This is a genomic window from Oryzifoliimicrobium ureilyticum, assembly GCF_037199735.1.
Classification (GTDB): domain Bacteria; phylum Pseudomonadota; class Alphaproteobacteria; order Rhizobiales; family Rhizobiaceae; genus Rhizobium; species Rhizobium ureilyticus.
This window is the reverse complement of the sequence record NZ_JBBBVQ010000013.1, coordinates 1-115343: the sequence shown is the minus strand read 5'-3', so window position 1 is coordinate 115343 and position 115343 is coordinate 1. Positions and strand designations below refer to the sequence as shown.

Here is a 115343-nt window from a genome sequence, read left to right as displayed (position 1 = left end):
GCAGCATTGGCCGGCATGGGGATTGCATTTCTGCCGAGCTGGGTTTGCGGACCGTCCGTCAAGGCAGGTGATCTCGTGCGGATCCCATTGTCCGGCGAAAAGTGGAATGAAGCGGGCGCCGGGATCTATCTCCTGCGCGCCCTTCCGGCGCCACCCGCGAAAGTCAAAGCCTTTACAGTGGCGCTCAAGGAACTCATCGGAACGCCACCTTGCTGGAGCTGAACTCATGGGTGGCAACGATCTCTGAGTATTGGTTGCTGCCAGCCGGCTTATTTGCTGAAGGTCTAGATGTTGACAGAGGCTTAAAGAAACCCTGTTTTGCGATCACTGGATGTCTTCGTGAAGTGGGCGCACAGCGATCCCAGTTGCTCATCGGACGATCGTCGCCGTCACTGGCGCGCGCGACGAATGTAGAGATGGTTCCAACAGCAGAAAATTGCGGTGACGATGATTGAAAGCTGTTGAATGCCATCTGCCTGCATATCGGATCGCAAACACAATAGAGGATGCGGCTGAATAAGCTGAGACCTTTAAGGTTGAACGGATGCCGAACTGGAGAAGGAAGTTGAAGAATTTTGTGAGGTTGGTTGGCGTGTCACGCAGGGCAGATTCTTTTTGTCTGGGCAGGTGACGTTCTTTCAGATTATCGATGAAAGTCGGTCTTCATCGTCTATCAGTTTTAGGTGGCCTGGCGGTGAATTACCCCATGTCCAGAGGACAAGATTGAGATCATCGTCGGTTGCGCCGGGGGCGAAACTTTTCACAAGCATTCCACAATGGCCGTCGGCAGCAAGATGACGCGCGAAGGTTTGGGTTTTTGCCTCACCGGAAAGCCTCATCTGATCACGCCAGCTTGGATCCGCTAGCGCCCCTGGATCCATCCCCCACACTCGTAGCGCCCCATTATCCCGGCAATCAAATACAGTCTCGAGATCGGCATCGTAGCAGACCAACGTCGTTGGTTGAAGCTTGCCGACTTGATTGGCTTCCTTCAAAGCAGTCATGATGTTTAGCGATGTGTAAATCGCCGGAACGCCCTTCGAGTTGAATCGGCCACCATAGAGTTCTGCACCACGTCCGGATAAGGGTTCGCGAGCATATATCGGATTGAGCGCCCGATAGAGTTTCCCTTGATATCGCATCTGCAGACTTATGCGTGAACGCCGGCGTCGACCGCATCTATATAGTCGAGTACGTCATCGGCACGGCCGTCCCTCACAAGCTGCATCGCTGTCTGACCTGAGAAGCCAGCCAGCGGTTCGGAGCGATACCAAGCATACGCCATGAGGGCCGAGCCAAAGCGGGATTCGACCTTATTGACGATCTCAATCATTTCGCGAAGGCGTCGCTGCGTTTTGTCCGAGCGAACGCGATCCTTTCGCTGGATAGCATCTTTCCCAAGTCCAGCGGTGCGCGCGATCTCTTCACTGGTGGTGCGAAATGCATCGGCGATCTTGCGCGGTGCGAACAACCCATCATCTGCATATTGCGCGATACCCATGAGCGCCTCACTTTCAATCCTTGCCGTGTGTATAGACGCTATATAGCGTCAATAATTGGAGCATTCAACCTCCTGACAAACCGGGGCCTGTTAAGACTCTCCGACAAAGTTGTAACTCCAGCTTCTTCACGGCGCCTTGGAATAATCCCGTTAGCTTTCTCTTTGCCTCCACCGATGAGACGAAAACAAAGGCGCGTCCGGCAACAATTCTCAAACTTAGTTTCACTTTCCAGTTTGTAGAGCTTCCCGATCTGGATGTGTTAACGCAGCGGTCCATCTCCTAAGCAAAGCTTCTTACTTCCCCTAGAGAACTGTTTGCCGACAAACATCTTTCGCCAGCAGGCTTCAGTCCGGGCAGTCAAAGTGCTGCGATATGCGCGATAATCTCGTCCTCTGAGACCACATCCGCATATTTGGCATTCATATCGAAGAGATTGGCTTCGTGGGGTGCAGAGTGACGATCGCCACAGGCGTCGCGCACCACGGTCGTGATGAACCCGTGCGACATCGAATCCACGCAGGTTGCGCGGATGCAGCCACTCGTAGTAAGCCCGGTGATAATCACATTGTCGATGCCTAGGGATGTCAGTAAAGGTGCCAAAGAGGTACCGAAGAAGGCGCTGGGATATTGTTTGGTGACGACGAATTCATCGTCTTCGGGGCCCAGTCCCCTAGGCCAGGCCGCCATTGGGTTGCCGATTGTGAAGTTTTCGAGAGGCCTGGCCTTTTGGAAGAAACGCCCTCCGTCCTTTCCGCTCTTGTGCAACTGCATCCCGGTCAGGATCACCGGAATGTCTTTCTCTCGCGCTGCCTTACGAATGCGAAGGGCACTTGCCAACGCGTCATCCACATCGGCGTATAGCGCGTTGCCCGGCTCGAAATAGGCTTGCACGAAATCGACCAGAAGCAGCGCCGGACGTCTGCCGTAACCGATCCGGTTGTCGTAGGCTTTCTTATAGTTTTGCAGAAGGTCGGCATCGGTCATCGCAGGCCTCACTGTTCAGAAAATTTCTGTTCGAAGGACCATATATCCTCGAAGCCCAGAAGGCTGTTGAAGTCTTTAAACGGGTAAAGTTGAACGGCGTCCGTCGTTACGCCATTGTCCTTGAGATCCTGATAGGCGTGACGAACAGCGTGGCCATGGGCGAGGAAGCCAAGTGCGGGGTAAATGGCAACGCGATAGCCAAGCGAGGCTAGTTTTTTCGCCTCAACGAGAGGCGTTCGGCCACCATTGACCATATTGGCGAGTAGCGGCCGGTCAATCTCTGCTGCGATCTGGCTCACTTCATCGGCGCTTTCCGGGGACTCTACAAAAATGATGTCCGCGCCTGCTTCAGCATACGCCCTACCTCGCCGGATTGCCTCATGAAGGCCCAGCCCTGTCCGGGCGTCTGTGCGGGCGATGACAAGGAAATCATCGCTCTTTCGACTGTCGACGGCGACGGCGATCTTGCGAACCATATCCTCCATCGGAATGACGCGCCGGTTCGGCGTGTGGCCGCATTTCTTTGGGAATTCCTGATCCTCGATCTGGATTGCGGTCACGCCGGCCTCCTCATAACCCCTGACGGTATGGCGCACATTGAGAAGGCCACCATAGCCGGTATCGGCATCGGCGATAACGGGCGTTCGGGTCATCTTCACGATCTGAGCCACACGCTCGAGCATGTCGCGATAGGTCGCAATGCCTGCATCGGGAATGCCGAGATACGAGGCAATCGTGCCATAGCCGGTGATGTATAAAGCCTTGAATTTCATTTGGTCGGCAATCAGCGCCGAGATGAGATCATAGACGCCGGGCGCGAGGATAAACTCACCGTTTGCAAGCGCAATCTTCAGAGCGGGATCTGCCATTCATTGTCCAATCAAGTGTTGAGGAGAGGCGCGATCTTCGCCGCGCTTGCGAGAAGCGCAACGTCATTGTAGCGCATCGAAGTCAGGGTAACGCCGATCGGCATGGCAACATTGGCCATGGAGACGGGGATATGGATACACGGTACCCGCAAAAGGGTCCACATCGCGTTGAACAATGGATCACCTGGCTTTCGGCCTGGAGGTGCAGTCCCGGGCGCACTCGGTGCAATGATGGCGTCAAAACCGGAGGCAATTTCGTCAAACATCATCTGTGCTTCGGCAGAACGATCAATGGCGGTTACCCAATCGGACAACGTCCTGTTGTCGCGGTTTTCAACACGATGATGAAATTCCTTATGCAGATCGCTGCCGAAACGGCGGGCTAGAGCACGAAATGCCGCAGCGCCTTCGCGGTGCAGGATCGTACGGTGATACAGATCCAGCGCCTCGAACTTGGCGGGAAGATCAAAAAACGTGACATCATGCCCGCCCTCTCTCAACCTCGTTGCGGTGGCTTCGAGCGCAGCGATCGATTCCGGTTCAAGTTTGTCGCGATAAGGCCCGAAGCTTACGCCGATATTGAGGGTGTCACGGCTTTTTCGGTCCTCGTTAAGCTTCTCTGTGATGCCGTAGACATCTGCCATTAAAGCAAGATCTTCAACCGAACGGCCGTACCATCCGACCGTATCGAAGCTCACCGAGTAAAGTTTGACACCCTCGCGGCTGACAAGCCCGGCGCTCGGCTTCATTCCGTAGATGCCGCAGAAGGAGGCGGGGCGGATGGTCGAACCGCCGGTCTGAGTGGCAAGTGCAAGAGGGACATGAAAATCGGCGACTGCGGCGGCAGAACCGGCCGAGGAACCACCCGGCGTTCGCGACAAATCGTGAGGATTGGCGGTGGCTGCGTCATTGCCGCAGGCAGCAAATTCCGTGGTATCGGTTTTACCGATGATGATGGCGCCTTCAAGTCTAAGAAGCTCGACGGCCGGCGCATCGGCAGCGGGGTGAAAGCCGCGGTAGAGTGGAGAATTGTGTGTCGTTGGAAGGCCGACAGTGTCGAATACGTCCTTGACTGCGATTGGGAGGCCATGCAACCGGCCATGCTGGTCTTTGGGCAGAGCATCGAGGCGGTCAGCTTCAACGAGGGCGTCTTGGTTGATCGCCAGCCAGGCCCGAATGTCGCCGTCACGGTCTCGGATCCGGCTCAAAGACGCGGCGACCAGTTCGCGGGCCGTGAGGCGACCGCCGGCCATCAGTTTGCGGGCTTGCGAGGCGGTCAACTGGTTGAGCGCGATGCCGTTCATGCGGTAAACCCTGAAGGTGCATTGAGATGATGTGTGGTCGCCTTCTGGAAGGCGACACCTGCCTTGAGGCAAAGCGCATCGGCGCCCGGACGCCCGACGATCTGCACGCCCGTCGGTAACCCGCACCCGCCAAGGCCTGACGGAAGCATCAATGCCGGAAAGCCTGTGTAGTCGAAAATCATGGTATTGCGCGAAATAATCTCGGCAAATGGATGAGCCTGCCCGTCAACATCGACGGTCAGGGCGTCAATTGAACCCGCTTCACCGCCAAGGCCGGGTGTGACGATGAGATCGACGTCCTCCATGGCAGAAAGCAGCATATCCTGCGCGGCCTTGCGCCGCTGCAGTGCGCGTCCGTAATCGCATGCCAAGATCGCGGCACCCTGTTTCAGACGGGCTAGGAGGCCGCGATCGAAAAGCTCGGCGCGATCAAAGCGCTCGGACTGGTACGCTGCAAGTTCTGACAGTAACACTGTCCAGCCGTCTGCATGAAACGGTGCCACATCAAGGCTCGGCAGCTGTTTTATAACACATCCCAGCGCCTGCAGGACCTTCACTGAAGCGTCGAAGTTCGCCAAAATAGCGGAATCGACAATCTCGGTAAACCAGTTGACCGGCACCCCGATGCGCAGGCCGATGATGTTTGAACCCGAAAGAGCGTCCTGACAATCAACCATCAGCGAGGGATCAGATTCGGCTGCCATGAACGGCAGCATCAGGGCAATATCGCTTGCGCTGCGGCCCATAGGACCGACGTGGTCAAGCGTCCAGGAAAGCGGTGCAACGCCTTGGCGCGAGACAAGTTCGCGGCTGGGCTTCAGCCCGGTCGTGCCACACCAGCAAGACGGAACACGGATCGAGCCGCCTGTATCGGTGCCGAGGGCAAACGGCAGCAGGCGAGCCGCGAGAGCGGCTCCTGATCCTGTCGAGGAGCCTCCAGTCCACCGACTGGCGTTCCAAGGGTTTGTCACGGTGCCGTAGCGGGGATTATGCGGCGAGCCGCAAGCAAATTCCGTCGTGGCAAGCATGGCAAACGGGATCGCGCCAGCCGCACGAAGCTTGCCGACGACATCGGCGTCGTCAGGCGCTACCCGATTTCCTGTGAACCAGGATCCAGATGTGGTGATGGTATCGGCAACGTCAATGATGTCCTTGATGCCAAAGGGAATACCTTCAAGCGGCCGTGCGGTGCCATGGGCCCAGCGCTCAGAGCACTCTTGCGCTGTCTTTTCCGCGTCCGACACAAAACGAAGAACGGCTTCTTGACCGCTTGTTGTCCTTTCAATGCGGTCACGAAGCCGCGACACCACGTCGATTGGTGTGACAGCCCCGTGCCGATAGGCGGCGAGCAGGTCGCCAATGCTGGCCAGCGGTATATCCATCGCCAGTGCGTGCGCTTCTGCCTCTGCATGCCGAGGCAAAAGCACTGAACCCTGCTGACGCCGGAACGGTCGATCCGCCTCAGCCGGATCCACCAAGTTTCGTGGATCTAGCACCTCACCAGGCAGAACCGGCATGCTCAGATCCATTGCTATTCCGCGGCGATCTGAACACGGTTGCGCGATGCCATCAGCGGTTGGATGCGCTGGCCGAATTGGTCGAGGCCGACGAGGAAGTCATCGAAGGTCAGCATGATTCCCTTAGTTCCCTCGACGGAGGCCGCCTCATCGAGCATCGCGGCAACCTTCGCATAGGAACCGACCAACGTACCCATGTTGAAGTTGACGGCACCTTCCGGCAGATTGATATGCCGGGCAGTGGAGTTGTCGGCTGCCGACTTGTCCTTGCTGCCTTGATCCGCCATCCAGGCGAGCGCATCGCGATCGGCGCCTTCGCGATATTTTTCCCACTTGGCCATAGCAAGTTCGTCAGTCTCATCTGCGATGACCATGAAGAGAACATAGGCGCCGACGTCGCGGCCCGTCTTGGCAGAGGCATCGATCAACGGTTTGTTGTTGGGAGCATAGGCGGTCGGCGTGTTGATCCCGGACGCCATGACGAAGTTGTAGTCGGCATATTGGGCGGCGAACTCGACGCCGCGGGGACTTTGCCCGGCGGCAACGATTTCGATCTTGTTCTCCGGCATTGGCTTCATCATGCAGTCTTTCATGGTGAAGTGCTTGCCTTCGAAGCTGCAAGTTCCGTGTGCCCAAAGCTCCTGCATGACGTGAACATATTCGCTGGCGTAGTCGTAACGATAACCGAAATAGTCATTGCCAGGCCAGAGACCCATCTGGTCGTATTCAGCCATCTGCCAGCCGGACACAATGTTTACGCCAAAACGGCCTGGCGCCACGCTATCGATTGTGGTCGCCATGCGCGCCACGATCGCGGGCGGCAGGGTAAGAACGGCTGTAGAAGCAAACAGCTTGATCTTGTTGGTGACGGCGGCAAGGCTTGCCATCAATGTGAAGGATTCCAGATTGTAATCCCAAAATTCTGCCTTACCGCCGAAACCGCGCAACTTGATCATCGAAAGCGCGAAATCGAGGCCGTATCCTTCGGCTTTCTGGACGATCTGCTTGTTAAGGTCGAAACTCGGCTTGTACTGCGGTGATGTGGTCGAGATCAGCCAGCCGTTATTACCAATGGGAATGAAGACGCCGATATCCATTTGAGTTCCCCTGCGTTTCGTTTTGGGAGGATGCGAAGTCAATATGTACGAACTAATGCAAATTTCTAAAAACCTGTCTATACCGAAAATGACTTTATTTTAGGCCTGCATAAATGTTGTGCACTTTTCCATTTTGGATGCATAGGGGATGATGATTTAGGGGGCGGAAACGCAAAAAAATCGGCAGCCGTGCGGCAACCGACCCGGTAGTTTTAATTTTGTTCAGAGGAAAAGGACTAAGATCCAGCCCGTAATGTCGTCGTATATGTGAAGCGGTCTGCCGGGAGAATTTGGAACGCATATTCGATCAGGCGCCTGCCCGACCCGTAATAGCGTCGTGTGACTTGGAGGGCGAGATCGCCGCCTTGGCAGCCGATCTTTTCCGCAATGTCCGGTGTTAAGGTAACAGGTTTTATATCCTGCTGGATCTCGTGAATTTTTTCGCCGGTATATTCTTCAATCAGATGGAAGATGGCGGATTTGGCAACTGTGATATCGCGCACGGCCGCGGCAACGCGCGCGTCCACGTAAACCTCGTTCCATGAAAATGCCTTTTGGCGCGTCGCCGGATAGCGAATGCCGCTGATATGAAAGAAGCGTCGACCGGGTCTGCAGCCGAGCTCGACGGCAAGCTTTCCCCGTGCCGATATCTCTTCTTTATGAGAAATGACGAATTCGGTTTCGCTTGCAACCTCGAAAAGCTCCGAGCGGGAGTGCGCAATGAAATGTCGGCGTGTGATGTCGGGTCCTGCCTCGACACGCGTGCCGACGCCCTTGCGGGCAGATAGCCGTCCGCCGGTTCGCATCGTTGAGATGGCCTGCCGCACGGTCTGGCGGCTGACGCTCAAGGAGGTTGCGAGTTCATTTTCTGTCGGCAGCAGCGAGCCAACGGGGAACTCGCCGCTGCGTATCCGTGCTTCAAGATGATGCGCCACCTGAAGATAGAGCGGCGCCGTCGCCAGCTCTGGCTTCCAGGTCGTCTTGTCTTGATCGTCCGGGGTATCGTCGGCGGTTGGCAGCGGTGCTCTCATTTCCATTTCCCGTTCGCTTCCTTCTTTGAACAGACTTTCTTGTGGCGAAGCAAACAAAATCAACTCGATAGGCGCTTCCATAGATCAATATTGCGCTGCGATATGAAATCAGTTAGTACGTACAAATACAGAAAATCTTTTCTTCTTTCCAAGGCTTCTTCATCGATGTCGGACGCTACGGCTGAAGTATCGCGCGTCGCCCGCGCATCATCGCTTGCTCAGACTCTGGCGGCCGCCACGCTGATACAAATCGTTGCCACGACCAGTGTGCTTGCGCTCACTGCTATCGCGCCTTCAGTCGCCGCAGACCTTGGCATCGGGGCTCACTGGATTGGATATCAGATAAGCTTGATCTATGCGGCCGGCATGTTTTCCTCGGCAGTTGCTGGAACTTTGGTGCAGCGTTTCGGCCCGGTGAAGATCGAGCAGACGGCTTTGATCTGTTTCACTGTGGGATTTGCGGGCGTCGCTTCGGCGCTAATTCCGCTCATCATCCTGGCATCGCTTCTGATTGGTATCGGCTACGGTCTCAACAATCCTGCCTCCTCGGAAATGCTGAGCCGTATTACGCCCCATAAGAAGCGCAATATCGTTTTCTCGCTTAAGCAGACTGGCGTTCCACTCGGCGGAATACTAGCCAGTTTCGCCTTTCCATTCCTTTCAGGACTATTCGGCTGGCATCTGGCGCTTCTGATTGCCGCGGCCGCTCCGCTTTTGACGATGGGGTTGCTTGCTGCCACCCATGCGGCGGAACCTGCTATGGTCCGCAAGTTGCCATCCTTCCGCAAAGGTTTCATCGACGAGCAGTCGACCATCTGGAAGAGCCGAAGATTGAGAGTATTGAGCGGTCTCGGCTTTGCCTATTCCGCGATGCAGCTCTCCGTTTCTGCTTTTGCGGTCGTCGCATTGGTTCACGATGCCAGATGGTCTCTTCTTTCAGCCGGCAGCGTGGCAGCGGTGATGCAATTCTGCGGTGCGTTCGGCCGCATATTTTGGGGCGCTATTGCTGATCGGATCGGAGGCGGTTTCCTGACGCTTGGCCTTCTTGGCCTGATGAGCGGCTTAGGCTTTCTTGCTTTGTACTGGTTGCACGATCTGCCAACGTTTCTTCAGGCCGGGCTCTTCATCCTTTTGGGCTTCGTCTCGATCGGTTGGAACGGCGTCCTCTTGGCCGAAGTAGCCCACAACGCGCCGGAGTCGCGCGTTGGCGCCATCACAGGCGGCGCCTTGGTCTATACTTTTATCGGTGTTATCGTCGGGCCCTCCACCTTCGCCATGATCTACGAGTTGGCTGGGCACTATGGCGCCAGCTTCCTTTTCTTTTCCCTCTTCGGATTTGCCGGCACGGCGACGGCTTGGAAGGTTCATTTTCAAAAAGGCTAAGCCTGGTTTGGCCGACGCAAGGCCCAGGTAACGTTCTGATCTACATATATTTTCGCACTGCGAAACAAGCGGCGGTTCTCGCTCATTTCAGACGTGGGGCGGCATCGCTCGCATGAGCACAAAACACTCAATGAGAACACAATATTTTCGGCGTTTGCCTCTTTAGTGTGCAGTGCAAAAAATTAGGCAAAACCCGTTGACGAATTTTTGTTTATGTACGTACATTATCACCGTCGGTCATGGATGGACCGCGATAAAAACTTCGCCCTTGAAGGCGGAGGAACACGAAGGGGAACGTTTCGAATGCGCAAACTCCTGCTCGCCTCCCTTGTCAGTTTGGCCGCATCTGCCGGGCTTTTCGGAGTGGCTCAAGCCGACCCGATGGCTGATGCCAATGCGATTATTGCCGAACATGAAAAGATGCCTGTGTTCAACGCACCTGGCGATGCTTTCGATGCCAAGACTTGCATGGCTGGAAAGAAGGTCTTGTCGATCCCCATTTCAATGACCATTCCCTTCAATGTCGAGTTGCAAAAGGCCATGGCAAAGGCGGCCAAGGAGGTCGGCTTCACCTATACGACATGGGATAACCAGCTCAAGAGCGACCAATGGATCCAAGGTGTTTCCCAAGCCATCAGTCAGAAATATGACGTGCTTGATCTTGCTGGTGGTCTCAACCCCGAATGGCTGGGCCCACAGCTCGCCGAGGCCCGCGCTGCTGGCCTGAAGATCACCACGACCCATTTTTACGACGTCACGCAAAAGCAACATGCGAGCGTTGATTACTCCGGTGCTGTCGACTACACGGGCGCGGGCAAGCTTCTTGCCGCTTGGGCCTTCGTCAAAACCGCAGGCAAGCCCAACGTCCTGATCGTCGGTTCCTCCGATGTTCTCCCATCGATCCCCTTCGTCAAAGCGATCCAGGATGAGCTGAAGACCCTTTGCCCTGAATGCAAACAAAAGCATCTCGATGTTCCTGTCTCCGAATGGGCAACCAAGATCCAGCCTGGCGTGCAATCGGCCATCCTTGCCGATCCTGGTATCAATTTCATCCTGCCAATCTACGACTCCATGTCGCAGTTTGTTGTCCCTGCGCTGCGCATTACTGGGGCGGAAGGTTCGGTCAAGATTGCCAGCTACAACGGAACGCCTTTCGTGCTCGATATGGTGCGCGAGGGGCAGGTGCAGATGGATGTCGGCGAGAGCCTTGGTTGGTCCGGATATGCTGCCATCGACAATATGATGCGTATGCTCTGCGGTTTACCTTCGGTCACGAAGCTCAACTCTCCGCTGCTGGTCTTCGATGAGAAAAACATCAAGACAGCGGGGGTGCCTGCCACGTTCGACGATGGTTATGGCGACGCCCATCTGGAAGGCTTTCGCAAGCTCTGGAAACTGAAGTAACCGCCTGCTGACAGGAGCCAGCAATGTCCGATCATGCCGTGCTTCAAATGAACAACATCCGCATGCGCTTCGGTAGCCACTACGCACTGAAGGGCGTTACCTTGTCGGTCCGGCGCGGTGAAGTATTCGGACTGCTTGGCCAAAATGGATCTGGCAAGTCTACCATGATCAAGGTTTTGGCCGGGTTTTATCAACCCGAGGAGGGCAGCGAAGTCATCCTGTGGGGGCAGAAGATGCCGCTGCCGCTGAACCAAATGGATATCAAGACCAGGGGTGTTGCTTTCGTTCACCAGCACCTTGGTCTTGTGCCCTCGCTGACGGTCGTCGAAAACATGCGTGTCACGGCGCTCGGTCAGAAAAACCCTTGGCTCGTCTCCTGGAAAAAAGAAGCGAAGCGGATCTCCCGTCTGTTTGCCGAGTTTGACCTTGAAATCGATCCTTTATCGACGATTGCGGAACTGGCGCCGGTAGAACGTGCTTTCGTTGCCATCGTTCGCGCCTTTGAAGACTTGCGCGCTTCAAACGCTGGTTATGGCGGGGAAGGCATTCTCGTTTTAGACGAGCCCACCCCATTCCTGCCGGCGGATGACGTTAAGCGGCTTTTCTCCCTCATTCGCTCGATTGTCAAAACCGGTGCGTCTGTCGTCATCGTCACTCATGATATCGATGAGGTGCGCGACATCACCGATCGTGTTGCCGTTCTTCGCGACGGAGAGCTCGTTGATATCATCGATACGAAGACCGCCGAACGCCAGGCAATCCTCGATACCATCGTCGGTAGCCGCATCGATGCTTTTGTCAAAGACCGCAATGCCGACGCGCGTGTGGCCGCGATCGCCGTACGAGGCGTAAGGGTCGAGACAGGGCCTGCTTTTGATCTTGATATCGCTGAGGGCGAAACGCTCGGCGTTACGGGTCTGATCGGCTCTGGCTTCGCGGCACTCCCTTACATACTCTACGGTGCGCGAAAGGGGGCAGGGCGGATCACACTGGGTGGGCTGACTGTCGATCTGGAGAAGATCACGCCAGCCAGAGCTCAGATGATGGGTATCGCTTTTCTGCCTGGCGATCGTTTGGGCGCAGCCGGTTTTGGCAGTCTTTCCGTGACCGACAACATCACGCTGCCGGTGCTTGGCGAACATCTCATTGCGTTCGGACTTGATCGCAGCAGCATGACGCGAAAGGCCGCGCGCCTTTCCGAGATCTATGACGTACGCCCTCCGCGACCTGAAATGATGCTTGGCTCGCTCTCGGGCGGAAACCAGCAAAAGGTATTGCTCGCCAAATGGCTTCAGATGAAGCCAAAGCTGCTGATGCTCGATGAGCCGACGCAGGGCGTCGATTTCGGAGCCCGCCAGCAGATCTTCAAGGCCCTCGACCGGGCCACGGCCGAAGGGACATCGATCTTGTGCGCCTCGACCGACAACGAGCAGCTTGAACAGATTTGTGACCGGATCATCATCTTTTCCAAAGGCCGGCCAGTCATTGAGCTGAAGGGCGACGAAATTACGCGCAAGGCTATCACCGAAGCTTGCTTCTACTCTGGATCCCATCACGCGGAGGCTGCAGAATGACGACGATCGACATGTCCGCAAAGGCGCCGCGACACTCCTTCAACGTCAAGCGCGAAGGTGAGCGCTACGCCTTGGTCGCAGCCTGGCTTCTTTTGATCATTATCTTCGGCGCCTTGATGCCGGACTCGTTCCTGAGTTGGCGTAACTTCTCGACCATGTTCGGTTCGCAGGCGGTCCTCGTTGTGCTGACACTTGCCATCATCGTTCCGCTGACATCAGGCGATTTCGATCTCTCCGGCGCCTCCGTCCTGACCATGAGTTCGATGTTGATTGCCGTCCTCAACGTCAAGCAGGGATGGCCCATTGGCCCCGTCATTCTCGTGGCACTTGCCTCAGGCGTGGTCATCGGAGCGATCAACGCTTTCTTCGTTCTCTATTTCCGCATTCATTCTCTGATTGTGACCTTGGGCGTTGGCACCTTTGTTAATGGCATGATCTTGTGGGTCAGTCAGTCCCAAACCATTTCCGGAGTTTCGATGACGCTGGTGGAGTGGGTCATCGTCAACAGACTGTTCGGCATTCCGTTGGCCTTTTTCTATGCACTGATCCTGGCGGCGGTGCTGTGGTACGTGCTGGAATACACGATTGCGGGCCGAAAGCTCTTGTTTGTCGGGCGTGGTCGTGAAGTCTCGCGTCTTAACGGCATCAATGTGGATAAGGTACGGGCGGTATCCTTCATCATCTCTGGCCTGATCTCTGCCCTGGCCGGAGTGTTCTATTCCGGAATGACCGGATCTGCCGATCCGCTTTCTGGCCTCAATCTGTTGTTGCCGGCGTTTGCCGCAGCCTTTCTTGGGGCGACCACTATCTCGCCAGGGCGCTTCAACGCCTTCGGCGCCATCATCAGCGTCTATTTCCTGGTGACAGGCATCACCGGTCTAACCATGCTTGGCGCACAGGCCTATGTGCAGAACTTGTTCTACGGCGGAGCGCTTGTCGTTGCAGTTTCGCTCAGCCAGCTCGTGCGCAATCGCCAACCGCAGGATTTCAGCTAATGGAAGAGATAAAGGAAGCGATGGGCCTTCTGGCTCTCACTTATCTTGATCGCGAGGCAAGTGCGGAGGAGCTGTCTGCCATGGAACAGGAGATGGCGCGAGATGCGAAATGGATTGCGCCGCACGCCTATGGGCGGCATGGCAGCATGTTTCATCTGGAGACGAGCAGTTTCTATGCGATCTTGAATGCGAAGGCGGCTGAATGAACGATCTTGATCCAAACTCGCTTTTGGAGGCGGCACATCTCGTGCGAAGCGGCAAGTGCTCTTCGGTGGATTTGACCGTTGCAGCATTGGATCGCGCCGAGGCAACACATGCGCGCCTTAATGCCTTCATCGAGATCGATCGGGAAGGGGCCTTGGCCGCAGCGAGGGCGGCAGACGAGGCCGTTGCTGAGGGCCGCCGCCTCGGACCTTTGCATGGCGTACCGCTTGCCCATAAGGACATGTTCGATCACGCAGGCAGGGTAACCGGCTGCGGCTCGAAAATCCGGGCGAATTACCTTGCCGAGACAAATGCCTGTGCGATCGCGCGCCTTCAGGCGGCAGGGACATTCTCGATCGGCCGGCTCAACATGTCGGAATTTGCAATGGGCCCGACCGGCCACAACCATCATCATGGCCGCGCCATCAATCCCATCGATGCGGCGCGCATTACTGGTGGTTCTTCAAGCGGTTCGGGCGCTGCGGTCGGCGGCGGGGTCGTGCTTGCAGCACTCGGCTCGGACACTGGCGGCTCCATCCGACTTCCAGCTGCCTGTTGCGGCGTGGTCGGCATCAAACCGACACAAGGCCGCGTGCCGCGCACCGGCGCGATGCCATTGTCTTTCTCGCAAGACTGCGTAGGCCCTCTCGCACGCTCGGTCGAAGATGCCTTTACAATTCTCAAGACAATCAGCGGACCCGATGGCAAGGACACCACTTGCGTGGACGCAGAGCTCTTGCCTCTTGCGGATGATATCTCGGCAATCAGGGTCGGGCTCGGGACAGGCATGTTCCTGAACGGCGTTTCAAACGACGTCGGAGCTGCGATGGAAGAAACGGTCACGGCGTTGAAGCCTCATGTAGCCTCTATGTCTGAGGCCGACTTGCCTGATTTCAGCGGCATTGCAGAGCTTGCAAATGTCGTTGCCATGAGCGAGGCTGCAGCCATCCATTTTGACTGGATGCGCGAGCGCCCTAAGGATTATGGTCCGCAGTTGCAGTCGCGACTGGCGCAGGCAATCGCTGTTCCGGCGCCGATTTACCTTCGCGCATTGCAGATCCGGGCTCGTATGCTTGCCGATTTCTTGCAGACCGCCTTTGCCACATGCGACGCCATCATCGTGCCCGCCATGCCGTTCGTCGCGCCCCTTGATGCGGAGGTCAATGTCGGTGCGGGGCCACGCATGAACACAATCCTCGCTGGTATGACGGTGTTTACCCGGCCGTTCTCATTTCTAGGATTGCCTGTCGTGACCTTGCCGGTAAAGAACTGCAACGGCCTGCCGGTTGCGATCCAGATCGTCGCGCCGCCTTGGCGTGAAGACATTGCGGCCTCTGTAGCCCGCAAGCTCGAAACTGTCTTGGCCCTCGGCCGGTTCCAATCGCTTGAAACCACCCGTCCGGCGGCCTGAACCGCGCCACCATTTGCGAAGGAGTGATCCATGAACGCCATGACCACCATCACCGCAGAGTCCGATATAGCCGAAGAAATCAGCCAGCTCGATTTCCGCAACGCCATGGCGAAGATGGGAGCTGCGGTCAATATTATTACGACAGACGGTCCGGGAGGCAAGGCAGGCTTCGCCGCCTCTGCCGTCTGCAGCGTGACGGACACGCCGCCGACTTTGCTCATCTGCTTGAACCGCTCCAGCTCAGTCTTCGAAACCTTCGAGAAGAACAAGACGCTCTGCGTCAATACGTTGAGCGGTGCTCACGAAAAGCTCTCTGGCCTGTTTGGCGGCAAGACGCCCGTCGATGAGCGCTTCGCCGCCGCCGATTGGGACCGTGGATTGACAGGAGCTCCCCGACTAGCGGATTCGGTCGTCTCTTTCGATTGTATCGTGAGCGACAGCGTCGATGTCGGCACCCATAAGGTTCTGTTTTGCCGGGTGGTTGCCATCCACGAAGGTGGTTCCAGCGAAGCGCTCATCTATTATCAGCGCGGCTATCACCGGATCATACCAGAATGATGCTTGGAAGGCTGGCCATGCGACATCCTCGTGTTTGGAGCGATGCGGCACAGTCCATGGTTCCAGTTTCGGTGACGGACAGTCACTTGGTTGCCATCCAATGCGCGCCTTTTCGCTTATCTCCAAGCGGAACGTAGAACGTCGCGCCATCCAAGTGGGGTCAATTGTGCCAGGATCTCATCCGAGGATGAGATCGGATGTACTTGTCCTGGATGCTAGAGTATTCGAGCATTCAAAAACCGGCCTGAGGCCCAGTTTCAGTTCGAGTTCTAGGCAAGGGACCATTTAAACGGGCAAGGGTCTCTGTACATCACGGTAGCGGACCGAGAATGTGAAAGGCAATTTCTTCCAGAACGATGAAAATTGGTACGCTGTTTCACGCCAATTGGACGAAACGTTCTATATGTCTTACGAAACTGAAACGGATTATGTTCAAGGGGAATACAATGTTCTGGAAGTCTCTGACCGGCCTGCTGGCGGGCGCTATAATGACTGCGGGTGCCGCGATGCCCGCCAATGCCGATGCGGTCAAGATTGGTAGCAAAAATTTCACGGAACAGTTCATCGTTGCGGAAATTTACGCGCAGGCCCTTGAAAAAGCAGGTGTCGACGTGCAGCGTCGTCTCAATCTTGGTGCCACGCTTGTTGCCCATACTGCACTGACGAACGGTGAGATCGATTTGTATCCCGAATATACCGGCACGGCATTGGCCGCCGTGGTAAAGGGTGATCTCTCGGGGTCGGCAGACAAGATTTACTCGGACGTCAAGGACTATTACGAGAAAAACCTCAAGCTGACGCTCCTAAAGCCGACCCAAATCAACAACGGCTATGCGATCATCACGTTGCCTGAGACCGCCGAAAAGTACAAACTGAAGACACTGAGCGATCTTGGCCCCGTTTCCAAGAACCTGAGCTTCGGCGCCGAGGGCGGTTTTGGAGAACGCAAGGACGGTCTGCCGGGCCTGAAACAAGTCTATGGAATCGAATTTAAGGAATTTAAGATTTTCGCTAAGCTCGGAATTCGCTACAGCGCACTGATGAGCAAGGATCTCGATGTGTCTTACGGTTTTGCAACCGACTGGCAGATCTCTGACAATAAGCTTGTGGTTCTGGAAGACGACAAAAAGCTCTTCCCTCCCTATTACCTTGTTCCCGTCGTGCGGCAAGATGCGCTCGCCAAAAACCCGAAGATTGCCGAGGTCCTGAATAAGATCAGCCCGCTTCTGGACAACAAGACCATGCGCGAACTCAACGCCAAAGTCGATCGGGACAAACAGGAACCGGCGGAAGTCGCTGCAGAGTTCTTGAAGGCTCAAGGTATCTGAGAAACCCAAACCGTTGCTTGCCCTCACCATGAAATGCGGCGAAGCTGCCGGCTTCGCCGTTTTGTCTTGATCGCTAAAGCAGGATACGTCTCGTTGAACTGGGCACCCAAGCATATTCCGGAAATCGCACTGGCCGTCTGGCAGCATCTGGTATTGTCGGTTTCCTCGGTGTTGATCGGCCTTGTGATCGCACTCATCCTCGGCATCCTTTGCGCCCGGCGGCCGCGGTTTTATGCTTTCGCGCTCACAGTAACGAACGTTGTCTTCGTCATTCCGAGCCTTGCGCTCTTCGCCCTCTTGATCCCGTTCTTTGGTCTCGGCATGAAACCGGCTCTGATTGGTCTGTCGTCCTATTGCTTGCTGATCCTGCTGCGGAACGTCGTGACTGGCATCCGGGGCGTCCCAGTGGATGTGCTTGATGCTGCCGATGGTATCGGGTATGGCCCATGGCAGCGTCTGTTTCGCATCGAGTTGCCGCTCGCGCTGCCCTTAATTGTTTCGGGTGCGCGTATCGCGCTCGTTACCGTAGTCGGTATTGCAACGGTTGCCGCCTTTATCGATGGCGGCGGACTTGGATCGATCATCCTTATCGGTATCGACCAGGAATATGCTGAGAAAATTCTTGTTGGAGGCCTCCTGACGGCGCTGCTGGCAGTCATCTTTGACTTCATTCTTTCCTGGGCGGAGCGCGCCCTTCTGCGTTGGAATTGAGGGCTGCTGCATGCTGAGCAAAGCCTTCTTTTGGGTCATCGATCACCAGGCCGAGTTTTTTCGCGCGCTGGGCCAGCATCTTTTAATGTCGGGCGTATCCCTGGCGATCGCGCTTGCCATTGCCCTGCCGCTTGCGGTCCTCATCGTCAACCATGGACGCTTTGCCTTCGGCGTCATCAATGCCATCAACGGTCTCAGGACTATTCCCAGTCTCGCCATTCTGGCGATCATGATGCCATTGCTTGGGATCGGCATCATGCCCTCGATTGTCGCGCTCACTGTTCTTGCTCTTCCGCCGATCCTCCTCAATTCTTATGTCGGTCTGCGAGATGTCGATGCAGACGCTGTTGAAGCGGCGATCGGCATGGGCATGACCCGCAGCCAGGTCTTACAAAAGATCCGAATCCCGTTGGCCGCTCCCGCCATGTTTGCAGGCGCGCGTACCGCTGCGGTCCAGGTGCTGGCGGGCGCAACCCTGGCGCCCTTTATCGGCGGGGGAGGGCTTGGGGACTTCATCGCAACGGGGATGGGCATGATGGATACATCGCGGCTCCTGGTTGGAGCAGTGCCGATCGCGGTATTGGCTCTCAGCACCGAATTTATCCTCGGCCGTGTGGAAAAACACCTGTTTGCAGAAGGGCCTACCGCATGATCCGAATGGAGAATGTCACCAAGCGCTATGACGCGAATGCGGCGCCGTCGGTGGACGACCTCACGCTGGACGTGCCAGAAGGATCCACTGTCGCGCTGATCGGCCCTTCCGGCTGCGGTAAGACGACGACAATGCGGATGATTAACCGCCTGATCGAGCCGACGGATGGTCGGATCTTCGTCAATGGCGAAGACGTAACGAAAGGCGATCCAGTCAAGCTCCGACGTCATATGGGTTATGTCATCCAAAATGTCGGGCTTTTCCCGCATATGACAATTGCTGAAAACGTCGCGGCCGTACCGAAGCTGCTTGGTTGGGATCAGCAGAAGATTGTCAAGCGCACCGATGAACTGCTGGGTCTTGTTGGCCTTGATCAGCAGGAAATACTGAACCGTTACCCGCGCCAGCTCTCCGGTGGCCAGCGCCAGCGGATCGGCGTAGCGCGCGCCTTGGCGGCCGATCCAGCGGTGCTTCTGATGGACGAACCCTTCGGCGCCATTGATCCCATTGCGCGGCTGCGTCTGCAGGACGAGTTCAAGCAGATCCTCAAACGTGTCCGCAAGACAGTCGTTTTGGTTACCCACGATCTTGACGAGGCCATCCGCCTCGGCGACCGCATCGCCATCATGCGCGCCGGTAGGATCGTGCAATATGATACGCCCGATGCAATCCTGTCCCATCCGGCGGATGAGTTCGTTGCAAACTTTGTCGGGATCGACCGGGCGATCAAGCGCCTTACTCTATTTTCAGTGGCCGACGCGATGTTGGCGGGCGCGCCGCCTGTATCGACGACCGGCGTTGCGGCCAGCGCCAATCTGCGCGAAGCCCTCTCGCTGATGATTGCCGCCAACAGCGACGTCCTTGCCGTGATCGACGCCAGCGGCACTGTGACCGGACATCTGACGCGCGCTGCCATCTTCGCGATCTGAGCGCAGGAGCTTTTGATGCATCTCGGTTTGTCTCTTACCCCTTTCGGTCATGATCCATCTGCTTGGCGCGAAGGCGGAACGATGGAGCAGCTTGGTTTCGATGCACTGCTTTCTCACGTCGAGCAGGCGGAAGAAGCCGGGGTTGATTTTGTTCTCCTCAGCGATCGACTTGGACAGCGGCCGACTGCTAATCTTTCGCCTATCGCGATTCCGTTCGAGCCGACGACGCTTGTTGCAGCCCTTTCCACGAGGGTACGCTGGATCGGGTTTGTTGCTGCGGCGTCTACCGCTCAACACGAACCCTACAACCTTGCGCGCCGTTTCGCCTCGCTGGATCATATCAGTCGGGGGCGGACGGGTTGGCTTGCCGTGCCTTCGACTGATGATCTCGCCTGTAGCGCGGAATATCTCGGCCTGGTCCGTGACCTTTGGGACAGCTGGGAGGACAACGCCTTCGTCTATGACAAGGCAGCAGCCCGCTTCTTCGAACCGAGCAAGATGCATGTGCTGGGTCACAAGGGTAAGCACTTTTCGGTGCGCGGGCCGCTGAACGTCAATCGTTCACCACAGGGCAGACCAGTCTCCGCCCAGTTTTTAAGCGAGAAAGACACAGTTCTAGCTGCTCATCATGCCGAACTTCTCCTTCTTCAGGACGCTGTCCCGGAATCTGCGAACAAAGCCGCTGCTGATTTCGTTCGCTTGCTCGAAGCTGCAGGCCGTCAGCGGCAAGATGTCTGCATTCTCGCAAACGTTGTTCCGGTAATTGCTGAGAGCTCAGACGCGGCGCAAACGGCTAGTCATGCGCTTGACTTCGGTCAGGCTGATCGGGCGATACAGCCGCTATCGGCGGCCCGGCTGGTCGGGACATCGGATGAGATAGCCGATGCGTTGGCGCAGTGGTTTGAGGCCGGCCAGGTCGATGGTTTCACCATCTTGCCGCCGACGGTCGCGATCGGCCAACTTTTCTTCTCAGATGTGATGCCGCAACTGCAACGCCGCGGCCTGATCAAAGAGAAGCGAGGTTTCACCTTGCGCGATCGCCTCAGCCTATCGCACCCCGCACATCCGGCTGCCGAAAAGGAGCACGCGTCATGAGCCGTGGCCGACAAATGAAACTCGGCGCTTTCCTGATGGCCGGTGGTCATCATATTGCGGCATGGCGGCATCCGGATGCTTATGCGCCAGCAGGCGCGGATATCGACCATTTTATCATGCTCGCCCAGATTGCGGAAAAGGGCAAGTTCGACATGCTCTTTGTTGAGGATGCCGCCGCCATCCGCGAGCGCAATCCCGAAATGGCGAGCCAAGCCGCGCGGTCCACGGGGTTTGAACCGCTGAGCCTGCTTGCAGCGCTTGCCGTCAACACCTCGCACATTGGTCTCGTCGCAACGGCATCGACAAGCTACAACGAGCCTTATGGGCTTGCCCGAGTCTTCGCTTCGCTTGATCAACTGAGCGGTGGCAGGGCAGGGTGGAACCTCGTCACGTCGGCGAGCGAACTTGAGGCGGAAAATTTTGCAAGCCGTGGACTTCGTCCGCATTCGGAGCGTTATGACCGTGCCAACGAGTTCGCCGATGCGGCGCTCGCTTTATGGGATGCCGTAGACGATGGCGCCCATCTGCCGGAACGCGCCGATATTTTTGCGGATCGCACCAGGCTGCATCCTGTCCATCACGACGGCAGGTATTTCACGGTTGATGGCGTTCTGGAAAGCCAGCGTTCACCTCAGGGGCGCCCGATCATGGTGCAGGCAGGCGCCTCCGAGATCGGCAAAGAACTAGCGGCACGCACCGCCGATGTCGTATTCGCGGCCTCGCAGACGTTGGAAGAGGCTCAGCTCTATTATGCAGATCTGAAGTCACGGCTGGGGAAATACGGACGCAGGCCCGACGACATCAAAATCATGCCGGGAATTTCACCGATTGTCGGCGCCACGGAAGCCGAGGCAAAAGCCAAATACCGGGCTCTGCAGGAATTGATTCCTGACGCTGTCGGCGTGGCTCTGCTCGCAAGCTATCTTAGCATTCAGGATCTATCGGCATACCCGCTTGATGGGCCTCTGCCCGATATGCCACAGAGCAATCTAATCCAAAGTCGGCAGCAGTTGATCATCGACCTTGGCAAGCGAGAACATTTGTCGATCCGGGAGCTGGCGCGTCACTTCGCCGGCGCCCGCGGTCACTGGCAGGTTGCAGGTACGCCTGAGCAGATCGCCGATGCCATGGAACAACGTTTTATTGAGGGTGCCGCCGACGGCTTCAATGTGATGGCTCCTCTGTTTCCCTCGGGGCTTGAAGATTTCATCACCTATGTGGTTCCTGAGCTGCGGCGCCGCGGACTGTTTCGCGTGGACTATGAAGGTCGTACGCTTCGCCACCATCTGGGCCTCGCCGCTCCCCCACAAACGAGAAGTTGATGATCATGGATCCCATCTATATCGATTACCTGAACGCCTTTGATATTGAGGCGCTCGATCTTAGCAACGATGAAATCCTCGCGGCGATTGAAACATCGCTTGGTGCGCAAGGTAGGGGTGAGACGGTCATCGAGCCCCGCGTGCATCTCGAGCCTGATTCAAGCTTCCATGGTCATTTCAACGTGCTACGCGGCTATGTGGCACCGATCGGCCTTGCGGGCGTAAAGGTTGTCGGCGATTACGTCGATAACTATAAGCTCGGCTACCCCTCCGAATTCGGTGTGCTCAACCTGTTCGATCCGCGCACCGGCGTGCCGAAGGCGATTCTGGACGCCACCGTGATCACTGACATGCGCACCGGTGCGGTGACAGCTCTCGGGGCAAGATATCTAGCTCGCAAGAGTTCCAAAGTCCTCGGCCATATCGGTGCGCGCGGTACGGCCTATTGGAACGTGCGCCTCCTGGACCATCTCTATGATTTTGACGAAATCCGCGTGCACTCGCGCCGGCCGGAAAGTCGCGATGCTTTCGGTGCGAAACTCGAACAGGATCTCGGAAAGAAGGTCACTGTGACCGACAACTGGCGTGACTGTGTCGAGGGGGCCGATATTGTCGTCGAAGCCTCGCGCCTGTCCGAACCGACACCTCTTCTCAAGACCGAGTGGATCAAGAAAGGCGCCTTTGTCGTGCCGTACGGTACGATGAGTGCGATCGAACTGTCACTGACCGATATTATGGATAAGCTAGTGGTCGATGACTGGGGTCAGTGTAAGACCGGTAAGTTTGGCTCGTTGCGCACACATGTTGAAACAGGCCGGCTCTCGGAGCAGACATTGCACGCCGAGCTTGGCCAGGTCGTTGCTGGCCTGAAACCGGGCCGGCAGAACGAAGACGAAACGATCCTTCTCTGGCATCGCGGCCTCTCGCTCAGTGACATTGCGCTTGGTCACGCGCTGCTGACGAAGGCGCATACGGCGGGGATTGGCCAGAGGCTGCGCTTCGCATGACCCGAGTTCTGCTGACCGGCTCCGGAACGACGCTAGCTGACATCGTTGCGATCGCCCGCCGAAATGCGAGCGTTGATATCACTCGTTCGGTCAGCGATCGGTTGATCAAGGCACGCCGTATTTTGGAAGACGCAGCCGAAGGCGGTCAGCAGATCTATGGCATGAATACCGGGCTTGGCGCCAACCTTAAAACGTCTGTAACGAGTGACTTCGACCTATTCCAGCTGCAGTTGATCCGCGGTCGCGGCGTCGCTGTTGGCGAGCCGCTTTCGCGCGACGTAACCCGCTCTGTCATTGCAGCGCGGCTTTCGATGTTGGCGGTTGGTGGGTCCGGTATCTCATTGCCCACCTTCCAGGCGTTGGTTGCCCTGCTGAATGCCGGCGTTCACCCGATCATGCCATCGGTCGGCTCGGTTGGCGCGGGCGATCTGGTGCTTCTGTCGGCCATGGCACGGGCCCTGGTTGGTGAAGGAGAGGCTGAGTATCGCGGTACGATCCATCCGGCGGGTGAGGCCTTGAGACTTGCTGGTCTTGCTCCTGCAAGGCTCCAGCCGAAAGACGGGATATCTCTTCTCAATGCATCGGCTGTCTCATGCGGCTTTGGCGCACTTGTTCTTCACGAGGCGCTCGCATTGATGGATGCCCAACGGCGGGCTGCATCGTTAAGTTTCGAAGGGATGGGCGGTAATGTGCTCATTTTATCGCCTGCCATCCAAAAGGCGCGGCCCGTTTCTGGTCAGGTCGAAGAGGCAGATCGATTGCTGCAGATGCTGGACGGTTCGATGCTCTTCGAGCCAGGCGCAGCGATCCAGGATCCACTAAGTCTTCGCTGTCTACCGTCGATCCATGGCGCGCTTGCTGACGCGTTGTCGAGAGCGGTTGGCATCGTCGAGCTCGAGCTGAATGCTGCGGCGGATAATCCAGTTGTTCTCCTGGAGGAGCAGAGGGTCCTCTCGTCGGGCAATTTTCACACACCCGCACTTTCTCTTGCATTCGAAACGCTCGGCCTTGCCATAGCCCAGGCGGCTGCAGCGTCGGCAGCACGCTTTCTTCAAATGACGGGTGCCAGTCGAGCCGGCCTGCCGCGCTATCTTTCGGCGGTCGGTGGGGCGTCGGCCGGCTTCGTCCCAATGCAGAAGACAGTGGCAGCTCTCATGGCCGACATCCGTCACAAGGCTAATCCTGTCATGCTCGACTTCCTTTCCGTGTCTGAAGGCGTCGAAGATCATGCGACGCAATCTGCCCTTGCAGTCCGCAAACTCGGCGAGATGTTGAAGCTCTGGCGCCTGTTGATTAGCTGTGAACTACTTGCCGCAGCGCAAGCTGTCGATCAGCGACCCGGACATCGATGCGGGCAAGGGACGGCGGCGGTGCATGCTTTCGTGCGGAAGCACGCTCCCGTCATGATCGAGGATCGGTCGCTTGGCGATGATGTCATGGCGATCGCATCAGGTTTGCTCGATGAGAGCATGGCTTAGAGACACATATCTAAGCCACAGAAAAGTTGCGAACTCTGCAGTGACGATCCCAGGGTCCCGCTCCGAGTTTACCGAAGAGGCAGCACTTCCCATCAGACGAGGGGCTTTCGGTGTCTGCGGTACAATGCCTCACCGATCTATCATGTTTCTTTTCTTCTCTCTCTACACTGACGTTGGAAGTGACAACAAAAAGCACTTATATTTGTCATTATCTTCTTTTACCTCATTGAGTAATATGATTAAATTCCTAAATTGAAGATGACAACAGGTGTTTTGGATGCTGGTAATCCTGGCTGACGACGTCACAGGCACGCTAGATGCCGCCGCACCCTTTGCCGGGCGAGGGCTCTCAACTCGTGTGGTGATGAGGATAGATGCCGTTGCCGATGCCTTGCGCAACCATGACGTGGATGTCCTTTCCGTTAATCTGAACTGTCGGGAAGTCTCTGCGAACGAGGCACGGGGCGTGATGGCAAGGGCAGTTTCCTTGCTTCCCCCTGGCGCTACTGTCTTCAAAAAGGTCGATTCCCGGCTCAAGGGAAACATTGCCGCGGAATTGGATGCTATCGACTTTCCTAAGGCGCTCGTTGCACCTGCGATTCCCGCCTTCGGCCGCTTCGTCGAGAACGGGCACCTTCGAGGATTTGGTGTCGATCAACCGATTTCTGTCCTCGCAGCGCTCGGGGGGGCAGGCGACCGCTGCCTCGTTCCCGATATGCAGACGGACCAGGATATGCGTGAGGCACTAGCGCGAGCGCAAGCCGAGGGCGTCGATCTGTTTATCGGCGCGCGCGGCTTAGCCGAGGCACTTGCGGCCTCCATGACAGGAAAGGCTGAAGCGCGGCCGGTGGACATTCCCTCTGGTACTGCCCTTTTCGTGATCGGATCACGAGATCCGATCACGCTTGCACAGGTTGCCGCTTTACGGCACGGGCTTTGCGTCGACTATGTTGAAGCGTCAAATGGTATCATCGAAGCTCCGTCCCGCTCGGAGCGAACCATCGTTGTTGTTCAGGCGCTATCGGGAGCAAGTAGGGCTTCCCCTGAGCAGGTTTCAACGAATTTAGCGGCGGGAGTTGTGCCGGAGATGACGCGGGCGGCGCGAACCTGGCTTCTTTCAGGCGGAGCGACGGCAGACGCGGTGCTTTTGCGAGCGGGCATCAGTGAGCTTGCCTTGCTTGGCGAGTGCCTGCCTGGCCTCGGCGTTGCGGAGGCTCACGGACATTGCATCATCGCCAAGTCTGGCGGTTTCGGTGCACCGGATACGCTGGCAAGAGTGGCTGCAAAAATTATGGGGGCAGAGTGAACATGGACCTGGTCGGCGGAACAGCACGCAAGGCGTTGCCTGACATTGTGTTCGAACGGATACATCGGGCGATCAAATCGGGAGCCTACAAACCGGATGAGCGACTGCCAACGGAGAATGATCTCGCGATTGAGTTTGAGGTATCGCGACCAGTGATCCGGGAGGCGCTCAGGCGCCTGCGCGAACAGGGGCTGATCTATTCGCGGCGCGGCGCTGGAAGCTTCGTGCGGGTGCTGGGGCTGCGAGAGCCGCTGGGGTTCGGTCAGCTTGAGAATGTCGCCGATTTGCTGAACTGCTATGAGTTCCGGCTGACGCTCGAGCCTGCCGCTGCTGCTGCCGCCGCTGCAAGACGCGATGAGGCGACACTCGCCACCATCCGTCGGGCTTTGGAGCTGATGCGTGACGCCACCAACAGGCAATCCCACCGTGAAGACGCGGACTATCAGTTTCATCTCGCTATCGCGCGTGCTGCCAATAACAGCTATTTTTCAACGGCCATGGAAGCACTCAAGGACCACATTTCGGCAGGGATGAAATTCCACGGCATTTCCGTTAAACGAGAGGCTGCTGGACTGTCACGCGTATTTGGAGAACATGAGGCGATCGCCGATGCAATCGCGTCGGGCGATGGTTCGGCGGCCATGGCATTGATGAAGTCGCATCTGGAAGGATCGCGCGAGCGTCTCTTTCAGACTTCGCATCGCGACTGAGCCGAAGGAGCATCAGTCGCGACAGAAGCTTATGTCTGCAATGGCCTCAGTACGCTGCCCGATAGATTCCAAGGACATCGTCGACGCTCATGTCGATTGGATTGTTATCCATCAGCCTACGTATGGCGTGAGCGTCGGCCGCATAGCGGGAAAGATCCGCTTCTTGTGCACCATGCGCAGAAAGAGCCATCTCCACGCCGAGCTCGAGGCAAAAGCCCTTGGCGACATCACTCACCGCTTTGGAGGAATCGGCCTGCGCTGCTCCAAGTGCCTTTGCTACTTCTGCTGTTTTTTCCGGCACTGCAGGCTGGTTGAAGGCTAGGACATGAGGGAAGATGACCGCATTTGCCAGCCCATGCGGCATGTGAAGCCGCGTTCCTAGCGGATAAGCAATGGCATGACCGGCAGCCGTGTTAACCGGCCCAAGGCAGATCCCCCCATAGTAGGAGGCAAGCATGAGCCCCTCGCGAGCCTCGGTATCTGCTCCATCCCGAACGGCCCGCGCCAGAAATTTTCCCACCAGCCGAAACCCTATCCGTGCGAAATCATCGATCATCGGGTGGGCGCGCTTGTTCGTGTAGGCTTCGACGCAATGCGCCATAGCATCTATTCCAGTGGCTGCAGTCACGGCCGGCGGCACGGAGTAGGTAAGTTCCGGATCAAGGATCGCCATGTCTGCGATGAGATGCGGGCTTTCGACCGCAATTTTGGCACCCTTCTCTGGATCCGTGATCAATGATCTGATCCCGGCCTCCGATCCTGTGCCTGCGGTGGTTGCGATCTGAACCAGCCGCGCTTTGCGTCCCCCGATGCGATTTGGTCCAGCTACATCTGATAGGCTCTGATTCCGGTCCCAAAGGGCGGCAACCAGCTTCGCCACATCCATCACAGATCCGCCGCCGAGCCCAACGACCAGATCCGGCTTTGCATGACGGGCTGCTTCTAGGGCTGCTTCGAGTGTCACGGTGTCCGGTTCGCCGGGAATGGCATCAAACAGGTTGACCCGACCTGAAAGCTGCAGGCGATCTACAAAGGTCGCGGTAATCGGCGTTGCAAGAACCAATACGGATTTTGCCTCCCCCGCCCACGCTCCAACTTGCGCGACCGTGCCCGCGCCGACCGTCAGGCGGCGTGGTTGATGGATGGTAATGGGTGCAAAGGCCATAGCTGTCATCCCTGCTGTGTTTGCCCGGCGACGAGCTTGCGCGCATAGGCGATGGCCGAGTTCATGTTGACGTGATTGGCAATGCCTTTGCCGGCGATGTCAAAAGCTGTCCCATGATCGACCGATGTTCGGTCGATCGGCAGGTTGACGGAGACGTTAACCGCGGTGTCGAAAGCCACCAGCTTAATCGGGATATGTCCCTGATCATGATATTGTGCAACGACCAGATCGAAGGCGCCGCTATAAGCTCGGTGGAAAACCGTATCTGCAGAGATCGGCCCCTGTACGTCAATCCCTTCCGCCCTTGCGGCGGCAACGGCCGGTGCGATCTGATCGTCATCTTCCGTGCCGAAAAGACCGTTCTCGCCGCAATGAGGATTAATACCAGCCACGGCGATCCGCGGCTTAACATATCCCACGCGCTTGAGGTGGCTGTTGCCCGCCCGGATTGTCGCCAGCACCCGCTCGGTCGTGGACCGGCGGATCGCCTCCTGAAGGGAGACATGCGTAGAGACATGGATCACCTTCAAACGCTCTGAAGCCAGGAGCATATAGGCTGCAGATGAACCGGTTAAGCTCCGGAGCATCCCCGTGTGGCCGTCATAATGATGACCGGCCATGTTCAGCGCTTCCTTGTTGATGGGCGCGGTAACGATGCAGCCGATGTAGCCTGCCTGCGCGTCCCGCACTGCCTTTTCGATGAAGCGGAATGCGGCGTCGCCTGATCCGGCCGAAAGCGTTCCCCAGGCAAGCGGCGCTCCCTCGACCGGCAGATCCACAACGAAAGGTTCAAGGTCGATATTGATCTTTAAGGCCTGCCGCGCCTCCTCAAGGGTCGCAAGGTTGCCGTAAATGCGGGTTGCCCGTCGATCGGCGGCCCCCATATCTGCGAGTGCGCGAACCGTAATTTCAGGGCCAACGCCGCAGGGATCGCCCATGGTAATGCCGATGGTTGTCCTCATCGATAGTTCCTTTCCGCAGCATCTGCCCAGCCGGGCGCCAGCCGTATATATTTGATCGCGCGCCTGTAATAGGTATAGGCTATGTGGAGATGACCGTCGGGATCTTCTAATACCCAGGGATAGGACATCTCCTTGTTGCGCCCGTCAGTCGAGTCATTGGAAAGGCAGCTTCCTGGGCCGTCCTCGATGAGGATGCGGATGGGAAAGTTCTTGCCGCCGTCTTCCGACAAGCAGACGCTGACCGGCGATCGCGCGACGCCCCAGACGGGAAGGCAGCCGCCCGTGGGATCCGCATCGGGACGGGTGTCGTCCTCGCCGAGTTCGTCGTAAAGCGACACGCGTCGGTCCGGGGACCGATCCGCATTGACTGGATTGCAAATGACGGCAATGCGCCCGTCAGCCAGAGTGATCGCGGCAAGTGATGAATTGTTGTTTGGTAAATCCGTTGCCTCTGGGACGCTCCAGCTCCGCCCTCCATCGGAACTCTCTGTTCTGAAAACAAAGTCTGCCTGGCGTCGCCGGAAAAACGCCGCCTTCCGGCTGCTGCCGATGTCAACGGGGCTCATATGGACACAGCCGGTCGTCTGCGGGAGCTCCTCCAACTGCCAGCTCTGTCCTCCATCTTCTGACGAGGCAACGGCCGCATAATCATGACTGCCGTTCCACTTCTGGCCGGGCCGTTGCAGGCATCGAAAGATGGGCAACATGAGTGCGCCATCCTCGCGCACCCATAAAGGCGCACGCACGAAGCAGCCGCGGGGCAGATCCAGATAGCGTTCTTCGCCCGTTGTAAGGACATTTAAATCGGCCCTGTCACGAAGAACCTCCGCCATACGGATGCGGCACTCATCCTGATTTCCCGAAGGCTGCGAAGTATGAAATAGCCAAAGGCGGCCGTCAGGCGCTGTGAAGAGAACCGGGTTCTGTTCGGAATGGCTTGGATCATGGCTTAATCTTTGGGCTGGCGCCCAAGCGCGGGAACCCGGCACGAGAACCGAAGCAAAGATCGAAATATCGGACTTGCCCTCAAGCGTGCCCCCAAACCAGGCACAGATGATACTGCCATCAGAGAGCCAATGGAGGAAGCTTGCATGATTCTGGACCATCGGCGATGGCAAGAACGCTTCCAGTCGTCCTTCTCTTGCACCGCGCACGGCACCCGTCATCGCCCGGCCTATCTCATCAGGTGTCATCGCATGTCTCCTCTCGACCCAAGGATCAACAGAAAGATAAAGTTGTCAAGTTTGTAGATAAAGAAATTCGGCAAATTTAGTAGAGGAGTATATGCTAAACTATTGGATAAAAAGATAAAATATTTACGGGATATTTTAGAATGAGCTCGGAGTGCAAATTAATTTGACAAACTCGAAGGAAAGTTCGATGGTCTGTGTACCTTACTTGAGCTGTTGCGGGCGCCGATGAGTGCTTGTGGACCGCCTGATGAGAAAGGTCTGCGGAACGATCAGCGATGGAGACCTTGTTCGCGAGGGAGCGTGGCGAGAATTGTCTCACTGGGAGGAGGATACGATGAAAAAGAATGTAATGATGGGTGCAATTCTGGCCGCCGCACTTGTGGGCAGCATCTCGCCCGCTGCGGCAGGATCAGGACCAATCAAGATCGTCCTTGCGGAAGAGGCCGACCTTCTTGAGCCTTGCATGGCAACCCGATCGAATATTGGTCGGGTGATCATGGAGAATGTCAGTGAGACATTGACCGAGCTTGATGTGCGCGGCAAGAAGGGTGTCATGCCGCGTCTGGCTGAGAAATGGGAGCAGACGCCCGACGGCAGCTGGCGCTTTCATCTTCGCCACGGCGTAACTTTCTCGAACGGAACGACTTTCGACGCCAAGGATGTGAAGCACAGCTTTGAACGCATCATGAGCGACAAGAACGCCTGCGAATCCCGGCGCTACTTTGGCGGCATGAAGATCTCCACCAGTATCGTCGACGACTACACGATCGACTTCAAGGTTGAGCCCGCGCAACCGATCCTGCCTCTTCTTCTGTCTCTGGTGACCATCGTTCCGGAAGAAACGCCCATGGAATTCATTCGTGAACCGATCGGCACGGGCCCCTATAAGCTCACCAACTGGACGCCGGGTCAGCAGATCGTTCTGAACGCCCGAAGCGACTATTGGGGCGCCAAGCCACAAGTGACCGAGGCAACCTACCTGTTTCGAGCCGATCCAGCAGTTCGGGCAGCAATGGTGCAGACCGGCGAGGCTGATCTGTCCCCTTCGATCTCACAGCTGGATGCCACCAATCCCAAGACGGATTTCTCCTATCTTGATAGCGAAACGACCTATCTGCGCATCGACCACAACATTGCACCGCTGAATGATGTGCGGGTCCGTCGCGCACTTAATCTTGCGATCGATCGCCAGGCTTTCATCGGTTCTCTGGTCCCCGATGGAGCGCTTCTTGCGACAGCGCTCGTGCCGCCAACAACGCTTGGCTGGAATCCGAACGTCAAGGTCTTCCCCTATGATCCCGAGGGCGCCAAAAAGCTTTTGGCAGAAGCCAAAGCCGATGGTGTTCCGGTTGATACGCCCATCACCATTATCGCGCGCACCGCCAATTTCCCGAACGTTACCGAGATTATGGAAGCCATCCAGGCTCAGCTCCAGGACGTTGGGTTCAAGGTGGATCTCAAGTTCGTAGAGGTTGCTGAGCACGAGGGCTATTACTCGAAGCCCTTCAAGGAAGGACGTGGCCCTATTCTGGTTGCTGCTTCGCATGACAACTCGAAGGGTGATCCATCCTTCACCATGTTCTTCAAATATGCGACCAAAGGCACTCAGTCCGGTTTTTCCGATCCTAAGGTGGATGATCTGATCCAGCGGGCTACGGCGGCCGTCGGCGATGAGCGCGCTAAGCTCTGGTCGGAACTGATTGCCTATCTGCATGACGACAAGGTCGCCGACGTGCTCCTCTTCCATATGGTTGGCTTTGCCCGCGTTTCGGAACGGCTGGACTTCAAACCGACGATCGCCACCAATTCCATGCTGCAGTTATCCGAGATCGGTATCAAATAGAGGTAGGAGCCGCGGGGAGAGCGGCGGATGATCCGCCGCTCCTACGACATGAGGATGCTATGCTCAGTTTCATTCGCAAACGCTCGCTTTCCAGTCTGATCTCTCTGATCGGGCTGGTCGTGCTTGTCTTCTTTTTATCCAGACTGACGGGCGATCCTGCGGCTTTGTTTCTTCCTGTAGAGGCATCCGCTGAGATGAAGCAGCAGTTCCGCGAACTGCACGGTCTGAATGACCCTCTGTTTGTGCAGTTTGTTCATTATGTCGGCAATGTGCTGACAGGAGATCTGGGCGAATCCCTTCGCAAGGCGCGCCCGGCTCTCGATGTCGTGCTGGAGGCGTTCGTATGGACGCTCTGGCTTGCGGCCATCACCATGACGCTGGTTGCTATTGCCTCCATCGTCGTTGGCTCTCTTGCCGCATTCCGCTCGGGCGGCTTCTTCGACAGGTTTTCCTCCATGATCTCGCTGGTCGGCGCATCAGTGCCCGATTTCTGGCTCGCTATCGTCGCGATCGTGATATTTTCGATCCAGCTCGTCTGGCTTCCGACCTCGGGCACCGGTTCCGTCCTGCACTGGATCCTACCGATCGCTGTCCTCTTCGTGCGACCCTTCGGAATCATCGTTCAGGTCGTGCGTGGATCGATGATCAGCGCGTTGTCGTCCGCCTATGTCAAAACCGCGCGCGCCAAGGGGGTGAAGGCTGGCCCGATCATTTTTGTGCACGCCCTGCGCAACGCCATGCTACCTGTGATCACAGTGATGGGCGATCAGGCCGCGAGCCTGCTCAACGGCGCTGTTGTAGTGGAGACTATCTTCGGCTTTCCCGGCGTGGGCAAGCTAATGATCGATTCCATTCTGCAACGCGATTTTAATGTGGTGCTGGCGGCAATTCTTGTCACGGCAATCGCCATCTTCCTGATGAACGTCTTGATCGACCTGGCCTACGCTCTGCTCGATCCGCGGATCCGGCACTGAGGAGGAGAATATGAGTCTATCAGGCACAGATATGCTGATCGCCTCCGAGCCGCCAATCTGGAAAAGAATCTTCGGCATGCTGTGGGCGGACAAGTTCGCTTTCGTGGCGGCACTCTTACTCATTCTTGTTATAATACTTGCCCTCGTAGGTCCCGAATGGCTGGGGGAGCTCGCGGGCAAGCAAAATCTGCGCGGGCGAAATCTTGCACCTTTCGACTTGCAGCGAGAATGGGTTTACTGGCTGGGAGCCGATGCGCTCGGTCGCCCGCTGCTGGCACGCATGATCGTCGCATCACAGAACACTTTGCTGGTCGCTGCTGGAGCTGTCCTCCTGTCGTCGGTGATCGGAACCTTTCTCGGCTTGGTCGCCGGCTTTTCTGGCCCGCGCACAAGCCAAATCATCATGCGGCTTGCCGATGTGATCATGTCTTTCCCGTCGCTTTTGATTGCAGTGATCGTCCTTTATCTGCTCGGCTCATCGATCCTCAACTTGATCGCCGTTCTCGCCATTACCCGTATCCCCGTCTATCTGCGCACGACACGGGCGGAGGTGCTGGAGATAAGGGAGCGAATGTTCGTGCAGGCCGCAAGGGTGATGGGCGCTTCGAGCCGGCGTATCCTGTTCCGTCATATCCTTCCCGTCGTTATTCCGACGCTCACGACGCTGGCCACGCTCGACTTTGCTTACGTCATGCTGGCCGAGAGCGCATTGTCATTCCTAGGCATCGGTATCCAGCCTCCCGAGATTACCTGGGGCCTGATGATATCGCAGGGACGTCAGTATCTCACTAATGCCTGGTGGCTGTCCTTCTGGCCGGGGCTCGCCATTATCTTGACCACCCTGTCACTGAATCTTCTGTCGAACTGGATGCGGATCGCGCTTGACCCGGTCCAGCGTTGGCGGCTTGAAATGAAAGGCCGCAAGAATGGCTGATCATCTGTTGGACGTGCGTCATCTGTCGGTCGACTTTTTCACGGCGGCCGGTAAGGTGCATGCAGTTCGTGACATCTCTTATCACATCGATCGGGGCGAGACACTCGCAATCCTTGGCGAGAGCGGGTCAGGCAAGTCCGTATCCTCGTCGGCCGTGATGAACCTGATCGACATGCCGCCGGGCAGAATTAGTTCCGGCGAGATCCTGCTCGACGGTAAAGATCTCTTGACAATGCCGGCAAACGAGCGCCGCGGGGTGAACGGCCGTCGGATCGCAATGATCTTCCAAGATCCGCTCAGCCATCTCAATCCGGTCTACACAGTCGGCTGGCAGATCCGTGAGGCAATGACGACACATGACATGGATGCCGCCAAGGCTGAGGCAGAGGCGTTACGGCTGCTTGGTCGAGTGGGTCTTCCAGATCCCGCGCATGCCATGAAGAAATATCCACATGAGTTTTCCGGCGGCCAGCGCCAACGCGTGATGATCGCCATGGCTCTTGCGCTGCGCCCGGACCTCTTGATTGCTGACGAGCCGACGACCGCACTCGATGTGACGGTTCAGGCTGAGGTCCTCGCACTGCTGAAGGAGCTACAGCGCGAAACCGGTATGGCGGTTCTCATCATCACCCATGACCTTGGCGTTGTGGCAGAGATCGCCGATCGGGTTGTGGTTATGGAAAAAGGTGTGCTCGTCGAGCAGGGCACGGTGCGTGACGTCTATAAGAACCCGACGCATCCTTACACCAAGAAGCTCATTGCTGCTGCACCCGGCAAGGGAAAGATGCACCTTCCAGCCGGAAAGGTCGATCCGCTTCTGGTCGTGAGGGATGTACGCAAGCGCTTTGGCGCCTTTGATGCGCTGAAAGGAATTTCCTTCGACCTTGCGGCTGGTGAAACACTGGCCATCGTTGGGGAAAGCGGTTCCGGCAAATCGACGCTTGCGCGCATGCTGATGCGGCTGGATGAGCCCGACGCCGGGACGGCTCACTGGAGGGGAAGGGACCTTTTCCAACTGTCGCCTGCAGAACTCTTTAAGCTACGCCGCGAACTGCAGATGGTTTTTCAGGATCCAACGCAGTCGCTCAATCCGCGAATGACGGTGTTCCAGTTGATTTCGGAAGCTTGGGCGATCCATCCGGATATCCTGCCGAAGGCGAAATGGAGGGAAAGGGTGGCAGAACTTCTTGTTCAGGTCGGGCTGACGCCTGAGCATATGCCACGTTATCCGCACCAGTTCTCAGGTGGGCAGCGCCAGCGCATCGCGATCGCGCGCGCCCTGGCGCTTGAGCCGCGACTGATCGTCTGCGACGAGGCCGTTTCGGCGCTTGACGTTTCTGTTCAGGCGCAGGTCATCGCGCTTCTCGACAAGTTACGTCGGGAAATGGGAATCGCCTTTATCTTCATCGCGCACGACCTGCCTGTCGTCCGTGACTTCGCCGACTATGTGATGGTCATGCGACACGGTGAGGTGGTCGAAATGGGCCCCGTACGTCAGGTCTTCGATGCGCCGCGTGAGACCTATACACGGGCGTTGTTCGCGGCCAGCCTGGATCCGGATCCGGATGTCCAGGCCGCCCATCGGGCCGCTCAGATCGATCGAGCCTCTTAAGGCCCATCACTTTCTTGACTGGAGTCTCCTTATGTCAAAGTCCGCTTTTGTCGCGCTCGTGACCTGCTTCAACGAAGACGAGACGATTAATTTCGAAGCAACGCGCGCCCAGGTTCGGCGACAGGTCGCTGCTGGCAACAACATTATGTGCGCCGGTACCAATGGCGACTTTACAGCGCTGACGTTCGAGGAAAAAATCAAATTGACCGAGGAAGTCGTCGATGAGGTGGGCGGACGCGCGCGGGTGATCGTGAACGCAGGAATGCCAGCCACATTCGAGACGATCAAGCTTGCACGCGAATTCGACCGCATTGGTGTGGATGGAATTGCCGTAATCACCCCATTCTTCATCGCCTGTACCCAAGACGGTCTCATCCGTCACTTCAGTGCGATCGCCGATGCGGTTGGAACGCCGATTTACCTCTACGATATTCCCGCACGGACCCAAAACCATATCGAGCCACAGACCGCTGACAGGCTCGCCAAGCACGGGAACATTGCCGGGATCAAGGATTCAGGAGGTGCGCAGCAGACGCTCGAAGCCTATTTACAAGTTTCGAAGGGTAATCCAGGCTTTGAGGTCTATTCCGGGCCCGATCACCTTGTTCTATGGGCGCTGGGAAACGGCGCCGCCGGCTGCATCTCTGGGCTTGGTAATGCCATGCCGGACGTACTTGCTGGCATTTTGAGCGCTTTCAACGCCGGCAATTTGGCTGAAGCGGAACGCCAGCAAGCACTGTTTAGCGCATTCCGAAGAGATCTCTATGCCCTGGGCTTTGCGCCGGCCATGGTGAAACGGTCGCTCTACCTCCAGGATCCGTCCGTAGGGGCGAGCCGTCAGCCGGCCCTTCTGCCGAATAAAGAACAAGACGAGGCAATTCGTTTATTGCTTCACAAGCACGCGATTGCCTGAAACTCTCAAGATCATATCCAACTCAGCGTTTGATCTAAACAGACACGCTCAGCCGCAGATGAACGGCGGCTCTTGAAGCCGATGATCTATAGATTCATCGGGCTAGATGTCGTCAATAAAGATCGGCCAAGGGCCTTCTACGGACATGGTGGTGCCCGATGGAAATGGGTAAGACGGACCGGACTTAAGCGGACTACGAACAAATGGGACGCTTTTGACCCTTACCGACACGCCATTTCAATTTGCTGACGGATAGAATGATAGCCTTCGTTCGCATTTTATTAAATATGTTGGCAAATACTGCACGGTGAGGGGCGATCTAAATCTGGACAAGCGAGTTGATCTCGTAGCCACGAAGCGGAGAATGCCATGTATCAGCGTACGGTTCTCATCGTCGAAGACGAATATTTGATCAGGATGGTGCTTGCAGACACACTTGCCGAAGAAGGCTATGATGTCGTCGAGGCAACAAACGTACTCGAAGCGGTTGCCATTCTCGGACAGCGCAAGGTGGACGCAGTCGTCACGGATGTTGATATGCCTGGAGGCCTGAGCGGTCTTGATCTCGCAAGGATGATCTCATCCACTCATATGAATGTACCCGTCATCATTGCCTCGGGAAGACATCAACTTAGTAATAGCGAGCTGCCGGGCGATGCCATCTTCGTTCAGAAGCCGTATGGCGTCGATGTCATCGCCGCGATGGTAGGAGAAATCACCGAACGCGGCGCCAGCCGAATGATCGCCTAAGCGAAATCTCCGATTTTGCCGGACTGGAAGACGACTTCCGGTTCGCCTTCTTCACCGACCACTGGATTGCCCTCGCGCTTCCATGCGACGACGCCCGCGTACTGGTCGGCCAGGCTTCGAGCTTCCTCGATCGCGGCCTGCTGGCTCGCGGCGATGCGTGGTTTGAAGGATCTTACAGGGTAATTTCTGTCGTCAAGGTCGAAAGCGACTAGATAGACGGTGCTGAACGTTCCGGGCATTTTAAAGTCTCCTTATGCCGTGGAAACGTCTTCAGGGCCGCGCGGTTCAAGGAATGGTCGCTGTTTGTTTCGTCTTTGGTTTGATGGCGGTAATCAATGGACAGATCAGGCTACAAAAGGTTGGGTAACATCGACCGCATAGCGAGAAACCAGCCGGAATGTCGAAGAGCAGCATCTTGTGGTTGGAACGTGATTTGAGGAAAGCCTCCATATGGCGCAGAGGCTTTCCCGCTGATCCACAAGCTCAAAGCGTGTCGATGAGGCCGCCATCGACCCGCATCGCGGCGCCCGTGGTTGCCGATGCAAGCGGCGACGCCAGATAAGTGACGATGTTTGCGATCTCGTCGACACTGGCAGCCCGTTGGATGAGAGAGCCACCCCGGTGCTGTTTGACGAAGTCCGCGGCAACCTCCTCGATAGATTTTCCAGACTTTTCACGCGCCTCGGTAAGCATCGCCGCGACGCCCTCCGACAAAGTGGGACCAGGAAGAACCGAGTTGACGGTGACCCCTGTCCCGGCCATGCGCTTGGCAAGCCCGCGTGCGACGGCGATGTCCGCGGTCTTACTAACGCCGTAGTGGATCATCTCGACTGGAATGTTAAAGCCAGATTCCGATGCAATAAAGATGACGCGTCCCCATTTTCTCTTCTCCATGCCGGGAAGATAGGCGCGAGAAAGCCTCACAGCCGACATGACATTTACCTGCCAGTGACGATCCCAAACGTCGTCCGGGGTATCGAAGAAGTCACCCGGCTGGAAGATCCCGGCATTGTTGATGAGGATGTCGACATGAGGCACCTTCGTTACCAGTGCCGCACAACCTTCGGACGTGGCAAGATCGGCCGCCACCGCCTCGACGTTGCCCCTGGCGCCTTCGCTCTTCAGCCGCGCGGCGGCCTTTGCGGTTTTGTCCTCAGACCTGCCATTGACGATGACGTCGGCACCAGCGCCGGCGAGCTGGCCGGCTATTGCATAGCCAATGCCCTCCGTCGAGCCTGTCACCAAGGCCTTTTTGCCCGTGAGGTCAATCTGCATGTTGTGCTCCCTTGAAAAGTGTGACGTCGATAAAGCTAGCTCAAACCGCCGTCGGTACAGAGCTGACTGCCAACAATATAGGTTGCCGCATTGGATTCGAAGAAGACCAGCGTCCTGTTGACTTTCTTGACGTTCACGAAGTTGCCGAATGTATCGAGTCCTAGCCGTGTTTGACCATCCTAGAGCCCTCCTTGCGCTTTGGGGCGATAGCATCCAGCGATTGTGATGTGCAACGGGCCGCGATGACGTCGATGCCGTGGCCTTACTGTCCATGGCATTCCATCAATGCGCGAATTGCCGTTTCGAAAGTGGTTTTTCCCTTGCGCTGCTCGGCTTTGCTGCCTTCAAATTCAATCCAGCCTTCGTTGAAGCCGTCGAGCATACGCATCCGCGGGCTGGGGTTCTGCATGCCCTGACTGCGAAACAAGTTCTCCCAGCCACCTCGTTCGATCGCTTCGGCATGCACGGGCCGGCCGAGCACGGTGGAAAAAGCTTCGGCCATCTGCAGTGGCGTGATCCGGGAAGGACCTTCCAATTCGATGATGCGCTTGCCGGTCCAATTTTCTTCCAGCATCTCAGCCGCGACGGCGCCGACGTCAAGAACGCTGACCATTGGAACGGGTTTATCAAGCGGCTGCAGAAAGCTTGGCATGACGCCGTTGCTCGCTAGGGCAATGTCCCATGCCGAATTTTCCATGAACCAACTCGCCCGGAGAAAGCCGATGGGCACCGGAAGCTCGAACAGTGCTTGCTCAACGAGGCCAAGTTGTGTGAGCAGATTTTCTTCCTTTGCTTGAGCACCGATCGTGGAGAGACAGACGATCTTCTTCGGTGCAACCTTCAGCAAAGCCGTTTTCAACGCTTCAATAATCATCTTTACCTGTGGAAAGCCTGGAGCGGGATCGAAAACCGGCGGAATTAAGAGGAAAATTGCTTCAGCTCCCGTGAAGGATGCGGCAAGCGCTGCGGCATCCGTCATGTCTGCCGTTGCAATCTCCGCACCGCGTTCGCGCCAGCTCGTTGCTTTTTGCACATCGCGCATGATGGCACGAACAGGCAATCCACGCTCCAATAATTTGGCTCCGACGACAGCGCCAACCTGGCCTGTTATTCCGGTGACAGCAAACATGTCCTAACTCCTTTTGACGGCGGCTTGTGCCGCGTAGGCCACAAGATGCAGGGAATCGGTCTTTGACTGAACTGCGCTGTTGTCAGATACTCCGTGACATAAAATCAGGAATGAGACGATGTTCGACGGGCGATTGCTGAACGGAGTGAGCGTACTGGCGGCTGTTGTGCAAAGCGGCAGTTTTGCCCGTGCGGCTGAAGCGTTGGGGTTGACGGCGTCGGGCGTCAGCCGGGCGGTGGCACGGCTTGAGAGCCGGATCGGTGTGCGCCTTCTCGATCGGACAACCCGGTCATTGCGCCTCACCGATGAGGGCGCTCGTTTCTACGAGCAGGTGGTTCCGCTTCTTGGCGGCATCGAGGAAGCGGCCGCCTTTGTCGTCGGAACGACACAGGCAGTGCGGGGTCGATTGCGGATTAATGTCGATCCCTATTTCTCTCGTCTGATCCTTGCGCCGAAGCTTGGCATTTTTCTCGATCGCTATCCTGATCTGCAGATCGAGGTCGTTGCCCGCAACGAAATCGGCGATCTCGTCGCCGATGGCATGGATGTGGCGGTCCGTTTCGGAGAACTTCCGGGAAAGAGCGCGCTGATTGCCCGACAGCTATTTCGCACGCGGATTATCACCGTTGCTGCGCCCTCCTATCTTGCGAAACATGGCGCGCCGCAGCTGCCGCAGGATCTTGCCCACCATACCTGCATTCAATATCAAGACCCGTTAACCAGCCGGCCGTTCGAATGGGAGCTGCGGCGCGGCAAGAAGGTGGTGCCGATCGAGACGCAGGGCCGCATCCTCGTCAATGACGCCGGGACGACGCTCGCGACGTGTCTGGCTGGGATCGGAATAGCGCAGGTCTTGTCGCTCGGCATGAAGCCATTTCTCGACAGCGGGCAGCTGGTCGAGCTCTATCCAGATTGGCCGGATGAAACCTTCCCGCTCTATTGCTTTCAACCTTCCCGCCACCATGTGCCGGCTAAGGTGCGCGCCTTCATCGATTTCTGTATCGAAATGATCGACGAGATTTAGCGAGCGATTGAGGATCTTGCTTCAAGTGACTGAATGGAAAGTCGCCGGAGCTGCATTTCAGGGCTTTCTGGTGGAACAGGGCCACAGCACCTTTATCCGGCCTCCGAACTCGGCGTCTGGCGAAATTGATATCCAAGCGGCTTTTGGCACCTTCGCATCGTAAGGAGAGAGCAGGAACCTAAGAGATGCAATAGACGTCACAAGGGAAGAGGTATGACAGCAATGGTAGCTTGCTTCTAGGGCGCAAAACGATCACTGCTTCAAGTCGACCACCTCCAGCGCGTAAAGACCGCCCGGGCAACTTAGAAGCAAAGCGCGTGCATCAATGGGGCGGGGTAGGTGTCGGCAAGCGCCGACATCCCACCTTTATCACATTCAGGCAGCTTTTGGGCTTTGCAGGGCGCTGATGAGAATGCGCGCTGTCTCGATGGAGGAGCCGGGATTTTGCCCGGTTATTAGGTGGCCATCCTGAACGGCATAAGACGACCAGTCGGGACCGCTCGAGTAGATGCCACCATTTTGCTTCAGAACATCCTCAACAAGGAAAGGCACGATATTCGTTAGGCCGACACCGTCTTCTTCGGTGTTCTTGAAACCGGTAACCTTCTTGCCGTGAACAAGTGGCGTACCATCTGCGGCTTTGACGTGGCGAAGCACGCCAGGAGCATGGCAGACGAAAGCGACCGGCTTTCCGGAGCGGTAGAGGGATTCGATGAGCGTAATCGAATCCTTGTCTTCAGCTAGGTCCCAGAGCGGGCCATGGCCGCCCGGGTAGAAAACCGCGTCGTAATCTTGCGGTGAAATAGAGGCAAGCGGCAACGTCGAGGCGAGCACCGCTTGTGCGGCCGGATCTGCATTAAAGCGGCGAGTTTGCTCGGTCTGAAAGTTGGGCTCGTCGCTCTTTGGGTCCAGCGGCGGCTGACCACCCTTTGGTGATGAAACGGTGACGGTCGCGCCTGCCTCGAGAAAGGCGTAGTAGGGAGCGGCGAATTCTTCCAGCCAAAAGCCGGTCTTGCGGCCAGTGTCGCCAAGTTCGTCATGCGAGGTAAGAACCATCAAGATATTCATTGTCTCGATCCTTTCGATCTGTCCGGTTTTGGATGAGCCCATACTGCCTTGGAATGGATCATTCGGAAAATTTATCTTATTGATTTAAGATATACCGTCAGCAATATAACTTGATGAAGTACGATCTGAACCTACTGCCTGTCTTTGTCACCATGATGGACGAGCGCAACGTCACACGCGCTGCTGAACGGCTTGGTATGACGCAGCCGGCTCTGTCCAATGCGCTCAATCGCCTTCGGGACACACTCAAGGATCCGCTCTTCATCCGTGAGCGATACGGAATGAAGCCGACTCTGATGGCTGAGGATCTCGCACCGACCATACGCGCCGCACTCTCCGCCCTTGACGAAGCGATCGGTGGCCAACAGGAATTTGATCCGGGACAAGCGACGCGACAGTTCACGATCGCTCCCAACAGCTATGTCGAATTCGCCTTGATGCCAGAGATCGTCTCCCGGCTGCGCGATATCGCACCGGGAGTACGGCTGCGATTAATCCCGTTCGGAAATGATCTGGTTGAGACTGGCGCCGTTTCAGGCGCAACCGAGATGGTGCTGGGCAGGATTGTCGATCCGCCCGACAACATGGTTGTGCAGCATCTGATGGATGACAGTCTCGCTTGCGTGGTACGGAAGGATCATCCGGATGTGAAGGATAAGCTGACCCAGGAGCTGTACGAGGGGCTGAGGCACGTCAACGTGCTGCCGCCTGGAAGGATCCGCACGGGACTGTTCCAAGCGCTCCAGCAGCGTGGGCTAAAACGCGAAGTAGCCGTATCGGTGACGCACTTCCTCGCGGTTCCAGAGATGGTCGCCGTCAGCGACTATTGTGCGACCCTGCCAAGCCTGATCTGTCAGAGGTTGGCGCGCGATGAAAGGCTGAAGGTGCTGCCGGCGCCCGTCGATCTCGGGACTTTTCCTGTCGAGCTCGCCTGGCATGTCCGCTATCGCAGTGACCCCGCGCATAGGTGGCTACGGTCTTTGATCGCAGACGTGGCGAAGGATCATGGCCTACCTGTTGCAGAAGGCCATGCCGGGTAGATGTCAGGATGAGAGCTCGGGATGCAAGTCGCGTGTCGGGCTGACGCTTTCCAGCAGGGAAGCGACGTGCAGGATGGTTGATTCAGCTTGCCATTTTCCGACGATCTGGACGTTGATCGGCAATCCTTCCTGACTGGTGCCGAACCGCATAGAGATGCCGGGCAGGCCTGTAACGTTCAATGGCACGGTCGCACCCTGCAGGTAGGTCGCGTCCACCCTTTGACCGTCGATGACAAATTCGTTCACGCCGTGCTTATGTGCAGCGATGGGCAGAACTTGTGTGATGAGTGCATCATATCGGGAGAAATAATCAGCATAGCCGTCCCGAAGGCGCTCGGCGGCCTGTTCTGCGTCGACGTAGTCCGCCATCGAAGTGTCGGGCAGCGAAAGCATCGTCTTTGCCATCTTGTAAATTTCGTCGTCCTGATGTCCGGCGACTGTCTCACGGAAAGCCGGCTTCATCTCCATAACGTGGAGACGGTTGAAGACGTCGAGGGCAAAGTCCTTTTCTAAGGCGGGGATGCCGACATGCTCCACCGAAAGTCCGACATCCCTAAGAGCATCTGCCGCCGCCTTAACTGTTGCGGCGACCTGCGGATCGACCGGTCCGAAGCCGGGTCCGACCATCCAGCCGATGCGGAGCTGTCGGTATGGCTGACGGCCAATCCCGTTGTCGTAAGGAACGGAGCTTGATGCAAATGCGTCTTGCCCGTCCGGTCCCGCCATCTGCGAAAAGGCGAGGGCTATGTCACGCACGGAGCGTGCCATTGGTCCAACATGCCAGAAACGACGCGGTGTGCGCGGCCAGATGCCTGTCATCGGTACCCGGCCGTGGGTTGCCTTCATCGAAGTGATACCGGTCTGCGCTGCGGGACCGCGGACCGAAATGGCAAGATCGGTTCCAAGGCCAAGAGGTGACATCCCCGCGGCGATCGCCGCTGACTCGCCTCCGCTCGATCCGCCGGGCGTACGCTCGAGATCCCAAGGATTGTTGGAGCGCCCGGTAAGGAGGTTGTCGCTCTCGATCCAGTAAGAAAATTCCGGGAGGTTGGTTTTGGCGAGCAGAATGCCGCCAGCCTTTTTCATGCGTGAGACGCTCGTTGCGTCTCGGTCCGGTTTTCGCCCTTTGAAGATGGGCGACCCACGTTGAGTGAGCACACCCTTGGTATCAATCGAATCCTTAACTGTGAACGGCACGCCATGAAGCGGCCCCAGGTCTTCACCTGCCATAACAGCCGCCTCCGCCTGCCGAGCAGCGTCCAGCGCATTCTCGGAGATCGTGACGATCGCGTTGATTTGCGGATCGACGGCCTCGATGCGCTCAAGGTGGGCCTGCATGATTTCGACAGGGGAGACCTCTTTCGTGCGGACGAGTTCAGCAAGCGTAGTCGCATCTGAGTAGATCAATTCGTTGATCATTGGTTCTCTCTAACTAACAGTTGGTAGGTTAGCTTGAATTAGAGCTTTACAAGGCGAACGTCAATCCCTATCTAACAATTGTTAGTTTTGCGGAGAGGCATGGCATGAACGGAAGTGGACGGGAGGCTATTCTGGCGGCGGGACGGCTGAGCGCGCAGGCGCATGGCTATGGCGGCCTCAACATGCGTGAACTTGCCGCCGCGGTCGGTATCAAGGCCGCCAGTATCTATCATCACTTTCCAAGTAAAGCCGATCTCGCCGCCGCCATCGCCGCCCGATACTGGCAGGATACAAAGGCTTGGCTAGAAGAGGTTGCTGAAAAGAATGGCGATCCAAGGGCTAGTCTGCGAACCTATCCGGAGACATTCCGCATGTCGCTGGAAAATGGCAACCGCCTATGCCTTGGGAGTTTCCTAGGGGCTGAATACGATGATCTTCCCGAACCTGTCCGCAAAGAGGTGCAGACCTTTGCCGACGTCAATGTCGATTGGCTTGCACAGCGGCTTATCGATGCCGGCATTACCGATGAGAAAAACAGCGAGGCACGGGCGCGGGCGATCTTCGCCGCCGTCGCAGGAGCTCAACTTCTTGCCCGCAGCCGTTCTGACATTTCGCTCTTCGATACGATGATCGAGAGCTATCGGGGTTCGGGTCTTCTACCTGATTGATCATGGTGAACTCGACTTCGTCCTATGACAGCAAGCAGACATGAAACGTCTGTGTTGGACATCGCAAAGGATGTCTGCTGGCAAAGGCGCGATCTTGATCGCTTGCTTCGGCGGGCGTCAGGTCGCGAGAAATCCGCCGTCAACGCTTAAAACCGTGCCAGTTACCATTTGTGCATCCGATGACAACAAGATAGCGATCGTCCGCGCCACATCGTCAACTTCGGCAAAACGGCCGATCGGATGACGCACCATCATTGGCTCCGACTTTTCGGGATCACTCCAAGCTCTCAGCGCGAGCTCCGTCAGGGTAATGGTCGGTGCTACTGCGTTGACCCTGATGCCGAAGGGGCCGAACTCCTTGGCCAAGACGCGCGTCGCCCCCTCAAGGCCAGCCTTTGAGGCGGCATAGCACAGATGATCCGGAAAGCCTCGATGGCCAGCAATCGATGTGATGTTGACGATTGCTCCGCCTCCGCCAGCGGCCACACGGGCTCGACCGAACTCCTGGCAGGTGATCAAAGCTGCGCGCAGATTGATCCCCATGACAGCCTCATATCCCGCCTCGCTCATATCAAAGCTGGATTCAAGAACATTGATGCCGGCACTATTGATGAGGAAATCGGCAGTGCCAGCTTGCCGCATTGCGGCACGCGTAGCGGCAGTATCGGCAAGATCGACAGCGATCGAGCGGCCGCCGACCTCAGCGCGTAGACTCTCTAGGTCTGAAGAGGTTCGGCTGAGCGCAATGACTTCGGCACCGCGTTCAGCCATCACCTTTGCACATGCGCGGCCAATCCCTTTGCCAGCGCCGGTTATGATGACGGTTTTGCCGGTGAATTGCATTTTGTCTTCTCCCTTAAGATTCAATGTGAAGACCTGGAGTTATCCTAGGCGGTGCCTTCGCTGCGCAAGACACCGCTCGAGATTTTCTTAAACGCGATCGAAATTGGTTGGCAGCACCAGCATGTCACGGATCGTGACGGTGCGCTTGCGGGTCAACATGTATTCAATCGCGTCGGCAATCTCTTCCGGATCGATAAGGCTGCCGGATTCCTTTGCCTTGCGCAGATTCTCTTCCGGCCAGTCTGCGAGCAGTGCAGAAACGACAGGGCCTGGCGACACCTGCGAAACGCGCACGCCATGCGGGATCATCTGTCGACGCATGGTTTGAACGAAGCAGGTGATAGCCCATTTCGAGGATGCATAGACTGGCTCCCAATAGGTCGGGAAATGTCCTGCGATCGAGCAGGTGACGACGATATCGCCGGTTTTGCGTGCGGTCATGTGTGGCACCACGGCATGGACGTTCTTCATCACTGCGTTAACGTTGAGGTTCAGCATCTTGTCGATGGCCTCGCTCGTGGTCTCGGTCAGGTCGCCGCCGATATAGGTTCCTGCGTTACAATAAAGAATATCGATGTGGTCGACCTTCTTGAGGATTTCCGGGATCATCGCGGCACAGCTCTCAGCATCGAGCAAGTTGGTGACCTGCGCGATCGCCTTGTCCCCAAACTCGGCAACGAGTTCGCTGAGCTTTGCCTCGTTCCAGTCGACCATGACGACAGTGACGCCGAGGGAGAGGAGTTTTTGCGTAGTGGCTAGGCCAATACCGGAGGCGGCGCCCGTGATGACGGCAATCTTGCCCGCAAGCGATTCAGACATTTTGTTCTCCTGTGGTTTGTCTAGGATTGAGGTTCAGCGCCATTCGCGGGCGATGTAGATAGCAAGAAGGATGATGAAGCCGCGGATGATGTCCTGCAGGTAGGGATTGATCCCCATCAGGTTCAGGCCATTGCTGAGGATACCGAGCAGCACAGCCCCGATAAGCGTTCCGATAATCAGGCCGCGGCCGCCGGCTATCGCCGTTCCGCCAAGAACAACGGCCGCAATCGCGTCGAGCTCGAACCCGACGCCGGCATTCGGTTGACCGGACATCAGACGGCCAGTGAGGATGATGGTTGCAAGGCCCGATGTGACGCCGGAGATGGTATAGACTGCGATCTTGATCCTTGCGGTCTTCACGCCCGACAATTTTGCAGCCAGCTCGTTTCCGCCGATTGCGTAGACGTGGCGACCAAAGGGCGTTCTTTGCAGGATGACCCAAGCAATGGCGTAGATGATGACCATGATGATGACGGGCACCGGAATGATGCCGACCCGTCCGACGCCGAACCATGAAATCCACGATGGCAGGCCCGAGATAGGATAGCCGCCGGAATAGATGAGGCCAATCCCGCGAGCAATGCCCATCGTTGCGAGCGTCACGATGATCGACGGCATTTTTCCCCATGCAACCATCAGGCCGTTGAAGAGCCCGAGTCCGAAGCCGATACCGACCCCTGCCAAAAGCCCGACCCAACCGGGCATGCCAAGATGCACCATCACGCCGGCTGCCATTGTACCTGCCAGCGCCATGACCGCGCCGACGGATAGATCGATTCCTCCCGTTAGGATGACAAACGTCATGCCGACGGCAAGAACCGCGACAACGGAAACCTGCCGCAGGACATTAAGAATGTTCGAAACGGAGAAGAAGCTGTCCGATGCGAAGCCCATCAATATCGAGACGACCACAAGGCCCGCGAGCGGCAGGGCGAGCGGTGAGTGGATTACAGACTTCCACAGAACGGCGCCGGCATTTTTCGTTCCGCTGACGGGCTCAGCAACCGCATCATGCGACATTTTTATTCCTCCCGGTTGTTGCATGCATCATGATCTCTTCCGAATTGATCGCAGCACCTTCAACAGTCGCAACGATGCCGCCTGAGCGGAAGACGCAAACGCGGTCCGACATGCCGATCACTTCAGGCAGCTCCGATGAGATCATAATGATGGAATAGCCCCGCGCGGTGAACTCGCGCATCAGCTGGTAGATTTCGGCTTTGGCGCCGACATCGATACCGCGGGTCGGTTCGTCGAAGATCAGGACCTTCATATTGTGGTTTAGCCAGCGAGCAATGACGACCTTCTGCTGGTTTCCACCGGAAAGAGTATCGACACGGGCCATCGGCCCCTGCGCCTTTACCTGCACCTGCTTCATCGCCGAAACCGTGTCTTCCAGTTCCTTGGTGCGGTTGATGAAGAAGTGGCCGAAAAGATACTTGCCGTAGTTATTGATCGATACGTTCTGCAAGATGGAAAAGCTGGTGATCAACCCTTGTTCCTTGCGGCTCTCCGGTAAGAGGCCAATGCCCGCCATCAAAGCCTCAGCGGGATCCGCAAAACGGGTCTCGACGCCATTCAGCAAAAGTTTGCAGCGCGCCGCCGCGTAGGCGCCTATCATGGCCAGCGCGGTTTCGGTGCGGCCGGAGCCGACAAGCCCGGCAAAACCGAGGATCTCACCCTGCCGAAGTTGAAAGCTGGAGATTGGGCCATTTCTTCTGAGCTGGACGGCTTGCACATCGAGGACGACATGCGCATCCGGGGGGATGGCAGGCTTGGCTGGAAAGCTGCTCTCGATCCGGCGTCCGACCATCATCTCGACCAGTCGATCCTGATCGACCTCGCTAATGGGGCAGGAGGCGACGAACTCTCCGTCGCGCAGAACCGTGATGCGGTCGCAGATCTCAAAGATCTCATCCAGGTGATGAGAAATGAAAATGATGGCGACGCCCTGCTCGCGCAGACCGCGCATGACCTTGAAGAGATGTTCGACTTCCGCCGGCGTCAGCGTTGCGGTCGGCTCATCCAAAACTAGGATGCGCGCGTTAAGCGCCAATGCCTTGGCGATCTCGACAAATTGCTGTTCCGCCACCGACAGCGAACGGATCGGTACGTCGAGTGGAATGGCGATGCCAAGCTGCTGCATGATTTCGGCCGCGCGCTTGCGCATAGCGGCACGCTTCAAAAGGCCGACGGAGTTGCGGATTTCCCGCGCGAGAAACATGTTTTCGACTGCAGTCAGATAGGGAATGAGCGAGAATTCCTGGAAAACCACGCCGATGCCGTGGTCAATTGCATCGTTGTAATCGGTGAATTTATGCATCTTGCCTTCAAGGCGGATCTCTCCCTCGCTGGGCTGGAGGATCCCGCAGAGAATTTTTGTCAGCGTTGATTTGCCGGCGCCGTTCTCACCGAGAAGCGCATGGATCTCACCACTACGGACCGAAAGATCGACGCCGTGCAGAACCTCAATCCTGCCGAAGCTCTTCTTGATGCCACTGAGTTCCAGCATTGCGCGTGCCCCGCATTCGAAATGGATGGATCGTCCCCGCCACTGTGGCGGGGACGGGAACGGCGCCTACCAGCTGAAGCCGGAAGCATTTTCCTTGGTGACGGGCTTCACGTCGATCGGCACTTCTTTGGGCACGACCCGAGCGCCCCACTTTTGCGCAAGCGCCATAGCAAGACCGACGCGGACTTGGTCGCGCGGGAACTGAGCCGTTGTCTCGATGAAAGGACCGCCGTCGGCGATTGCCTTGACCGCTTCGGGAGCACCGTCGACCGAGGTCAGCTTGATATCCTTGCCCGACCCTTGGATCGCGGCGAGCGCACCCATTGCACCGCCGTCGTTGACGGAGAAGATGCCTTTGAGATTCGGATGTGACTGGATGAGATTTTCAACAACGCCGAGAGCAACTGACCGGTCCTGTCGGCCGTTCTGCGTATCGACGAGCTTGATGCCACTGAATTCAGCCAGTGCCTGCTTGCAGCCTTCGACGCGTTGCAGGATCGGAACGACGGCAATTCCGTCGAGGATCGCAACTTCGCCCTGACCGTTCAGGGACTTTGCGAGATATTGGCAGGACTGGTAGCCAGCATCCTTGTTCTTCGAGCCGACGAAGGTGTCGACAGGACCGCTCGCATTGGCATCTACGGCAACAACGATGACACCCTGTGCCTTGGCTTCGTTCACGGCAGCCTCGACACCGGCCGAATCCGTCGGATTAAGCAGCAAGATGTCGATCTTCTTTTGCAGCATGTCCTCGACGTCGGAAATCTGCTTGGCAACGTCATGACCGGCATCGGTCACGATGACCTCGGCGCCGATGCTCTTTGCGGCTTCGTTGAGCGCTTCTTGCATGGATACGAAATAGGGGTTGTTCAGCTCCTGGAATGTCATGCCGATCTTCAGCTTGGCCTGCTGGGCCATCACAGGCGCCGTGCTCAGCATCAGGGCCGCGATCGACAGTGCTGTCAACGTCTTCTTCATTTCAGTCTTCCTCCCGAGGATGACGACAGGTAAAGCCTGTCCGGTTCCGGGCGGCACCATGCCCCCGAATGACGACGCCCTTTGTGGGCAATAACGTGTGCTGACTTGCTATTCCGCCGCCTGCAGCTCCTCATTGGCAGCAAAGGTTGCGCGGAATTGCGAAGGCGACATTCCTTTTTGCTTCAGGAAGTGTCTGTTGAAGTTCGATACGTTCGAAAAGCCGATCTCATAGCAGACTTCGGCAACCTTAACCTCAGGTTGCGTCAGGAGCATCATGCAGGCAAGATCGACCCGCAGCTGGTTCTTATAGCGAACCAGTGTCGTCCCGGTGTGCCGCTTGAAAGCCCTTGAAAATGAACTCGGGCTCTGGCCCACGAGATCGGCAAGCTCCCGCTCGTCGACGTCATCGGTCAGATGTTCACGCAGGTATGCTATGGCGCGATTAACTCCTACGTCGTTGATGTGGGAAAGATCGAGTTCGTAGCTGAGGCTTGCCAGAACTTCAGGCTCCGGCGCACGCACGAGAACGTCGAGTATCTCGCAGAAGATCGCAAGTCGGACCAGTCCGTGTGCATCGATCAGACGCTCCATCAAAGGCCTGAGCTGAGCGCCGGTTTCATGATCGAACAAGAGGCCTCTGCGACTGCGCTCGAGGAGTGGCGAGACGGCCAGCATTTCAGGCATTCCAGCGATGCAATCCTGAATGAATTTTTCTGGAAACTGGATAACAAGACCCCGCGTGGGAACGACCTCGCCTGGACCGATCTCGGAGATCCAGTTCTGCGGAAGATTTGGTCCTGTCATGATCAGTTGACCCGGCTCGAAGCGCCCGACGTGATCGCCGATGTAGAACCTGCCCGTTGTAGCCACAACGAGGTGAATTTCAAATTCCGGATGATAGTGCCACCGAACCGTGCGGAACGGATAACCATGCTTCCACGCAGCAAAGGACTCCCCTTTGCGGATGTGCACCAGTTCCAAATCGGGTTGCATTGTTGCTCCTCACCAAAACATCAGCCGCCGCTTGGCGAATTCTGCAAACCTCCAACTTTGCAGATCTGATGTTGTCCAAGACGATAGCCCGCTAGTTCCGGGCTATCTACATCAGTGCGGGTATTTCTTAGATACTTTTTTGACAGAAAGTCGTCGTGGAGGCCCATGTTCAAGGCATTCGAAAACGGACGAGGTGCTCGGCTTTCGCGCCAGCGCAGATAGAAATGCCTGTCCTGTGGAATTCCAGCTATGGAAGGTCGTTGGCGGGGATACGATCTGGAAACGATGCACGGCACGATCCAACGATAAAGGCATATGGCAATGAACCGACGCAAAATGGTGTCAATAATCTTTCCAGGCTGAGTGCCCCCGGCGAATGTCTGGCGTCGGGGGTAAATCGCAAGCGGCGGTGAGGCTGAACTGCGTTGTCCAAATTCATCTTCACCACGTGATGAGGGGCGACTTCTTGATCCATAGCTCAGTGTTGATCTGGTCAAGAACAAACTTTGCCACATCCTCACGGGCGATACTGCCGCCACGGAAATTGGAAAGATCGGTCAAGGCTCGGATCGCGCCCCGTCCCGGCTTGTTGGTGAGAACAGACGGTCTGACGATCGTCCAGTTCAACCCGCTCTCTTCGATGATGGCTTCCTGTCTGTTCTTGTCCGCATAGACCTTCTTCAGCAAGAGTGGAAAGATCAATTTATCGAACATTAAACCGCCATGTCCGACGCTGTCGCCGGCGCCAATCCCGGTCACTGCAATCAGACGCGGCACGTTTTCAAGCTTCATGGCGGTCACCAGCGCGCGAGTGGCGGTTGAAAGCAAGGTCACTTGCTTGAACGGGCTCGCTGGCGTGCCAAGCGCGCTAATGACCGTATCACGACCTGCAAGAGACTTGCGCAACGCGGTCTCGTCGCGAGCATCGCCGATGACAAGCCTCACACCTTTCATGTCCGCGGCCTTTTCCGGTGAGCGCACCAGCGCTGTGACATCATAACCGCGTTCGAGGGCGTAAGTGACGATGTGGCGGCCGGTCGGACCGGTTGCGCCGAGGATGAGGATCTTCGGGACAGAGTGAGATTGCGTTTCAGAAGCAGGAGAATTCATGGCCTCAATCCTTTGAAGGCGGGCGCCTCGATCAGAGGCTGCGCCGGTTATGTTCGCGATTGGTGTGATCAAAGCCGGTTTTCCGCAAGAAGTTCGCGGGTCCGCTTCAGTGTTGAAAGGAGCGCCGACCGATAACCTTTGTCGCTGTCGAACAGCGCTTGTTCGGCCTGCTCTTCGGGACCGTTCGGTTCCTCGCCGCGCAATCCGATGTAGCAATAGAAGCGAAGCTGAAGAGCGCCAGTCTCATCCTCGAACAACTCGTTGACGATGGCGCCTTCGCGCGGGCCGCTGGCCTGGAAAAATGTGACCTTGCTTTGCGGTTCGAGGGTAATGATCTCCCTGATCTCAGACCCGGCGATCGTGGCTTCCCGCACGAAATGGCTCGCGCTCTCCTCCACGACATCGCAGCGGGTGCAAAGTCCGGGTGGCAGAAACAGGCGCGCGTCGCGCGCCTTCAGCTCCAGCCCCTTCCAGACCTGTTCCTTCGTAAGTTTAAGTTCACCTTGCGGGTTCACTGGCACGGTTGCTGTCGAGTAGATCATGATGACGGTCCTTTGTGAGGTCGAGTGTGGTAGAGGGAACTGGTGATCGCTGCCTCAAAGGGAGGCAGCAGTTTCTCGCGCGAAGTTTCGGTAGGAGCGGAGCGGGCGACCCAGGATCGTGGTTAAGCGTTCGACATCGCCGTGATCAGGCAGCATTCCATCGGTCAGGAAGCGTTCGCCCATCATACGCATGTCATAGGCCATCCAGGCGGGAATGAACTGCTTGAGGTTCTGCTCAAAAGCCTGGGTATCGCCTCCGCCATAGCGGACGGGACGCGAAAGTACCTCCGACCAGATGGCTGCGATATCGGCGCCGGTGAGCGTATCGGGTCCAACGAGGTTGATGCGTGTCATTGGAAGCGACTGTTCAGCCTGTTCACGCCGAAGCAGTTCATGAGCGGCGATCTCCGCGATATCTCGCACGTCGATCATAGCCAGACCTTTGTCGCCGACCGGCATCGGATAGACGCCGTAGCCAGTGATGACGTCCTTGATCATCAGATCGTTCTGAACGAAGTAGGCTGGGCGCAGGATCGTCGCGGACAGCCCCATGTGCTCGATCATTCGCTCGACAGCAAACTTGCCGGCAAAGTGCGGGACGTTGACATAGACGTCGGGATGAATCACCGACAGATAGACGATCCGCTCGATGCTGGCAGATCGCGCCAGATTCAGCGCGATCAACGCCTGGGTGAATTCGTCGGGAGCAACTGCGTTGAGAAGGAAAAGTGTCGTGACGCCTTCCAAGGCTTCGCGTAGTGAGTCAACGTCCAGGAAATCGCCTTTCACAACCGCGACGCTCTCCGGGAATGTGGCCTTGGAAGGATCGCGGACCAGCGCCTTGACGTCGGCGCCATGGTTGACGAGGTGATGGACGACTTGGCTGCCAACGTTGCCTGTGGCGCCGGTAACGAGAATGGTCATGGAAGTTTCTCCGGGGTTGTTAATCTTGACACCCCGAATATGAGCGGTTCATGATTGAGCCGATAGATGGTTTATCTGAACACCTTGTCTCATAATTGGAACGAAAATGGATCTTGTTGCGCTTGCTGACTTCAACCTTGTTGCCCGCCATGGGGGCTTTGGAAAGGCAGCCAGAGCCTCAGGCCGGCCGAAGGCGACGCTGTCGCGCCGGGTGACGGAGTTGGAAGCGGCGCTTGATCTCAGGCTGTTTGAACGTGGCACGCACAAGCTGAAGCTCACCGAAGAAGGACGCGCACTTCATGAGCGTACGGCTGCGTTGCTCACTGAACTTGATGAAGCAGCAGCCAGCATTGCATCGGGAGCCGGACAACCACGGGGAAAGTTGCGGATCAGCGCACCGCTTCTCTTGTCGCAGACGGCCATGGGCAAGATCGCTGCAGGTTTTGCCTTGAAGTACCCGGAGGTAAAGCTCGAGATCACGACGGAAGACCGCCCGGTCGATATGATCGAAGAGGGCTATGATCTTGTCATCCGTGTCAATCCGGATCAGGATGAAACCCTTGTCGGTAAACCGTTCTTGCGCGACCGTCTTGTCATTGTGGCTGCTCCAGATCTGGCAAGGCCAGAGGCCGACCATCCGGTGCCCGGCGTGGTCCGCCAAGGTTCGGACCTTCAGTCATGGCCCATGTTGACGGCACGTGGATCGCAGGTGATCCGCATTAATCCTGTCCTTGCCTTATCGTCGCTGATCATGATCCGTGATGCCGTTCGCGCCGGTGTCGGTGCGGCTCGCTTGCCTATTTCGCTCGTGATCAATGATCTTGCGGCCGGCACTCTCGTCCATTGGGGCGAGGTGGAGGGACCCGAGATTGCACTTTGGGCGCTTTATCCATCAAGGCGCCTGCTGAGCGCACGTGTTTCGGCGTTCCTTGCTTTTCTAAAGCAGGCTTTCCCTCATGGTACGCCGGAAGAGCTTGCATCCTACATCAGCCGTTAGCGCTCCCGTTCACGCGACGCTTGACCGTCTGGTATCCAGACACTTCGCTCACTGAACGCAATCAACCGGCTTATTCATAGTGTTCAATTGCAATATCTGGATCGCGCCTCGCCCGGACCGGAAAAGCAATTATCGGAAGCGCGTTGGGCCTTCAGGGGAACTTGCGATCACCCAGCGCGGCGAGCATCAGGCCCGTCATGCGACGACTGCCGAAATTTGAAAAATGGCCGGTGTCGAAATAGAGCAATTTTTGATCAACCATGTAGGGGCAGATGTCATTCGAGCAATCGAGCGCGATCGGATCGATGAAGTCCGCGCCATGAACCAGGCGGCGCAGTTTTAAGTTCAAATCGGGTTGAATCACTGTCTTCCAGCTTGCCGTCATGTCCGTGGGCAAGGCCTTGCGAAAGGCGATAACGTCAACATTTGTCACGAAGACAGGTGACTGTCCTATGACGATAACCCGAATATTGCGTTGTCTCAGCGTGTCGATAGTTTGCTGAACGCCATCGAGCCCGCGAAGTTGCAAATCAGTCCACCGCCCTGAAAGGATCACGGTGGATATATTGAAACGTTGCAACAGTTGAATTGCGTTCGCATTAAAGTCCCGGCAGCGAGGCCGCGCATAGGAATAATATGAAAGAACTGGAGGGCAGCCAGCTTGGGTGTACTGATAGATCGTTCCCTCAACATGTCCAGCATTGGCCATAATGCCGGGCGCATAATGTGCTGCATATGAATCGCCCCAAAGGAGCGTTTTTGGCTCGCCGTTAGCAGCCAAGATGCATTTTTGAGGATCCCAGTTCTCGAAGGAATTGTCGTCCTCGAAGAAGCAAGTGCCATTTCTCCAGGAATGGTCATTGTTCTCTACCGGATTGCCAACAGGCACCGCCACATCGTCAATTTTGCCTCGATCGAACATGGAAGCCTGGAAGCGTGAAAAACCGTCAGATCCACCGGCATATTTGTCGGCCGTGTAGCCGAACGCTGCGACCAATATCATCGCCAAGACGGCTGTGGCGTTCGTGATGGAGGAGCGTGAGGTGCGATGCGGTAGCCTGAATGGTCGCTCGACGTAGCGCCATGAGATGATCGCCAGGACCATGCCGAAAAGAACGATAAAGGCAGCGTCGCCAAGCGTCGGTTCTTCTAGCGTGAGGTAGCGTAGGAAGACAGTGACCGGCCAATGCATGAGATAGAGCGAATATGAAATCTTACCGATGAAAACGAGAGGACGGAGGGAGAGAAGTCTCGCAGACAGTGCTTTTTGCGATCGGCCTGAAAGAATGAGAAGGGCCGCGCCTATGCACGGTGGCATGGCTGCCAATCCAGGAAAGGGCGTGGCCTCCGAATAGAAGCCCACACACAGTGCTGTAATGCACAGTCCAGCGATGCCGAGTACATTGCGTGCAACCGACGAAAGTCTGTCGCCATTGACGGTCAGAGCCAGGATAGCTCCCACCAAGAGTTCCCAACTTCGCGTTGGAAGGAGGAAGAAATTGGCCGTCGGTGCGACTGATGTTGCATAAACACTTAGGCCGAACGAGAGAGTTGCGATCACGGCGAAAAGAGCCAAACGCGAGGATTGCCCCATCCTCTTCGTGATCATCATCAGGATCGGCATCCCGATGTAAAACTGCTCTTCAACAGCAAGCGACCATGTATGAAGAAGAGGACGTAGGTTGGCGCTGTTGTCGAAATAGCCAGAGTTTCGCCAGAAGTAGATGTTCGATGTGAAGGTCCCAACAGAAACAAGGCTTGCATTGTAGTCTCTGAGGAAGGATGGGAGGAAGATAATCCATGCGGATATCGTCGTCAGAACAAGCACGAATAGTAGAGCCGGAAGGATACGGCGGAATCTTCGTTCATAGAAACGGGCAATCGAGAACTGATCTCTGGTCAGGTCCTGGTCTATGATCGTCGTTATGAGATATCCGGAGATGACGAAGAATATATCGACCCCTATGAATCCACCGGAAAATCCTGGCACGCTCGCGTGAAACAGAATAACCGGGATAACCGCCACGCTCCGAAGACCGTCAATATCACTTCGATACTTCATGGCGTTCCACGCGACTGTTCAAGTTGAACCTTCACCGGTTGATGGAACAACCAAAGCAGATTTTCCCTCATATGATCCCCGTGATTGCATCGTGGGTGCTGGAAGGCAGCATCCTCTTTCCGTTCAAAACAAATTCGAGGAGCTTCGGATCGACGAATGGGAGGGTGAGTTCAGATCGCTAGTTCCGATTAAAATCCACCATTCCCTCTATGCGAGATCCTAGGTCTCGTGGGCTTACGCATTCACGGACATCGCAATCATCTGGTTTCAGCCATAAGAGATCATCACAAAACAAGTCGCGGAGCCGTGAGCGACAAACTGGCGCGGCCTGGTTACGGCGCAATTTCTGTTTAGGAAGAGTTAGTTGCAGCTGTAACGACGATGGGTTGGATCGCGTCCGGCCCGTGGCGCCCTGATGGAACTCTGATCGTCAGGAGCGGATATGCGCCATGAGAATAACCAGCGAACCAACCGAGGTTCTGATCTGACGCCACTGTTTTAAGATGTCTGATCGCTAAACCTCAGGCGACTTAACGCGACAGATCCAACCGGCTTGGCGGATCTGAGTGTTTAAATGCCGAATTGGCCAAGCCATTCGTGAATTTCCGGAACGAGTGCAAGGACAATGACCCGCCTTCTGCCTCTGTCTTTCCGGGATTATCTCTCCTTCATCGAACAAAGAAAGGAGACCCACATGAAAATTGATCTTACAGGAAAACGTGCTGTCGTGACCGGCTCGACTGCAGGCATTGGCCTTGGTATTGCGACAGGACTTGCGTCAGCAGGCGCTGAAGTCGTCGTGAACGGACGCAGCGAAGAACGGGTTGAAAAAGCGATCGAAACGATCCGTCAGACAGTTCCGACCGCAATCCTGACCGGCGTTACGTCTGATCTTGCCACGGCTGAAGGCGCCGCAAAGCTGGCAGCAGCCGTGCCGGAAGCTGACATTCTGGTCAACAGCGTCGGCGCTGCACTCTTCAAGTCCTTCGACGACCTCACCGACGAGGACTGGCTGTTCATGTACCAGCTCAATGTGATGAGTGGCGTTCGCCTCACGAAGCACTTTTTGCCAGGTATGACGAAGCGCGCTTGGGGTCGTATTGTCTTTATCAGCAGTGAGTCTGCCTTGAACCCGCCAAAAGAAATGATCGATTACGGAATGACGAAAGCGGCTCAACTTGCGATCTCTCGCGGCGTCGCCGAACTCGCCGGGCGCACGGGTGTCACCGTTAACTCCGTTCTACCCGGCCCGACGCGATCTGAAGGATTCGGCGCCGTGATTGAAAATATCGCAAGGCAGACGGGACAGACGATCGATGAGGTCGAGCAAGACTTTCTGGCAAATAACCGTCCGACATCGCTGCTTGGGCGTTTTTCTTCAACGGAAGAGATTGCCAACATGGTCGTCTACATCTGCTCGCAGCAGGCATCGGCGACAACAGGCGCTGCACTACGCGTTGATGGCGGTGTGGTGCGCTCGATATCTTAACCGAACCATCTTGTAGCACGATTTGGAAAGCAGCAAGGGCGGGCGATCGCGCTTGCTGCCCCATGCATTTTGTATCAAGTCTAACATTTACAGCAGACGCCGTATTCAGACGATCTCGCTCAGATCGGAAGTGCCAAGATTTGCGAGGCTGCAGGAATCTTCAAGATCTATCAGCCTTGTTTGCAGTACCCGCAGATAATCACAGATGCGAAGTTGATAAACGGACGTAGACGACCATGACAGCCGAGAATTTCGTCAAGGTCTGGCGAGAACCAGATCTACACGACGCCGAGATGCTGAAAGGCGCTTATGCGCATCACGCATATCCGTCGCACTCTCACGAAGAGCTCAGTCTTGGTCTCGTGATCGATGGCGCTATTCGTCTGAAAACCCGCAGAGCCGAGGGGATCGCTAAAGCCGGCAGTTTCGTCCTCATCAATTCCGACGAGATCCATCAAGGTGCGCCGGCGGTCAAAGATGGCTGGAGATGTCGAACAATCCATCTTCTACCAAGTGCGATCATCTCTGTCGCCGAGCAGATCTTGGATCGATCTGTGTCAGAGCTTCCCCAATTTGATGGTCCCACATTTGAGGATCCAGAACTTTCAGGTGAACTGCTTGCTCTTCATAGAAGGGCAGAACAAGGCTCGTCCGTCCTGGAGCGTCAAACATATATATCTGTGGTGATTGCACGTCTTCTGGTGCGCCATAGTGCGGTGCCGACCAAGATGCCGAAACTGGACGGCGACGAACCCCTTGCAGTGACCCGTGCGAGAGACTATCTCGACGAACACCTCGCCGAAAAGATAACTTTGGACCAACTGTCGCTGATTGCAGGTTTGCCCCCTTTCCGGGTTTGTTGCGCGCCTTCCAGCGTTCTGTTGGTGTGACCCCTCACTCATATCAGCTTCAGGCCAAAGTCCGCCGCGCGCACATGCTCCTGAGACTCGGACAGCCGATCGCCGACGTTTCGTTCGCAGTTGGATTCTCGGATCAGGCACACTTAACCCGCACCTATAAAAGCATTATGGGTGCCACGCCTGGCAAGTTTAGAAGTGCAGCATTAGCTGCCTGATCACGGCAGCCTCCCCTCCAAATTGCTTTTCCGTCGCTATCGACTAGGCAACGACGGCCGCTGAATACTACATCCCTGAAAAGGAAATTGAGATGAACATCGTTCTGTGTGGATCGTTTTTCCCAGACGTGCACTACTATCTGTCCAAGGCGCTGCCTGAAGGTCAAGACTTCAAGATTGTCGCATGGAACGGAAGTGACAAAGAGATTCCTGAACGCGCGGACGTCATGATCCCGATGATGCACAAGATTGATGCTGACCTTATCGACCTAGCTCGACCACGCCTGATCCAACAATGGGGCTCGGGGTTGGAAGGCGTTGATCTTTCCCATGCCCGCAGGCGGGAGGTTGCCGTTGCAAACGTCGCGGCATTTGGTGGCAATGCGGATTCGGTGGCAGAACACGCTGTCCTTTTGGTTCTCGCCTTACTGCGCAAAGTCAATGAGGCTCAACTCAATGTCCGTGGTGGCCAACTTGGCGCTCCGGTCGGCACTCCTCTTTTCAGCCAAACGGTATGCCTATACGGTCTCGGCGCCATCGCCTTACCCCTCTCTCGCCTCCTAAAGGCGTTCGGTGTCCGTCTTGTCGGTGTAACGAGGGATCCTAATGCGCCAAAGGTTCAGAATTACAATGTGGATGCATGCTACTCGACCGAGGAGATCTTGACCTGTTTGGCGGAGACGGACATTCTAATCCCATGTCTGCGACAGTCGGATAATAACGCTGGTCTGATAGGCGAGCCGGAGCTACGCGCCATGCCGCAGGGCGGACTTTTGGTCAATGTCGCGCGAGGGGGGCTTGTGCAATATGACGCCCTGTTCAGCGCTCTTCAAGACGGACACCTTGCGGGCGCAGGACTTGACGTCTTCTGGAGGGAGCCCTTCGATCCCAGGGATCCATTGCTATCATTGCCCAATGTGATTGCAACGCCGCATATCGCCGGGATCACCAGGAATTCAATGCGTGATATTGCCCAAGGGGTAGCGGAAAATCTTATGCGCCTTCACAGAGGCGAACCGCTCATCAATCGCGTGGTCTAAAAAGAAACCGGATATTGATGCAAAGTCAGCAGTCGCTCGATGTCATTCAATGCGCATTGCCGACATCTTCGGCTTGGCAATTGGCTCGATCAATGAGCGTTCAGGTTTGATATCGATTAAAGGCGTTCCGTCGATACAGTCGAGCCCACGCACCGCGATATAATGATCGCTGACGCCGATGAGTTGCACAATCGCCGTACCGATCGGATTGGGGCGGACCGGAGAGCGGAGCGAAAAAGCGCCATGGACCCATCCGTCGTCGGCTGGACTTTGCAAAACGACATCCCTTGGTGCTTCATGGAGCCAATATAGGATTTCGAGTTGGTCATATTGCTCGATACCCTTCAAGGCATGGCGCCACGGCGCGGCCACATCAATGACGCAAGCAGGACCAGCCCGATCACCCTGGCGAGGTGTCTCGGCCCGCGTCTTCCAAGGCGTTCTCACACATCCGATGAAATATAGTTCGGCATGGGTGCGTTCAGGAAGTGCAACCCTCATTTCGTTGATACGTAGCTCACTCATTGCGCGCGGCCCACCTGCTGGTTGTCAAGCATGATGGCGGCTTACAATTTCCAGATGAGCGTGCTGTTGCAGGGCAATCCTTCTCGGTTTCAGTTGATACGAAAAGTCAGTCCCGAGCATTCAACCAGATCCAGCAAGGAGATTGCCCTGTTCACCGAGCATTTCGTTTTCATCAATGGAGGCAGCCAATAAAGTAATCCGCTCCACGGTTATTGATCACCCTGAGATCTGCAAGCGGGGACGCCCTTCCATGAAATAGGAAACTCGTGGCCTTACGGTTTCGGCTGTAACGCGACACTCATTCCCGAAATGCTCATGCAACCTGCTCTGATCAGAAACTGGGTCGAAAGCCTGGATGTTCGTTCGGGCTCTCTGCTCAGATAGAAGGGATCATGAAATGAATCTTACATCTCTACGAAGCGACGACGATGCGAGCGACTGGATCGATGTCATGGGTCCAAAGATGAAGCCTCTAACAAAGTGGAACGAAGACTATAAAGACTACATGATGTTCCTGTGTATCCTGCCGCCAGGCGTTGCGGTCCCAATGCATAAACATGAGGATCGGGAGACATTTTATGTTCTCGAAGGTGAGGCACAGGGCTGGGTCGACGGCGCCTGGAACGCGCTAAGCGCAGGAGAAATTCTCGATATCCACGAGAATGAGCCACATGCCTGGCGCAATGTTTCAAATCAGGAAGTCAAACTCATTCTGGTGACGACCGCGAAGATGGGGGCCTTCTTCGAGCTCATCGGACGGCCTCTATCAGCAGGGGCCATGCCGCCGACGCCAGAGGCCCTCGCGCATCTGTTCGAAACAGCGGATCGATTTGGCTATTGGCTGGCGCCACCAGAAGAAAATGCCAGGATCGGCTTGGCAATGCCTCCGATAGGTCAAAGCGAAGAGTTCGATAATGTATCGCTCTCTTAACTGATCGTCGAAATCATTGGCTGACGGCAAACTTTTGCGATCGCTCGCTGGTTCGCAGTCAGCCCTTTGTCGTGAGAGCTATTGACGAGGAAAATCTGGTCACCGGAGAACAGCCTTCCTGAGTTTTAACTTTCGATTTCGTGGACGATACCATCTCGGCCGCCACGCAGGAACTGATCACTTCGAGGCATCAGGCGGCACAATCTTAAAAACAGAGACGGTCACCTGTTCTGTGGGGCCGAAGGGGCCAGCCACCTTGTTGGTGACAGGAGGTAAGCTTCTCAGATAAACTGCAATAGCGTGAAGATCTGCTGGCTGAAGCTTTGCAAATCGGCGCCATGGCATCATTGATGCAAGTTCGCGTCCATCCGGAGTGATCCCGGTGCTGATCGCTTTCACGATGTCATCCTCAGACCAGGTCCCCAGTCCTGTGTCCACGTCCGGTGTGAGATTAGGTCCGACAAAAGTTCCGACTTTCGGTATAAAAAAGCCGACGTCAGAACCGCCAAGCAGCCGATGTTCGTCCGGCTTTCCGAAAAAATAACCCGGGGTGTGGCATTCACTACAACCACCCAAGTTGACGAGATAGCGGCCTTTATCAACGTCACTTTCTGCCGAAGCGCCACTTGCCAAAGCAGAGACTGCCAAGAGGGCACACATAGTTGAGCGTAGCTTACCCATCGTGCTCAAAGCGATATTTCCCATAGACGAGATCCCCTGCATTGATCTGATATAGTTTCTCCGACGTTCAACACGCCGCCGCCTAATTACTGCTCTGTTTAATTTCATTAGAACATGGTCTCGGCCGCCTATCCGACCGTGGGTTCCGCGGCCGCTGGCAGGGCATAGTTCGCCCGCACGTACATCTGGGTGAAGCCGGACTTCCTATAATTTGAGAAGGACGCATGATCGGCTTCTTTCCCACGCTCCGGCTGCCCCGTCTCAGCTGTTACCCCCTTGAGGTGCAGACGGGCTGCATGTTCAAGGCGCGAGCGGATGAGGAGCTTTTGGCCACCGCGGCCTCTGTAGTCTGGCAAAGTCCCGTCGATGCCGAACCACCCAAACTTCCCATTTGAGTACATTGCGGCACAAGAAACCGGCTTTTCGTCGTGATAAGCAAGGTGAATGGTCCAATTGCGCCGGCCGGCCACCAGAGACAGCCATTCCGCAAGATCAGAAGGGAGACCAAAGCTCTGCGAAATAATATTTGCAAACGCGTCAGCTTCGGCTGCCGTGACGATCTTTGCGGTGAGGTCGCAATGAACTTGGTCATTATCGCGTAGCCCCGATGAAGGAAGCTTCTGGTAGAACTTTGCCCACCCATTTCCCCGTGGGGCCATATTTTGCTCTTCAGCGTATCGCGCCAATTCGTCCAAAGGTGGCGGGATCTGAACGACCCATCCAGGTGCACAATTATATCTCATCCATCGTGTTGCTACCTCGAAGTCGTTGACGTCTTGAAGACCCACAACGCGCGCCAATTCAGGAATGACGATGGTTTGATGGGTTAGGCACGTGCCGCTGCCAAATTGCTGCAGCATGACGCCATTAGAAACAGCGTACTCTTGCGGAGTAGCCTTGTAGATATCGGCAAATGCCTCGGCCTCAATCGTCTCGATTGCGGCAATCAAATCCTTGTCATGCATTTTTCTTAATGTCCCTAGTGAAGCAAAGACGCTCTTTGCGAGCGAGCTTCAGATCACTGGTTGCAGCTTCTCTACGGTTTTTTCATTTCCATCGATCAAGCTTCAGCTACAGTTGAAATCGGGCGACCTGCCGAGGTTGAAGTCGACGGCTGGCCATCCTTTATCCGAATGGATACACGCCCCTTGCCGCACAATCGGAGCCTTCGCTAACGATTTATCCGAGAACCCAGCTCTGCGGGCTTTTCCCACTCTGGACGCGGCCAAAGAGCTCGAAGTTTGTGGTCGTGTTCAAGCCTCCGTGGAGACTCGCGACCTTTGCATTTCGCCAAACTGCTCCAAGCGGATTATCCAGTTGTGCCATGGAGCCGCCACACGCCGTAGCGAGGAGATCGATCGCCTCCCATAGGATTTGGTTGACGAAACCGGCATCGCGCATGATGCGCGCTTTGGTGAGATGGTTTACGGCAGTTCTGCGAGACGCCATGTCACCGAGAATTTTGACGTTTCGTTGCAAGATCGTTTCCGCCGTATCGATCTTCGTTGCAGCTTCAGCAAACTGAAGATGAGTGATTGGTGCATCGTCTTGGCGGTTATAGATGGTGAAGGGAATAGCGCGACGAGAGGATGTCGAGAGAGCAAACTCCAATGCCGCTTTTGCCATGCCAAGTGAAGGAAAAAGCAGCTTCATCGACAGAAACGGCATCAGCGGCAATCGATAAAGCGGATGGTTTTCCAGGTGAGTGGATGCGTATTCACCTTTCAGTCCACTTGCGAGGGAGACGGTCTGATCCTTGGGTATAAAGGCTTGCTCAACAACAATCGTTGTGCTTCCGCTACCCCTCAGTCCGAATGTATCCCAATCCCCGAGGGCCAAGCATTTTTCTGCAGGAAGAAGAGCCGCCAGATTGTCGATCACGGCGCCGTCTTCGTTCTGAACGGGAAAGCCTAGCAAGTTCCAGTGCGCGTGGAAAAAGCCACTGTTAAAGCTCCATTCGCCCTTCTCAATGAGATAGCCTCCGTGAAGCTGACGCGCTTTGATTCTGCGCGGTGACAATACGGTGGCTATTCGCGCGCCTCGCGTTCTGAGAATTTCCTGGGAAACGTCGGGCGGGAAGAGAGCCGCCAGAAGCCACGGCGCTCCACTCAATATTCCGAGTGTCCAGGCGACAGCACCATCTCCCCGTGCGATTTCGACAAGAACATCCATATATGTTTGGAGATCAACCTCCAGGCCCCCGTCGGTCCTTGGAACAAGAAGATCAAACAGACCTCCTTTGTCCATCTCCGAAATCGTTTCCTCCGGAAGTCTGCCGAGCTCACTTGTTTCGGCGCTCCTTTGGCGCAGAACAGACACAAGTGCATGGGCAGTTTCCACTGGATCCAGTTGGGCGTTCATATGAGAGTTACGGGTTTGCAATGTCATCGGCTCTATCCTTCTCAACGGGCCGTCTTTCAAAGGCGACAAGCCTTTACTTGAGTTGCCTACGGCTCGTCGCACCATGTTCTTTGCTTCCGGTCAGACCGATCAGTAAGTTTTTCGCTCAGTTGACGGGCCATGTGTGAGGTCTTTGACGATGTCCAAGATTGCCGATCGCGAATCAAAGGACGAAAATTCCTTGGCAAGACTTGAGGCGTGGGCACGGTATTCCGGTTCCCCCAAAACTGTCAGAACGGCCTCACGAATGTCTGTTGCTTCCGGAGCATTGGTCTTCAGATCGATGCCGGCACCCGACCAAGTCACACGCGCATTGACGTCTGCTTTGTCTTCCGTCAGCCCGGCGGTGACCAACGGGATACCAAAGCTCAAGGCCTGATTGACCGTGCCGTAACCGCCATTCGTCACGAGCACATCTACTTTGGGAAGTAGCCACTCGAAGGGGAGATAGGTTGCCGCGCGCACATTTTCATAATGCGGCCCCGGGATGGCCTCTAGAGGACGACCTCCTGTCGTGACGACAACAAGGACGTCAGGCCTGTTGGCCAAGGCGGCTAGCGTCGGTGCGACCAGCAAGTTTAGATCATTGTTGGCAACGGTACCTTGAGTCACGAGAACAACCTTACGACTTCCATCAAGATCGCTTGACCAGGGCGGCAGTGGTGCCTGATCAGGGATAATTGGAAGCGCTCCGACGAAGTGGACGGACCGAGGTAGTTTCATTGGAAATTCAAAGCCAGGGACCGTCAGTTGCAGAAACGCATCGGGCAGTTCCACCATGGCATTAAACAAAGAGGTCTGAAGAGGACCAATGCCCAGTTCCCGCAGTCTCTGCGCGATAGGATGCTCGAATTGAACGTTAAATTTCTGGGCAATATCTGCATATCGTTTGCGTTCCACATGATCTTGCGCCGGCGGAAGTCCGATAAAAGGAGGTGATCCATCCTCTCGCTGCGAATGAAGGATGGACGTCCCACACAAAATAACGGGCGGTCGAGTGGATTTGCTTCTCAAGATGATCGGCAGGAGACCAAACATCATGCTATCGCCGATGATCAGATCCGCTGAGAAATCTTTCAATGCCTCCAAGATCTTCGCGTGCTGAGCCGGCGCAAGCTCGATAAAGCGGCGTTGGATTGCAACCCGTAACCGCTGCACACCTGGGGGTGTTCTCTTCAGTTCATCTGTGACTTCAGTGGATTGCATCTGGTTGACATCTGCGGCCGCTCCGAACTCTCGGAACGCCGCCCCAGCTCTTTCGACCAGATCCTTGAAGTCGCTGCCGGAAAGACAAAGAATATCATGGCCTTCCGCAACCAAAATGCGGGCAATCGACAGAAGCGGACTGAGATGGCCTGCCAAGGGGGATGCGACCAGGAAAACTTTCATTGGAACCTCACCATGCTCATGAGAGACAGCAACGACGCTGCCGCGAATTGATGATGAAGACTTGGCGGATATGATTACGATCACATGTGGAAAACTCTTGGAATTCCTACAACTGTCACAGGAAGCTTGCCTGACGAGGAGGTCACAGCTCTGAAGCGGACGGCGCCGCTGAGGCTTCTTAACTGCTGTGTGTTGCTGCAGTCGAAAGCCGGTGTCGGCTGGTCGCTAGGTTCAGGAAACAGTATTTGTTTGGAGAAGAACGCCGCTGAATTCAGGGCAATACCTTGCGAGAGCCGGCTTAAATAATCGATCGATCAACGCAATGGTCATGGCTCTGCCAAAATAACAGGCCCGTGAAATAGGATCGTGCTTCTAGATGCGTGGTCATTGCGATCTGTGCAAGTGACATTTGTCTGTGCACTGTGAGTAAATCAAAAAGCTAGTTTCGCTCCAGAAACTCTTTGATCAGTTGGAGTAGCTTTTTGGGGTTCTCCAAGAAAGCAAAATGCGATCCGCCATCATTGGCGGCGAAAATGAAGGTCTCAGAACCACTAATCATTTCGCCGATCTCGACCATGGCCTGCCAAGGTGCGATGCTGCCTTGAGCGCCTATGACGAGGGTCGGCACATCGATGCGCCGGATCACGTCAGTCCAATCTTTGAAAACATGATCATAAAGAAGCCTGCCTGCCAGGTCGCGCGGCATCAGCAGATTTTGTGCCAACAGTTGGTCGAAAGCAACCGGGGGGAAGACATCGCTCGTCATTGCCTTCAAAAGACCGGATGTCAATGCGACACCGTCGAGCCCGCGGAGACCTTGTATGAACTCAAGAGCTTGTTGCGCCGAGAACATCGGTGCGGCCTTGCCATCTTCATTGGTTGATGCATGTGGTTCGGCTACCAGCGCGCGAGGCTGATCGACGAGAACGAGATTTCTGATCCTCGAACTGCTATAGAGCTCCAGGTAAGACCAGATGATCGCGCACCCCATTGAGTGCCCAATCAGCGTGATATCGTCCCACCCTTCGGAGTTCAGCACCGCCTGCAAATCTGCTGCGAGCCGACTAATGCGATAGCCATGCATCGGTTTTGAACTCGCTCCATGGCCTCGCATATCGATCGCCGTGACTTTATTCGTATCAGACAAATCGGCCACGTACTCGGTCCATTGATCAGCTGTTTGCGACCAGCCAGGCAAAATCACGATAGGGCGGCCGGAACCAGCCTCGATAACACGCAGCAATACATCTGGCTCGACTTTGATATACCTCGTATCTCGCAAAGAGGCTCTTTTCTCGGGAGAGTGGCCTGAAATCGCCGCTTCACTAAAAGGCATTGGAACCCTCATATCGTTGCAGGTGCGCGGTCGGAAATTGAGAACTGCGTGTTACAAAGAAATTGCAAACGCGTATTTTTCCGCGTCATCTGCAACGGATCGTACTAAGGGCTAAAGCCTCTCTTGGGACTGCCAGTACTGAGTTGCTTTCGACGACAACTGCGCTGCTCAACTTCTGGAGCTAATTGCCGAAGCCAGCTTCTTCCGACGGCCGATTGATCGCGCTCGCGGGGTTCGAACCAATTGGCTCATAAGCTTCAGCCGCCTTCGAAAAGCCGTGCAGGAGATATTTGCCGACAGATAAGAGAAACGACAAAAGACGATCGCCACTGCGTTGAGGCAAGACCTCTTCAGAACGCGCAGGTCTGCCGAATGTCTCAAGGGCAAACGCAGTGAGTTCGCCGTCAACGGCTGCTAGACGCAGATAGCTGCATGGCAAATTATACGGGTCAGTTTCTTCCATCCTATGTGTGGCTCCAACGACGATATGTCCTTGCAGCTCTGATGTTTAAAGATTGTTCGAAGGTTTCATCAGCCGGATATTCCGTTGCAAACAAAACAAACTGCTGGAGAGCGACTTATATTGCCATTGGCCAAGACGAACTTCATTTGAAACCAAGTTCGCTGCGCTGAAATCGTCGAGCCAAACGGTTCGTTCATTCCTCCAAGCAAATCATTGGAGGCGAAATGCAACACGATTTATCTTTGGCTGGCCGTCGCTCTGGAGAACATGTCCGGAGTATGGGCGCTCATGAGCGACTTCTTTACCTTTATTCAAAGCTCCACCACCGTCACTTTTGCATGGTCGGCGAGATCTCCGGTAGCTTCGCAGAAGACAATCTGCAAGATGCATTCGACAGAGCCCAGGACCGTCATCCTCAGCTTTGGCTGGCAGTTCAGGATGGCGAGACCGGCCCTCGCTTCATTACCCATATGAGACGCATACCCCTCCAGATCGAAACGAGCGATAGCAGCCAAGGCTGGAAGTCTATTGTCGAGAAGCAGCTCGCAACGCCGTTCAATCCTTGGATTGGTCCTCTTGTCAGAGCGATCGTCCTCAAGGAAAAGGCAGGCATCGGCCGTTGGACAGTCATCCTGACCTTTCATCACGCAATAGCAGATGGCCTGTCCGCGGTCGCCTTCTTGAAGGATATCGTCGCTGCATTGAACGGCGTACGCCTTCACAAGGCGCAACAACGGGACTCCATTGAGGAACTCGTTGGCAAGGAAATGATGGTGACAGATGCCATGGCTGGCGTGCCACTGCCAAACGTCGACCTCGCCACGATCAAAGCAATTGCTTCACGGCCTTTATGGAGGGCGTTTGACAGCGATAATCCGAAGGTTTGCTCTCTCGACTTTCCTGGAGAACTAACAACTTACCTCATCAACGAGATTAGATATAAGGGCGTCACTTTTCAAAGCGCTCTTTGCGCTGCCATCGCCATCGCCAACTGCCGTGACGTCAGCTCAACCTCCTACTCGGTCTTATCGCCTATCAATATCAGATCGATGGCCAAGGTCGACACGACCGAAATTGGACTGTTCATTGCAGCCGCCTCTCTCAAAATCGATGCCGTCAATGAGATCCCATTCTGGTCGCTCGCCAGGCGGTACAAGGAATGGCTTTCCTCCTCGCGATCTCCCAAAAGCTTGATCGGAAGTCTTCAACTGGTGGAATCTGCTTTGCCGCAGACAGCAAATGCTGAGATTGCCTGTGGCTTGGTGGGTGCGGTCGCTTATGATGCGTCTGTCTCTAACCTCGGTGTTGTGGATGTGCTTTCAGCAGGTTCGAAAGCAAGATTGGAAAGTCTCTGGGGGCCAATGGTTCTTGGAAGGATTCGCAACGAAAGAATGTTTGGAGCGGTGACCTATGCTGGTCATCTGCGTCTCACAGAAACTAGGCCGGCCCATATTCCAGAAAGTCTGCCCAGAGTGGTTGAAATCCTGGAGAAGGCTTGTTCGACATCGACGGGTGGCGCTGATGCATAGCCCATTCATTCCTGCCGTTTCGCGCTCGTTCAGGGTTTGTTTGAGGCGATTGCGCGTCCGTTCCTCACAGCGTTTTCCCAAAAGGCGCGTTGGTGATGCCGACATCGACAGAGGCGCAAAGGATGTAGCTTGGAATGACCAACGCATCATCGTCGTGTGCCCATGTTATACACCCGATGAGCTCAGGAGATGCTTGCTATTGGCCTCAGCCAGAAATGTCACTTACGAAGTCTGGTTTCCAGAAAGAGAGGCGGGAAGGGCTAGACCATCGTCTAACGAAACATCGATCCGCTACCTTGACCTAGAACTCAGTGTTGCAAGTCACCTCGTCGTCGAATGGCGGATCGATTGATTGTTCAGACTTTCATGCAAGTTTAAAATCCGACGCTTAGTAGCCCGGAAAGCGCGTATTCATCTCGCGCTCTTCCTGGCGGATGCGGATTGTAAGTGGAATCGCATAAACGAGCATCCCAATAACCAGTGTGATGTGGGCATTGAGAATGAGCGCAAAACCAACCAGCTCGGGTATGATGTTGAGGAAATAGTTGGGGTGCCGGAACCAACGAAAAAGTGGGTGCGTGATCAGCTCGTGATCTTTTGCAATAAGGAGTTTCACCGTCCATAAGCGGCCCAGCAATCTGATCACCGTAATGAGCATAATTACGCCTAAGCCATAGAGGCAGACGCCAATCCAGAAGCCAATGTTTAAATCATGGGAGCGGAAAGAGCCTTCCACAATCGCTGCTAAATAGTAGAAGATATGAGCGATCGCCAGTACGAGCGTATTGCGTTTGCCAATTTCGATAGCACCCGCTTGCTTCATGGCTGCCTCGTGACGGACCGAGATAGCAAGCGAGATAAGGCGAAACAAAACTGCTGCGCCGCAGAAAATAATGAAACCTGTAGGCAAGGATAACCTCTGAGATGAGCATGGAAGGAAGTGTTTAGCCTGTCGGCAGGCTCGGCGCCGGAGCATCGACTGCCCTAAATTGGCCGGGTGTCGCACCCATGATGCTTTTGAATACGCGCGTTAAATGTGCTTGATCGGCGAACCCGGTCGCAGCCGCGACCTCGGCAATGGGATGATCGTGGCAGATGAGGTTATAGGCTTTTCTTATCCTCGCCTGCGTTCGATAGGCGTGCGGCGTAAGACCGGTCGCCTTTTCAAAAGCACGTAAAATCCTGAAAGGCGGTAGACCGACGAGACGAGCCAGCTTTTCAAGGCTGATCTTTTTTCCCAGATCCTCCGTCAGGATGTCACGTGCAAGGCGCACCGCCATCGGTTCACCCGCTTCCGGCAGTTCGGGTTCGCCCTTCCAATGATGTAGCAACATCCTCGCAATCAACGTAACGGCCCGCGACTGCAGATCGAGTGGATCGCCTCGTGCTTCGCTCCGCACGTGCAGCGCAGTCAATTCATTGGCGAGAAAAGCGTCTTGAACAACTGGACTCCGAAACCGAGGCAGCACATTCCGGCTGCTGTTCGGCCGCAGATTGGTCGCAACCCGCAGAATGGTGTCGGGATGCAGATGGATCGTTCGAAAAAGCCATCGCCGTCCACCCAATGCGGCACCTCTATAGACCTCTTCGCTGTTGACGATGGCAATAGAGCCCGCCCTCGCCACTGCCGACCGATCGCGTGTCTCGAGTGAAAGCGCGCCCGCGCTGACAACGCCTATCAGAAGTTCTTCGTGCGAATGCCAGGGATATATGTGCCCGATGTAGTCGCCCCGCAGAAATCTTGCTCGATCCAAATCTTTGGATGACCAAACACGCACGCGACTTTGCGAAGGAGATAGATGTTTATGCTCAGCCATAAGGGACACTCGATTTTCACGCCCAGCATAACACCAATAACGCGAGAAGCGGGATGCAAAATTATTCAATACGCTGCATTTAAGAAATGTCATTTCAACATGACGCATTGCGATCAAACTGAGCTTTCGCCCGCGCATTAGAAGCGTCCGAAGCCACACCCTTTTTCCAGAACGACATGCGAAGCCGCGAGAACGCGGCCGGCCTGCAAACAAGGCTTCCGTTGCGTCCTCATACTCCCACGTCTGAACCAGGAAGCACAAAATGACCCTTACAAAAACGAAACTTCAGCTACGCGATTCAAGCATGAGCATTCTTGATATCGGCTCAGGACCTGCTCTGCTGCTCGCGCATGGATGGCTTTGCGACAGCCAGACCTGGTCAGCACAGGTCGATGCCTTGTCCCGCGATTATCGCGTTATTGTCCCGGATATGTGGGGACATGGTCTATCCGGAGCCATGCCCCCTTCAACAACGTCGCTCTCAGATATTGCCTCTCAACACCAAGAGCTTCTGGATATAATGGGGGTGGATCGCGTTTGCATTGTTGGGCACTCGATGGGGGCGATGTGGGGCGCCGAGCTTGCAATCATAGACCCACAGCGCATTTCTGGGCTCGTTATCGTGGCCTCCTCGCTTGCCGCCGAGCCGGAGCCGTCCAAGGCATCTTTTTTGGCGGTTGTCGACCAAATTGCCGAGCAGCAGGGTTTGCCCGAAGAATTTGCATCATCTCTTCTGTGGATGTTTTATTCGGAGAAGTTTCGGCTGCAACATCCAGATCGTCTAAGGCTGCATCAGCACCAACTCGTCAACTGGCCTCGGGACCGGATTGACGATAGCGTCGTTCCAATCGGCCGTATGATATTCAACCGACGCGATGTAACAAGCGAAATCAACGCGTTAAAAATCCCGATGTTGACCATGGCAGGTTCCGCAGATCAAGCTCTGTCAATCGACAGGGTAATCCGAATGGCCCAGTCGATCGGCAGCCCGAGCATCTCGATCGAAGGTGCGGGACATATGCTCGCAGATGAGGCGCCGGCTCCGGTAACTTCATACATTAGGGATCTGATGGAGACGCTCTAGATGGTCGAATTTTCCTGGTCTCAGAGAACCGTAAATTTCTGGAGCAAAGCCTTCTTTTCCTGTCTGCTGACCTGCGTATCCTATACACCTCAGAGGTGTCCTCTTGAGGGCTCCGTCGCATCCTCATGAAAGAACACAGCACGATCCCAACAATGGCGAGGCCTGTTCTATAAGGTATATTAATCCCGCTATCTATCTGATTACCTTTGTAACATCGCGCATTATCAAGATTGCCATCGCTGAATCACAGGCCATAGACTGGCGCCGTAACTCCCATTGCATCGGAAGGGCATAGTATGAGTCTGCAACCTGGAGAATATGGCGCTTTTTTAAATGGCGTTGAAATCAATTACACAGTGGAGGGGAAAGGACCACTTTTATTTGCGGTTGCTTCAGGATGGGGCGTTGGGTCTGGACACATTCGGAAAGGCCTGGAGCCCCTGACCGCAAACTTCACACTCGTCTGCGTGACACCGCGAGGAAGTGGACGATCATCAAGGCCCGCCGACGAGACAGCAATGGGGTCATCTACCATGGCCGACGATCTCGATCATCTTCGCAGGCACCTTGGTCTCGGTCAGATCGACCTCTTTGGTCATTCGAACGGTGCCGCCATTGCACTGTCCTACGCCGCCAGATATCCCCGTCATTGTCGCAAGTTGGTGCTTGCCGATAGTCAATTGATCGGGTTTTCGGCCCATCAGGCGACAATGGACATTCTGGAAAGACGAAAGGGTGATCCACGTTTTACCAAGGCTCTCGAACTCATGCCAGGGAGGGCCTCACTTGCTTGCGATGACAAGGCGGTCACTGATTTCCTCATTGCGACTTTCCCGTTATATTTCTTTCGTCCCGAAAAAAACATGGCAAAGACGGTCGAGACGTTTGATTTGCCGATCGAGTCGTGGGCTGCTTTCAAGCAGCGTGCCGCAGACAGCGAGCCGTCAGCAACACAACTTCATTTGCCGCCGCTTGTTGAAGCTGAAACGCTGATCCTTGTTGGAAGGGAAGATCTTCAATGTCCGGTTGAGACATCCGAACGCATAGCCTCGGGCATTTCCAATGCAAAGCTGATCATCTTGGAGGAATGCGGGCATATTCCTTGGGCAGAGCAACCAGACATCTTTTTCTCAGAAATCCGCGACTTCCTTTCCTCCTCACATTGTCCATGACTTAGTCCGGCTATCAAGATGCAAGGCAACGTCAGAAGGACGCTGATGTCAAAGCCTTCGTCCGGTCTTTCTCACCTATGAACTTCGATACCGAACAGCAGGCCGGACATGGCTCTTCCGCATGTCAGTCGGGCCACGGGTGACGCGATCACATTACGTTCAATCGAAAAGCGATAAAAATTGCCGGCAATGAAGGAATAAAATCTGAAGCGGAATGTCTACGGGAATAAGGACATGTTTTGCTCTGGGAAAGAGACGCGATGATCTGCGATCTTAGAATTGAAGAGAGCCTGTTTGGTTCAGGCGGGTGCGTCTTGCCAAACAACGACCGGCCGACGCGGCTGAGGCTCAGTCGAACGTTTACAATAAAGAAGGTGACGCGAGACGGGCCTGAATGCAGTTTTGTCCCCAGCATGCAGATGCCCCCTGCCTCATTAACGGCAGCAATGCTTTCTCGCCGAACCTGTTCGCGTTTAGCGTCTCGCAGAGTGGGGATTGGGCAAGCAATATGACAAACCCCTGCATCGAGAGTAGCCCCTTGACTGCAGGTGGTCATGAGGGAACTAGCAACGGTAGGAATCCAAAAGACGGGAACAGCCTTCGGCCATCTTCCGCTATATTTCCGAAGAAAGGCGAAGGTGTTCATAAGGTCGAGTTGTCCGACGCGGCACGCATTCGTTATCTGGAAGAAGAAAACGTCAGATTGAAAAAGTTACTCGCAGAGCAAATGCTGGATATTGCCGCTCTTCGTGAACTTCTTGGTACAAAGTGGTGAAGCATCTTTGGCCGTGAAGATGCATGACGGAAGGAAATTGCCTTCTATCATGTAAGGATCGCTTGTTTCGCGCAAGCTGGATTCCGCAGTGCGACCTGATCTTATAGGTTTCCCTCTCCGGCCGCAGAGGTCGGACGAGGCGATCATTTCCCTTTCGGATATTATATATATCAAGCACGTCAACCGAACAGTGGCTCTCTGCCGAGGTGCGCGCAAATCCGGCAAAAGAATAAGCCTTGGATTCTTGTTATCCATTACTCAGCCATCAGCAGGTTGCACCTGAAAGACTTCACTTATGGATGTAGCGCATCGCGTTCCGCCGATCATCAAATTGAAGCGCCTCCCCACGATCCTTCTCAAGTCAAAAATGAAAACAATGTGATTGGAGCCCATCGTGAAAACGTATCAGCCGTCAACTGATGGAAACGTCGTTCAAGTCTTTTCAAAGCCGAAACCATCCGCCGGGAGACAACCTTCACCCGTCCAGGCAACAGGGATCGATAGGAGAGCAAGGCGGCGTTCCGTTCTTTCTCGCTTGATTGGATCAATCTTTGGAGCGAGCCGCTCTTCGAAGTTGAATCGTCATCCCTACGAGCTCTCTGAATATCTTCAAAAGGACATCGGGCTCAAAGATTTTGCATTAGGAAGCGTCAAGGAAGGCGATACGGACTATAGTGAATACGCGAGACCGCATATCGAAGCGCTTCGACATACGACGGAATATAGCCGATACCAGCTTTATCGCTGATGAACCTGCACTCCCGTCGCGCATTCTGTACCTTTTTCAGTCGATGGACTGAGAGGGCGAAATGATCGTTCCAGGGAGGTGCACCCTTGTTTTGGATTGGTGCGTTCGATTGAACGTGCCGACAATTCAGGTCACTATGGATGATCCAGAACAAAGCGCCTGTGGGACCCGCCTACAGGCGGAAAGATTCGCTCAAGTTTTGGCCTTGAATGAGGGGTGGAAGCGTCAAGGAAGATGTTCAGCTTCAGGCAGACCATGCCTCGCCCGCTGCTGTGTTATTTTTTGATGCCTTGGGTAGTAAAAGAAGCGCGGACAGCCTGTTCGGTAACGACATCTGCATCAAAGTAATAGCCAAATCCGCGCTCTGTTTTTATGAGATTGCTTTTGGGGTCGTGGGTCGAAAGTTTGCGCCTCAACCGGAGGATCAGGACGTCGATGCTCCTGTCGAATACCTCCTCCTGATGGACCCGACTTGCAGTCAGTAACTGCTCGCGAGACAGCACCTGCTTTGGCGCCGTTAGGAACGCGACGAGCAAGTTAAATTCGCCAGCGGTGAGTTTTACCTCTAGGCCGTCCGCAGCCGTGAGCTGGCGGCGCTTAACGCTGAGGGTCCAACCGTTGAAGTGAAATGACTTCCGCTCCCGATTAAGGTTTGCTTTAGGTCGCTCCCTGAGCGCTGTGCGGACACGAGCCAAAAACTCTCGCATGCCAAAAGGTTTGGTGATGTAATCCATTGCCCCCAGTTCGAGACCAACGACCTTATCAGCTTCTTCGAGTCGATCCCCGCTTATGATAATGACGGGGCAATCTGACTTACTAGAAAGTTGACGTACCAGTTCTAACCCGTCTTCTTGACCGAGGTTTAGATCGACGATTACGAGATCAATAGGTTCCGTTGCTAAAACTCTGGTCATGCTCTGGCCATCCGAAACCGTTGTGACCTTGAGGGCGAATTTCGTAAGATAATCGGACAGAAGGCTTCTGATAGCGCTGTCATCATCGACAATAAGAACGTGCTTCAAGTACGACCCTCGTTAAAAGTCAGTCTGGGATGCTCAGGTTCTGTTCGATAGTTTGATCCGAAAGCTCTCTCGACTCATGGATGACACTGCGGAAATATATCTTCCGGAAGATTTTATATGCTCCATCAAGCTGCCATCTTCGTTGATGTTCTGCTTGACAAGGCAACTCTGCTCAGCTGGGCTCAGACGAAGCGCCCGCCATAGGACCCTTTCGCGTGAACGGATGACGCGGCGGAGCCGTCCTGCGTGCATATCCAAGGAAAACGGGTTTTTATTGAAGAATATTGCAAGCCGGAGCATTTTATAGGTTTTTCATAATCTGTTCCGTGGTGCGTTTTCAGCCTGAGATCTGCAGTGCCACGATGCTACTAAAAGCTGTATTTGTTCCCGGCAGCTACCTCACTCTATGAAGGAAAAGGATGCAGCGGTGAGGTGATACGCAGTTCGGCTCGTGCTGCGTGTCCATGATCAGAGGGTCGCGCGTGCATAACAATTGAAACGAAATGCACCGCGGCTGTAATCGTGGCCTTATCTCAAATGCTCACGATCCTCCCATGTGAAAACCGATTGTAGAATGGATCGGATTGCGGTGTGTGAGCGATGGATTGACGAGATAGAGACGCTGTAACCGCTGCTAGCAACTGACGGTTATAGATTGTGTCCCCAATCATGCTCATGCCTTCGCAGATCGCGTTCCGCTGCAAGCAGGAGACGTGTGATGCCTAGAACGATTGAAGTTATCTCAAGAGACAGACTGCATGTTTCAGCACCTGAGGTCTATGCAGAGTGGAGAGAAAAGGCCCCGGTCATTCAAGTCGACAACGGAGCTTACCTCGTTTTACGGCAAGCAGATATGGTTGCTTTACTCAACGACCAACAAACGCGACAAGCTGAGGCTGATTTCCTGGACATGCGCGGTGTTGGCGAGGGTCCGCTGCGTGACTTCTTTGAAAACATCCTGCTCTTATCAAATGGCGACAAACACAAACGTCGTCGGGCTCCACTTGCCAGAACATTCGCCTTCAAAGCGATCACCGCTCTGAGACCAAGGATAAGGCAGATCGTCGACGACCTCTTATCCGAGCTCCTGCATTTTCATGAAATCGAGATGACAAAGACTTTTTCTTCGGTCTTGCCTGCGCGCGTCATTGCCGACATGATTGGCCTACCTGAAAGCGATATCCCGGAGTTCACGTCAACTGCATATAAGGTTGCCAAAGCCTTTTCGGGCAGCTGGGGGGTGGAAGACCTTCCAGATATAGAAAACGCTGTTGTGGCTCTTGAGCGATATGTGGAGATTGCTTGCGCCTCCCGCGATAAGACTGCCGATACTTTTCTCAACTCCTATCTTCGTGAAGTCGAACAATCATCAGATCTGTGCCATGAAGAAATGATCGCGCAGTTGATGGCGCTGGTCCTCGGGGGTAGTGACACGACACGAGCGGCCCTCACAATACAATTGGCTTTGCTTCTGGAACATCGCGATCAATGGGTTGAGCTTGTTTGCGCGCCAGAACTTGTCGCCTCGGCGGTGGCAGAAAGCTTGCGATATGAACCCTCCGTAGCGTCGCTGCCACGCGTCGGTCTGCGAGATCTAGACTTGGATGATTGTATTATTCCGTCAGGAAAACCGATCTCTCTCGTGACAATGTCGGCTATGCGGGATCCGCAAGCTCATGTTCTGCCTGATCAATTCGACATCCATCGACCGCAAGAGAAATGGCACTGGGTGTTCGGCGGCGGCGCTCATCGCTGCCTCGGCGAAGCGCTGGCGCGCACCGAGCTTGAAGAGGCTCTTCACGGCCTTATAAGAACAATGCCGAAGGTTGAAAAAGCCGGGCCGAACCTGGTGGTAAAGGGCTTCAGCGGCATCAGATCCGTCGAACCCTTTGTGATTGCCTGGTGAGCGGCTGGCATAGAACAAGCGGATGAGGCGACGCCGTACGGCCCTCTGCGACGTTTGGGTTGCCTCACGTAACTTAGCGACATTTCGCACATCATCGTGATGCGACAACGAGCACACTTTGTTACATGGCTGGTGTTGCGACGAATTCCGCAACGCCAAAGCCAAGTCACCGCTTTTCAATACTGCCGTTTATTAATAACTTACGAAGCGACAGACGCCTCGATCAGCGACATCAACTGGTCATACATCTTGTTGCCGCTGATGTACGTTCCGGCGTCACTTGGAAGACTAATGCTTGGACTTGCGTAAAGATCTTTTGATGGCCCACCTGGATGACCTTCCGCAGTCGAAAGCGCTTGCGAGGCAGCTTTCAGCATTGCCATCTTGTCCTCGGGAGCCGCCATGCCGTTATCATCTACGAAACTGACACCCTCTGCGGACCTGATCCTTTTGTATCCCGTCAGCTCATAAAATGCATCTGTGCCAGTTGTGGGTTTATCATTGGCATCGCCTCCGACCGAGCCTATGTCATCAACGGATGTGTCGCCAGTCGTCGATGGGTCGAGTGAGCTCGTATTTGCTTTAACTGTTGGGTCTTCGAATTCCAAAAGGTCGGAAGAAGACGCATTGGATTTCCTGTGTTTCTCCTTCGAGCCGTGAAGGTTCATGATGTCGTAAACAGCACCATTCGTGACCTGCATCGTTAGCAAACTCCTCTGATTTCGGAGGAAGCTGGTCAATCAATCTTGCGCCAACCTTACCTTGTAGGAAAATTTTAAAGCAACTGAAGGTTATCGTCTGCCAGTCGCCAGTCGCTGATTTCTTTTCAAGGAAAGCGTTCCGCCGAACAGGCAAAATGCAAAATTCTTCAAGACGCCGGCGTCAGAAAATGGGACCACCGTGGTTCTGTGACATGACTTGGCCTGCGGCATCAACCGCTCCAATGAACTTGTCTCTTCTTCTCATCTTATGAAAGCATGGAAGGCTGGTTGAGTGAAAATGGGATCACAAGAAGGTGTGGTGAAAATTTCTGCCGGGCAAGGACAGGCCTTTTCCGTTGCAGGCGCAAACTTGACGTGGAAAGCCAGGGGTCAAGATGTTGATGGTGGCTTTTGCCTTTTTGAACAGCGTCTTGAAGCGGGAGAAGGCGTGCCCCTTCATACCCACAGCTACCCGGAAAGCTTCTATATTTTGCAGGGTGAGGTAGAATTTTCATCGGGAGAACAGTTCGAAAAACTCAAATGCGGTCCGGGCGACGTCGTCATTGCGGGTCCCCATGTCCCGCACAGTTTCTTCAATAACGGTACTGCAACGGCCCTGCTCCTGAGTATATCGGTGGCGGCGCATCAGGCGTTTTTTGATGCAGTCGAGGCTGCCGATAAAAATGAACCATTTGCGCGGATGAACCCGGCAGACGCCTTCGCACGAGTTGTGAAAATTGGAGCCGAAACGGACACGAATTTCAAGATGTGAAATCGGAGCCGTGCTGTCGCAGTAACGAAGCATCGAGACACGGGGGCGGGGCGCCGCCTATGGCTGGTACTAAAGAATGTGCGACAGCTCCACGTATTTAAATATCTTGGTTGATCTTCGTACGGAAAAGCGAGAACTCGTTGGACGGCAACAGCGAGTATTCAAATCAGACAAGATGTTTCTTAGTTTTGGTAAGCGAAAGAATTACGCAGGTCCACGTTAACCAAACAGCTTTGAACGGCTTGACCTTATTTCGCCGCGGTTTGCGAAGTGTCGCGTACCGCGGTGAAAAATAGGTGAGCTATCTTGCTGCTCCATCTATGAGCTCCTCGTCTCTGTGTTCGAAGGCCTCTCACCGATCTTTTTCATATCTTGCCTTGGCTAGGTTTTAGCGAAGCCTTTTGCATGTTCCCCCAGTCTCAAAAAAGGAGGTCGGCTTTGCCTCGATATGATGAACCGAATTCGAAAGCGATATAACGAATTCACCTATCACAGCCTGACAAGGCGCTCCGTGCTCGGACGTCAGCCTTGGCTTATCTTGCTCCTCATTGTGGCTGCGTTCATCTTCGCAATGCTTGCGACAGGGCGGGGCCCGGACCGCGAGACCCATGAAGCAATTCTAACCAGTTTGCGCGCGGTCGATGTGAACAACGCGTCTCTTCAAAGAGACGTTCTCCAGTCCCGGTATGGAATGCTTGAAAACTATGACCCGCTGGTGACGTCGGTCATGAAATTGCATAAGGCCGTTACGGACCTCCGGCACCTCTTGCAACAAAGCGATGCTGCGGGCGATGGCCATCTTCAGGATCTACTGCACGATCTGGACGTCTCGATCATGCAAGACGACGATGTTGTCGAGCGATTTAAGACCGATAACTCGCAGCTTCAGAATTCACTTGAGATCTTCAATAGAGCGCTCACCTCCTTGAACAACGGCGATGATCTCGTCCCAAGAAATCTTGGTAATGAGATGATGCATTTTTCGATGCGGCCTACGCCTGATCTATCCAGTAGAATTTACGCTCAACTGCAACAGATCGCACCTGAAAAGCCGGTTCGTGGATCCGACGTCTGGGCCGTTTTGACGCATGGATCGGTTATCCTCAAGGGACTTCCCTCCGTGGATATGATGGTCAGCAATATCCAAGCCTCACAGACCTCGCCTCGCGCTCAGGCGCTACAAGGCGAATATTTGAAAGAATTTGGGCGGCTTACGGCTCGTGCTGCATGGAGCCGGATTTATCTCGGATCAGTCTCCTTCGCGCTCTGCGGTTACGTGGCCAGTTTGATCTATAAATTACGGCGGCAGACGGAGACATTGAAGCAAAAGCTGACGGTTGAAGCGGCGCTTGCGAACCTGACGGCCTGTTTTAAAGACAGCGCTCAAGAAGATTTCGGGAAAACCGTGCGCACCGCAATTGATCTGATGATGGAGCAACTCGCTGGTGCCTCGTACCAGCTTTCAACATTACATGCGGTTTCAGGGGAATTGGAGCATGAATACGCAAGCGACGGTACAATCATACCGGTGGGTGGTTTGCTTTGGGACCAGCTCAGCACAGCTTTGCGCAATGGCATAAATCCAGCCCATTTCATCAAAGCACCGCCGCAATCCCTGATCGGTGGGTCGGCAACGCGATGCGTAAAAACAAGCTTTGTTGTCGGAATGGTGGTTGGGATCGCCCATTCCAATCGGCTCTCGGGTATCCTTGCATTCAAATACGTGAAGCCACGTTCCAAACCCGGCAAGGAAGAGATCGCTTTCGTGCTTGCCATGTTACAAGTCATCGTTTCTAACATCGAGCTACATCAAAATCGGACAGAACGGGAGGTTCTTCAACGTCGCGTCGATCACGCCGAGCGGCTCCAGGCAGTCGGAACCTTGGCAGGAGGCATCGCACACGAGTTCAATAACATATTGGGGGCAATGCTTGGCTATGCCGAGCTCGCGCAACATTCTCTTAAACGGAAATCGCCGCTCACGAACTATGTCCAGCAAATCATCTCAGCAGGTGAAAGAGCGAAAAAAATCATCGATCAAATACTTGCGCTGAGCCGCAAAAGACGAAGAACGACCAAACCAATAGATATCGTTGAAGTACTCCATGACATTGAACCGCTTTTGCAAATATCGCTTCGCAGCGACCTGGAACTGCTGACCTCCTTTCCGGCCAACAAAGCTGTCGTATTCGGAAACCCCGTCGAGATTCAGCAGATTGCCATGAATCTTTGCAAAAACGCTGCAGAAGCAATTGTCGGACCAGGAACTATTCACATTGAGGTCGATATCGTCCAATTTGCAGATAAACGCACACTTTCGCACAGCGATCTCCCGAGCGGGCGATGGGTCAGGCTTTCCGTGAAAGATAGCGGAAGCGGAATTCCGGAAGAGGTGTTGCCGCATATCTTCGAGCCATTTTTCACCACGCGCCCTCACGATGGGGGAACTGGTCTTGGCCTGGCTGCCGTCCATGGACATGTGACTGCTTTGAGCGGCTATATTGATGTCGAAAGTAAAAAGGGCATCGGCACCAGATTTAGGATCTATCTGCCATCTTGTGGCAAACCCGCAGTACCGCTTTCCGAGTTCTTCAAAGACGCAGACGTCCCGGTTGGCGCTGGTGAACTTGTGGGTATTCTCGAGCAGGATGACAATGTCAGGATGATGTATGAGGAAAAAGTTGCAGCGCTCGGCTATGAGCCGATGGGATTCAAAAATAGCGATGCTCTGGCTTCGTGGTTTGCGCAGGAACAAGAAAAGCTCGATGTTTTGCTTGTTGACGCGAGTTTGCTCCGCTCGTTCATGAAGAGCGAAGCTTTCAGCAGATTATCGAGCCTCCCGTATGTCGTACTCACCGAGCGTGGTCGAGGAGAGCCAAATGCCTACAGCGAACTTAAAGGTGCTGAGTTTTTAAAGAAGCCGATAGGGTCGAAAGATCTTGCGACCGCGATCCGTAGCGCCATGTCCATCAAGATCACATAGAAGAGTTTATCAATTTTCGATCCTAGGACGTTCGATCTACGGCGCTTTTTCCATTAAAGCTGTCACGGCGCATCGAGCGGCTTGCCTTTGAACTCGCCCGTCAGTGTCTTGAGGAAGCCAACGATCAGCGTGACGTCGGACGGGTCGATATTTTCTCCGACCTGACATTCTGCCATCGTCCTGACAGCTTCCTCGAGCGTTTTTGCTCTCCCGTCGTGGAAGTAGGGGGCGGTAAGGGCGACGTTTCTCAGGCTTGGGACGCGGAAGACACCTTTGTCTTCTTCCCTGTGGGTTATTGTAAACCGGCCCAGGTCTCCGTCATAATTGGGATCTGGATTGCTCGGGGGAATGTTGAACAGTCCAAATTTCTGGACAAGATTTCCACCAACGTTAGAACCTTGATGGCATGAGGCGCATCCGAATGTCTTGAAGACTTCGTAACCCTTCACCTCGCTCGCAGACAAAGCCGTTTTGTCACCCGACAGATAGCGATCAAACCGAGAATTCGGAGTAACCAACGACCGTAGATAAGTCGCCATAATATCAAGGATGTCTTCGCGCGTCGGCTCATGCCCATAGATAGCTTCGAAGACTGGTTCAAATCGACTGCGGCTCATTTTTGTCAGCAAAGTCGGCCAATCACTCGCCATAAGATTGGGATCCATCAAGATGGAGTCGGTCTGATCTTGAAGCGAGGTAAAGTTTCCTCTCCAACCTAAGCGGTAGTTATCGGCGACATTAAAGACGGTCGGAGCATTATAGCGATGCTCTCGTCCCATATACCCGATCGTTCTGGCTATATGGACCGTTCCTCCCGATGCAAGGTCATGACACGTCGAGCATGCCAGCTGACGTTTCCCCGAAAGGATAGGGTCATTGAAAAGTGCCTCCCCCAATACCAGCTTTCGCGGATCGCCAGGACGGGGAACCTTCAAAACTTCGATCGGCTCTCTTTCTGAGGCAGAACCCGCCATCTGAGAACGAGCGATCTGCAACGATCCGACAAATGCGATCATAAAAAGGAAACAAAGAAGAAACCGTTCCGCAGCGCCGCTCATCTTGAAGATCGATCCTGGATTGTTGAGAGGAAGAAGACAAACCGACCAAGCCGCTCAATCGAAAACTTCGTATCTCTGCTCTCTTCAAATTATCGGGCAAGCTTACGGCGATGGATGCTGCAAACGCCTCTCTTGCCGCATCAAGTTCTCTTTGTGGTTCTATGGTTGTCACTACAAGCGAGGCAAGGCCATCGCTGACTAAAGCAGGCTTAATGTTTCAAACGTAGCGAAAAAGAATAGGTGACGGTCGCTTTGTGTTTGGAGATCTTGAGCTACCAATCACCCTTGCCTTGCTAAGTCCGACAAAAACGCATCACCAAGGCCCGGCGCTGTGGAAGGATGGTTTGGCGAGCTATGAACCTGACGATGAGGGTTTTCACAGTGCTGAATTATCGTGGACCGCGACTGGCTTTCATCGAGGCTGATCGATAGTCGTAGCCGTCGGTTTAACGCTCTGCTCATCTGCCTGGGCAAGGCAACCAGACCTCATTTTACGTGCTTCGACCTAATTCGCAAATCCAAACGGTTCAGTAATGTCGTCAATCGACGCGCTTTCGGTCGAGGCACGCTCGATAGAACCTCCCGCCTGTAAACAGCGGGCGCTTTATTTTCGTGATCCCAGACCGTCCAACCGAGAGGGTCTGCGATCATGTCATACCGCGGATGATCATCACGGGTGTCGTCTCGAAGTTTTATTCGATCGGATGTCTGCATAAGCCGTCTTTCGGTCTCCACTGGATGCGCCCGAGAGGTCGCAGCAGCGTTTTGATCCTACGGCAATGTCGGAAGCGTTTCCGAAACAAGGTTGTTGGATACGATTGAAATGAGCTTGGTAACCACGGACTGATCCGGCAAACCTGCAGTCAGAGGGTTGGTCAGCAACAACAGGCATGCTGCTTGGCAGTGCTTTTCAGCAGGTCTCGGAGCAGAGTGACGTCAGGCCGCACTCGAACGTGGCTCAGGGAGTGGCCTCTAAGGCCATTGCAGATGCAACGCTGGCCGCCTGAATAGACATCAGGCTGTAACTGATGCCCCTCGGAATGGCGTTCACTTTGAGGAACTGCATTCGAAGAAAGACTGCGTCCTGTCTCAGTTCGTGAAGCCAAGAGGGTATTACAGTGCCGAAAGTATGGTTCGTTACAGGAAGCTCACGAGGTTTGGGTCGCCACATTGTGGAGGCTGCGCTTGAGGCCGGTGACCAAGTCGTTGCAACGGCGCGACATCCAGAGGATCTGAATGATCTTGTGACCGCTTTTGATGACAAGGTACTGCCGCTTGCGCTTGATGTGACGGACATGCACGCAGTCGGTGAAGCAATCAAGCAGGGTCTTGACAGGTTCGGTAAACTTGACGTCGTCGTCAACAATGCGGGCTACGCGAATACAGCCTCTGTTGAAGATATTGAGATCGATGACTTCACGCGGCAGGTTATGACGAATTTCTTTGGTGTCGTTTATGTCAGCAAAGCTGCCGCACCGATCCTTCGCGCCCAGGGCTATGGACATATCATTCAAATTGCGTCCATTGGTTCAAGAATTGCAAGCGTCGGCCTTAGCGCCTATCAAAGTGCAAAATTCGCTGTTCGGGGTTTTTCGCTTGTTCTCGCGCAGGAGCTTGCTCCGCTTGGTGTCAAAGTCACGACCTTACAGCCTGGAGGCATTCGTACGGATTGGGCCGGAGCTTCTATGCAAGTTTATCCTCCCACCCCGCCTTATGAACAAACCGTTGGAGCCTTTTCCAGGTTTCTTCGTGAAAACTCAGGACGGGAATCTTCGCACCCAAAGAAGATTGCTGAAGTCGTTCTCACAATCGCGGATATGGAGCATCCGCCAACCGAATTGTTATTGGGCGTGGATGCGGTACAATACGGCAGAGCAGCTGCTGAGGCAGTCATGGCGTCGGATGTAAAATGGTATGATCTTTCCGTTTGCGTCTCGGGCTGACGGTCGACTTTTGGATCTCGATAGGTGCATGTTACGCCAGGGTGAGGGGATGAAAGGCGTCTAGCGCAGCCGCCTCGTTCATCCACTGCTTCTGCCCACCAGCTCTCTCATCCTCGCGTTTCTACTTCCATCAACTCTTTGAGACGACTGAGACGATGGCAGCATCAATGTCCGGGCCTTCAATTTCAATTGTCATGAGATGCGTTCTGTCTGACATCAGTTTTTGAAACGAAAGCTATTTGATTATTCGCTCGATAACTCTCACCACGCGCTCGCACTTCGGCGAACACATGCTTTAGACCGTGATACGTGCGCTAGAGGCCCCATGATGAACGAGACGACGATCGACGAGACCAGCATCTCCGCAAAATTTATGCTGGGAAAATTCGAGTGCACCGTGGTGAGCGACGGACCTTTTACGCTTGGGTCGCCATCAAAGGCCTTCGGTGAAAATTCGGCGGATGAAGTGACGAGAATTCTGGCGGAGCTTTCCCTTCCCACAGATTCTGTGAACCTTCAGCAGAACATGCTTATCGTCAACACTGGCCGGCGACGCATCCTTTTCGACGCGGGATCAGGCAGGTCGCCAGACTTCGGCGCTAAGGCCTTTGGCCAGTCAACCGGCCATATGTTGAAGTCAATGGCGAAGGCGGGCATCAGTCCTGACGAGATTGATGTGATTGCGATAACGCATGCTCACCCCGACCATTGTTGGGGTCTTACAGATCCGTCTGGAAAAGCGATCTATAAGAATGCGACGGTTCTCATCAGCGAGGCTGAATTCGACCACTGGATGTCCCCGGCTGCTCTCGACCCCTCACGGTCCGCGGCTGCCCGATTCATCGCCCAGGGTGCGCAAGCGAACCTCAGCCCTTACATCGATCAGATTGCATTTGTCGACGATGGCGATGATCCTATTGAAGGTGTAACCGCTCTTCTTGCAGCTGGTCACAGCCCAGGCCACACGCTCTATCAGATAGAGAGCGAGGGAGACAAACTGTTGCATTGGGGAGATCTTGTTCACCACCCAGTCCTTCTGGCAAAGCCTGATTTGGGGTTTGTCTTCGACTTTGATGGCGCGCAAGCGGTGAGAACCCGCCTGAAGGTTCTTGAGAAGGCCGCATCCGAGAACACCAAGATATTCTCGTGTCATCTGGACTTCCCGGGTATTGGTCATCTTTCCCGAACCCAAGGCAGCTATGAATGGCGTTCGGCGCTGTTTTGAGCAAATGCAGCCTGTCGTGCACGACGCGGCGAGTAAAATCTCTCACCAGCGCAATGGAGCGGACGACCTTCGCATCGTCGATAGTTTTCTGCCGAAGGCCGCATCAGATGATGTTCGCGATCGTATGAGGTAGGCGAAGAAGGCAGCGCGGTCTCATCGTGCCTCAGCCTTTGCGCCAGTCTTCCTCTGGCGCGAAGAAAGCAGATAATTTTCCCTTGGCGGCGGAATATCATTGCCGTCCCGATGTCTACCAGAACACCAAGTCCTCGTTCGACAGGTGACATCATGGACAAACTGATCAAATCACTCCTCGTCATAGCCACTTTCGCGGTCCAAACTTCGGGCATGGCGTCGGCGCATGCTCGTCTCACAACCTCGGAGCCGGCAGATGGTGTCGTCTTGAATAAGTCACCACAATCGGTCGTGCTCACTTTTTCTGAGGGCTTAGAGCCAGCATTCTTTCAGCTTTCTATCGAAGATGCCCAGGGCGCTAAGGTTGACCTGAAAGACGAAAAAGTTGGCGGCCAAGACGGCAAGTGCCTTTCGGCTGCGCCAACCACACCTTTGTCGGCAGGCAGCTATAAGATTGATTGGCATGTCCTGTCGAAGGACGGCCACCAGACAGCTGGTACTGTAACGTTCAAGGTGATGCCGTGACGCCGCATGACGTGCTGGTCTTCAACCGATTCCTTCTCGATACGGGGCTGGCGACAGTGTGGGGCGGAGGTGGCCTGGTTCTTCTGGTCGAAGGGCGGGTGAAGCAAAGTCTGATAATGTCGATGCGACTCCCGCTCGCGGTGGCAGGCCTATTATCCGCGGCTGCAGCTGCCACTGCTTTGCCTGTTCAGACTGCGGCGATCGCTTCAAACTGGTCAGCATTGGAGCGCCTCGATCTGATGGCTATTGTTGCCCTCCACACGAATGTAGGCATTTCGCTCGTCTTGCAGGCGATGACCTCGGTCGGTCTTTTCATTGCGGTCTTTAAGAAGCTTCATCAAGTTGGCGTTGGGCTTGCCGGACTGGCGATCTGCGAGTTGGCGAGCAGAGGACATCCTGCCGGGAGTTCTGACGGAGCGGCGTTTCTACGAATGGGAGTAGATGCCATACATGCTTTGTCGGCGACCGCATGGGTTGGAGCCTTGTTCCCGTTCGTTCTGCTTCTACGCCTGTCGCAGGTCCAAGACTTGCGGCGCGATGTGATTACTTCCATGAAACGCTTTTCAAGGCTCGGCCACATCGCGGTTGCCGTCGTCCTTGCGAGCGGCATTGCGAACACCTTTTTTATCTTAGGTCGCCTGCCGCTCAATTTGGAAGAGGACTACCAGCGGAAGCTACTGATTAAAATTGGCGTTGCCGTGGCGATGACCTTCATTGCGATTGCAAACCGATATTTGATCCTCCCATTCAATCGAACGCATCCGACCGCATCCAGGCGCGCATTGACCGCTGGCGCCGCCCTTGAGGTTGCGCTTGGTTTACTCGCTTTTGCCCTGGTGTCCTCTTTCGGGCTTGATGATCCGACGACCTGAATTTTTTGAGGACTGCATGGAATAGATCGCTCCGCCGCGTGTCTACACCACTGAAACAACAAGGAAGACATCGATGAAGATTTGGCTCACTGGAAAATCGATGGTGGTTTCGGCATCTTTCCTGGCGATGGTCGGACTGTCGAGCGGCCTTGCGCATGACCCCACACAACATGGCCAGACAGGCCAAGTCACCACGGTCGCCGACGCGACAGAATCCGCCTACCTCGCGCAAAACAATGCCGCGATGGATAAGATGATGGCGGATATGGAGGTCAAGCCAACGGGCGATGTCGACCGCGACTTTGTCGCTATGATGACGCCTCACCATCAAGGCGCCATCGACATGGCGCTCGCCGTTCTCAAATACGGCAAGAACGAGCAGCTCAAGCGTATCGCGCAAGAGATTATCGTTGATCAACAACAGGAGATCGCGGCTATGAAACTTGCGATCGGCGACGCCCTCCCGCCCTCCGGTCCTTCGCCCACGCAGGTCGCCCCGGAAACCCCTTCCACTGGCTCCATGCAAGGCATGGATCCGAACATGAAGATGTAACTCAAAGGTCAGTCTTATGAACATCAGAACATCTTTTGCCGCCAGTCTTCTGGCGGGCAGCATGCTGTTGCCTTTTTCTGCCTTCGCCGGACAGGCTCCGGGCCTCGCCTCCGATCCCGATATTCCTGTTAGCAGCAAGGATCGCGTCTATGCCGCTGAACAATTCTCCAACACTGTTTCCGTCAGCGATCCTTCGACCAACAAGCTGCTTGGCGTAATCAAGCTTGGCGATCCGCAGCCGGGCAATCTCTCGCCGCTCTATAAAGGGCAGGTTCTCGTCCATGGCATGGGCTTCTCACCGGATCATAAGACACTGGCTGTCGTCTCGATCGGCTCCAATTCTGTCACATTCATCGACACAGCGACCAATAGCGTCAAGCATACGACCTATGTGGGCCGCTCCCCGCACGAAGCATTCTTTACCCCTGATGGGAAAGAGGTGTGGGTCACAGTGCGCGGCGAAGATTATATCTCCGTCATCGATGCCAACACATTCGAAGAGAAGGCACAGATCAAGGTTCCTGCGGGACCGGGTATGCAGATTTTCTCGCCCGACGGAAAATACGGGTACATCTGCTCATCCTTCAATCCCGAGACCGTGGTCGTTTCGGTCGCCGATCATCAGATTGTCGGTCACGTAAAGCAGGATAGTCCTTTCTGCCCGAATATCGCGGCGTCGGCTGACGGTCGCCAAGTCTGGTTCACTTTGAAGGACGTCGGCAAGACCCAGGTCTTCAACGCGCAAGCACCTTTTGATCTGCTCAAGACCATCGATACCGGACCCATCACCAATCACGTCAACCTCGTCACAAATAAGAATGGCAGTTTTGCCTATGTGACGGTCGGTGGTCTTAACGAGGTGAAGGTGTTCCGCACCGACACCTTCGAGCAGGTGGCGACCATTCCTGTCGGAAACTTGCCCCATGGAGTTTGGCCATCCGGAGACGGTACTCGTGTCTATGTCGGGCTGGAAAATGCCGATCAGTTTGCCGTGATCGACACGCTCACAAACAAAATCATCGCCAACATTCCGATCGGACAGGCACCTCAAGCGGTTGTCTATGTTCCGAATGCTGTTCCCGAAGGCGATGGTTTGCAAAACCTCGTGCCGCTCGGAAAGGCAGGCGAGGCGGCACATTTCAAGCTTGCTGCGAAGGGTGGCAAGGAAAAGGCGCCCACGAGCGTCTCACTGTTTGAGCAGGGTCTCACGCAAGTTCTTCAAGCGTCCGTGACGGGACTTGAACCGAAGAAGCCCTATATTCTAGCTTTGTCGGATAAAGTAGACGGAAGCGGTCCGCTGGAAGAATTGTCGGGCTTCATGACGAATCCGGCTGGCTCAGCTATCGTCAATGCAGTTGGTCCGATTAGGCAGATCGTTGAGTCAAAGCACCGGGACGAGCGTCGGTACCTAGTGGTGGCAACATCTGAAGACGGCAAGCCAGGCAAGATCCTGCAGGTTCAAGCCGCCGATTGATGAGTTTGGGCAGCGGCTCGCCGTCTTGGCGGGCCGCATGCCGGAAAGGCACAGAGATGGATGATTTGCTTCTACAGATCGAGCCGATGATCCCCGCTCTCAGGCGCTACGCCCGGGGGCTTTTGGGACATCACGACACAGCCGACGACATCGTCCAGGACTGCCTTGAAAAGGTTGTCCTTCATTGGGGTCGACGTCGTGGAGAGAATCCGCGTTCTTGGGTGTTCGCGATTTTGCACAATCTGGCGGTAAACCGGCTAAGGCAGGATGCGCGGCGTGGCGGCGGCGTGCCCATTGACGATGCTCCGGAATCCGCAAGCGCCCGCGAAGCAACGCAGGAAGATTCGGTTTACCAGAACCAGGTAATGGCGGCCATTGAACGTCTGCCGCCGGATCATCGCAGTATCCTGCTCCTTGTGTCCGTCGAAGATCTATCTTACGCCGAAGTCGCAAAGGTTCTGGATATTCCGCTCGGTACCGTGATGTCACGTCTGTCGCGTGCGCGCGAACAGCTAAGAACAATCTTAGAAACCCATCCATCGACAACATCCGCCAACGGGCCCTATATCAGGAGGGTGAAATGACGATGAGACCTATTTCCGAAGACGACCTCCAGGCGTTTGTGGACAACGCTCTCGACGAGGAACGTAGACGCGACGTTCTAGCCTATTTGCGCGATAACGCGGCTGCCGCAACACGGGTGTCAGCATATCAGAGGCAGGCTGCCGCTCTTCGCTCTGCGATGGATCCCGTTGCAAGTGAGCCGATCCCGTCTAGGCTTAATCTGAAAACGATTGCGACAAGCCGCACGACAACGCATGCGCCGCGCTACGCACAAATGGCAGCCGCAGCGATCGTTCTACTGGCGATTGGTGGGATGGGTGGCTGGATGACCAAAGACTATATGGGGCCGCCCACGGAAGGCGTTGCCGCTCTCGCCCAGGAAGCTTCCGCAACCTACAATGCATTCGCATCGGATCGGATCCGCCCGGTTGAACTAAAGGCGGATGATCCTCAGGCTTTGCAGCAATTCGCCGGCGAGACCCTCGGCCGCACTACCACGGTCCCAGATCTCACAAAGGCGGGCTACCGCCTGATGGGAGCGCGTGTCATTCCGACGGTACATGGTGCGGGTGTCATGCTGATGTATGACAACGACAAGGGCAGCCGGCTTGTCATGCTCACAAGGCATATGATCGCCGATCAGAACAAGCCGATGGTTCCCACCAATCAGGGCGATATAGGCGGATGGAGCTGGGCCAAGAATGGCATGGGTTACAGCCTGATTGGGTCGTTACCTCTCCAGGACCTTCATCCGATCGCCGATGAGGCAAGGTCGCAGATCTAAGAGAAGCAACGCCCCTGCAAGGTATTGCTTTTCCGCTTATGGCCTGTAACGATGCTCTTGCGTTACAGGCCTTTGCGGCGTCGGAAATGGTCACAGTGAGAGGCTATCGGTTGGCTGCCGGTCGCCATTGCGATCACAAAATATCCTTTACAGCGAGATATCAAACCTGGTGCAATCTCGCCGGGCCGCGACGCCCACCGTACTTATCTGAAAGCATCGCATAGGCCCTCTCGATTTGTCGGTCTTTGGCGGCGCACGTTTAATCTGCTCGAAAGCAAGATCGTTGTCGCCCGATGCTCCAATATGTCTTTATTCGTGACTTGCGAGAACGAGTGCAAGGACCGTCGGGCATCTACTGCCTGATATCGGATGGACATATGTTCTTCTCATAACAACCAGCGCAGGATCAATTGTTATGAAAACCCCGGCATCATGAGCGGCAGAGCGCGAAGATCGGGGCGGATAACTGGCTGATGATGTTTAAGGGGCTGCAAACTGGGTGCCTGTCCGGCCGATAGGCGACCCAAACGACAGGCTCACGTCACCTTCATGCCGGATCAAGCTCTTTCTTCACCGGATCGACTGTCACTGTCGATGGTGGCGCGACGCTTGCGCCTTGAAGCAAACGAGCGAAGCCTGCTGTAGCAAGCTTACCAGACATCCTGTCATCTAAATCCCTGCGCTGAGGGCGTCAGCTTGGACGTGCGAATAGTCTTTACGCATCGGCCAAGCGCGGGCTTCGCGTGGCAACAAACGGATGAAAATCATGTTTCCGAAATCAAGACTGGAATTGACACGCCGCGGCTTCGTTAGCGTTGCGGCAACCGGGGCGATCGCTTCGCAAGCCCTATCAGCCGTTGCTCAGGCGGGCGACCAACGAACAACGACCACAAACAAGATTGATGCGAAAGCGGGTCCATTTTGGCCAAACGGTGCTAGATTGGCCATTAGTATTTCCCTCATGTTTGAAGGGACAGGACAGCCGATTTCCGGAGCCGGCGGTGCGCTGCCTGAACCCACAAAGCCCGGCTTTCCCGACCAGCCAACGAATGCGTTCTTTGCCTATGGAGTGAATGAGGGCATCGCGCGGGCGCTTGATCTATTTGACAAGCACGACATCAAGGTGACGTCTTTTATGATCGGCAAGGCGATTGAGCAAAATCCCGATCTGGCCCGCGAGATTGTTAGGCGCGGCCATGAAGCGGGCGCCCACGGACCGACCTGGACAGCCTCCTACGATCTACCACGCGAGAAGGAAAAAGCGTTTATCAAGGATTCCGTGGACACCATAAAGCGCGTGACGGGCACGCAGCCTGTTGGTTGGAACGCATATTTCATGCGCAATTCCATCCATATTTCCGAGACCCTGAGCGAGTTAGGTTTCCTCTACAGCATTGATGAACCAAGCCGGGATGAGCCCTTCATCATCCCCGTGCGCGACCAAGAACTTGTGATGGTGCCCTACACACTTCACATGAACGATATGAATTTCCCGTTTCAAGGCTACGATCCACATGCACACGAGCAAGCATTGCGTGATGAATTTGACCAACTCTATGAGGAAGGTGCAACCAGACGTCGCCTGATGGTGATCGGCATGCATGACCGACTAAGCGGCCATGCAAACCGCATCCGGGCGCTTGATCGCTTCCTCACCTATGCAAAGAGCCATGACGACGTCTGGTTTGCCCGTAAAGACGAAATTGCGCGTTGGGCCCTGACGCAACGTCAACTGACGCCCGTGGTCCACCGAGGTCCGCCGACAGAAACCGGATTACCTTGACCGATCTCCAGATCGTTGAAGCCGCTAGGCGCCGCACGATAAATGCGGCGCCGATTGCCTCGACGTGGATTTTCCTAGAGTTTTACGAAGCCGCACTGGCCAAGTTGACCCTGGAGATGTCGTGAATCCAAAGGGGTTATGCTGCGGCCGGAGCAGATGTTGAGACTCCGTGCGTGGCTGACTTAATTACGCCCATCTATTCGCAAAGGTGGTCGCGACCGAGGGCTGGGATTTGAGGAGGCTCTCGGCTTTATGTGCCATGAGAAACATCTATGAGGAGTAGAGTGATGCCAACACCTCCCTTCCGCGCCGACCATGTCGGCAGTCTCCTGCGCCCCCGCCGCGTTGCGGATGCCAGACATGCCAATGCGACTGCTGCGCAATTGCATGCCATTGAGGACGAGGAAATTCCAGCACTTATCAAGATGCAGGAAGATGTCGGCCTGAAGGTCGTGACCGACGGTGAAGCGCGCCGCGCCTTCTGGCACTTCGATTTCATGGGCATGCTTGAAGGCATGGATATGGAAACCCGCGGCGAAGGCGTGCAATTCCATGGCACTCAGATCCCACCGGTACATCCGGTCATCAATGGCAAGCTTGGCTTTCCGTCAGATCATCCGATGCTGGAGCACTTTGCCTTTGTGAAGGAGCATACGAGGGTCTGCCCAAAGATTTCTATTCCCGGCCCTTCCTGCGTGCATTTCCGCACCGAGCCTGCCGATGTTCGCCCGGCGGAATACCAGGACCCTGAGGTCCTCTTCGCCGATATTGCGCGCACTTATCGCGACGCGGTCGCAGCCTTCTATGCTGCAGGTTGCCGTTACCTACAACTCGACGACATCTTCTTCGCCTACCTTTGCGATCCCAAGCAGCGTGAACAGCGCAAAGCCATGGGCCAAGACCCTGATTGGCTTATTGATCGTTACGCTTGGATGCTCGAGGAGGCGATCAAGGATCGTCCTCAAGACATGGTCATTGGGATGCATATGTGCCGCGGGAATTTCCGCTCAACCTATGCTGCATCGGGAGGCTATGATGCTGCTGCGGACGCTATCTTCAATAAGACCAGTGTCGATGTCTACTTCATGGAATATGATACCGATCGCGCCGGTGGACTAGAGCCGCTGAAGCTTCTGCCGAAGGGTCGCAAAAGGGTCATGGCAGGGTTCATCACCACAAAGACACCAGAGCTCGAATCGCCGGACTGGCTGCGGGCGCAATTTGACGCTTCCAGCAAGTTTGTCGATATGGATCAGTTGGGAATTGCCCCGCAATGCGGGTTTGCTTCCACCGAACACGGCAACGCCATTACCGAAGAAGACCAACGGCGCAAGCTGGAACTCGTTGTCAAAACTGCCGAGGCGATCTGGGGCGAAGCGTAACTTTAGTCGGAAGGACACACTATCATGTCGGACGGCCATGACTAAAAATGCGGGCACTTTTGATCAACGAATGAAGCAAGTGACGGTCGTGCTAGCGGGCTTTTCATCACGACAATCGACCTGATCAACATCCCGAGATGGATTGACGAGCACAGCCTAAATTGGCTTTTTAATCCCTCGGGATCTTCTGCAATCATTTAGATCGATCGAGGAGATGAGGGCAGGGTATCTGGTACGTAGACTTTTCCGATTTTGTCGGGCCAAGGGTTTGTTCCGTCCCGCAGCCAGAGAAGAGTGTCGAGCCAAAATCCGTTTTTGTGGCTGTCATGAAAAAGTCCGAAGTGACCGATCGCCCGGCGACCGTAGTCGCCCGGCTCGATCAAGACGGTGGTTCGTCGTGATCCAGAAAAATAAGCCAGCGTGCGATCGATCGCCGCTGGTGTTCCGAGATCATCGTCGGAAATGCACAGCGCTAGGATATCCGCCTTGACCGATGCCACACACCGTAGAACGTCCTGTCTATTTTTCCGTGTGTGACTGCGCTCGAACCGGGGCCCTCGGAAACTCCACTCGTAAGCAACGCCGGCCGGAAGATCCTCCAGCCATCCTAGCCGTTTGCCCGGAAAATACCCGCAGGCGAATGTCAGGATTGGCATCACGATATGCCACTTCCAAAAGAGGGCTCGACGGCTCTGGCTCGCGTAATCGCCCCACCAGGCATATTGGGCGCCGACCGTCAGGGCCCGTGTGACAAGCGGGGCACTCTTTGCAAGTCCGAGGAGAAAGCCGCCAATACTATGTCCCACCACGAGGACCGCATTGCCACGGCCCTGCGCGTGCATGAATTGCAGGGCGGCTTCGACGTCAAGCTCGCCCCAGTCACGCCATCGATAGCAACATCCTTTGAGGCTGTTCGGACGTGAGCGACCAATGCCGCGATAATCATAGGTAAGGACATCAAACCCGTGCTCTGCCAGAAATGCTGCATATCGGTGATAGTAGCGTGCGGCCACGCCCGTGGCACAATTGATGATAATGCTCCCGGCTGCGCCCGAGCGCGACAGCCAAAGGTCGCCGGCAAGCCGCGTCTGGTCCCCACAGATAAGTTCGACGGATTGGGATTGGCACATGGAGGACGCCCGGCTTGTCTGGTTTTCGAAAGAAGACCATAGTCGGTAGGAGTGATTGTGTATATTCACTGGTCGGTATACTAAACACCATGAGCCAATCGAAACCGTCGACTAGAGATCGTATTGTCGCTTCGGCTGCCCAGCTTTTTTATCAAGAGGGTATCCACGCGGTCAGCATGGACGCCATTGCAGAAAAGGCGAAGGTTACCAAGCGCGGCCTTTATTACCATTTCCGCAGCAAAGACGATTTGATCGCGGCTTATCTCGAACAGCGCGACCAACCGAACCTTGAGACATTCAAGCGATGGTTTGCTGAGGCGGAAGGCGATCTACCAAAAAGGATCCAGAGCATCTTTCAAAAGCTTGCCAAAGCGGCAAGACAAAAAAGGTGGAGAGGCTGCGGTTTTCTGCGCACGTCGGTCGAGCTCGTGCAGACACCCGGGCATCCCGCCCTCATTGTCGGCCGCAGACATAAGCGGAACGTCGAAGACTGGCTTTGTCTCGTCCTTGGTGAACTGCATGAGCCTGAAGAGGCGCGCCGAATTGCTCAGCAGATCGTTTTGCTTCTCGATGGTGCATTCTCCGTTGTGCTGCTGCATCGCGATTCAACCTATATGGAAAGAGCTGGCGAAGCGGCGGCGATCATCGTCAGAACTTCGAGCTGACTGTTTTGCTGCGTTGTTTGAGCGTCGCACACTGTCGCTTTGAGCACCAACGGTTCATTGCTTCGACGTCTTTCCATGCTACGGCAGAGAGAGTTCACCTCCCGCATCGAGCAGCTTCAGACAGAAATCTGTGAAGACACGGACTTTCGCAGCACGATGGCGTCGTGACGGGAAAATAGCATAGAGTGGGAAGGTCTCGCCAGGCCAGTCGGGAAAAATGTCGATCAGGCGACCGCTCTCCCTGATACGTCGTGACCCGAGTTCCATGATTTGCGCGATACCGGCTCCTTCGCAACAAGCCGCGATCATTGTCTCGACGTCGGAGACCATCAATCGTGCCGGCGGACGAACCGGGAATATTTCCGCGCCGCGGTGGAACTCCCAATCGAAGGCGCGTCCTGTTGTTGGATCCTGATAATCAATGCACATGTGGTGGATAAGGTCGCGCGGATGCTGAGGCTGGCCGTGCCGGGCCAAATAACCCGGCGACGCAACGGTCAAGATTCGTGTTTCCAGCATCTTTCGATTGGTAAAACCTGCGACCGGCGGCGGCTCGAACCGTAACGCCATGTCGAAGGCATCGGCAACCAAGTCACCAATGTGATCGCGCATGATCAACTCCAGCCGCAGTTCATTGTGCTGTTCCAAAAATCCAGCGAGCTGGCGCGCAAGCACCAGGCGGCAGAAGAAGGGATCGACACTTACGCGCAGTCTGCCGCGAACTGTCTCTTTCGCATCAGCGGCGTCCAGAGCGGCCTCCTCAATCCGCTCCAGATGTGGGCCAACACGCTCCCAAAATCGTCTGCCCTCATCGGTTAGCCTCATGGTCCGCGTTGTCCTATCGAAGAGGCGTATTCCAATTCGCGCTTCTAAACGCTGTATCGATCTGCCGACGCCCGACTGGGTCATCCCCAAAGCGCCCGCGGCCTTTGTCATTGTCCCAGCGTCAACGACCGCCATAAAAACGGTTACGCCCGCAAGCAGCCGACTGTCATAGATCATGGTTCCATGATTCCTTGTCCGGAATGTTGTGACTGATATGCGCTGTCGTTCGAAGTTCAACGGAGCTATTTCTCCAACAAAAAGCAGAAAGGAAAACGCCATGACACAGCAATCGACGGCATTGGTTCTTGGAGCCTCACGTGGTCTCGGCTTCGCACTTACGGAAGAATGGCTCAAACGTGGTTGGCGGGTGATCGCGACCGTGCGGACACCTTCCCGAGAACTCTCTGATCTTGGTGGCCGGTTCCTCGGAAGTCTCGACATCGAAACGCTCGACATCGCGAATGCAGAAAGCGTCGACGCCCTCAAGGACCGTCTTTCCGGCCGCAACCTCGACGTTCTCTTCATCAATGCCGGGATTGCGCGTGCTATCGAGAGCAGCCCAGGCGTTGCTGACGAGCGTGACTTTCTCGACATGATGCTCGTCAATGCGTTTGCGCCCGTAAGAGCCGCCGAGCTTTTACGAAGCTTGGTCCCGGCGGGGGGAACGATTGCGATCATGACTTCCGAGCTTGGCAGCATTCAAAACGCAACGGGATCTTGGCAACTCTATTCCTCCAGCAAGGCCGCCCTCAACATGCTGATGAAGGGTTACGCGGCTCAGCATGCGCGGGACCGACATACGCTGCTCCTCGTGGCACCTGGTTGGGTTCGTACCGACATGGGTGGCTCAAATGCCTTGCTGTCGATTGACGAGAGCATTCCGCTTGTCGTCGATATGATCGAGGCAAATAGGGGTAAAGCCGGTCTGCGGTATGTGGATCGCTTCAACAAGACCCTTCCTTGGTGAGATGATCTTGATCAGGATGGACGGTGGGGAAGGGAGGGCAAGTTGTCGAAGATGTTGGCTTCTACGCCAATGCCTTCCCTATCGAGGCGCCTCCATCGACGTGCACGGTTTGACCGGTGATGAAGGCGGCATCGTCTGACAGCAGGAAGGCGATCGCCGCGGCAATTTCCTCCGGCCGGCCGAAGCGGCGCATTGGCACTCCGAAAAGATAGCGTGCTTCTCCCTCGCTTCCGGCCGGATTGTTGGCGCGAAAGAGTTCGGTTTCTGTCGGTCCCGGCGATACGGCATTGACCGTGATACCGCTGGTGGCAAGCTCCAGTGCCCAGCTTCTTGTAAAGCTGACCAATGCCGCCTTAGCCGCCGCATAGCTGGTGCGCTCCACGCTGCCAAGAACTGTGAGGCTCGAAATGTTGACGATACGTCCCCACCCTTGTGATCGCATGCCGGGCAATGCTGCTTGCACTGCTACGAGCGCCGGGTGCAAATTGACACGCATGACCTCTTCAAGCGTCTCGACAGCAATGTCGCCAAGGGGTTCGGCCCGGACGAGGCCGACATTGTTGATGATCCCGTCGATCTTCTCGTCGCGCACGATGGTCGCAAGCTCATTGCCCGTGGCGCGCGCTGAAAGGTCGAGCTGATGCAAATGGCCGGGAAACGTGTCGGGTTTATTGCGGGCAATGCCAATGACAGTGTGGCCCTGCTCTGCAAGACGATTTGTCAGAGCCAATCCAATACCCTTGCTGGCCCCGGTAATCAAAAATCTTCTCTTCATGGGAAACTCCTCGACCCCACCTTTGAAGAGGCGGGGTCCTTTGGTGGAAATAGGATCAGGCAGCCGCGTAGTTTGCTGCTGCCTGCAGAGCTGGCAGCATGTCTTCCGGCTCGGGGCGACGCGTATAATCCGGATTAACCTTGGCATAAAGGATGATGCCGTCCTGGCTCACCACGTAACGAGCCGGCATCGGCAGCGTCCAGCTGGTATCGCCATTGAAGGCAGGAAGGTCGTTCTTCAGCGACTTGTAAAGATCGACCAGATAATCCTGCATCTCAAAGCGCAGGCCGAATGCGGCTGCAACATCGTTACGAGGATCGGATAAGATTGGGAAAGTGAGATCGTTCTGGCGGACCGACTTGCGGCTGTTGACCGGGTTTTGCGGCGAGATGGCAACAAGTTTTGCGCCGAGCGCCTCAAACTGCGGCAGTGCCTCCTGAAGAGCCTGCAACTCCATATTGCAATAGGGGCACCAGACACCGCGATAGAAGCTGATCACCAGCGGGCCGTGAGCCAGTAGTTCGACGGAGGACACCGGATTGCCGTCCGGATCATTAAGGGCAAATTCCGGCAGCCGGTCGCCTGCCTTCAATGCTTTCTGCGCAGCTCCGGAGGCGATCAGTTCGGCGGTTGCACGGTGCATCGTCTCGATGACCGAGTGGGGAATATTGTAGGGCGGCTTGCCCGCTTCAAAATCGGCCTTGAAGGCATCGAGCTTGGATTGAAGGGTCATGGTCGTCTTCCTTGAGGTTGTATCGGTAGAGGTGTAGGGGACGATTATGCTTTGGCGCCGTCAGACAGAGCGAGCCGGCACGATGTCATCAGCCGTTGGCAGCCATCGAGCGGGCGACTTCCGCGGCACTGATACCTTCGAGCGCGAGGCCATAGCCGCCTTCCTGATCGATAATCCGGCGCAGTTTCTGGGTCAGCGCAATGCGAGTGTAGCTTGACGTCAGCGGCGGCAGTGCAGCAATGCCCTCGGCAATCTCATGAGCACGGGCGAGCAATCTGTCCGCCGGCACGATCTCGTTGACGACGCCCCACTCTTTGGCGGTCGCCGCATCCAATACCTGGCGTGTCAAGATAAAGTATCGGCCGCGGATGCTGCCAATGACTTCAGGCCAGAGCAGATTAACGCCGTCGCCCGGCACGATACCGAAATCGAAATGCGGCTTGTCCTGAAAGACCGTCTCTGGCGTCGCCAGCACGATATCGGTCAACAAGGCATATTCCGAGTGAAGCAGTACCGAGCCGTTCAGCGCCGTGATCATCGGGACCTCGATGTCGAGGATGTTCATGAGAACCTTACGCCCCTCGCGGAAAATCTTGTCGTAGCCGCGCGGCGAGAAGAAATCGAAACCGTCCGGGCTGATCGCATCCATGAAAGTATCGCCGGAGCCTGTGAGGATAACGACCCGGTTTTCAGGATCCGACCCGATCTGGTGGAAGAGGTCGACGAACTGCTCATGGGTGTGGCCGTTGAAGACGAGCTTGCCGCCATCTGTGTGCAGGGCGACCTCGAGGACGCCACTTGGGGTGCGGGTGAGGCGAGCATTGGCAAAGCCGTCTTTGTAGGATTGGAAGTTTGACATGGTGGTTCTCCAAGGTGTGGATGAATTGATAGGTGGAGGATCAGGCGGCAGATCCCGCGCTTTCGACGAGGCCTTCGGCGCGCAGAAGTGCTTGCTGGACTGAGGGGCGGGCGCCCACCGTTTCAAACCAGCGCGATAGGTTTGGGCAGCCCTCAAGGGTCAGACCTGCGAACTGCAGCCGCCAGATCCATCCGAAATGGGCAATATCGGCAATCGTGAATGCATCTCCAGCGACGAAGGGCTGCGAAGCGAGCTTGGCATCGAGCAAACCGAGAAGCCGCTCTGCCTCGCTGGTGAAGCGGGCTTCGGCAATTGGCTGCGGCTCTGGCGACGAGCGTTTGAAGAAGCCGGCATTTCCAAAGGCAGGGCTAACACCTGAGGCGTGAAAGAAGAGCTCTTCGAACACCCGTGCGCGGCTAACATTATCCTGCGACAACAGCTTTCCGGTTTTCTCTGCGAGATGAACAAGAATGGCAGCGCTTTCCGTCAAGACGAAACCATCGTCGACAAGAACTGGAACCTTCCCGTTAGGGTTGAGAGCAAGAAATAAGTCATTCTTCTGCTCGCCCTTGCGGACATTGACCGGCTTCAGCTCGTAGGGCAGCCCCATCTCTTCGAGTGCAATCAGCACCTTGACGCTGTTTGGCGTGGCAAAGGCATAGACTTCAATCATCGTTTAACTCCAACAAACCGTGTTCTGTTGAGGGAAGTTATGACCATTCCTCACAGGTTGCGGCAGGCGGGATGAAGCGATAATGCTTATTCCCTAGGAGAATAAGCGATGGACAGATTGCAGGCGATGACGGCCTTTGTGCGTGTGGTGGAGACGGGTTCTTTCTCGGCGGCTGCGCGGCAGATCGGTGTGGGACAGCCGGCGATCTCCAAGACGATCGCCCAACTGGAGGACCGGCTGCAGGTCCGCCTTCTGGTGCGATCCACCCACGGTTTAACGCCAACAGATGCAGGTTTGCGCTTCTTTGAGCGTGCCAGGAATGCGATCCAGGAGGCGAATGAGGCCGAACTTGAGGCAAAGGGCGCAGGTGCGGGCCTTTCAGGCCGGCTTCGCGTCTGCGCTGCGACGACATTCGCCAGGATCATGATCCTGCCTCATCTCCCACAATTTATGGCGAGCCATCCGGATCTCGAGGTCGATGTCATTCTCGACGATCGCATGATCGACCTCGTATCGGAGGGCATAGACGTTGGGCTCAGGATGGGCGACCTTCCTGACTCTTCTGCGGTTGCGCGAAAACTTGCCACAGGCCGCCGCTCCGTGTTGGCGACCCCAGCATATCTCGAACGTCACGGCATACCGCTCGTTCCTGCCGAACTGGCAGCTCATCAGGCGGTCGTCTATACCCAAACTGGCAGCACCTGGACTTTCAATCGCGAGGGGACGCAAGCATCCGTTGTCGTGACGGGCCGGACACGCTTCAGCGCTGCGGAAGGCATCCGGACCGCCGTCTTGTCTCACTTGGGCCTGACGGTTGCTTCCGACTGGATGTTTGCACCGGAACTGGAGAATGGCGCAGTGGTGCGGATCCTGGAAGACTGGAACCTTCCATCGATTGATCTTTGGGCTGTCTTTCCAACCGGTAGATTGGTAAGCGCAAAAGCACGCGCATTCGCCGATTTTGCGGAGTCAGTCGTTATTCCACCAAGCGTGTAGCCCGCACGACTTGAGCTTTGTGTTTTCTTTTCGGCGAAAGCCTGCTGTGTGGCTGCCAATCGATCAAACAGGAACTTTACGACATCTACGAGGTTCGAGGGGCCAACGAACGGAGGCCCTTATGCAACGGATGTTTATCCCCAGCGTCCTATCGAGCGCAGCAGTGATCATCGCTCTTACATCACCAACGCTCTCCAATGCGCAAACAATGGAAAGGCTGACGAACAAGGCAAAGGAACTGGTTGCGCCCGTAGCCGGCAAGACGGATGACCGGCTGCAGAAGGTTGCGACGTTCAAGCATCAGGTTACCGGAGTGACCGTCTCTGAGGACAGCCGAATATTCGTCAACTTTCCGCGCTGGAGCGAAGACGTTCCAGTCTCCGTCGCCGAAGTCATGACGGACGGCTCGATAAAGTCCTATCCCAACAATGAGTGGAATGCTTGGCGTAACGCGAAGATGTCGGAGATATCTGCGAAGGATCACTTCGTGACGGTGCAAAGCGTTGTTGCCGACGGGAGAGGGTCGCTCTTTGTCGTCGATCCCGCCGCACCAAACAGCGAAAAAACAATCAAGGACGGCCCAAAGTTAGTTCAGATCAACCTGCAAACGAATGACGTCAAACGCGTTTATCCCTTTGCGCCCGACGTCGCTGGTCCGGCAAGCTATCTTAATGATGTTCGCATCGCACCCGACGGAGCGTTCGCCTATTTCACAGATTCCGGTCAACCAGGCGGGCTGGTGGTTCTTGACCTTAAATCCGGGAAGTCGTGGCGGGTTCTGAGCGATGATCCATCCACACAGTCCGAAAAAGACGTCGTTGTTCAGGTCGACGGGAAACCGCTTCGCCGCCCGGATGGCCGTCAACCACTCTTCAATGCTGACAGCATTGCGCTCTCGAAAGATGGGAAGACGCTTTACTGGAAAGCCTTGACCGGCAAGACCATGTATCGCATTTCGACGGAGGCACTGCAGCGAGCAAATCAAGATCCGTCTGCAGCCAGAGCAGAGAAATACGCCGATACCGAGCCGACAGATGGCCTGTGGATCGACGATGAGAACCGCATCTACCTCAGCACCATGCAAAACGACGGCATTAAAATCCTGGGGTCCGATGGCAAGGTCGTTCCGCTGCTCCAGGATAGTCGGCTTCGCTGGCCGGACACCTTCGCCCAAGGGCCGGACGGGACGATGTACATCACGGCTTCCCATATTCAAGATTCTCCCTGGTTTCATCAGGGCTGGTCAGATGATTCCTTCACACTCTTCAAGTTTGCCCCGGCCAAATAACGAGACTTGATCACCCTGCCGGGCGCGTGCTTTGTTGATCTCATTCGACTGCGTTTTTCGGGGCGATTATTTTTTGGCGTTTTACCGTCGGTCAACAAGATCTTTGCGCCGATCCGACACGATAGAAGGCTTTGCCTTCGATAGGGGCTGAGGAAATTCGGTCGCTTACCGGAGCATGTACGTCTTGGGCCGAGCTTGCGAAACTGGAGAACTTAAACGGCACGTCGCTCATACTGACGGTTGTCTACCTACGACCGCCATGCCTCTTCAGGAGATAGGAAAGCGCCGGATGGAATGGCTGTTGAACCGGTCTTCAGTTGCCGGTCAATTTCCCTCGCGGCATCCGCAAGGGCATCCTTATCTGACTTTAATCCGCACAACGCGTTGTGGACCTCTTCGCCCAGGATCCGCTCTAGCCGTGTATATTGAGGAATATTCGGCCGCTGCCATGTGTGCAGCAGGTTTTTCTTTGCTAACTGATCCACAAACCTCACGATTGGCGAACTTGCCGCTGCTTCCGGATCGGCACTGACGGAAAAGCGAGGAGCGATGGGGAAGCCGTTTTTAACGTGAGCCTTCATCGCCTCTCGGGAAGCCATCCAGGCGATTGCATCGGCTGCCAATTCAACGCGTTCATCAGGCAGGTTTGTTGGGATGCAGAACAAAAAGCCTCCGATTGGTGACGCCCGTGTTCCGCCTGGACCGGAAGGCTGAGGTATATATTCTACACGCCTTTTGACCACAGAGTGCACATCATATTCAAAACGTGCCGCCCGCATCGTCCAGAAATAGCCGAGGCTCGCTTTTCCCTTCATGAAAACGTCTAGCGTTCTGTCCCAGGCCATGCTCAGAATATCCGGAGGCGAGATGTCGATCAGTCGCCGCATGAAATCAAGCGTGGCCAATCCGGCGTCGGAGGAAATGGTACAGTGGAGTTCCTCTAAATCAACACCCTCAAGGGTGAAGCCCGTCCTCGTCTTGCGCAGCGAGATGGCCGGCTGTCCACAAGCGCCGAGGAAAAACATGAAGCTTGAGGCGATCGGCATCCCTCGTGCACCGTCCCAAACGGCGCCATACATGTCATGGGAGGGCGAGTGAAAGTGGCGGCCAGCAGAGATCACATCCTCGAAAGTACGCGGAAAATCCAGTCCCGCGTCGGAGAATAGGTCTTTGCGTGCCGCGAGGATCGCGACCGTACAGTATCCCGGAACGCCGTAGTCGCGGCCATTCCACCTTGCCGTCGACCAGATGGAGGGATGAAAATCCAGTGGATTGATGCCCGTCTTCTGAATGAGCGTGTCCATGGAGCGAATGACGCCTTTTTCGACAAACTCTCCGAGCCAGGGAATATTGATCGCAATCACATCGTAATCGGAGACTGAATTGGATCGATTTTTAAGGACCAGCCGATAAAGATCGGGTAGCGGCAGCAAATCGAAGTTCTTGCGGGAAGCAAGATTGTTCCGGAAGTCGGCCCACATGTTGCGCATGGCCGAGAAATAATTGTCGTCGTTCAAAAGAAAGCGAAGCTCGATTTGAGATTCAACCCGCTTCTGGACAAGGCGCATCGGCGGGATGATGTGAGAGCCTAAGGGCGTCCCACCGAAATAGTAATCGTCCTCTTGCTCACCACTTCGGTATCCCAGCGTTTGCGCGAGAAGCGACTTCATCCTCCCGGCATAAACCTGAAATGATTCCAGCAAACGTTCACTCGGCTGAAGCGCAAAGCTCTTGCCCGTCCGACCTTTGGCGACTTTCACAATGTAGCCGGCCTCGATCAGACGATTGATGAGGCGCATCGACGTGGCGTAAGGAATGCCGGATTCCTGCCCCAAGGTCGATATCGTCACTGTCTGACTGCGGATGTGGGATTTGATAAGAAAGGTTACGATCTTCCACACCGGATCCGCGTCGAAATCGCTGACCACGTCCTGGAAAGGTCGTCGGGCCTTTTCCAGAAATTCTATGACCCGGAGCATCTCGTATTCGTTCACGTCGGCCTCCCGTCCGTCGTGTCAATCTTCCTTGATGATCATCGCGCCAGCGCCGTTAAGGCAGCGGACTCGTAACGACATCGACAGGCTCATTTTAGGGGTTATCACGGAGCTGGATTGGGCGTAAGCCCGGCAAGCCGTTCAGCCTGTTCGAAGAGCACGAAAAAGTCTTTTTCTGCCAGTCCCTCGGTGTAAGCCGCTTCGTATTGCTGACGGATCATGGAGGCGAGATACATCGGAACATGATCGGTTCGCGCTGCTCCCAAGATCAAATCAAAATCCTTCATCATCTGGGAGACTGAGAACGCGGGATCAAAATTTCGGTTGAGCAGTTGGTCCCTCTTGTAAGCAATCAGGGGAGAGGAGACCGCGCTTTCGCAAATAACGGAAAGCATCGTCTCAAGCGTCAGGTTACCTTTTAAGCCGAGCGCCAAAGCTTCGCCCAGGAGGGCGGAGGTAGCCCCAACCAGGGCATTCAAGACGAGCTTCAGATAGCGGGCCTCTTCGGCCTGGCCTACGTAAAAACGCCGAGAGGCAAAGCACTCGAACATCGGCTCCACGAATTTGTACGCATCTTCAGGGCCCGACGCCATGACTGACAGTGTTCCGGAAGAAGCCGTGGTCGTGCTGCCCGAGACCGGGGCGCGCAGATAAGCTACACCAAGGCTGTTCATCGCCTCGCCGACTTCTGCAGAGATTGCCGGAGACACCGTACTCATTTCAACGAGCGTCTGTCCGTCTTTCATAACGCTGGCAAGACCCCCAGGCGAAAAGACGAGATCACGCAGGACGGCATCATTCGGGATCGTCAGGACGATGACGTCTGAGGCGGCGCATAAGTCCTCGATCGAATGGGAGACATTTGCGCCCTCGGCCACGATCGTTGCGCGATTTTCGGGCAAGGGCTCGTAAACATGGAGGAGATAGCCAGAGTCGAGAACACGGCGGCTCATGGGCGCTCCCATCTTGCCAATTCCAGCCCAACCGATTGAAAATTTCTTGCTCATCCTGTCCTCCCGTATCTCCCGCTGGCCGGCTTCCTCAAGCTCGTTGGCCATATCGTCATGAGAAATGCTTGATGCTGCAGACCACAGATCGATGGCGGCCGCAGTCTTCACGCAAGTCCAATATGACCCGCTGAGAACAGAATGCCCGCGGTAAAATATCCATATTGGATAATAATGGGTTTGTTAGGCGTGACGCTTATCAACTAGCCTCACATCGTGGTCGTCGGACATTTGCGTTAGGAGGTAACGCAGGCCTGTCCTTCTAAACGCGATTACTGGCCCACCTTCAAGATGCGGATCGATTTTATCACCGGCCGTATCAGGACGTGGGATTTGGAGGAGATGTTCAGTGAGCGAATCTGTGAAGGATAAGGTCGCGATTGTCACCGGCTCCGGCCGGGGCATCGGTGCCGCGATTGCAACTGATCTTGCGTCGAAAGGCGCCAAACTCATTATTGCCGATCTGAACCGCGATGCCGCCGATTCTGTGGCTACACGAATTGTCTCGCAAGGAGGGCAGGCGAAGGCCGCGTCCGTCGATGTGTCGGATCGCGCTAGCGTGAAAGCCCTTATTGCTGAGGCCGTATCGCACTTCGGTCGGGTGGATGTGATGTTCAACAATGCGGGCATCAGCCAGACATGTCCGTTCCTTGAGGTAACTGAAGAAGATTTCGACCGCATCATGAAGATCAACGGCGTTGGTGTTCTGATCGGGACGCAGGAAGCCGCTAGGCAAATGATTGCTCAAGGCAGCGGCGGTAAAATCATCAACACAGCATCGATAGCGGGTAAGCAAGGCTATCCTTTGTTTGCACACTACTGTGCCTCCAAATTTGCAGTGGTGGCGATCACGCAGGCAGCCGCGCGTGCTCTGGCGGAGCATCACATTACGGTCAATTGCTTCGGTCCAGGCGTCGTCGCAACAGAACTGTGGCAGCAGCTCGATCGAGAGTTCATGGAACACGGCCTCACCTCGAAGCCGGAACAAGCCATAAACGAATTTTCGCAATCGATCCTGCTCGGTCGCGTCTCGACACCAAGGGACATCACCGGGATGACGACCTTCCTCGCCTCATCGGCATCCGATTACATCACCGGCCAGACGCTCATGGTCGATGGCGGCATGGTGCTGATCTGACTTTGATGAATTGAGCTGCAGCTTGCGAGCTGAATTGTTGCGCTCTGGAGCGCTGTATCGGGCGACACACGAAGAGGAACGAAAATGAAAGCGGTTCGCTACTATACGAAAAAGGATATTCGCGTCGAAGACGTTCCAGAACCGTCAGGTCCGCTTGGCGATGATATGGTTCTGATCGAGCCGCTCGTGTGCGGCATATGCGGCACCGACCTGCACGAATATATCGCCGGACCGATCGTTACGCCGAATACGCCTCACGTTTATTCCGGTGCAACACTGCCGCAGATCCTGGGCCATGAGCTTTCAGCACGAGTCGTTGCGGTGGGCAAGAACGTCACGCATGTGTCACCCGGATCGCGAGTCTCCATCCAGCCGCTCATCTCTCCGCGCGATGACTATTATGGACGGCGCGGCCTTTTTCACCTGAGCGAAAAAATGGCGTGTTTCGGTCTGTCTTGGGACTGGGGCGGCATGGCGGAGCGTGCGGTTCTGAATGGCTATAACGTATTTCCGGTTCCCGATAGCGTCAGTGATGTGCAGGCGGCTATGATCGAACCCGCTGCTGTTGCGGTCTATGGTGTCGACCGGGGCGGAGTGGAAGCCGGAAGCACGGTCCTTGTGTCCGGCGTCGGTCCGATTGGTGCGCTTGTGCTCCTGGCGGCTCGTGCTGCCGGGGCCACCACGATCTTCGTCTCGGAGTTGAACGCCAATAGGCGGATGTTGGCTCAGAAGCTCGTGCCGGAAGCTATCGTTTTCGATCCGCGTGAGACCGACACGGATGCACTCTTTCGTGAGCATACCGAAGAAGGTGTGGGTGTCGATGTTGCGCTGGAATGCGTTGGCGCTGAAGCTTCGCTCAATCTGTGCGCCAAAGCCGTCAAGCGCCAAGGCACGGTGGTGCAGGTTGGATTGCACGTCAAACCGGCGGCGATCGATGCCATGCTGTGGGCTTTGAAGGACATCACAGTGGAAGCAGTATGGTGTTATCCGGTGACGATCTGGCCAAGGATCGCGCAAATGATCGGAGCCGGCATCTTCCCTGTCGAGCAGATCGTTACCGCCGAGATCTCCCCTGACGATGTCGTTGAGAAAGGCTTCGAAGCGCTTCTCGACCCGAACGCATCTCACATGAAGATCCTTGTCAACATGAAAGGCTAAGCAGTCGAAGGCCTTCGATCGCGGTGGCTGCAAGCAGCGAATTTTGAAACGGCCACACCTGACCCCCGAGTGGCAGAAAACCGAGGTTATCAATTATGCACTTCATCGTTCATTGTCTCGATCATCCGAACTCCGTCGAGAAACGCCTCGCAAATTATGAGGCTCACAAGGCATATCTTGCGTCTGGAACGACCAAAACAGTTATTTCAGGACCTCTTTTGGCGGATGACAACGAGACCATGATCGGCTCGCTGTTCCTGTTCGAAGCCGAAAGCAAAGAGGAAATTGTTGCCTTCAACAAGGCTGACCCGTTCACGGCAGCAGGTGTCTGGAAGACCGTTAACATTCATCCCTTCAACAAGCGGGTGGATAACAGATGACTATTAGAGAAGATCGTCCTGTCATTGCTGCAATCGTCGGGCTTGGCTGGTGGGGCAAGAAAATGGCCAGCTTGGTCAATGCCGGCGAGGCGGAAATGCACTTCATTCGTGGCATTGACCCAAATCCCGAGGCTGCCGGTTTCGCCAGTGAACTCGGTCTGCAGTTTTCTTCAGATCTTGCCGATGCTCTCAATGATCCGAATATCGAGGCAGTGGTTCTGGCAACGCCCCACTCGTTGCATCAGGACCAAATTGCCCGTGCGGTTGGCGCTGGTAAGCATGTGTTCTGCGAAAAGCCTTTGGCTATGACCAGGAAGGATGCCGAGGCTTCGGTTTCGCTTTGCCAGGATGCCGGCCTGGTGCTCGGCATGGGGCACGAACGTCGTTTCGAGCCGCCAATCGCTGAGATTCTTGATGCGGCCTCCAGCGGTAAGCTCGGGCGGCTGTTGCAGATCGAATCGAACTTCAGCCACGACAAATTCCTGAACCTTGATCCGTCCAACTGGCGGCTGAATGCCGAACAGGCGCCGGCCGGTGGCATGACAGCAACCGGAATTCATCTCACCGATCTTTCCGTCAAGTTAATGGGCCCAGCCAAGGACGTGCGTGTGGTTTGCGAGAATCTGGCATCCAGTATCCCGCAGGGCGATACGATGAGCGCCCATATCCGCTTCCAGGATGGCGGATCTGCCTATGTATCCGCAACGCTCGCGACTCCTTTCATCTCGCGCTTTGCCGTTTTCGGTACCCTTGGCTGGATCGAAGTGCGCGACAAGGCGCATGTCGAAGCTCCAGATGGCTGGATTGTGACGGAAGGCTGGAAGGACAAGCCCATCACCGTTCGTGAGGTCGCCCCCGCCGAACCGGTTCGTGACAATTTGCGTGCATTTGCGCGCGCTGTGCGCGGGACCGCCGCCTATCCGATTACGGGCGAGGACATGATCAACAATATCGCGCTTCTGGAAGCGATCATTCGCTCAGCGCGCTCCGGCGTCGTCGAGCAACTGTAAGTGGAGGATTAACATGAAGGCTTTGGTATTCGAAGCGCCCGACAGGCCGGTCATCGTCGATGCAACAATGCCGGAAATTTCGCCGAACGAGGTTCTCGTGCGAACCCGTGCCGTTGGCATATGTCACTCCGATTACGAGCTTCTCGCGGGACGCTATATCATCCCGATTTCGTATCCGGTCACGCCGGGACATGAATGGAGCGGTGAGATCGTTGAAGTCGGACGCAATGTCACAGGGTTCAAGGTTGGTGATCGTGTTGTCGGCGAGTGCGTTGTTCGAACCCCGGAACGGCTTCATCACTTCGGCTTTTCAATGAGCGGAGCTGACCGCGAGTTTTTCAACGTCAATCCGGAGTGGTTGCATAAGCTTCCCGATGCCGTAGACGACAAGAAGGCTGCTCTAATTGAGCCATTCACATGCGGTTTTTACGCGGTCATGCGCTCTGGTGGTACGAATGCCAGCGAGACTGTCGTCGTATCCGGCGGAGGAACGATAGGACTTGTTTCCGCAGCTGCCGCCATCGGAATGGGTGCACGTGTCATCGTCGTCGATCCCCTTGCAACCCGACGCGATGTTGCCGTCAAGCTCGGCGCCGATGCCGCGATCGATCCATCTGACGGCGGTGCAGCCGAGCGCATTCGGGAAATGACAGGCGGCCAAGGCGCGGACCTTGTCATCGAAGCGTCCGGACACGATGCTTCACTGGCTGCCGCTTTCGATTATGCGAAGGAGGACGGCAGGATGTCTATGGTCGGCATCAACATCGGCCGAAAGGTCCCGTCTGTCCTTGGTCAGATCCAGATGAAAAACTTGACTGTCAGAGGCTGTATCGGCTCGCCGGGCGTATGGCCGGCAGCAATTCGCTTCTTGGAGCGCACCGGCATCAACCTTTCGCCGATCCAGACCCATGACTACGCGCTGACCGATGCGGTGGACGCCTTCAGTTTCGGCAAGGACGCGACCAAGAGCATCAAGATTACTCTTTTGAACGGTTGATCCTATGGAAAATCACGCGCTGATCGTCGGAGCTACCGGTATTGCCGGCAGTAATCTAGCTGAGCAACTTTTGTCTCAAAGCGGCTGGAAGATTACGGGGCTTTCGCGAAGCGAGAGCCCACTTAAAGGCGTCGAAACTTCAAAATGCGATCTCACCGACGCGCAATCGGTCAGCAACGCGCTTGACGATGTCTCTCCGACCCATGTCTTTATCACCGCTTGGGCACGCCAGGACACGGAGGAACAAAACTGCCGGGTAAATGGCGGTATTGTCAAAAACGTGCTGGACGCTTTGCAAGGCCGCGGCGTTCGGCACGTTGCGCTGGTGACTGGGACGAAACACTACCTGGGTCCTTTTGAATCCTATGCCAAGGTGGCTCCTGAGACGCCATTCAGAGAAGAACAGGAACGCCTGCCCAACCAGAATTTCTACTACGTACAGGAAGACGAAGTATTTTCTGCAGCTGAGCGCGAGAAGTTCACATGGTCGGTGCATCGCCCGCATACGCTGATCGGTTATGCGGTCGGAAACGCGATGAACATGGCTGCAACGCTCGCGATCTATGCGTCCATCTGCAAAGAGACAGGAATGCCTTTCTTGTTTCCGGGATCTCCTGAGCAGTGGCAGGCGGCGACTGACGTAACGGATGCGCGGATATTAGCCAAGCAACTTGCCTGGTCCGCAACCACGCCGGCCGCAGGAAACATGGCCTTCAATATCGTCAACGGCGATATCTTCCGCTGGAAATGGCTCTGGCCGCGCATCGCAGCCTATTTCGACATTGAGGCGGCTCCTTACCCTGGCAAGCCAGATCCTCTGGAAGCGAAATTGACGGAGGCAGGTCCGATCTGGGAAAGACTTGTTGCCAAGCACAACCTGAAGCCAAACCCTCTCTCTCGCGTGGCGTCATTTTGGCATACGGACGCTGATTTGGGGCGTCAGGTTGAAACCTTCAATGACATGACCCGAAGCAGGAAGCTGGGTTTCCTCGCCTATCAGGACACGACGGAATCCTTCACCGACGCTTTCGACAGGCTACGCGCAGACCGGATTATTCCGTGATCTGAAGGAGGTGTGATTTGAGCGAGGCGACCGATAGACACGAGTCAGAAATTGGTTATTTCACCGAGGAAAATTCCATTGAGACGGTGACCAACCGAATGGGCAAGGATGTCGACCAGAGGCTTGCCACCATCATGGCGGGTCTGGTGAAGCATCTCCACCAATTCGCGCGCGAGGTCGAACTGACACAAAGCGAATGGGAATATGCCATCGGCTTTCTAACAAAGACTGGTCAGATCTGCAGTGCGGAACGGCAGGAGTTTATTCTGCTCTCCGATACACTCGGAGTGTCCATGCTCGTCGATGCGATCAACAATCGTCGTCCTGAGGGAGCAACCGAAAATACAGTTTTCGGGCCGTTCCACGTTGAAGGCGCGCCTGTTCGCCAAATGGGCGAACAGATTTGTCTGGATGGCAAAGGCGAAAGCTGCCTCTTTACTGGACGGGTCATCGATCTTGACGGCAAGCCCATCGAGGGAGCGCACATCGATGTTTGGTCTGACAATGCGGAAGGGTACTATGATGTGCAGCAGCCGGACATCCAGCCGAGATGGAACAATCGCGGCGTTTTCATAACTGGAGCAGACGGGCTTTACAGCTTCGTCGGCATCAAACCCGTCTCTTATCCCATTCCAGACGACGGTCCTGTGGGAAAGATGTTGGCTCATCTTGGACGCCATCCTTACAGACCAGCCCACATGCATTACATGATCCGCGCCAAAGGGTTCCAAAAGCTTGTGACTCATACCTTCGTCGGCGGCGATGAATACCTCACCTCTGACGCCGTGTTCGGCGTGAAGAAGACGCTGATTGCTCCATTCGTCCGGGTCGAGGGTGGTGAAACTCTGTGGCGCTCCGACTTTGATTTCGTATTGGCGCCCGCGGAAAACTTAGCTGGGGGATAGAGATGGACGATTTTGTCTACAATGGGAATCCGGCTCGGGTCATTTTCGGCAGCGGAACGATTTCGCGCCTTGGAGATGAGGCTAACCGGCTCGGCGTTCACCGCGTGCTTGTCCTATCCACGCCTGAACAGGCCGGGCATGCTGAGGAGATCGCTCGTCACCTTGGCGATCGTGTTGCCGGCATTTATTCGAAGGCCACCATGCATACGCCGGTGGAGATAACTTCGGATGCGATGCAGGTCGTCGAGACAGTCGGGGCGGACGCCGTCATTTCGATCGGCGGCGGCTCGACGACAGGTCTTGGGAAAGCCATCGCATTTCGAACCGATCTGCCGCAGATTGTGGTGCCGACGACCTATGCCGGATCCGAAGCAACCCCGATTTTGGGCGAGACGGAAAATGGGCGCAAAGTCACCAAGTCCGATGCGCGTATCCTTCCTGAGGTCATCGTTTACGATGTCGATCTGACGCTGACATTGCCGGTCTCAATGTCTGTCACGAGTGGCCTCAATGCCTTGGCCCATGCGGTCGAAGCGCTTTACGCGCGTGAGACCAATCCAATTATCTCGCTCTTGGCTGAACAGGGAATTGCAGCTTTCGCGCAAGCGTTGCCGTCGATTGCCAAAGACCCTGGCGACCGACAAGCCCGGACCAAGGGGCTGTATGGTGCATGGCTGTGCGGCGTGTGCCTCGGCTCTGTTGGGATGGCGCTGCATCACAAGCTCTGCCACACATTGGGTGGAATGTTCAATTTGCCCCATGCCCCCATGCATACGGCGGTTCTGCCGCATGCCGTTGCTTACAATGCATCGGCGGCGCCCACGGCAATGGCCACTATAGCAAAGGCTCTGGGCGCAAATGATGCAGCGACAGGACTTTACGATCTAGCATCCAGTCTCGGGGCCTCGATGCAGCTGAAATCGATGGGGATGCCTGCCGATGGTGTCGAGGCTGCTGTCGAGCAAGCAATGTCGAACGCCTACTGGAACCCGCGACCTCTGGAAAAGGCTGGTCTTCGCCATCTGTTATCGAATGCTTATGAGGGGGAAAGGCCGCAGCGGGCCTAGGGAGATCGTCGCTCATCGTTGAAAGCGCCCAGGAAGTGATAGGCGATCTTCACAATAGAGAGGAGGAAGCAAAATGGGAGGACATGACATGGGAAGGACGCTCGCCATGCTGTGGGAAAAAGTCATCGATTGGCTCTCCGTTTTGGGGTCGGCACACGTGGTCGATGATGGCGTGGAAAAGAAGATGGATCGCCCCAGGAAAAAGCCGCCGACCAGCTCCGTTTGGTAGCGCGCGGAAGCGAAAAACGAACCCGTAAACATAGCCGGCTCGGATCAGGTTCGCGCCATTAAGAATGCGTGCGCCTTGTCCGGCCCCATGCAGATGGAGACTGTCCAGTGATCAAGCATATTGTCATGTGGAACGTCAGTGGTGAGACACCTGAAGAGAAGCGGCGAACTGCGCTGATCGTCAAGGAGAAGTTCGAAGCGCTGGCGGACCAGATTCCCGGTTTGAAGAAACTGGAAATCGGAATCGATAGCAGTCGCATTTCCTATGCCTGTGACGTCGTGCTCTATTCCGAATTTGTAGACGCCGATGCCCTTAGATCCTACGTGGATCATCCTTTACATCTCAGAGTAAAGGCCGACCTCGAAGGTATGCGCATTTCAAGACATCAGGTGGATTATCACGTTCAAGACCTGTGAGGTCGCGACCGGCCACTGCCGGAAATTCAATCGCCTGAGCTGATGATCTTTTTTCAAAAAGGAGGTGGCATGAAAGAGGGCACCTCCGCCGATAGAACGGATCACTGAGATGCCGGTGAAGATCGAGGGACAGTCACACTTCCAGCCTTTCGGCTTATCCTGTTGGGGTTTTGCAGATCTCAACACGGGAGTTGGAAGCATGACTGCCTCTTATGAATACCATATCGGAGTGGATTATCATAAGTCTTATAGCCACCTGGTGGTGCAGGACTCAGCCGGGAAGACATTACNCCTCTTATGAATACCATATCGGCGTGGACTACCACAAATCCTATAGCCACCTTGTCGTCCAGGACAGCAGCGGCAAGACGCTGAGATCCGGCCGGGTGAAGAACGATCGCCAGTCGCTCGGTGGGTTTCTCGAACGCTACCGGGAAAACAGCCATGCGGTTGTCGAAGCGACGCGCAACTGGATGGTGATGTACGACTGGCTCGACGACATTTGTGACGATGTCGTTCTCGCCCATCCGTTGAAGGTGAAGGCGATCGCCGACGCCAAGATCAAGACCGACAAGATCGACGCGACGGTGCTGGCGCATCTGCTGCGGGCCGACCTGGTGCCGGAGGCCTGGGCGCCAACCGACAAGGCCCGAGAGCTGCGCGTCGCCCTGCGCGAGCGGATGTTTTACGTGCGGCTGCGCACGATGACGAAGAACCGCATCGTCACGGTGTTCGATCGCTATCCGGAGCAGACGGCACAGTTGAAGAAGCTCGGCGATCTGTTCGGTAGGGCCGGCCGCATCCAGTTGGCTCAG

General features: G+C 55.5%; 109 protein-coding genes and 2 pseudogenes (1 of these 111 running past the window's edge). 65 read left to right on the top strand and 46 right to left on the bottom strand.

Going from position 1 to position 115343, the window contains the following annotated elements; translation table 11 throughout:
- Positions 1–222: the final stretch of a LysR family transcriptional regulator gene (locus VQ830_RS17955; protein ID WP_337269521.1), read on the top strand. Its footprint begins 693 nt before the window's first position; the window shows 222 of its 915 coding nt (coding positions 694–915); its start codon lies off the left edge, out of view; it ends in the stop codon at positions 220–222.
- A gap of 416 nt (positions 223–638) precedes the next feature.
- Here the strand turns inward: VQ830_RS17955 and VQ830_RS17950 are convergent, their stop codons facing one another.
- The 8 genes from VQ830_RS17950 to VQ830_RS17915 form a co-directional block, all read right to left on the bottom strand.
- The gene (locus tag VQ830_RS17950) at positions 639–1142 is read right to left on the bottom strand and encodes an RES family NAD+ phosphorylase (RefSeq protein ID WP_337269520.1); all 504 of its coding nucleotides are present in this window, start codon (positions 1140–1142) and stop codon (positions 639–641) included.
- Between the two features lie 8 nt (positions 1143–1150).
- On the bottom strand, positions 1151–1501 hold the full coding sequence (locus VQ830_RS17945) for an antitoxin Xre/MbcA/ParS toxin-binding domain-containing protein (protein WP_337269519.1): 351 nt from the start codon (positions 1499–1501) through the stop codon (positions 1151–1153).
- A 358-nt stretch (positions 1502–1859) separates the two neighbouring features.
- A complete protein-coding gene (locus tag VQ830_RS17940) occupies positions 1860–2486 on the bottom strand; it encodes an isochorismatase family protein (protein WP_337269518.1) in 627 nt (208 codons plus the stop codon).
- 8 nt (positions 2487–2494) lie between these two features.
- Entirely contained in the window at positions 2495–3355 is an 861-nt protein-coding gene (locus VQ830_RS17935) for an isocitrate lyase/PEP mutase family protein (protein WP_337269517.1), read from the bottom strand.
- 11 nt (positions 3356–3366) lie between these two features.
- Positions 3367–4659, bottom strand: a complete 1293-nt coding sequence (locus tag VQ830_RS17930; protein ID WP_337269516.1) for an amidase — start codon at positions 4657–4659, stop codon at positions 3367–3369.
- Positions 4656–6176, bottom strand: a complete 1521-nt coding sequence (locus VQ830_RS17925) for an amidase (RefSeq protein ID WP_337269515.1) — start codon at positions 6174–6176, stop codon at positions 4656–4658. Before VQ830_RS17925 ends, VQ830_RS17930 begins: the two co-directional genes overlap by 4 nt.
- Before the next feature lie 14 nt (positions 6177–6190).
- Positions 6191–7273 carry a pyrimidine utilization protein A gene (gene rutA, locus VQ830_RS17920; RefSeq protein WP_337269514.1) on the bottom strand — a complete coding sequence of 361 codons (1083 nt, stop codon included), beginning with the start codon at positions 7271–7273 and terminating at the stop codon, positions 6191–6193.
- A 236-nt stretch (positions 7274–7509) separates the two neighbouring features.
- The gene (locus VQ830_RS17915) at positions 7510–8304 is read right to left on the bottom strand and encodes a GntR family transcriptional regulator (protein WP_337269513.1); all 795 of its coding nucleotides are present in this window, start codon (positions 8302–8304) and stop codon (positions 7510–7512) included.
- A 165-nt stretch (positions 8305–8469) separates the two neighbouring features.
- On the opposite strand from VQ830_RS17915, the gene VQ830_RS17910 reads away from it, so the two are divergent.
- The 17 genes from VQ830_RS17910 to VQ830_RS17830 all read left to right on the top strand — a co-directional run bounded on the left by VQ830_RS17910 (position 8470) and on the right by VQ830_RS17830 (position 26371).
- On the top strand, positions 8470–9687 hold the full coding sequence (locus tag VQ830_RS17910; RefSeq protein ID WP_337269512.1) for an MFS transporter: 1218 nt from the start codon (positions 8470–8472) through the stop codon (positions 9685–9687).
- A gap of 303 nt (positions 9688–9990) precedes the next feature.
- Positions 9991–11091: a sugar ABC transporter substrate-binding protein gene (locus tag VQ830_RS17905; protein ID WP_337269511.1), complete on the top strand. Its 1101-nt coding sequence runs from the start codon at positions 9991–9993 to the stop codon at positions 11089–11091.
- A 23-nt stretch (positions 11092–11114) separates the two neighbouring features.
- Entirely contained in the window at positions 11115–12665 is a 1551-nt protein-coding gene (locus VQ830_RS17900; protein ID WP_337269510.1) for a sugar ABC transporter ATP-binding protein, read from the top strand.
- Complete coding sequence (locus VQ830_RS17895; protein ID WP_337269509.1) at positions 12662–13660, top strand: ABC transporter permease; 999 nt, start codon at positions 12662–12664, stop codon at positions 13658–13660. Before VQ830_RS17900 ends, VQ830_RS17895 begins: the two co-directional genes overlap by 4 nt.
- Positions 13660–13866: a hypothetical protein gene (locus VQ830_RS17890; RefSeq protein WP_337269508.1), complete on the top strand. Its 207-nt coding sequence runs from the start codon at positions 13660–13662 to the stop codon at positions 13864–13866. The genes VQ830_RS17895 and VQ830_RS17890 overlap by 1 nt, the downstream gene beginning before the upstream one ends.
- On the top strand, positions 13863–15275 hold the full coding sequence (locus VQ830_RS17885) for an amidase (RefSeq protein WP_337269507.1): 1413 nt from the start codon (positions 13863–13865) through the stop codon (positions 15273–15275). The genes VQ830_RS17890 and VQ830_RS17885 overlap by 4 nt, the downstream gene beginning before the upstream one ends.
- Positions 15276–15305: 30 nt before the next feature.
- Positions 15306–15833: an NADH-dependent FMN reductase RutF gene (gene rutF / locus VQ830_RS17880; protein WP_337269506.1), complete on the top strand. Its 528-nt coding sequence runs from the start codon at positions 15306–15308 to the stop codon at positions 15831–15833.
- Between the two features lie 446 nt (positions 15834–16279).
- On the top strand, positions 16280–17161 hold the full coding sequence (locus tag VQ830_RS17875) for a glycine betaine ABC transporter substrate-binding protein (RefSeq protein ID WP_337269505.1): 882 nt from the start codon (positions 16280–16282) through the stop codon (positions 17159–17161).
- A 93-nt stretch (positions 17162–17254) separates the two neighbouring features.
- Positions 17255–17872, top strand: coding sequence for an ABC transporter permease (locus VQ830_RS17870; RefSeq protein WP_337269504.1), 618 nt, complete (start codon positions 17255–17257; stop codon positions 17870–17872).
- Positions 17873–17882: 10 nt separating this feature from the next.
- The gene (locus tag VQ830_RS17865; RefSeq protein WP_337269503.1) at positions 17883–18524 is read left to right on the top strand and encodes an ABC transporter permease; all 642 of its coding nucleotides are present in this window, start codon (positions 17883–17885) and stop codon (positions 18522–18524) included.
- Positions 18521–19453: an ABC transporter ATP-binding protein gene (locus VQ830_RS17860; protein WP_337269502.1), complete on the top strand. Its 933-nt coding sequence runs from the start codon at positions 18521–18523 to the stop codon at positions 19451–19453. The genes VQ830_RS17865 and VQ830_RS17860 overlap by 4 nt, the downstream gene beginning before the upstream one ends.
- A gap of 15 nt (positions 19454–19468) precedes the next feature.
- A complete protein-coding gene (locus VQ830_RS17855; protein ID WP_337269501.1) occupies positions 19469–20548 on the top strand; it encodes an LLM class flavin-dependent oxidoreductase in 1080 nt (359 codons plus the stop codon).
- Entirely contained in the window at positions 20545–21870 is a 1326-nt protein-coding gene (locus VQ830_RS17850; protein WP_337269500.1) for an LLM class flavin-dependent oxidoreductase, read from the top strand. Before VQ830_RS17855 ends, VQ830_RS17850 begins: the two co-directional genes overlap by 4 nt.
- Positions 21871–21875: 5 nt before the next feature.
- Positions 21876–22877 (top strand): ornithine cyclodeaminase family protein, encoded by a 1002-nt coding sequence (locus VQ830_RS17845; protein ID WP_337269571.1) that lies wholly within the window; start codon positions 21876–21878, stop codon positions 22875–22877.
- Positions 22874–24355 (top strand): HAL/PAL/TAL family ammonia-lyase, encoded by a 1482-nt coding sequence (locus tag VQ830_RS17840; protein ID WP_337269499.1) that lies wholly within the window; start codon positions 22874–22876, stop codon positions 24353–24355. Before VQ830_RS17845 ends, VQ830_RS17840 begins: the two co-directional genes overlap by 4 nt.
- Before the next feature lie 277 nt (positions 24356–24632).
- Positions 24633–25661 carry a four-carbon acid sugar kinase family protein gene (locus tag VQ830_RS17835; protein WP_337269498.1) on the top strand — a complete coding sequence of 343 codons (1029 nt, stop codon included), beginning with the start codon at positions 24633–24635 and terminating at the stop codon, positions 25659–25661.
- Between the two features lie 2 nt (positions 25662–25663).
- A complete protein-coding gene (locus VQ830_RS17830; protein ID WP_337269570.1) occupies positions 25664–26371 on the top strand; it encodes a FadR/GntR family transcriptional regulator in 708 nt (235 codons plus the stop codon).
- Between the two features lie 46 nt (positions 26372–26417).
- Here VQ830_RS17830 and VQ830_RS17825 read toward each other — a convergent pair whose 3' ends face one another.
- The 3 genes from VQ830_RS17825 to VQ830_RS17815 are packed head-to-tail and all read right to left on the bottom strand — an operon-like array spanning position 26418 to position 29691.
- Positions 26418–27536 carry an iron-containing alcohol dehydrogenase gene (locus VQ830_RS17825; RefSeq protein ID WP_438618153.1) on the bottom strand — a complete coding sequence of 373 codons (1119 nt, stop codon included), beginning with the start codon at positions 27534–27536 and terminating at the stop codon, positions 26418–26420.
- Positions 27537–27541: 5 nt separating this feature from the next.
- Positions 27542–28498, bottom strand: coding sequence for a 4-hydroxythreonine-4-phosphate dehydrogenase PdxA (pdxA, locus tag VQ830_RS17820; protein ID WP_337269496.1), 957 nt, complete (start codon positions 28496–28498; stop codon positions 27542–27544).
- Entirely contained in the window at positions 28495–29691 is a 1197-nt protein-coding gene (locus VQ830_RS17815; protein ID WP_337269495.1) for a sialidase family protein, read from the bottom strand. The genes pdxA and VQ830_RS17815 overlap by 4 nt, the downstream gene beginning before the upstream one ends.
- A 334-nt stretch (positions 29692–30025) precedes the next feature.
- Between VQ830_RS17815 and VQ830_RS17810 the strand changes: the two genes are divergently transcribed.
- The 6 genes from VQ830_RS17810 (at position 30026) to VQ830_RS17785 (ending at position 36717) form a co-directional block, all read left to right on the top strand.
- Complete coding sequence (locus tag VQ830_RS17810) at positions 30026–31534, top strand: ABC transporter substrate-binding protein (RefSeq protein ID WP_337269494.1); 1509 nt, start codon at positions 30026–30028, stop codon at positions 31532–31534.
- A 59-nt stretch (positions 31535–31593) separates the two neighbouring features.
- Entirely contained in the window at positions 31594–32508 is a 915-nt protein-coding gene (locus tag VQ830_RS17805; RefSeq protein ID WP_337269493.1) for an ABC transporter permease, read from the top strand.
- 10 nt (positions 32509–32518) lie between these two features.
- The gene (locus tag VQ830_RS17800) at positions 32519–33442 is read left to right on the top strand and encodes an ABC transporter permease (protein WP_337269492.1); all 924 of its coding nucleotides are present in this window, start codon (positions 32519–32521) and stop codon (positions 33440–33442) included.
- The gene (locus VQ830_RS17795; protein WP_337269491.1) at positions 33435–35054 is read left to right on the top strand and encodes an ABC transporter ATP-binding protein; all 1620 of its coding nucleotides are present in this window, start codon (positions 33435–33437) and stop codon (positions 35052–35054) included. Before VQ830_RS17800 ends, VQ830_RS17795 begins: the two co-directional genes overlap by 8 nt.
- Before the next feature lie 31 nt (positions 35055–35085).
- The gene (locus tag VQ830_RS17790) at positions 35086–35967 is read left to right on the top strand and encodes a dihydrodipicolinate synthase family protein (protein ID WP_337269490.1); all 882 of its coding nucleotides are present in this window, start codon (positions 35086–35088) and stop codon (positions 35965–35967) included.
- A 369-nt stretch (positions 35968–36336) separates the two neighbouring features.
- Entirely contained in the window at positions 36337–36717 is a 381-nt protein-coding gene (locus VQ830_RS17785) for a response regulator (protein ID WP_337269489.1), read from the top strand.
- Here VQ830_RS17785 and VQ830_RS17780 read toward each other — a convergent pair.
- The 3 genes from VQ830_RS17780 to VQ830_RS17770 all read right to left on the bottom strand — a co-directional run bounded on the left by VQ830_RS17780 (position 36714) and on the right by VQ830_RS17770 (position 39121).
- On the bottom strand, positions 36714–36956 hold the full coding sequence (locus tag VQ830_RS17780) for a hypothetical protein (protein WP_337269488.1): 243 nt from the start codon (positions 36954–36956) through the stop codon (positions 36714–36716). The genes VQ830_RS17785 and VQ830_RS17780 overlap by 4 nt on opposite strands.
- Positions 36957–37200: 244 nt before the next feature.
- Entirely contained in the window at positions 37201–37992 is a 792-nt protein-coding gene (locus VQ830_RS17775; RefSeq protein ID WP_337269487.1) for an SDR family NAD(P)-dependent oxidoreductase, read from the bottom strand.
- A gap of 262 nt (positions 37993–38254) precedes the next feature.
- Positions 38255–39121: an NmrA family NAD(P)-binding protein gene (locus tag VQ830_RS17770; protein WP_337269486.1), complete on the bottom strand. Its 867-nt coding sequence runs from the start codon at positions 39119–39121 to the stop codon at positions 38255–38257.
- 118 nt (positions 39122–39239) lie between these two features.
- Between VQ830_RS17770 and VQ830_RS17765 the strand changes: the two genes are divergently transcribed.
- Positions 39240–40145: a LysR family transcriptional regulator gene (locus VQ830_RS17765; RefSeq protein ID WP_337269485.1), complete on the top strand. Its 906-nt coding sequence runs from the start codon at positions 39240–39242 to the stop codon at positions 40143–40145.
- A 375-nt stretch (positions 40146–40520) separates the two neighbouring features.
- On the opposite strand, the gene VQ830_RS17760 is transcribed toward VQ830_RS17765, so the two are convergent.
- Positions 40521–41213, bottom strand: a complete 693-nt coding sequence (locus VQ830_RS17760) for a type 1 glutamine amidotransferase domain-containing protein (protein ID WP_337269484.1) — start codon at positions 41211–41213, stop codon at positions 40521–40523.
- Positions 41214–41326: 113 nt separating this feature from the next.
- On the opposite strand from VQ830_RS17760, the gene VQ830_RS17755 reads away from it, so the two are divergent.
- Positions 41327–42253, top strand: coding sequence for a LysR family transcriptional regulator (locus VQ830_RS17755; RefSeq protein WP_337269483.1), 927 nt, complete (start codon positions 41327–41329; stop codon positions 42251–42253).
- 3 nt (positions 42254–42256) lie between these two features.
- On the opposite strand, the gene VQ830_RS17750 is transcribed toward VQ830_RS17755, so the two are convergent.
- On the bottom strand, positions 42257–43672 hold the full coding sequence (locus VQ830_RS17750) for an amidase (protein WP_337269482.1): 1416 nt from the start codon (positions 43670–43672) through the stop codon (positions 42257–42259).
- Positions 43673–43776: 104 nt separating this feature from the next.
- On the opposite strand from VQ830_RS17750, the gene VQ830_RS17745 reads away from it, so the two are divergent.
- Positions 43777–44340 (top strand): TetR/AcrR family transcriptional regulator, encoded by a 564-nt coding sequence (locus VQ830_RS17745; protein WP_337269481.1) that lies wholly within the window; start codon positions 43777–43779, stop codon positions 44338–44340.
- Between the two features lie 117 nt (positions 44341–44457).
- Here VQ830_RS17745 and VQ830_RS17740 read toward each other — a convergent pair whose 3' ends face one another.
- The 9 genes from VQ830_RS17740 to VQ830_RS17700 all read right to left on the bottom strand — a co-directional run bounded on the left by VQ830_RS17740 (position 44458) and on the right by VQ830_RS17700 (position 53061).
- Complete coding sequence (locus tag VQ830_RS17740; RefSeq protein ID WP_337269480.1) at positions 44458–45183, bottom strand: SDR family oxidoreductase; 726 nt, start codon at positions 45181–45183, stop codon at positions 44458–44460.
- A gap of 87 nt (positions 45184–45270) precedes the next feature.
- Complete coding sequence (locus VQ830_RS17735) at positions 45271–46002, bottom strand: SDR family oxidoreductase (RefSeq protein ID WP_337269479.1); 732 nt, start codon at positions 46000–46002, stop codon at positions 45271–45273.
- Positions 46003–46035: 33 nt separating this feature from the next.
- Entirely contained in the window at positions 46036–47022 is a 987-nt protein-coding gene (locus tag VQ830_RS17730; RefSeq protein ID WP_337269478.1) for an ABC transporter permease, read from the bottom strand.
- Complete coding sequence (locus VQ830_RS17725) at positions 47012–48514, bottom strand: sugar ABC transporter ATP-binding protein (protein ID WP_337269477.1); 1503 nt, start codon at positions 48512–48514, stop codon at positions 47012–47014. Before VQ830_RS17725 ends, VQ830_RS17730 begins: the two co-directional genes overlap by 11 nt.
- Before the next feature lie 66 nt (positions 48515–48580).
- Positions 48581–49492, bottom strand: coding sequence for an ABC transporter substrate-binding protein (locus tag VQ830_RS17720; protein ID WP_337269476.1), 912 nt, complete (start codon positions 49490–49492; stop codon positions 48581–48583).
- A gap of 108 nt (positions 49493–49600) precedes the next feature.
- The gene (locus VQ830_RS17715; RefSeq protein WP_337269475.1) at positions 49601–50485 is read right to left on the bottom strand and encodes an AraC family transcriptional regulator; all 885 of its coding nucleotides are present in this window, start codon (positions 50483–50485) and stop codon (positions 49601–49603) included.
- A 441-nt stretch (positions 50486–50926) separates the two neighbouring features.
- Positions 50927–51595, bottom strand: coding sequence for an NAD(P)-dependent oxidoreductase (locus VQ830_RS17710; RefSeq protein ID WP_337269474.1), 669 nt, complete (start codon positions 51593–51595; stop codon positions 50927–50929).
- A gap of 68 nt (positions 51596–51663) precedes the next feature.
- Positions 51664–52137, bottom strand: coding sequence for an AtaL-like protein (locus VQ830_RS17705; protein ID WP_337269473.1), 474 nt, complete (start codon positions 52135–52137; stop codon positions 51664–51666).
- A gap of 54 nt (positions 52138–52191) precedes the next feature.
- The gene (locus tag VQ830_RS17700; RefSeq protein WP_337269472.1) at positions 52192–53061 is read right to left on the bottom strand and encodes an SDR family oxidoreductase; all 870 of its coding nucleotides are present in this window, start codon (positions 53059–53061) and stop codon (positions 52192–52194) included.
- A 106-nt stretch (positions 53062–53167) separates the two neighbouring features.
- On the opposite strand from VQ830_RS17700, the gene VQ830_RS17695 reads away from it, so the two are divergent.
- Positions 53168–54058, top strand: a complete 891-nt coding sequence (locus tag VQ830_RS17695; protein ID WP_337269471.1) for a LysR family transcriptional regulator — start codon at positions 53168–53170, stop codon at positions 54056–54058.
- A 151-nt stretch (positions 54059–54209) separates the two neighbouring features.
- On the opposite strand, the gene VQ830_RS17690 is transcribed toward VQ830_RS17695, so the two are convergent.
- The gene (locus tag VQ830_RS17690) at positions 54210–56120 is read right to left on the bottom strand and encodes an acyltransferase family protein (protein WP_337269470.1); all 1911 of its coding nucleotides are present in this window, start codon (positions 56118–56120) and stop codon (positions 54210–54212) included.
- Between the two features lie 694 nt (positions 56121–56814).
- Here VQ830_RS17690 and VQ830_RS17685 point away from each other — a divergent pair.
- The 4 genes from VQ830_RS17685 (at position 56815) to VQ830_RS17675 (ending at position 59724) form a co-directional block, all read left to right on the top strand.
- Positions 56815–57609 carry an SDR family NAD(P)-dependent oxidoreductase gene (locus tag VQ830_RS17685; RefSeq protein WP_337269469.1) on the top strand — a complete coding sequence of 265 codons (795 nt, stop codon included), beginning with the start codon at positions 56815–56817 and terminating at the stop codon, positions 57607–57609.
- Positions 57610–57845: 236 nt separating this feature from the next.
- Positions 57846–58499: an AraC family ligand binding domain-containing protein gene (locus tag VQ830_RS17680; RefSeq protein WP_337269468.1), complete on the top strand. Its 654-nt coding sequence runs from the start codon at positions 57846–57848 to the stop codon at positions 58497–58499.
- Positions 58496–58684, top strand: a complete 189-nt coding sequence (locus VQ830_RS28815; protein ID WP_438618142.1) for a helix-turn-helix domain-containing protein — start codon at positions 58496–58498, stop codon at positions 58682–58684. The genes VQ830_RS17680 and VQ830_RS28815 overlap by 4 nt, the downstream gene beginning before the upstream one ends.
- 92 nt (positions 58685–58776) lie before the next feature.
- Positions 58777–59724 (top strand): 2-hydroxyacid dehydrogenase, encoded by a 948-nt coding sequence (locus tag VQ830_RS17675; protein WP_337269467.1) that lies wholly within the window; start codon positions 58777–58779, stop codon positions 59722–59724.
- A 42-nt stretch (positions 59725–59766) separates the two neighbouring features.
- Here the strand turns inward: VQ830_RS17675 and tsaA are convergent, their stop codons facing one another.
- Entirely contained in the window at positions 59767–60249 is a 483-nt protein-coding gene (gene tsaA / locus VQ830_RS17670; protein ID WP_337269466.1) for a tRNA (N6-threonylcarbamoyladenosine(37)-N6)-methyltransferase TrmO, read from the bottom strand.
- A 397-nt stretch (positions 60250–60646) separates the two neighbouring features.
- Between tsaA and VQ830_RS17665 the strand changes: the two genes are divergently transcribed.
- Positions 60647–61180, top strand: a complete 534-nt coding sequence (locus tag VQ830_RS17665; RefSeq protein ID WP_337269465.1) for a cupin domain-containing protein — start codon at positions 60647–60649, stop codon at positions 61178–61180.
- Between the two features lie 177 nt (positions 61181–61357).
- Here the strand turns inward: VQ830_RS17665 and VQ830_RS17660 are convergent, their stop codons facing one another.
- The 6 genes from VQ830_RS17660 to VQ830_RS17635 form a co-directional block, all read right to left on the bottom strand.
- Positions 61358–61885, bottom strand: coding sequence for a c-type cytochrome (locus VQ830_RS17660; protein WP_438618139.1), 528 nt, complete (start codon positions 61883–61885; stop codon positions 61358–61360).
- Positions 61886–61989: 104 nt separating this feature from the next.
- Positions 61990–62826: a GNAT family N-acetyltransferase gene (locus VQ830_RS17655; protein WP_337269464.1), complete on the bottom strand. Its 837-nt coding sequence runs from the start codon at positions 62824–62826 to the stop codon at positions 61990–61992.
- Positions 62827–63040: 214 nt separating this feature from the next.
- On the bottom strand, positions 63041–64249 hold the full coding sequence (locus VQ830_RS17650; protein ID WP_337269463.1) for an acyl-CoA dehydrogenase family protein: 1209 nt from the start codon (positions 64247–64249) through the stop codon (positions 63041–63043).
- Between the two features lie 102 nt (positions 64250–64351).
- Positions 64352–65650 (bottom strand): glycosyltransferase, encoded by a 1299-nt coding sequence (locus VQ830_RS17645; protein WP_337269462.1) that lies wholly within the window; start codon positions 65648–65650, stop codon positions 64352–64354.
- A gap of 439 nt (positions 65651–66089) precedes the next feature.
- Entirely contained in the window at positions 66090–66986 is an 897-nt protein-coding gene (locus VQ830_RS17640) for an alpha/beta fold hydrolase (protein ID WP_337269461.1), read from the bottom strand.
- A gap of 181 nt (positions 66987–67167) precedes the next feature.
- Positions 67168–67449, bottom strand: a complete 282-nt coding sequence (locus VQ830_RS17635; protein ID WP_337269460.1) for a hypothetical protein — start codon at positions 67447–67449, stop codon at positions 67168–67170.
- A gap of 224 nt (positions 67450–67673) precedes the next feature.
- On the opposite strand from VQ830_RS17635, the gene VQ830_RS17630 reads away from it, so the two are divergent.
- Positions 67674–68978, top strand: a complete 1305-nt coding sequence (locus tag VQ830_RS17630; RefSeq protein ID WP_337269459.1) for a condensation domain-containing protein — start codon at positions 67674–67676, stop codon at positions 68976–68978.
- Between the two features lie 388 nt (positions 68979–69366).
- On the opposite strand, the gene VQ830_RS17625 is transcribed toward VQ830_RS17630, so the two are convergent.
- Positions 69367–69801, bottom strand: a complete 435-nt coding sequence (locus tag VQ830_RS17625; RefSeq protein WP_337269458.1) for an isoprenylcysteine carboxylmethyltransferase family protein — start codon at positions 69799–69801, stop codon at positions 69367–69369.
- A 121-nt stretch (positions 69802–69922) separates the two neighbouring features.
- Complete coding sequence (locus VQ830_RS17620) at positions 69923–70795, bottom strand: helix-turn-helix transcriptional regulator (RefSeq protein WP_337269457.1); 873 nt, start codon at positions 70793–70795, stop codon at positions 69923–69925.
- Between the two features lie 262 nt (positions 70796–71057).
- Here VQ830_RS17620 and VQ830_RS17615 point away from each other — a divergent pair, with 262 nt between their 5' ends.
- The 3 genes and pseudogenes from VQ830_RS17615 to VQ830_RS17605 all read left to right on the top strand — a co-directional run.
- Positions 71058–71879 (top strand): alpha/beta fold hydrolase, encoded by an 822-nt coding sequence (locus tag VQ830_RS17615; RefSeq protein WP_337269456.1) that lies wholly within the window; start codon positions 71058–71060, stop codon positions 71877–71879.
- 296 nt (positions 71880–72175) lie between these two features.
- Positions 72176–73051 carry an alpha/beta fold hydrolase gene (locus VQ830_RS17610; RefSeq protein ID WP_337269455.1) on the top strand — a complete coding sequence of 292 codons (876 nt, stop codon included), beginning with the start codon at positions 72176–72178 and terminating at the stop codon, positions 73049–73051.
- A gap of 649 nt (positions 73052–73700) precedes the next feature.
- Positions 73701–73820: pseudogene (locus VQ830_RS17605) on the top strand (IS3 family transposase); the annotation flags it as partial.
- A 1029-nt stretch (positions 73821–74849) separates the two neighbouring features.
- Here the strand turns inward: VQ830_RS17605 and VQ830_RS17600 are convergent.
- Positions 74850–75596 (bottom strand): response regulator, encoded by a 747-nt coding sequence (locus tag VQ830_RS17600; RefSeq protein WP_337269454.1) that lies wholly within the window; start codon positions 75594–75596, stop codon positions 74850–74852.
- Positions 75597–76314: 718 nt separating this feature from the next.
- Between VQ830_RS17600 and VQ830_RS17595 the strand changes: the two genes are divergently transcribed.
- Entirely contained in the window at positions 76315–77502 is a 1188-nt protein-coding gene (locus tag VQ830_RS17595; RefSeq protein ID WP_337269453.1) for a cytochrome P450, read from the top strand.
- A 200-nt stretch (positions 77503–77702) separates the two neighbouring features.
- Here the strand turns inward: VQ830_RS17595 and VQ830_RS17590 are convergent, their stop codons facing one another.
- Positions 77703–78203: a hypothetical protein gene (locus VQ830_RS17590; protein ID WP_337269452.1), complete on the bottom strand. Its 501-nt coding sequence runs from the start codon at positions 78201–78203 to the stop codon at positions 77703–77705.
- A 298-nt stretch (positions 78204–78501) separates the two neighbouring features.
- Between VQ830_RS17590 and VQ830_RS17585 the strand changes: the two genes are divergently transcribed.
- Both VQ830_RS17585 and VQ830_RS17580 read left to right on the top strand, forming a co-directional pair.
- On the top strand, positions 78502–78975 hold the full coding sequence (locus tag VQ830_RS17585) for a cupin domain-containing protein (protein WP_337269568.1): 474 nt from the start codon (positions 78502–78504) through the stop codon (positions 78973–78975).
- Positions 78976–79423: 448 nt separating this feature from the next.
- Positions 79424–81958 (top strand): two-component system VirA-like sensor kinase, encoded by a 2535-nt coding sequence (locus VQ830_RS17580; protein WP_337269451.1) that lies wholly within the window; start codon positions 79424–79426, stop codon positions 81956–81958.
- Between the two features lie 62 nt (positions 81959–82020).
- Here VQ830_RS17580 and VQ830_RS17575 read toward each other — a convergent pair whose 3' ends face one another.
- The gene (locus VQ830_RS17575; RefSeq protein WP_337269567.1) at positions 82021–82932 is read right to left on the bottom strand and encodes a cytochrome-c peroxidase; all 912 of its coding nucleotides are present in this window, start codon (positions 82930–82932) and stop codon (positions 82021–82023) included.
- 1202 nt (positions 82933–84134) lie between these two features.
- Between VQ830_RS17575 and VQ830_RS17570 the strand changes: the two genes are divergently transcribed.
- From VQ830_RS17570 to VQ830_RS17525, 10 genes are all read left to right on the top strand, one after another.
- Positions 84135–84959, top strand: a complete 825-nt coding sequence (locus VQ830_RS17570; protein ID WP_337269450.1) for an SDR family NAD(P)-dependent oxidoreductase — start codon at positions 84135–84137, stop codon at positions 84957–84959.
- Between the two features lie 325 nt (positions 84960–85284).
- On the top strand, positions 85285–86184 hold the full coding sequence (locus VQ830_RS17565) for an MBL fold metallo-hydrolase (RefSeq protein ID WP_337269449.1): 900 nt from the start codon (positions 85285–85287) through the stop codon (positions 86182–86184).
- A 285-nt stretch (positions 86185–86469) separates the two neighbouring features.
- Positions 86470–86841, top strand: coding sequence for a copper homeostasis periplasmic binding protein CopC (gene copC, locus VQ830_RS17560; protein WP_337269448.1), 372 nt, complete (start codon positions 86470–86472; stop codon positions 86839–86841).
- Positions 86838–87713 (top strand): CopD family protein, encoded by an 876-nt coding sequence (locus VQ830_RS17555; RefSeq protein WP_337269447.1) that lies wholly within the window; start codon positions 86838–86840, stop codon positions 87711–87713. Before copC ends, VQ830_RS17555 begins: the two co-directional genes overlap by 4 nt.
- 73 nt (positions 87714–87786) lie before the next feature.
- Positions 87787–88266, top strand: a complete 480-nt coding sequence (locus VQ830_RS17550) for a DUF305 domain-containing protein (RefSeq protein WP_337269446.1) — start codon at positions 87787–87789, stop codon at positions 88264–88266.
- 16 nt (positions 88267–88282) lie between these two features.
- Positions 88283–89740: a YncE family protein gene (locus VQ830_RS17545; RefSeq protein WP_337269445.1), complete on the top strand. Its 1458-nt coding sequence runs from the start codon at positions 88283–88285 to the stop codon at positions 89738–89740.
- A gap of 56 nt (positions 89741–89796) precedes the next feature.
- On the top strand, positions 89797–90324 hold the full coding sequence (locus VQ830_RS17540) for an RNA polymerase sigma factor (protein ID WP_337269444.1): 528 nt from the start codon (positions 89797–89799) through the stop codon (positions 90322–90324).
- The gene (locus VQ830_RS17535) at positions 90321–91088 is read left to right on the top strand and encodes an anti-sigma factor family protein (protein ID WP_337269443.1); all 768 of its coding nucleotides are present in this window, start codon (positions 90321–90323) and stop codon (positions 91086–91088) included. The genes VQ830_RS17540 and VQ830_RS17535 overlap by 4 nt, the downstream gene beginning before the upstream one ends.
- A 766-nt stretch (positions 91089–91854) precedes the next feature.
- Entirely contained in the window at positions 91855–92871 is a 1017-nt protein-coding gene (locus tag VQ830_RS17530; protein ID WP_337269442.1) for a polysaccharide deacetylase family protein, read from the top strand.
- Positions 92872–93158: 287 nt separating this feature from the next.
- Positions 93159–94253: a 5-methyltetrahydropteroyltriglutamate--homocysteine S-methyltransferase gene (locus VQ830_RS17525; protein ID WP_337269441.1), complete on the top strand. Its 1095-nt coding sequence runs from the start codon at positions 93159–93161 to the stop codon at positions 94251–94253.
- A gap of 197 nt (positions 94254–94450) precedes the next feature.
- On the opposite strand, the gene VQ830_RS17520 is transcribed toward VQ830_RS17525, so the two are convergent.
- Complete coding sequence (locus VQ830_RS17520) at positions 94451–95383, bottom strand: alpha/beta hydrolase family protein (RefSeq protein WP_337269440.1); 933 nt, start codon at positions 95381–95383, stop codon at positions 94451–94453.
- Positions 95384–95472: 89 nt separating this feature from the next.
- Here VQ830_RS17520 and VQ830_RS17515 point away from each other — a divergent pair, with 89 nt between their 5' ends.
- Positions 95473–96048 carry a TetR/AcrR family transcriptional regulator gene (locus tag VQ830_RS17515; protein WP_337269439.1) on the top strand — a complete coding sequence of 192 codons (576 nt, stop codon included), beginning with the start codon at positions 95473–95475 and terminating at the stop codon, positions 96046–96048.
- Positions 96049–96126: 78 nt separating this feature from the next.
- On the opposite strand, the gene VQ830_RS17510 is transcribed toward VQ830_RS17515, so the two are convergent.
- A complete protein-coding gene (locus VQ830_RS17510; RefSeq protein WP_337269438.1) occupies positions 96127–97050 on the bottom strand; it encodes a LysR family transcriptional regulator in 924 nt (307 codons plus the stop codon).
- 100 nt (positions 97051–97150) lie between these two features.
- Here VQ830_RS17510 and VQ830_RS17505 point away from each other — a divergent pair, with 100 nt between their 5' ends.
- Entirely contained in the window at positions 97151–97840 is a 690-nt protein-coding gene (locus VQ830_RS17505) for an SDR family NAD(P)-dependent oxidoreductase (RefSeq protein WP_337269437.1), read from the top strand.
- Positions 97841–97901: 61 nt separating this feature from the next.
- Here the strand turns inward: VQ830_RS17505 and VQ830_RS17500 are convergent, their stop codons facing one another.
- The 4 genes from VQ830_RS17500 to VQ830_RS17485 form a co-directional block, all read right to left on the bottom strand.
- A complete protein-coding gene (locus VQ830_RS17500; protein ID WP_337269436.1) occupies positions 97902–98615 on the bottom strand; it encodes an SDR family oxidoreductase in 714 nt (237 codons plus the stop codon).
- A 55-nt stretch (positions 98616–98670) separates the two neighbouring features.
- Positions 98671–99348, bottom strand: coding sequence for a peroxiredoxin-like family protein (locus VQ830_RS17495; RefSeq protein WP_337269435.1), 678 nt, complete (start codon positions 99346–99348; stop codon positions 98671–98673).
- Between the two features lie 88 nt (positions 99349–99436).
- Entirely contained in the window at positions 99437–100207 is a 771-nt protein-coding gene (locus VQ830_RS17490; RefSeq protein ID WP_337269434.1) for an enoyl-CoA hydratase/isomerase family protein, read from the bottom strand.
- Between the two features lie 40 nt (positions 100208–100247).
- Positions 100248–100880: a glutathione S-transferase family protein gene (locus VQ830_RS17485; RefSeq protein WP_337269433.1), complete on the bottom strand. Its 633-nt coding sequence runs from the start codon at positions 100878–100880 to the stop codon at positions 100248–100250.
- Positions 100881–100988: 108 nt separating this feature from the next.
- Between VQ830_RS17485 and VQ830_RS17480 the strand changes: the two genes are divergently transcribed.
- Both VQ830_RS17480 and VQ830_RS17475 read left to right on the top strand, forming a co-directional pair.
- Complete coding sequence (locus VQ830_RS17480; RefSeq protein ID WP_337269432.1) at positions 100989–101876, top strand: LysR family transcriptional regulator; 888 nt, start codon at positions 100989–100991, stop codon at positions 101874–101876.
- Between the two features lie 121 nt (positions 101877–101997).
- Positions 101998–103164, top strand: coding sequence for an SMP-30/gluconolactonase/LRE family protein (locus tag VQ830_RS17475; RefSeq protein WP_337269431.1), 1167 nt, complete (start codon positions 101998–102000; stop codon positions 103162–103164).
- A gap of 248 nt (positions 103165–103412) precedes the next feature.
- Here the strand turns inward: VQ830_RS17475 and VQ830_RS17470 are convergent, their stop codons facing one another.
- Entirely contained in the window at positions 103413–105158 is a 1746-nt protein-coding gene (locus VQ830_RS17470) for an extracellular solute-binding protein (RefSeq protein WP_337269430.1), read from the bottom strand.
- A 104-nt stretch (positions 105159–105262) separates the two neighbouring features.
- Positions 105263–106165 carry an NAD(P)-dependent oxidoreductase gene (locus VQ830_RS17465; RefSeq protein WP_337269429.1) on the bottom strand — a complete coding sequence of 301 codons (903 nt, stop codon included), beginning with the start codon at positions 106163–106165 and terminating at the stop codon, positions 105263–105265.
- Positions 106166–106514: 349 nt separating this feature from the next.
- On the opposite strand from VQ830_RS17465, the gene VQ830_RS17460 reads away from it, so the two are divergent.
- From VQ830_RS17460 to VQ830_RS17405, 11 genes and pseudogenes are all read left to right on the top strand, one after another.
- Positions 106515–107303: a glucose 1-dehydrogenase gene (locus VQ830_RS17460; RefSeq protein WP_337269428.1), complete on the top strand. Its 789-nt coding sequence runs from the start codon at positions 106515–106517 to the stop codon at positions 107301–107303.
- An 84-nt stretch (positions 107304–107387) separates the two neighbouring features.
- Entirely contained in the window at positions 107388–108461 is a 1074-nt protein-coding gene (locus VQ830_RS17455) for a zinc-binding dehydrogenase (protein ID WP_337269427.1), read from the top strand.
- Between the two features lie 95 nt (positions 108462–108556).
- Complete coding sequence (locus VQ830_RS17450; protein WP_337269426.1) at positions 108557–108841, top strand: YciI family protein; 285 nt, start codon at positions 108557–108559, stop codon at positions 108839–108841.
- The gene (locus VQ830_RS17445) at positions 108838–109851 is read left to right on the top strand and encodes a Gfo/Idh/MocA family protein (RefSeq protein ID WP_337269425.1); all 1014 of its coding nucleotides are present in this window, start codon (positions 108838–108840) and stop codon (positions 109849–109851) included. Before VQ830_RS17450 ends, VQ830_RS17445 begins: the two co-directional genes overlap by 4 nt.
- A gap of 13 nt (positions 109852–109864) precedes the next feature.
- Positions 109865–110848, top strand: coding sequence for a zinc-dependent alcohol dehydrogenase (locus VQ830_RS17440; protein ID WP_337269424.1), 984 nt, complete (start codon positions 109865–109867; stop codon positions 110846–110848).
- Positions 110849–110852: 4 nt separating this feature from the next.
- The gene (locus VQ830_RS17435) at positions 110853–111911 is read left to right on the top strand and encodes an SDR family oxidoreductase (RefSeq protein ID WP_337269423.1); all 1059 of its coding nucleotides are present in this window, start codon (positions 110853–110855) and stop codon (positions 111909–111911) included.
- Between the two features lie 98 nt (positions 111912–112009).
- The gene (locus VQ830_RS17430) at positions 112010–112816 is read left to right on the top strand and encodes a dioxygenase family protein (protein ID WP_337269566.1); all 807 of its coding nucleotides are present in this window, start codon (positions 112010–112012) and stop codon (positions 112814–112816) included.
- Between the two features lie 2 nt (positions 112817–112818).
- A complete protein-coding gene (locus tag VQ830_RS17425) occupies positions 112819–113883 on the top strand; it encodes a maleylacetate reductase (protein WP_337269422.1) in 1065 nt (354 codons plus the stop codon).
- A 73-nt stretch (positions 113884–113956) separates the two neighbouring features.
- Entirely contained in the window at positions 113957–114112 is a 156-nt protein-coding gene (locus tag VQ830_RS17420) for a hypothetical protein (protein ID WP_337269421.1), read from the top strand.
- A gap of 107 nt (positions 114113–114219) precedes the next feature.
- Positions 114220–114528: a Dabb family protein gene (locus tag VQ830_RS17415; protein WP_337269420.1), complete on the top strand. Its 309-nt coding sequence runs from the start codon at positions 114220–114222 to the stop codon at positions 114526–114528.
- Between the two features lie 109 nt (positions 114529–114637).
- A pseudogene (locus tag VQ830_RS17405) lies at positions 114638–115343 on the top strand (IS110 family transposase); the annotation flags it as partial.

Excerpts from the sequence above, each read along its gene's own strand:
- VQ830_RS17565 (WP_337269449.1), top strand. The coding sequence starts at position 85,285 with ATGATGAACGAGACGACGATCGACGAGACCAGCATCTCCGCAAAATTT.
- VQ830_RS17455 (WP_337269427.1), top strand. The coding sequence starts at position 107,388 with ATGAAAGCGGTTCGCTACTATACGAAAAAGGATATTCGCGTCGAAGAC.
- copC (WP_337269448.1), top strand. The coding sequence starts at position 86,470 with ATGGACAAACTGATCAAATCACTCCTCGTCATAGCCACTTTCGCGGTC.
- VQ830_RS17650 (WP_337269463.1), bottom strand. The coding sequence starts at position 64,249 with ATGACATTGCAAACCCGTAACTCTCATATGAACGCCCAACTGGATCCA.
- VQ830_RS17435 (WP_337269423.1), top strand. The coding sequence starts at position 110,853 with ATGGAAAATCACGCGCTGATCGTCGGAGCTACCGGTATTGCCGGCAGT.
- VQ830_RS17925 (WP_337269515.1), bottom strand. The coding sequence starts at position 6,176 with ATGCCGGTTCTGCCTGGTGAGGTGCTAGATCCACGAAACTTGGTGGAT.
- VQ830_RS17895 (WP_337269509.1), top strand. The coding sequence starts at position 12,662 with ATGACGACGATCGACATGTCCGCAAAGGCGCCGCGACACTCCTTCAAC.
- VQ830_RS17520 (WP_337269440.1), bottom strand. The coding sequence starts at position 95,383 with ATGTGCCAATCCCAATCCGTCGAACTTATCTGTGGGGACCAGACGCGG.
- VQ830_RS17590 (WP_337269452.1), bottom strand. The coding sequence starts at position 78,203 with ATGCAGGTCACGAATGGTGCTGTTTACGACATCATGAACCTTCACGGC.
- VQ830_RS17875 (WP_337269505.1), top strand. The coding sequence starts at position 16,280 with ATGTTCTGGAAGTCTCTGACCGGCCTGCTGGCGGGCGCTATAATGACT.
- VQ830_RS17720 (WP_337269476.1), bottom strand. The coding sequence starts at position 49,492 with ATGAAGAAGACGTTGACAGCACTGTCGATCGCGGCCCTGATGCTGAGC.
- VQ830_RS17675 (WP_337269467.1), top strand. The coding sequence starts at position 58,777 with ATGAACATCGTTCTGTGTGGATCGTTTTTCCCAGACGTGCACTACTAT.
- VQ830_RS17950 (WP_337269520.1), bottom strand. The coding sequence starts at position 1,142 with ATGCGATATCAAGGGAAACTCTATCGGGCGCTCAATCCGATATATGCT.
- VQ830_RS17625 (WP_337269458.1), bottom strand. The coding sequence starts at position 69,801 with ATGAAGCAAGCGGGTGCTATCGAAATTGGCAAACGCAATACGCTCGTA.
- VQ830_RS17530 (WP_337269442.1), top strand. The coding sequence starts at position 91,855 with ATGTTTCCGAAATCAAGACTGGAATTGACACGCCGCGGCTTCGTTAGC.
- VQ830_RS17425 (WP_337269422.1), top strand. The coding sequence starts at position 112,819 with ATGGACGATTTTGTCTACAATGGGAATCCGGCTCGGGTCATTTTCGGC.
- VQ830_RS17465 (WP_337269429.1), bottom strand. The coding sequence starts at position 106,165 with ATGAGCAAGAAATTTTCAATCGGTTGGGCTGGAATTGGCAAGATGGGA.
- VQ830_RS17770 (WP_337269486.1), bottom strand. The coding sequence starts at position 39,121 with ATGTTTGCTGTCACCGGAATAACAGGCCAGGTTGGCGCTGTCGTCGGA.
- VQ830_RS17885 (WP_337269507.1), top strand. The coding sequence starts at position 13,863 with ATGAACGATCTTGATCCAAACTCGCTTTTGGAGGCGGCACATCTCGTG.
- VQ830_RS17740 (WP_337269480.1), bottom strand. The coding sequence starts at position 45,183 with ATGCAATTCACCGGCAAAACCGTCATCATAACCGGCGCTGGCAAAGGG.
- VQ830_RS17840 (WP_337269499.1), top strand. The coding sequence starts at position 22,874 with ATGACCCGAGTTCTGCTGACCGGCTCCGGAACGACGCTAGCTGACATC.
- VQ830_RS17430 (WP_337269566.1), top strand. The coding sequence starts at position 112,010 with ATGGGCAAGGATGTCGACCAGAGGCTTGCCACCATCATGGCGGGTCTG.
- VQ830_RS17745 (WP_337269481.1), top strand. The coding sequence starts at position 43,777 with ATGAACGGAAGTGGACGGGAGGCTATTCTGGCGGCGGGACGGCTGAGC.
- VQ830_RS17615 (WP_337269456.1), top strand. The coding sequence starts at position 71,058 with ATGACCCTTACAAAAACGAAACTTCAGCTACGCGATTCAAGCATGAGC.
- VQ830_RS17860 (WP_337269502.1), top strand. The coding sequence starts at position 18,521 with ATGATCCGAATGGAGAATGTCACCAAGCGCTATGACGCGAATGCGGCG.
- VQ830_RS17735 (WP_337269479.1), bottom strand. The coding sequence starts at position 46,002 with ATGTCTGAATCGCTTGCGGGCAAGATTGCCGTCATCACGGGCGCCGCC.
- VQ830_RS17830 (WP_337269570.1), top strand. The coding sequence starts at position 25,664 with ATGGACCTGGTCGGCGGAACAGCACGCAAGGCGTTGCCTGACATTGTG.
- VQ830_RS17680 (WP_337269468.1), top strand. The coding sequence starts at position 57,846 with ATGACAGCCGAGAATTTCGTCAAGGTCTGGCGAGAACCAGATCTACAC.
- VQ830_RS17655 (WP_337269464.1), bottom strand. The coding sequence starts at position 62,826 with ATGCATGACAAGGATTTGATTGCCGCAATCGAGACGATTGAGGCCGAG.
- VQ830_RS17480 (WP_337269432.1), top strand. The coding sequence starts at position 100,989 with ATGGACAGATTGCAGGCGATGACGGCCTTTGTGCGTGTGGTGGAGACG.
- VQ830_RS17510 (WP_337269438.1), bottom strand. The coding sequence starts at position 97,050 with ATGATCTATGACAGTCGGCTGCTTGCGGGCGTAACCGTTTTTATGGCG.
- VQ830_RS17865 (WP_337269503.1), top strand. The coding sequence starts at position 17,883 with ATGCTGAGCAAAGCCTTCTTTTGGGTCATCGATCACCAGGCCGAGTTT.
- VQ830_RS17690 (WP_337269470.1), bottom strand. The coding sequence starts at position 56,120 with ATGAAGTATCGAAGTGATATTGACGGTCTTCGGAGCGTGGCGGTTATC.
- VQ830_RS17905 (WP_337269511.1), top strand. The coding sequence starts at position 9,991 with ATGCGCAAACTCCTGCTCGCCTCCCTTGTCAGTTTGGCCGCATCTGCC.
- VQ830_RS17705 (WP_337269473.1), bottom strand. The coding sequence starts at position 52,137 with ATGATCTACTCGACAGCAACCGTGCCAGTGAACCCGCAAGGTGAACTT.
- VQ830_RS17420 (WP_337269421.1), top strand. The coding sequence starts at position 113,957 with ATGGGAGGACATGACATGGGAAGGACGCTCGCCATGCTGTGGGAAAAA.
- VQ830_RS17515 (WP_337269439.1), top strand. The coding sequence starts at position 95,473 with ATGAGCCAATCGAAACCGTCGACTAGAGATCGTATTGTCGCTTCGGCT.
- VQ830_RS17525 (WP_337269441.1), top strand. The coding sequence starts at position 93,159 with ATGCCAACACCTCCCTTCCGCGCCGACCATGTCGGCAGTCTCCTGCGC.
- VQ830_RS17710 (WP_337269474.1), bottom strand. The coding sequence starts at position 51,595 with ATGAATTCTCCTGCTTCTGAAACGCAATCTCACTCTGTCCCGAAGATC.
- VQ830_RS17755 (WP_337269483.1), top strand. The coding sequence starts at position 41,327 with ATGAAGTACGATCTGAACCTACTGCCTGTCTTTGTCACCATGATGGAC.
- VQ830_RS17715 (WP_337269475.1), bottom strand. The coding sequence starts at position 50,485 with ATGCAACCCGATTTGGAACTGGTGCACATCCGCAAAGGGGAGTCCTTT.
- VQ830_RS17785 (WP_337269489.1), top strand. The coding sequence starts at position 36,337 with ATGTATCAGCGTACGGTTCTCATCGTCGAAGACGAATATTTGATCAGG.
- VQ830_RS17915 (WP_337269513.1), bottom strand. The coding sequence starts at position 8,304 with ATGAGAGCACCGCTGCCAACCGCCGACGATACCCCGGACGATCAAGAC.
- VQ830_RS17700 (WP_337269472.1), bottom strand. The coding sequence starts at position 53,061 with ATGACCATTCTCGTTACCGGCGCCACAGGCAACGTTGGCAGCCAAGTC.
- VQ830_RS17495 (WP_337269435.1), bottom strand. The coding sequence starts at position 99,348 with ATGACCCTTCAATCCAAGCTCGATGCCTTCAAGGCCGATTTTGAAGCG.
- VQ830_RS17845 (WP_337269571.1), top strand. The coding sequence starts at position 21,876 with ATGGATCCCATCTATATCGATTACCTGAACGCCTTTGATATTGAGGCG.
- rutA (WP_337269514.1), bottom strand. The coding sequence starts at position 7,273 with ATGGATATCGGCGTCTTCATTCCCATTGGTAATAACGGCTGGCTGATC.
- VQ830_RS17485 (WP_337269433.1), bottom strand. The coding sequence starts at position 100,880 with ATGATTGAAGTCTATGCCTTTGCCACGCCAAACAGCGTCAAGGTGCTG.
- VQ830_RS17640 (WP_337269461.1), bottom strand. The coding sequence starts at position 66,986 with ATGCCTTTTAGTGAAGCGGCGATTTCAGGCCACTCTCCCGAGAAAAGA.
- pdxA (WP_337269496.1), bottom strand. The coding sequence starts at position 28,498 with ATGAGGACAACCATCGGCATTACCATGGGCGATCCCTGCGGCGTTGGC.
- VQ830_RS17540 (WP_337269444.1), top strand. The coding sequence starts at position 89,797 with ATGGATGATTTGCTTCTACAGATCGAGCCGATGATCCCCGCTCTCAGG.
- VQ830_RS17445 (WP_337269425.1), top strand. The coding sequence starts at position 108,838 with ATGACTATTAGAGAAGATCGTCCTGTCATTGCTGCAATCGTCGGGCTT.
- VQ830_RS17850 (WP_337269500.1), top strand. The coding sequence starts at position 20,545 with ATGAGCCGTGGCCGACAAATGAAACTCGGCGCTTTCCTGATGGCCGGT.
- VQ830_RS17610 (WP_337269455.1), top strand. The coding sequence starts at position 72,176 with ATGAGTCTGCAACCTGGAGAATATGGCGCTTTTTTAAATGGCGTTGAA.
- VQ830_RS17910 (WP_337269512.1), top strand. The coding sequence starts at position 8,470 with ATGTCGGACGCTACGGCTGAAGTATCGCGCGTCGCCCGCGCATCATCG.
- VQ830_RS17855 (WP_337269501.1), top strand. The coding sequence starts at position 19,469 with ATGCATCTCGGTTTGTCTCTTACCCCTTTCGGTCATGATCCATCTGCT.
- VQ830_RS17685 (WP_337269469.1), top strand. The coding sequence starts at position 56,815 with ATGAAAATTGATCTTACAGGAAAACGTGCTGTCGTGACCGGCTCGACT.
- VQ830_RS17835 (WP_337269498.1), top strand. The coding sequence starts at position 24,633 with ATGCTGGTAATCCTGGCTGACGACGTCACAGGCACGCTAGATGCCGCC.
- VQ830_RS17765 (WP_337269485.1), top strand. The coding sequence starts at position 39,240 with ATGTTCGACGGGCGATTGCTGAACGGAGTGAGCGTACTGGCGGCTGTT.
- VQ830_RS17505 (WP_337269437.1), top strand. The coding sequence starts at position 97,151 with ATGACACAGCAATCGACGGCATTGGTTCTTGGAGCCTCACGTGGTCTC.
- VQ830_RS17775 (WP_337269487.1), bottom strand. The coding sequence starts at position 37,992 with ATGCAGATTGACCTCACGGGCAAAAAGGCCTTGGTGACAGGCTCGACG.
- VQ830_RS17550 (WP_337269446.1), top strand. The coding sequence starts at position 87,787 with ATGAAGATTTGGCTCACTGGAAAATCGATGGTGGTTTCGGCATCTTTC.
- tsaA (WP_337269466.1), bottom strand. The coding sequence starts at position 60,249 with ATGAGTGAGCTACGTATCAACGAAATGAGGGTTGCACTTCCTGAACGC.
- VQ830_RS17760 (WP_337269484.1), bottom strand. The coding sequence starts at position 41,213 with ATGAATATCTTGATGGTTCTTACCTCGCATGACGAACTTGGCGACACT.
- VQ830_RS17490 (WP_337269434.1), bottom strand. The coding sequence starts at position 100,207 with ATGTCAAACTTCCAATCCTACAAAGACGGCTTTGCCAATGCTCGCCTC.
- VQ830_RS17805 (WP_337269493.1), top strand. The coding sequence starts at position 31,594 with ATGCTCAGTTTCATTCGCAAACGCTCGCTTTCCAGTCTGATCTCTCTG.
- VQ830_RS17695 (WP_337269471.1), top strand. The coding sequence starts at position 53,168 with ATGGATCTTGTTGCGCTTGCTGACTTCAACCTTGTTGCCCGCCATGGG.
- VQ830_RS17630 (WP_337269459.1), top strand. The coding sequence starts at position 67,674 with ATGCAACACGATTTATCTTTGGCTGGCCGTCGCTCTGGAGAACATGTC.
- VQ830_RS17945 (WP_337269519.1), bottom strand. The coding sequence starts at position 1,501 with ATGGGTATCGCGCAATATGCAGATGATGGGTTGTTCGCACCGCGCAAG.
- VQ830_RS17580 (WP_337269451.1), top strand. The coding sequence starts at position 79,424 with ATGATGAACCGAATTCGAAAGCGATATAACGAATTCACCTATCACAGC.
- VQ830_RS17935 (WP_337269517.1), bottom strand. The coding sequence starts at position 3,355 with ATGGCAGATCCCGCTCTGAAGATTGCGCTTGCAAACGGTGAGTTTATC.
- VQ830_RS17475 (WP_337269431.1), top strand. The coding sequence starts at position 101,998 with ATGCAACGGATGTTTATCCCCAGCGTCCTATCGAGCGCAGCAGTGATC.
- VQ830_RS17900 (WP_337269510.1), top strand. The coding sequence starts at position 11,115 with ATGTCCGATCATGCCGTGCTTCAAATGAACAACATCCGCATGCGCTTC.
- VQ830_RS17810 (WP_337269494.1), top strand. The coding sequence starts at position 30,026 with ATGAAAAAGAATGTAATGATGGGTGCAATTCTGGCCGCCGCACTTGTG.
- VQ830_RS17940 (WP_337269518.1), bottom strand. The coding sequence starts at position 2,486 with ATGACCGATGCCGACCTTCTGCAAAACTATAAGAAAGCCTACGACAAC.
- VQ830_RS17635 (WP_337269460.1), bottom strand. The coding sequence starts at position 67,449 with ATGGAAGAAACTGACCCGTATAATTTGCCATGCAGCTATCTGCGTCTA.
- VQ830_RS17535 (WP_337269443.1), top strand. The coding sequence starts at position 90,321 with ATGACGATGAGACCTATTTCCGAAGACGACCTCCAGGCGTTTGTGGAC.
- VQ830_RS17440 (WP_337269424.1), top strand. The coding sequence starts at position 109,865 with ATGAAGGCTTTGGTATTCGAAGCGCCCGACAGGCCGGTCATCGTCGAT.
- VQ830_RS17930 (WP_337269516.1), bottom strand. The coding sequence starts at position 4,659 with ATGAACGGCATCGCGCTCAACCAGTTGACCGCCTCGCAAGCCCGCAAA.
- VQ830_RS17790 (WP_337269490.1), top strand. The coding sequence starts at position 35,086 with ATGTCAAAGTCCGCTTTTGTCGCGCTCGTGACCTGCTTCAACGAAGAC.
- VQ830_RS17890 (WP_337269508.1), top strand. The coding sequence starts at position 13,660 with ATGGAAGAGATAAAGGAAGCGATGGGCCTTCTGGCTCTCACTTATCTT.
- VQ830_RS17800 (WP_337269492.1), top strand. The coding sequence starts at position 32,519 with ATGAGTCTATCAGGCACAGATATGCTGATCGCCTCCGAGCCGCCAATC.
- VQ830_RS17500 (WP_337269436.1), bottom strand. The coding sequence starts at position 98,615 with ATGAAGAGAAGATTTTTGATTACCGGGGCCAGCAAGGGTATTGGATTG.
- VQ830_RS17645 (WP_337269462.1), bottom strand. The coding sequence starts at position 65,650 with ATGAAAGTTTTCCTGGTCGCATCCCCCTTGGCAGGCCATCTCAGTCCG.
- VQ830_RS17545 (WP_337269445.1), top strand. The coding sequence starts at position 88,283 with ATGAACATCAGAACATCTTTTGCCGCCAGTCTTCTGGCGGGCAGCATG.
- VQ830_RS17730 (WP_337269478.1), bottom strand. The coding sequence starts at position 47,022 with ATGTCGCATGATGCGGTTGCTGAGCCCGTCAGCGGAACGAAAAATGCC.
- VQ830_RS17780 (WP_337269488.1), bottom strand. The coding sequence starts at position 36,956 with ATGCCCGGAACGTTCAGCACCGTCTATCTAGTCGCTTTCGACCTTGAC.
- VQ830_RS17620 (WP_337269457.1), bottom strand. The coding sequence starts at position 70,795 with ATGGCTGAGCATAAACATCTATCTCCTTCGCAAAGTCGCGTGCGTGTT.
- VQ830_RS17815 (WP_337269495.1), bottom strand. The coding sequence starts at position 29,691 with ATGACACCTGATGAGATAGGCCGGGCGATGACGGGTGCCGTGCGCGGT.
- VQ830_RS17585 (WP_337269568.1), top strand. The coding sequence starts at position 78,502 with ATGGGATCACAAGAAGGTGTGGTGAAAATTTCTGCCGGGCAAGGACAG.
- VQ830_RS17750 (WP_337269482.1), bottom strand. The coding sequence starts at position 43,672 with ATGATCAACGAATTGATCTACTCAGATGCGACTACGCTTGCTGAACTC.
- VQ830_RS17795 (WP_337269491.1), top strand. The coding sequence starts at position 33,435 with ATGGCTGATCATCTGTTGGACGTGCGTCATCTGTCGGTCGACTTTTTC.
- rutF (WP_337269506.1), top strand. The coding sequence starts at position 15,306 with ATGAACGCCATGACCACCATCACCGCAGAGTCCGATATAGCCGAAGAA.
- VQ830_RS17450 (WP_337269426.1), top strand. The coding sequence starts at position 108,557 with ATGCACTTCATCGTTCATTGTCTCGATCATCCGAACTCCGTCGAGAAA.
- VQ830_RS17595 (WP_337269453.1), top strand. The coding sequence starts at position 76,315 with ATGCCTAGAACGATTGAAGTTATCTCAAGAGACAGACTGCATGTTTCA.
- VQ830_RS17725 (WP_337269477.1), bottom strand. The coding sequence starts at position 48,514 with ATGCTGGAACTCAGTGGCATCAAGAAGAGCTTCGGCAGGATTGAGGTT.
- VQ830_RS17665 (WP_337269465.1), top strand. The coding sequence starts at position 60,647 with ATGAATCTTACATCTCTACGAAGCGACGACGATGCGAGCGACTGGATC.
- VQ830_RS17825 (WP_438618153.1), bottom strand. The coding sequence starts at position 27,536 with ATGGCCTTTGCACCCATTACCATCCATCAACCACGCCGCCTGACGGTC.
- VQ830_RS17575 (WP_337269567.1), bottom strand. The coding sequence starts at position 82,932 with ATGGCGGGTTCTGCCTCAGAAAGAGAGCCGATCGAAGTTTTGAAGGTT.
- VQ830_RS17660 (WP_438618139.1), bottom strand. The coding sequence starts at position 61,885 with ATGGGAAATATCGCTTTGAGCACGATGGGTAAGCTACGCTCAACTATG.